The following is a 110,539-nucleotide window of genomic DNA, read 5'->3' as shown; positions in this document are numbered from 1 at the left end:
GGCGCGGTCCCATTCCCTTGCCGGCAGCGCCTTCTGCCAGATCGCCTGGCCCTCTGGGCGGACGATCCGATAAGGACCGTATTGTTCGAGCTTCTGGCCGGCGCCGCTGTCGAGCAGCGCATAATCGGCATTGGGTGCCACTTCGAGGATCAGCGGAAGCTGTTCGGCCGGAAGAGCGCCGTCGCGACGGGCCAGGATGCGGGGCACCGACTTCGGTTCGGGGCGCTCCTCGGTGCCGGCGCCGGGCCGCTCATGCGGCCTGGTATCCGGCCTGGCCGTTCCACGACCTTCATGCGGACGCGCCTGTTGTGCACCGCTTTTCGCGGGCGGACGGCTGTCGCGGCGTTTGTCGCGAAAAGATTTCAAGCAGGAGCATCTCCGAGGCGTGGCCGCTTTTGACATAGGGCAACCGGCTTCGCAACCAAGTCCGCCGCTCAGGCGTCGCCTGGTCATGTCGGCTTGCGATGGACCAATGTCAAAGAAACAGGCAAATCTTCGATATGTCCCGCTCCGAACGCCTGCTCGACCTGATCCAGACATTACGCCGGCATCGTATGCCGGTGAGCGGGCAGTCGCTCGCCGACGAACTCGGGATTTCGATTCGCACGCTTTACCGCGACATCGCGACGTTGCAAGGCCAGGGGGCGCCGATCGAGGGCGAGGCTGGGCTCGGCTATGTGCTGAAGCCCGGCTTCATGTTGCCGCCGTTGATGTTCAGCGACGAGGAGATCGAGGCTGTCGTGCTCGGTTCGCGTTGGGTCGCCAAGCAACCGGATACGCGACTTTCGGCAGCGGCCGTCAACGCGCTTGCCAAGATCGCGTCGGTGCTGCCGGATGATCTGCGCGAGGATCTCAACGCCACCGCACTGCTGGTCGGGCCGCCCGCCGCGACTGTCGAAAGCATCGATCTCGGCTTGGTGCGGCAGGCGATCCGAAACGAGCGCAAGCTGGACTTCTTCTATCGCGATGCCGGTGGCGCGGGCTCGCGGCGCGTGGTGTGGCCGTTCGCGCTTGGGTTCTTCGACAAGGTGCGGGTCGTGGTGGCGTGGTGCGAAATGCGGCAGGATTTCCGGCATTTTCGCACCGATCGCATAGCCGAGCTCAAGATGACGGGCTTGCGTTATCCGCGCCGCCGTCAGGCGCTGCTGAAGGAATGGCGGGCGACGCTCGACACTCCACGGCGTTAGCGGTGTGTAAGCTCTCCAGGGCGCCTCCCACGACGGATACTGCCAGAATCTGACAGTGGCGCGCTTTATGTCTGTCCCGGTCCAAACCCTGGAGAACAGACATGGTCACCCCCAATTTCGTCATCCTCTACGTCGACCAGCCGCAGCGTAGCGGCGCCTTCTACAGCGCGCTGCTCGGCCGCGAACCGGTCGAAAGCGCGCCGACATTCGTGCTGTTCGTGCTCGACAACGGTTTCAAACTCGGTCTGTGGTCGAAGCATACGGTGGAACCGGCGGCGGCAGTGGCCGGTGGCGGCGCCGAGATCGTGTTTGCGCTGGATACGCCCGAGGCAGTCGACGCCGCCCATGCCGACTGGTCGGGGCGCGGGCTGAAGATCCTGCAGACGCCGACCGACATGGATTTCGGCCGCACCTTCGTTGCGCTCGATCCCGACAACCATCGCCTGCGGGTCTACTGGCTTTCGGACGGGCAGCAGGCCGGCGGGGAGCAGGAATGAGCGCGTATTGGATCGCGGTGGCGTCGGCGCAGCACGTCCGGCGCGGCCGTGAGGGCGGCTTCATGCAGGTCAACCACGGCAAGGCGGCGCCGCTGCGGCGGGTCCAGCCCGGGGACGGCATTGTTTATTATTCGCCGACAACGATTTTGGGCGAGAAAGACGGGCTGCGGGCGTTCACGGCGATCGGCACGGTGCGGGAGGGAGAGCCCTATCAAGGCGACATGGGCGGCGGCTTCACGCCCTTTCGCCGCGATGTCGACTGGGCGGCGGCCGGAGAAGCGCCGATCAAGCCATTGCTCGACAGGCTGGACTTCACGGCCGGCAAGCCGAATTGGGGGTATCAACTGCGCTTCGGCCTGTTCTCGGTAAGCGCGGCCGATTTCGCCGTAATCGCCGAAGCAATGGGCGCTAAGCCAGCCGAGACAGTAAACTAGGTCCTGAGCGCCTTGTAGACGGCAATGCCGGCGGCAAGGTCCTCGAGCGCGGCGCCGACCGACTTGAACAGCGTGATCTCGTCGGCGCTCCCGCGCCCTTGCTTCTGGCCGCGCGCCAGCTCGTGCAAGTCGGCTATGATGGCTTCCGGTTTCAGCACGCCCGAAGCGAGCGGTATGATGATGTCGCCCGCCTCTTTGGTGGCGCCGGCGCGGGTGTCGACATAGACGTGGGCGCGCCTTATCGCCTCGTCGTCGCTTTCGCGCATTGTCGGGGTGAAGCCGCCGACCATGTCTACATGGCTTCCCGGCTTCAGGCGGGCGCCCTTGATCAGCGGATCGGTCGCGATCGTCGCCGACGAGACGATGTCGGCCTGGCCGAGCTCGGCATCGAGGTCGGTTGCGGCACTTGCCGGCAAGCCGTCGGCGCGCAAAGCGGCCGCGACCTTCTCGGCATTGGCCAAGGTGCGGTTCCAGATGCGGATGGTCCTGATCGGCCGCACGGAGGAATGCGCCTTGGCGAGGAAGGGCGACAGCGCGCCGGCCCCGATCACCAGCAGCCGGGAAGCGTCTTCGCGCGCCAGATAGGATGCGGCGAGCGCCGAGGCGCAGGCCGTGCGCCATTGCGTCAGCCGCTGGCCGTCGATCAGGGCCTCCGGTTCGCCGGTGGCGCCGTTGAGCAGGAGATAGAGCCCCATCACCGCCGGTTTGCCGATGGCATTGTTGTCGGGCGAGACGGTAACGATCTTGACGCCGATATGCCCCCCGGCCGAGATGCCGGCTGCGTTGAAATCGGTCCAGGCCGGCATCAGCAGCAAGGTCGAGGCCGCACCGTCCGGCCGTTCGACCGTGTGATGGTGCCGGACGGGTTGCACCGCGCCGTCACGGAAAGCCACGCGCAGCGTCTCCACCAGCCCTGGGAACGTCAACGCCTGGTCGACCTCTGCGGCCGAAATGGTCAGCATGGGAAACTCCGTGAAGAAAATCGCGGGCCCGAGAGGACCCACAGCGCCGTGCGGCGGTCAGTTGGTCGGCTTCGGCAGCACCGGTCCCTGCGGTGTCGACGGGGTGCGGCCGATCGCCTGGCGCAGGTTCTCGGCCTCGACGCCGCGCTGGCGCGCCAGCTTGCGGTAGCGTCCCTGCTTGACCCAGGTCGCCAGGCTGCCGACGACCATGCCGACGGCGAGGGCCAGGAACAGGAAGATGAACAGCGGCAAAGTGAGCGTCAGCGCCGGATTGCCGGGATTGAACGGATCCAGCGTGAAGGCGACGAGTTCGCGATTGGCGACGGCCAGCGCGATCAGGATGATCGCCAGGGGCACGAAGACCACGATGAGCATGAAGCGATTGAGCATGATGTTTTCCGTCGGAAACCGGCCTCCCGGGAAGGGCCGGTCTGGCGTCGCGCCTACTTTCCGCCATTCAGCCTTTCGCGCAGTTCCTTGCCGGTCTTGAAGAACGGCACCCATTTCTCCTCGACCTCGACGGATTCGCCGGTGCGCGGGTTGCGGCCGGTGCGGGCGGGGCGGTTCTTGACCGAAAAAGCACCGAAGCCGCGCAGTTCGACCCGGTTGCCTTCGGCGAGCGCGTCGGTGATCTCGTCGAAAATCGCGCCGACGATGTTTTCAACGTCGCGCAGGAAAAGATGCGGATTGCGCGTGGCAATAATCTGCACAAGTTCGGACTTGATCATCGGACGGGTCCCCTGAAATCAGTGCGGTCGAAATTATGAGGATGATTTTGTTTGCTTTTTCATCCACCCCAAACGGCATCTCAAGGGTGCCAGACGGAAACGAGACCGTCAAGAAACAAGCGGTCGGCGCCAAGTTCATGGATGATATCGCCGCTGTAGTCCGGCAGGCCGAGCGCGCCGGCGATCGTTCTCACCATCGCTTTGGACAACAGGAAGCCGCCGCGCCGCTCCGTGTTCTTCCATTCGACCACGTTGAGTTTCGAGTCGACGCCCTTGGTCGCCAGCCAGTCGATCGCCTCGGTCTCGCCGCCAACGGCGTCGATCAGGCCGTTGGCGACCCCTTGGCGACCGGTGAAGATCGATCCGTCGGCGAGCGCCAGCGCTTGCTCGCGGGTCATCTTGCGGCGTTCGGCGACGATGCCGACGAACCAGTCGTAGCTGTCGAGGATGAGCTTGCGGACCATGGCGCGCTCGTCGTCGTTGGTCGGCTTGAAAGGCGAGGGCGAGGCCTTGAGCGGCGAGGATTTCACTTCCTCCAGCTTGACGCCGAGCTTGTCCATCAGACCGCTGACATCAGGATACTGGATCAGCACGCCGATCGAGCCGACGATCGAGGTCTTGCGGGCGACGATGTGATCGGTGGCGCTCGCGATCATGTAGCCGGCCGACGCGGCGAGCGTGCCGACCTCGGCCGCGACAGGCTTGTCGGCGGCGAGCTTGCGCACCTCCTCATAGATCGATTCACCGCCGACCGTCGTGCCGCCGGGGGAATCGATGGCGAGGATCACGCCTTTTACTCTTGACGATTTGCGGATGGTTTCCAGCCGCTTGATCAACTCGTCGTCCTCGGTGATGGTGCCTTCGATCCTGACCTTGGCGATATGATCGACGGCCGAGCCGCTGAAATCATCGCGATAGAACCAGGCCGAGATCGCAATGATGCCGAGCGCAACGATGGCGATGGCCGCAACGCGCCAGAAAGTCAGCTTACGCCGCAAGCGGCGGCGGTCGATCAGGTCGTCGGCTCTCAATGCCATGGTCAGCCTCACGGTCGATGGAAAGAGATGCTTTTAGACCATGACGTCCCGGTCTGGAAGCAATTCCGTCTGCGCATGACGCGGCAATCCGCGCGCGGCGCACGCGAGGCAAGTGCGCGTCAGCGTCCGCCAAGACATCGGTTTCGTGATTGGTCCGCGAAACGAACGGCAGGTAAAGGGGAGAGCCGGCGGTAACGAAAAATGTACGCTAGACGTCTATTTCTGCTATGAAGCAGGGCTGTCGGTGTCGATCCGTTCTGATCTGCACGGCCGTAACTGTCACATTTTCGCGGTTTTCGTCGGCTTGTGCTTGCTTGAAAGCGCCGACGTCCCACCTATAGGCGGTGTTGCCAGGCGGGCAGGGGTTTTTAGAAGAAAGCAGTTATGTTAGCGCGAACGAGTGAAGCGAGCAGCACCGAGACGGAGTTGGCTCCCCCGGCGGACGGCCCGGCGAGGGGGGACGCGTTCGATCGCGCACGGCGGCATTCGCGCCGCGTGCGCGTGCTCAAATTCGCCGTGCCGGTGCTGGCGGCGTTGATCGCCATCGCCTTCCCGGTCTATTCCTACCTCGCCGCACCGGTGTCCGTCGCGGTCCAGGCGGAAGGCACCGCCTTTTCCAACGGCAAGCTGGTAATGGCCAACCCCAAGCTCAACGGCTTCACCAAGCAGAAATTGCCCTATTCCATGACGGCATTGCGCGCCATACAGGACGTCAGCACGCAAGGCATCATCGAACTTGACGGCATCGACGCCAAGGTGCCGATCGCGGCCGACAATGTCGCTGCGATCAAAGCCACGCATGGTACCTACGATCGCGAAGGCAATACGATGCACCTGACCAGCGACGTCACGATCGCCACGACCGACGGCCTTCAGGCCAGGTTCAAATCGGTCTTCCTCGACATGGGCAAAGGCACTATGAAGACGGATGACCCCGTGGACGTCAGCCGTGACGGGTCGCAGATCACCGCGAATTCCTTGTCGGTGCAGGACAATGGCAAGGTTCTGGTGTTCGAGAACAAAGTGCGCGTCAATATCGATCCCGCCAATCTGAAGGCGGCAGAGGCAAAGGGCGAAGAAGCGAATGTGGCTCATTAGTTCGACACGGGTTGCCGCCGCAGCTTCGGCGCTGCTTTTGCTGGGGCTTGCGCCGGCGCTGGCGCAATCCAGCGCCGAGAGCGCGTCCGGGCTCAAACTATCGGGGGACAAGCCCATCCAGATCGAGAGCGACAAGCTGGAGGTCCGGCAGGCGGACAACGTCGCCGTGTTCACCGGCAACGTCACGGTCGTGCAGGGTCCGACCCTGCTCAAGTCCGGCAAGATGATGGTCTACTACGTCAAGGACCCGAATGCGGCCGCAAAGGGGACGGAAGCAGCCGGAGCGGCGATGACCGGCTCGGCCAACATCGACCATCTTGAAGTCAGCGGAAAAGTTTACATCAAGTCGAATGACCAGATCGCGACCGGCGACAATGGCACCTTCGACATGAAGACGCAGGTGCTGGTCCTGTCCGGCAAGGAAGTGGTGCTGTCGCAAGGCCCCAATGTCCTCAAGGGCTGCAAGCTCACCGTGCAGATGAAGACCGGCCTCGCCAATGTCGACGGCTGCGGCGGACGTGTCATCATGTCGATGACGCCACCGCCGAAATCGGGAGCGACGAACCCCTGATGGCCAGCCTGTCGTCGCTGACGGCGCGTCTTCCGGGGCGGGCCGCCGGCAAGGTTTCGGCTCCGGCCACGGTCACCGCCGATAAGGCGAAGTTCAAGGGAACCTTGATCGCCAAGGGCCTGACCAAGAGCTACAAGGGTCGCAAGGTGGTCAGCGGCGTCACGCTCGGGGTGCGTGCCGGCGAGGCCGTCGGGCTGCTCGGTCCCAACGGCGCCGGCAAGACCACCTGTTTCTACATGGTCACCGGCCTTGTGCCGGTGGACGAGGGCACGATCGAGATAGACGGCTTCGATGTCACCTCCATGCCGATGTACCGGCGTGCGCGTCTGGGCATCGGCTATCTGCCGCAGGAGGCCTCGATCTTCCGCGGTCTCAGCGTCGAGCAGAACATTCGCGCCGTGCTGGAAGTGGTCGAAAAGAGCCGCAAGGAGCGCGAGCGCAGCCTCGACGAACTGCTCGAGGAGTTCCACATCAGCCATCTGCGCAAGGCGCCGTCGATGTCGCTTTCCGGCGGCGAACGTCGGCGCCTGGAGATCGCGCGTGCGCTGGCCACGCGCCCGGCCTACATGCTGCTCGACGAGCCTTTCGCCGGTATCGACCCGATCGCCGTCGCCGACATCCAGCAATTGGTGCGTCATCTGACGGCGCGGGGCATCGGCGTGCTCATCACCGATCACAATGTGCGCGAGACGCTCGGCCTGATCGACCGTGCCTACATCATCCATGCCGGCCAGGTGCTCACCCATGGCCGGGCCGACGAAGTGGTCGCAAATCCCGATGTGCGGCGGCTCTATCTGGGCGAGGGATTCACGCTTTGAGCGTGAAATTTGTTTCCTGACGCGATTTTTTGCCTGTCAGGGGCTGTTTTCTCGCGATTTTGCTCCGGGATAACGCTCCGGTAAGCGGGTTTTGCTAGCGTTTGCCTTGACAAGCAAAAGCCGGGCCAGTTTCTATCGGTTCGCGAAAATTCCTTCCGGCAGTCCGGATGCAGACGAGGCGTTTGAAACCGAACCATGGCGTTGGCGGCGAAACTACAGCTACGACAGTCGCAGTCGCTGGTGATGACGCCGCAGCTGATGCAGTCGATCCGGCTGCTGCAGTTCACCCATGCCGAACTCGAGCACTTCATCGACGAGGAGATCGAGCGCAATCCGTTGTTGGAGCGCGCCGAGCCGCACGACGATGCCGCCGGCGACCAGGTGCCGAGGACCGAGGCGGCACCGGAAACGACCACCGACGGCGACTGGTTCGAGACCGAAGCGGGATGGAGCGCCGAGGCGATCTCGGAAAAGCTCGACACTTCGCTGGAGAATCTGTTCCCGGACGACCCCGGCACCAGCGAGCGGCTCGGACCAGACCTCACGGCGCAGTGGAAATCGGCGACCGGCAATGGCAGCACTTCCTCGTCCGATGGCTTCGACGCCGGTGATATGGCGGCGACCGCGATCACGCTGCGCGATCATGTCAGCGAGCAGATCGCGCTCGCCTTCGCCGATCCGGCGGCGCGCCTGATCGCCGGCGAACTCGCAGACGGCCTCGACGAGACCGGCTATATGCGCGCGGATACGGCCGAGATAGCCTCGCGCCTTGGTAGCGGCGCCGACGCCGTGGCCAAGGTGCTGTCGGTGTGCCAGACCTTCGAGCCGGCAGGCCTGTTCGCCCGCGACCTTGCCGAATGTCTGTCACTGCAGCTTGCCGTGCGCGACAGGCTCGATCCGGCGATGAAGGCGCTGGTTGCCAACCTCGAACTCCTGGCGCGCCGGGATTTCCACACGCTGAAGCGGATCTGCGGCGTCGACGAGGAGGACCTGCTCGACATGCTGGCCGAGATCCGGGCGCTCGATCCGCGGCCGGGCATGGCATTTTCGGGCGGCGCCAGCGACGCCGTCATTGCCGATGTCGAGGTGCGCGCGGCCAATGACGGCAGCTGGACTGTCGAACTCAACGCCGAAACGCTGCCGCGCGTGCTGGTCGACCACATCTATTTCGCCCAGGTTTCGCCGCACGCCAAGAACCAGGCCGAAAAGGATTTCCTGGCCGAGTGCCTGCAGAACGCCAATTGGCTGACGCGAAGCCTCGATCAGCGGGCAAAAACCATTCTCAAGGTCGCATCGGAGATCGTGCGCCAGCAGGATGCCTTCCTCGTCCATGGCGTGCGCCAGCTGAAGCCGCTCAACCTGCGCACGGTGGCCGACGCGATAGGCATGCACGAATCGACCGTCAGCCGGGTTACCGCGAACAAGTACATGCTGACGCCGCGCGGCGTGTTCGAACTGCGCTATTTCTTCACCGCCTCGATAGCCGCGTCGGGCGGTGGCGAGGCGCATTCGTCGGAAGCGGTGCGCGACCGCATCAAGCAATTGATCGACGAGGAAAAAACCGTCGACGTCCTGTCCGACGACGCGATCGTCGACATGTTGCGCGAAAGCGGCGTCGACATCGCCAGGCGCACGGTCGCCAAATACAGGGAAGGCATGAATATCCCGTCCTCGGTGCAGCGCCGGCGCGAGAAGCGGGCCCTTGCCAGCGCCGGGCGCTAGGTTCGGCGATTTTCCACAGCCTTCGCGCTTCATTGACAAGCTGCGGTGAAGTGGCTAGAAGCCCGCCCGCATGAGACGGGCTCGACGCCCGCTAGCGGATGGTCCGTCACGACAATGGCCTAGGGATGGTCAAGAAGGCGGCTTGTGATCAACCGGAAAGTTTGGATTTAAATCGGCGCGAGTGACGCCGCAAAGCTTGTGCGCACGGACCACGAGTATAAACTCCGGCCAGTTTGAAGCCTGAGCAAGGAAGGTCAGTTTTCAGATGAATCTGCGCATATCGGGAAAACACATGGATATCGGCGATGCGTTCCGTACGCGCATCAACGATCGTGTCGGCGAGGCGATTGGCAAATATTTCGACCGCGGCTTTGCCGGACATGTCACCGTCATCAAATCGGGCTCGCGCTATTCGGCGGATTGCATGATCCGGCTGGATTCCGGCGCTTCGCTGCAGGCGACCGGCGATGCCCAGGACCCGACGCTGGCTTTCGAGGCCGCGGCGGATCGTCTGGAAACCCGGCTTCGGCGCTACAAGCGCCGGCTGAAATCGCACAATTCGGGCAATGGCGAACTCACCGATATCGCATACACGGTGATGGCGCCGCTTGCCGATGACGACGAGGACATTCCGGAGGATTTTGCGCCGGCCATCGTCGCCGAATCGACCATGACGCTGAAGACCATGTCGGTGGCGTCGGCGGTCATCGAACTCGACACCAAGGACAGTCCGGTCTTCGTCTTCCGCAACGCCGGAAACGATCACGTCAACATCGTCTATCGCCGGCCGGATGGGAACATCGGCTGGATCGACCCGTCCACGACCAAGGTCGCACAGGGATAAAACCGGCCGCACGAGGGGTGGGGACTGGTGACGGCAGGCGAACAAGGGATTTTCAAGCATGGATCTGAGCGATCTCATCAACGTTCCGGCGATATTGCCGGCGTTGAAGGCCAACTCCAAGAAGCAGCTTCTGCAATTGCTGTCGGAGAGGGCGGCCGCGATATCAGGCATTCCGGAGCGGGAGGTGTTCGACACCATCCTGCAGCGCGAGCGGCTCGGCTCGACCGGAGTCGGCAACGGCATCGCCATTCCGCACGGCAAGCTGGCCGGCGTGAAGCGCATCGCCGGCGTGTTCGCCCGCCTGGAGACGCCGGTCGATTTCGAGGCGCTCGACGACCAGCCGGTCGACCTGGTGTTCCTATTGCTGGCCCCTGAAGGGGCCGGCGCCGATCATCTGAAGGCGCTGTCGCGCATCGCGCGGGTGCTGCGCGATGCCGATACGGTGGCCAAGATCAGAGGAACGCGCGACGCCGTGGCGATCCACGCGCTTTTGTCGGACACCCAGGCCTCGCACGCGGCCTGACGTTTTCTGGATGAACGATGGTCGAGGGCCGCCACGGGCGGCCCCGTTCGTTTTCAGCGGGAAATCGCCTTAATGAATGGCGACCGTGGTCAGGTCGTTTTCCATGGCGCCGGCCAGCGCGCGGTCGCGCGCATCCGAAAGCAGGATCGGCTGGCCATTAGCGGCAAACAGCGCCCACAATTCCATGCCGGGCGCGATTTCGCCAATGCCCGGGAAACGGCCGAGCAGTTCCTCGCTCGTGACCTTGCGCAGATAAGCGACAGAGCCCTCGCCGAGATGGGCGAATTCACCGCTGGTCATGGTGGGATTTTGGTCAGTTCTGGTCATTTCAAGCCTCCTTGGCGCGAGACGCCGCCCTGGTCCTGGGCAGTAGGCCATCCCGCATGAGAGCCATCGGCAAAGATCAGTCTTTCACCGATATGTTTATTTTCCGTACCAGCCGCTCGGCTTCGGGCCGATCGAGATCGATCGACAAAAGGCCGTTCTTCAGCTCCGCCGCGATCACCCGCATGCCATCGGCCAGCACGAAACAGCGCTGGAATTGGCGTGCGGCGATGCCGCGATGAAGAAATTCGCGCTCGGTATCGTCGGTCTGACGACCGCGCACGACCAACTGGTTTTCCTCCGTGGTGACATCGAGATCGCTTTCGGCGAAACCGGCGACAGCGAGCGTGATGCGCAGCCTTTCGGCCTTGCCGTCGGCGCCGCTGAGCCGCTCGATGTTGTAAGGAGGATAGCTGTCGCCGGACTTCGCCAAGCGCTCCAGCGTCTTTTCCATGGCGTCGAAACCCAGGAGAAGCGGGCTGGAGAAAGGCGTCATTCGGCTCATGTTACATTGTCCTCTCAAGAGCGACATAAACTGGAAAAACCCAGATGGCATTTTTCCCGATGCTCTTGATATGGTCCGCCCCACGACCAAGTTCAAGCCATCAAAACACCCGCCCAAAAAGACCACGTCGTGGACTCACAAGAATGATCGACATGGCGCTTGAAACGGCAGTGAGATGCAAGGAGAAGCGCTGCGCCGGGATTCGTCCCCCGGACGGAGCGGTTCGGCAGCTCAAGGCCGGTTCGGTGCGTTTCGCATGCTCGCTCGGACGCATGAGCTCATGGCCAAACAAGGAATTGAAATGCCCCAGACACGCAAGATCATCATCGACACGGATCCTGGCCAGGACGATGCCGTCGCCATATTGCTGGCGCTTGGCAGCCCCGAGCTGGAGATCGTCGGCATATCAGCCGTAGCCGGCAACGTGCCGCTGAAGCTTACCGAGAAGAACGCCCGCAAGATCTGCGAACTGGCCGGCCGACCCGACATAAAGGTCTATGCCGGCGCCGTCCGTCCCCTGGCGCGTGAACTGGTTACGGCCGAGGCGGTGCATGGCCAAACCGGCCTCAACGGGCCGCAATTGCCCGAACCGACGATGAAGCTGCAGGATAAGTACGCCGTCGATTTCATCGTCGAGACGCTGATGAAGGAAGAGAGCGGCAGCATCACCCTGTGCGCTCTCGGGCCGCTCACCAATATCGCGCTGGCGCTGATCCGCGAGCCGAGGATCGCGCCGCGCATCAAGGAAATCATCCTGATGGGCGGTGGCTTCTTCGAAGGCGGCAATGTCACGCCGGCGGCCGAATTCAACATTTATGTCGATCCGCACGCGGCCGAGGTGGTGTTGAAATCCGGCATTCCGATCGTGCTGATGCCGCTCGACGTCACCCACAAGGCGCTGACCACCGCCAAGCGCACCCAGGCCTTTCGCAAGCTCGGCACCAAGGTCGGTACCGCAACGGCCGAGATGCTGGAGTTTTTCGAGCGTTTCGACGAGGAGAAATACGGCACCGATGGCGGGCCGCTGCATGACCCCTGCGTCATCGCCTACCTGTTGAAACCGGAGCTGTTCAAAGGCCGCAACTGCAATGTCAGCGTGGAAACCAGCTCGGAACTGACCATGGGCATGACCGTGATCGACTGGTGGGGCGTCACCAAGCGGGAAAAGAACGCCAAGGTGATGGGCGACATCGACCATGACGGCTTCTTCGCGCTGCTGGTGGAAAGGCTGGGGCGGCTTTAGATCCGCCTCCTTACCTTCTCCCCTTGCGGGAGAAGGCGGCCTCGCAAAGCGAGGTCGGATGAAGGTGTTCCAGGGAACGCCAAACTCCGTCAGGCATCCTCAACCGTCTCGGCGCTGCGCACCGATCCACCTTCCCCCACAAGGGGGGAAGGAAAGGCGGCGGTGCTCACTTCGACCGCGAAAATGCCAGCCACAGGCCACCGCCGACCATGAAGCTGCCGCTGATCCTGGACAGGAGCTTGACGCGGCGGGCGGACAGGATGCGACCGGCGCGGCCGGCGGCCAGCGCATAGGTCGAATCCGACATGGCGGCGAAGATCATGGCGGTGAGGCCCATGACGACGATCTGCAGCGAATAATTGCCTTGCGGCGCGATGAATTGCGGAAAGAAGGCACCGAAGAAGATCAGCGTCTTCGGGTTGCTGAGCGCCACCAGCAGGCCCTGCAGGAAAAACCCGCCGCGCGGCTTCCGCGCTGTTCCGTCGGCGTTCAGCTCGCCCTTGGACCGGAACATCTGGACGCCCATCCAGATCAGGTAGGCGGCACCGATCAGCCGCACCCATTCGAACCAGTGCCCCATGCCCGATATCAGCGTGTTGAGGCCGATGCCGACGATGGCGATCATGACCGCCAGGCCGGCCTGCGTGCCGGCGACATTGGCCAGGCCGGCGCGGGAGCCATGGCGGATGCTGTTGGCGATGATCAGCGTGACCGTCGGCCCAGGCACCAGGATGATGACGACGCAAGCGAGGACATAGGCGGCATAGAGTTCCAGCGACATGATTTTCCCTCGGGCAGAATGCCGCCTGCGCGGCGTCCTACAATCAATGCATGACGACGATGCCGGTGCAAGCCGGCACATGAAGCCGCGACACCGCAACGAACCGGTTCAGGCCCCGGGCGGCCACGGCAGCGTCGCTTCATAGGCCGCCGCCGCCTTCAGCACGGCCATGTCGCCGCGCGGCCTGCCGATCAGTTGCATGCCCATCGGCCGGCCTTTGGCGTCGAAGCCGACCGGCACGTTGACGGCCGGGCAGCCGCCCATGGTGGCGAGCGCCGAAACCTGCATCCAGCGGTGATAGCTGTCCATCGGCCGGCCGGCGATCTCGCGCGGCCAATGGGTGCCGGCGTCGAACGGAAAGACCTGCGCGGTCGGCAATGCAATGAGGTCGAAGCGGTCGAACAGCGACAGCAGCGTCCGATGCCAGGAGGTGCGGACGACCGAGGCGGCGCGTATTTGGGGCGCTGTCAGGAGTTGCGCGTTCTCCACCTCCCAAACGGCTTCGGGCTTCAACAGGGCGCGCCTGGCGGGGTCGTCATAATGCACTTTCAGCGCGCAGCCGCTGCTTGCCTGGCGCAACGTCACGAAAGCCTGCCACAAGGCCTCGAAATCGAAGTCCGGCATCAGTGCCTCGGCCTTGAAGGACGCCTCCTCGAAGCGCTCGAGCGCGGCCTGGCAGAGCTCGAGGATGCCGGGCTCCATGGGCAAATGTCCGCCCAGATCGCCGAGCCAGGCGACACGGCCGCCTTTGGCGGGCATCCGCAGGCCTTCGAGGAAGGAGCCTTGTTTCTCATAGGACAAGGGTGCGTGCGGATGATAGCCCGCCTGCACGTCGAGCAGCAGCGCCATGTCGCCGACATTGCGCCCCATCGGCCCATCGACGCCCATCTGGGCATGAAAGGCCTCGACGTCCGGGCCGCCGGGGACGAGCCCCTGCGATGGCCGGAAACCATAGACATTGTTCCAGGCGGCTGGATTGCGCAACGAGCCGCCGAAGTCGCTGCCATCGGCGACGGGCACCATGTCCAGCGCCAGCGCCACCGCGGCGCCGCCGCTCGAGCCGCCGGCGCTCAAATCTGGATCAAACGCGTTCAGCGTCGGGCCGAACACGGGATTGTAGGTGTTGGAGCCGAGGCCGAATTCGGGAACGTTGGTCTTGCCGATGATGATGGCGCCAGCCTTGCGCATGCGCTCGACGAAGAAATCGTCCTCCTGGGGCACGAAATCGGCGAAGATCGGCGAGCCAAAGGAAGTGCGCAGGCCGCGGGTCATCGCGAGATCCTTGACCGCGATCGGCAGGCCGAAGAGCGCACCGGCCCGGTCCGGACGGGCATCGGCTGTGTCGGCCTCGCGCAGGATATCGCTACGATCGCGCAAGGAAACGACGGCGTTGACGAGCGGATTGACGGTTTCGATGCGGTCGAGGAATGCCGTCACCACCTCACGGACCGAAAGTTTCCTCTGCCGGGTCGCATCGGACAGTTCGACGGCGGACAGGCGGCATATGTCGCCGGCCGGTGGCGCGGCATGCTTCGTCTGGGGGCGCATTCTGGTTGTCTCAGCGGGATTTCAGGGGTGCCTGGTCGACATCGGCGGCCAACGGGATGGCCGGCTGGGCGCCCGGCTTCAGGCATGCCAGCGAGCCGGCCGCGCCGGCCCGGGCGAGCGCCTGCTCGAGGGGCAGGCCCGACGACAGGCCGGCGGCGAAATAGCCGCAAAAGGTGTCGCCGGCACCAACGGTGTCGACCGGGGTGATCTTCAATGCGGGAACGGTCAGGGAATCGGTCGGCGTCGCCGCCATCACGCCGTCGCCGCCGAGCGTGACGACGATGGTGCGGCCGGTTTTCCCGGCAAAGTCGCCCATCCGTGCCGCGCGGTCGCGCCCGCTCAGCGACAGCACCTCGCCATAGAGGTCGAACTCGGTCTCATTGGCGACGACATAGTCGGCCTTGCCGAGCAAGCCGGCTGCGTCGCGATGGAAGGGCGCGGTGTTGAGCACGGTGACGGCGCCGGCCGCGCTTGCCTGATCGAGCGCGGCTTCGACGGTCGCGAGCGGGATCTCGTGTTGCAGGAGCACGACATCGCCCTTTTTCAGAAAGGCCTTGGAGAGGTCTCCGGGCACCACGGAAGCATTGGCACCCGGCACCACGGCGATAATGTTCTCGCCATCGTCGCCGACCATGATCAGCGCGGTGCCGGTCGAGGCAAAAGTTTCGCCCACGCCAGACAAATCCACCTTGGCCTGGCGCAGCAGCGCCAAGGCCTCGCCGGCGAAATTATCCTTGCCGACGGCTCCCACCATGCGCACCCTGGCGCCGGCGCGCGCGGCGGCCAACGCCTGGTTGGCGCCCTTGCCGCCGGGCGCGGTGGCGAAACCGGAGCCGCTCACGGTCTCGCCAGGGCTCGGCAAGCGGTCCACATTGGCGATAAGGTCGAGATTGATCGAGCCGACGACGATGATCAAGGAATGCCTCCTCATGAATGAGCGGGAAGCTATCCTGTAAGATCGTTGCTTTCCAGTGCATGTCGATAGGGCAAGCGCCGTGGCGCCGTACTGTGCGAGTCAGCGGGCGTCGTCGTATTCGGCATGACAATGCCGGCGGCAGGTTCGCCGGCGTTCCCGATTTCAAGAGGTGACCTGTCCAGCCTCCCAGCCCAGAATGGCGCGCTTGCGGGTCAGGCCCCAGTGGTAGCCGGTGAGGTCGCCGGACTTGCCGATGGCGCGGTGGCAAGGCACCACGAAGGAGAGCGGGTTGGCGCCGTTGGCGGCGCCGACGGCGCGGCTGGCGCTTGGCGCGCCGATGCTGGCGGCAATTGAGGAATAGGTGCGAGCCTTGCCCATCGGAATCTGGAGCAAGGCCTCCCAGACGCGAACCTGGAAGTCGGTGCCGATCATCACGACATGCAGCGGCTGGTCCGGGCGCCACAGCGTCGGGTCGAAGATACGCGCGGCGTAGGGGCCGGTCGCGGCCATGTCTTCGACATAGACGGCATTCGGCCAGCGGCTGGACATATCGGCGAAAGCGGCGCGTTCCTCGCCCGGATCGCTGAAGGCGAGGCCTGCAAGCCCGCGGTCGGTGGCCATGATCAGGGCGGTGCCGAATGGCGAGGTATGATAGCCGTAGCGGATGGTGAGCCCGGCGCCGCGCGTCTTGTAATCGCCCGGCGACATCGCCTCATGGGTGACGAACAGGTCGTGCAGCCGGCCGGGGCCGGACATGCCGAGCTCGAACGAGGTTTCGAGCAGCGGCATGCCGGAATCGAGCAGCCTGCGGGCATGGTCCAGCGTCACCGCCTGCAGGAATGCCTTGGGCGACAGGCCTGCCCAGCGTGTGAACAGCTTCTGCAGGCCGGTCGGCGTCTCGCCGACCTCCTCTGCAAGCTCCTCGAGAGAAGGCTGGTCGCGATAGTCGAGGCTGATCTTCTCGATGGCGCGGCGCACGATTTCGTAGTCGTTGCCTTCGGGCGTGATGTCCTTCTTGAGGACTGCTGTCTGTGTGCTCATGGGACTTCTCCTTGAGCCGGAATATCAGCCCTTGGGGCGCCGATCGCCACCCGAAACTTGCCTTCTTGCGCCGCATACCCAGATAAACTCTGGTTTTGAGCCCAGGAGTCGCCATGGCGGGCGAAAAGGTAAATCTCGCCGGAGCGAAAGAAACCTTGCTGATGACGCTCTACGGCAAGGCGCTGGAAAGCCGGATGCCCCATTCGCTGCTTGGGGATTGTTTCGCCGACGAGGCGGTGCGCAAGATCGACTATGATTTCTCTAGGCTCAAGGTCGACAGAAATCTCGGCATCGGCCTGGCGATCAGGGCAAAGGCGCTGGACGTCCGCGTCGAAGAGTTTCTGGCCAGAAATCCTGGGGCCATCGTGCTGCATCTGGGGTGCGGGCTCGACACGCGCATCTTCCGGGTCGATTCGCCACCAGGCGTTGACTGGTTCGATGTCGACTATCCGGAAGTCATTGAACTCAGGCGCAAGCTTTATCCGCCGCGCGACCGCTACCGCCTCATCGCTTCGTCGGTAACCGAACCGGACTGGCTGGCTGAAGTGCCCCGCAACCGACCGGCCATCGTGGTGGCGGAGGGGCTGACGCCCTATCTCCCGGCCGAGGAAGGATTCCGCCTGTTCTCGCGCCTGGTCATACATCTTGCCGGCGGCGACCTGATTTTCGACGCTTACAGCGGTTTCGGCCTGAAGCTGCTGCGCCTCAATCCGGCCGTCAAGGCGACAGGCGCCGAGGTCCACTGGGCGATCGAGGATCCGCACGAACTGGAACTGGCTGTCCCGAAGCTGCGATTCATCGAAGACATTCCGGCCTATAGACCTGAACATGCCGCCCGCATGGGCTGGTCCGCGCAGCTGTTCGTTCGGCTTTGGAAACACATTCCCGCACTGCGCAAGATCGGCAGGCTTTTACGCTATCGCTTCTAAGTCGTCGTACCACTTGTTCGAAGCGGTCCGGACGCAAACCGTTTCGGCTAGCGCGCCTTGGCGGTGGCGAGCGCACGTGAAAAGGCGGTGGCGAAGCTTTCGCGGGAATCCGGGTCGAGGAAGCCGCCGATGGGCACGGTTTGTCCCTGCGCCTCGACCGCCATCCGGGTGATGCCGATTTCGGCGTGGCGGGCGACCGAAAAGCGCGCCCAGAACGGGTTGAAGCGGTGCGCTTCCGATTTTCCCGACGGCGCGATCTTGCGGATATCGAGGCTGGTGCGCGAGATCGACACCTCCTCGCGGGCGCGGGCGGCACGATAGTTGATGCGGAAGGCAATATAGACGGCGACAACGTCCAGACCGAAGAAGCCGAAAACCGGCCAGGCGCCGCGCGACAGGAAAAAAGCCCCGGTCACCAGCCAGCCGAACAGCAGCGCGCCCATCAGCACGGCGAAGCCGGTCTTGCCCAGCGACCGGTGCGGGGTCAGCAAGGCGCTGAAGAAGGGTTCGTCCGCCTGGAACGAGGCGTTTGTGTCGTCCATATCTGGATATTATAGGAAGGATATGGCAAGCCCCAAGTCCAAAGTACCAGCACAATCCGAAAAGAAGCTACTGCCTGGACGGCGCGACGGCTCGAACGCCGAGCCGCGTCCGAGGCCCGCCCGATCCAGGCCGCTCTACAGTCCGGCGGAGGTGCACGAGATTTTCCGACGCTTTGCCGTCCAGCGGCCGGAGCCGAAGGGCGAACTCGAACATGTCAACGCCTTTACGCTGCTGGTGGCCGTCGTGCTGTCGGCGCAGGCGACCGACGCCGGCGTCAACAAGGCGACGCGGGCGCTGTTCAAGGTCACCGATACGCCGAGCAAAATGCTCGATCTGGGTGAGGCCAGGGTCGGCGACTATATCAGGACCATCGGTCTGTGGCGCAACAAGGCCAAGAATGTCATCGCGCTGTCGCAGGCGCTGATTCGAGATCATGGCGGCGAGGTGCCGGACAGCCGGGACGAACTGGTCAAGTTGCCGGGGGTCGGGCGCAAGACCGCCAATGTCGTGCTCAACATGGCCTTCGGCCAGCACACGATGGCCGTCGACACGCACATCTTCCGCATCGGCAACCGCATAGGACTGGCGCCCGGCAAGACGCCCGAACAGGTCGAGCAGGGGCTGTTGAAGATCATTCCCGACGAATATATGCGCCACGCGCATCACTGGCTGATCCTGCATGGCCGCTACGTCTGCAAGGCGCGCAAGCCGGATTGCCCGGCCTGCGTCATCGCCGACCTCTGCAAGGCGCAGGAAAAGACGACCAGCGTGCCGGCGCCGCTGGTCGAGATCGCACCGCTCGAGGAAGCCAGCGGAATTCAATAAGTTAACTCTCCTCGACAAACACCTCTTCGCGCTTCTTCTTGACCGCGGGCAGGAAGACGATCACGAGCACGGCGAGCGCGATGAGGAGCAGGCCGGCGCTGATCGGTCTCGTCACGAAGGTGCTGGGATCGCCACGCGACAGAATCATGGCCCGGCGGAGATTTTCCTCAAGCAGGGGGCCAAGCACGAAGCCGAGCAGCAGGGGCGCGGGTTCGCAGCGCAGTTTGGTCAGGAGATAGCCGAGGAAGCCGAAAAAGGCGACGGCGTAGAGGTCGTAGACATTGGTGTTGACGCTGTAAACGCCGATCGAGCAGAACGCCATGATGATCGGGAAAAGCACGTAGTACGGGATGGTGAGCAGCTTCACCCAGAGCCCGATCAGCGGCAGGTTCAGGACGATCAACATCAGGTTGCCGATCCACATGGAGGCGATAATCCCCCAGAAAAGCGCCGGCTGTTCGGTCGCGACATTGGGGCCGGGCACGATGCCCTGGATGATCATCGCGCCGATCATCAGCGCCATGACCGGATTGGCTGGAATGCCGAGCGTCAGCATGGGGATGAAGGAGGTCTGCGCGCCGGCATTGTTGGCCGATTCCGGCCCGGCGACACCTGCGATCGCGCCCTTGCCGAATTCTTGCGGGTTTTTCGATACACGCTTTTCGACCGTGTAGGAGGCAAAGGCCGCGAGGATCGCGCCGCCTCCGGGCAGGATGCCGAGCGCTGAACCGATGATGGTTCCGCGCACGATGGGCGCCGCCATGCGCCTGAAGTCGTCGCGGGTGGGCATGAGCCCTGAAACCTTTCGGATCATCACCGAGCGCTCATGCTCGTTCTCGAGATTGCGCAGGATCTCGGCGATGCCGAAGACGCCGACGGCCACGGCGACGAAATTCAGTCCGTCGGCATATTCGGGGATACCGAGCGTGAAGCGCGGTGTGCCGGTGTAGATATCGGTGCCGACAATGCCGAGCAACAGGCCGAGCACGACCATCGCCAGCGCCTTGACGATCGAACCGTGGGCAAGCGCGACCGACGAGACAAGGCCGACGACCATCAGCGAAAAATATTCGGCCGCGCCGAATTCCAGCGCGATCGAGGTCAGCGGCGGGGCGAAGATGGCGACGAGGAAGGTCGACACCGTGCCGGCGAAGAACGAACCGATCGCCGCAATCGCGAGTGCCGCGCCGGCGCGGCCGTTCCTGGCCATCTGATAGCCGTCGATCGCGGTGACCGCCGAGGACGATTCGCCGGGCATGTTGATGAGAATTGCTGTGGTCGAGCCGCCATATTGCGCACCGTAATAGATGCCGGCGAGCATGATGAGGGAGGAAACCGGGTCGCCGATCTGAAAGGTGATCGGCAAGAGCATGGCGATGGTCGCGGTGGCGCCAATCCCGGGCAGGACGCCGATCAGCGTGCCAAGAAGGACGCCGATCAGGCAGAAGCCAAGGTTCGTCAGCGATGAAGCGGTCGAAAAGCCGAGCGCCAGATTGTCGAGGAGCTCCATGCTCATCTCCTCACAATGGCAGCCACGGAGTGAGCCATGGGCCGAAGCGCCGGAACGGAAGGCCGAGCGCGTAGCTGAAGACGAGGAATGCAAACAGGGTCAGGCCGGCCGACAGCACGAACGCGGTCAGAGGTTTCATGCGGCCGCTGGCAAACGATGCGATCAACGCCGTCAGGAAGATTGACGGAATGAAGCCGAGGCCGCGCACTGTCAGGCCGAAGAAGATCGGAGCGGGAAGGATGAACAGCGAGCCGCGCCAGGCAATGTAGCCGATCGGATCGCCCTTGAATCGCATCGCCTGGATGAGGATGACGAGGCCAAGCAGGATCAGCACGATCGCCAGCACCAGCGGGAAATAGCCCGGCCCCATGCGGAAGGCGGTGCCTATTTCGAGGCCGAGCGACTGCAACGCGAAAAATGTGCCGAAAACGATGAACAGCGCAGCGCATATGCCGTTCGTCCTGTCGATTGCGAAAGCCTTCATGACGTTCCTCCCAGGCTGCGGGCGTGCGACGATGTCGAAGCGAAAGCGGGGCCGAAGCGAAAACGGGGCGCCGGCGGCCCCCCGTTCAAAACTCAGTCGGCGTACTGGCCGGCAGCTTCGATTATCGGCTTCCAGCGCACGATCTCGCTTTCCAGCTTGGCCTTCAGCGCGGCCGGCGTCGCGTCGGCCTCGGGCGACGGCCTGGTGCCGAGCTCGGCGAAGCGGGCGGCGACGTTCTCGTCCTTCAGCGCGACCTGCAGGGATTTCGACAGCCGTTCGGTGATCGCCGCCGGAGTGCCCTTGGGGGCATAAAGGCCGTGCCAGATGCTGACCTGCACGTCGGGAAGGCCGGCTTCCGTCGTCGTCGGGACATCGGGCAGCACATCGAGGCGCTCCGGCGAGGTGACGGCGTAGGCCTTGATCGTGCCGCCCTGGATCTGCTTGGTGGTGTTGGTCGTCTGGTCGCACATGATGTCGACCTGGCCGCCGAGGAGGTCGGTCATGGCCGGGCCGGTGCCCTTGTAGGGGACGGTGACCAGGGGCGTCTTGATAGCGCTCATGAACAGCATGCCGCAGAGATGCGAGGCAGCACCTATGCCGGCATTGGCTACGGTGACGCTATCCTTGTTGGCCTTGGCATACTCGACCAGTCCCTTCAAATCGGTCGGCTCGAGCTCCTTGCGGCCAACGATGGTCATTGGCACCTCGGTGACGAGGCCGACATATTCGAAGGCGTTCAGCGTGTCATAGGCGAGCTTTCGGTAGAGTGTGGCACTGGTGGCCATGCCGATGTGATGGAGAAGCAGAGTGTAGCCATCCGGCTCGGCCTTGGCGACGCGGCCCGCGCCCAGCGTGCCACCGGCGCCGCCGACATTCTCGACGATGACCTGCTGGCCGAGATCCTTCGACATGGCTTCCGCGACGAGACGCGTGACCGTGTCGGTCGGGCCGCCGGCCGCAAACGGCACCACGACGGTGATGGTGCGTTCGGGATAGGTTTGCGCGCCTGCGGCGACCGGATAAAGCGTGACGGCCACGGCGGCAGCCAGAGCGGCGACAAATCTTCTCATCGTGATTTCCTCCCAGAGCTTAAATCTTCAACCGCTGCGCGGAGTTCTCCTCGACACCGGCTGCACGGGTACAACTAGGGCAGGCTAACAGATTGCAATCGTACTCAAATGGCAAAGTGCTGATATCCGCAACCGTTCTGGCTGGCTGCCCATGAGGCGCGGCCGGACCATCGGAGGAACGACTGTTCCGGCTGGATCGGGCCACCCAAACGAGCGCGCATTCTGTCTGGAAGATGATCCGCCCCGGCCTGGCCCTTGTTCGCGGCGGGTGATTTGCTAGGTGCTTTGCAGGTTTAAGCGAGGGCGACCCATGAACCATCACACAAGCGGCGTTCCGGTTATCGAAACGGCGCGCGCCATCCTGCGAGCGCACCGGCTGGAGGATTTCGACGCCTATGTCGCCATGTGGGCCGATCCGGTCGTCACCCGCTTCATCGGCGGCAGGCCGCGCACTCGGGAAGAGAGCTGGATGCGCTTCCTGCGTCACGCCGGGCTCTGGTCGCTGCTCGGCTACGGTTTCTGGGCGATCGAGGACAAGGCGACGGGCCGGTTCGTCGGCGAGGCCGGCTTTCACGACCTCAAGCGCGATATGGACCCGCCAATAGAGGGCATTCCGGAGGCCGGATGGGCGCTCGCCCCGGCCGCCCACGGCGCGGGCCTCGCCACCGAGATCGTCAGCCGCGTGCTTGGCTGGGGCGACGAGACCTTCGGACGTGGCAAAACCGTCTGCATCATCGACCCCGAAAATACCGCTTCCTTGAACGTGGCGACGAAGTGCGGCTACCGGGAGGTGACGCGCACCGTCTATCACGAAACCCCGACCATCCTGCTGGAGCGGTTGGCCTGAGCATTCGGCAAGTGTCTAAATTAGCGGTCGTTCCGCAAGGGCGTCGAAATGATCCGAGAACGCCGTCTGCTCCTGATCACCGCGCCTGGACTGGCCATATCTGTTTGCACCGCGGCTTCGCGAGCCGCTTCATCGAGCATCGAGGCATCCTCGCCGAAGGCGCGGGTGGCGCGGGCCGCCGCCTCGAGCAGCGGCCGTCGCATGCGCCGCAGGAAGGCCGCGTCGACGCGTGTGCTCGGGCCGGCCAGGGTCAAGGCGCCAATCAGCACGCGTCCGGGCCCGAACACCGGCGCCGACACGCCTCCCGTCTGGGGGTCGCGATCGCCGATGGCGAGGCAGTTGCAGGTCTTGCGGATGGTTTCGTAGGGTTCGCCCGGCTGTCCGGAAAACGCCGCCAGCACACGCCCGCCGGAGCCCACCAGCAACGGCAGGACGTCACCCTCGCGGATCGTGTAGCGGATAGGGTGCTTGGACTCGACGCGATAGAGGCAGGTGCGCACGTCCCCCGAGCGGACATAGAACGCAACGCTTTCCCAGCTTAGCTCGCAGAGATCGCGCATGATCGGCAGCAGGATGTCGACCGCCACGACCGACCGCTGATAGAGCGCGCCGAGCCGGAAGCTGGCCGGTCCGATGCGGTAACGGCCGTCGTCCAGGCGCTCGAGCAATTGTCCGCGCAAAAGCGAATTGGCCAGCCGCAGAATGGTGCTCTTGTAGAGGCCGGTTCGGGCCGCGATCTCGGAAAGGCTGAGCGAGCGGTCCGCCGTGGTGAATGCATCGAGGATGGCAATGGCCCGGTCAAGCGCGGCAACACCATCGGCTGACGTGCTCCGGATTTCGATGCCAGCTGGTTTGCCTGCCGAATTCATTGGTCCCCGTCGAACAAAGGTCGAGTCGAACAAAGGTCGAGCGGCGCGATTGTGTCGCGCAGCTCGAGCATTCTGTCCAGCAGAATATCGTTCCTGTTGACGGAACGCGGTAAAGTCTGCTTGAACTCAAGCACGGGTCTGGTTTCAGGCGCGTTTTTGGCGGGCACCGGAGGAGGTGTCGTGATTTGGAGGAATCCCATGCTGAACAGACGCAGATTTTTGATGAGCACCGCTGCCGCGGGGGCCGCCGGGCTGGTGGCGTCGCGTCTTTCTCCCGCCCTTGCCCAAGGCACGCCGCAGATACAGATTTTCGTGCCGGCGGCGCCCGGAGGCGGCTGGGACCAGACCGCGCGCACGATGGACCAGGTGATGCGCAGCGAGAAGCTGATCTCCGGCTCGCAGATCACCAATGTCGGCGGCGCCGGCGGCACGGTGGGGCTGCCGCAATTCATCAGTCAATGGAACGGCAAGGGCAATTCGCTGATGGTTGGCGGCATGGTCATGGTCGGCGCCATCATCGCCAACAAGGCTGCCAACAATTTGACGCAGGTCACGCCGATCGCCCGGCTCACCGGCGAGTTCGAAGCGCTGGTGGTGCCGGCGGCCTCGCCGTTCAAGACGGCCGCCGATTTCGTAGCCGCGCTTAAAGAGGATCCGACGAAGGTTCCCGTTGCCGGCGGTTCGGCCGGCGGCTCCGACCACATCCTGTTCGGCCTGATCGCCAAGACGGCGGGCGTGCCGGCGACAAACCTGTCCTATGTGCCGTTCGCCGGCGGCGGCGAGGCCCTGTCGGCGCTGCTCGGCAACCAGGTGGCGGCGGGCATTTCCGGCTTCGGCGAGTTCTCCGAACAGGTCAAGGCAGGGGCGCTCAGGCTGCTCGCCATTTCCGCCGACAAGCGGCAGGAGGGCATCGATGCTCCGACGCTGAAGGAAGCCGGCATCGACGTCGAACTGTTCAACTGGCGCGGCGTCTTCGCACCCCCCGGCGTCTCCGATACCGACAAGGCGGCGATGATCACGCTGGTCGAGACCATGGCCAAGAGCGATGCCTGGGCCACGGAATGCAAGAACCGCAACTGGACGCCCATCCTGCTCACCGGCGACGACTATGCGAAGTTCCTCGCCGAGGATACGGCCCGCATCGAAGCCATCCTCAAGGATCTCGGGCTCGCCTGATTTGCCTGAAGGGGGCGGTCACGGTCCGCCCTTTTTCCTCCCGCCGTTCGCATGGACATGCGATCCACCGGGGATGAAGATAGGATGAAAGCTGGCCATGGAACGCCGGCTGTCTTGGGAGGACATTCATGAGCACCAGCGACCAGCAGGCTGCGTCCTCGCGCGTTGCCGTGCCCGAACTGCTGATCGGCATCGGGCTTCTGGCCTGTGCCGGGGCGGTTGCCTGGCAGACGCTGGCGATCCCGGTGTCGCCGCTCTACTCCAAGGTCGGCCCGACCGTCTTTCCCTACCTCACCATGTTCGGCCTGGTGGTTCTTTCGCTCCTGCTCATCGTCGCCGCACTGCGCGGCGGCTGGCAGCCGGAAGAAGAAAGGGAGACGCCGACCGACTGGAAGGCGATGGGCTTCGTCGTCATCGGTCTTATCGCCAACCTGCTCCTGATCCAGCCGCTCGGCTTCACCGCGGCATCCGTCATCATGTTCGTTCTGGTCTGCTACGGCTTCGGCAGCCGGCATACGCTGCGCGATGCGCTCACTGGCCTCGTGCTGGCGCTGGCCGCCTATTTCGGCTTCGCCAAGGCGCTCGGTGTCAATATCGGCGCCGGTTTCATCGAGAACCAGCTGAATACGGTGATTGATGCGTTCACCAGCACGCTGGGAGGCTGACGCCATGGAAACGCTAGGCCATCTGGCACACGGTTTCGCCGTCGCCTTCACCCCGGTCAATCTTCTGTGGTGCCTGCTCGGCACCACGCTTGGCACCGCAATCGGCGTGCTGCCCGGCCTCGGACCGGCACTGACCATCGCGCTGCTTCTGCCGATCACCTACCAGGTTGCGCCGGAGGCTTCGTTCATCCTGTTTGCCGGCATCTATTACGGCGCCATGTATGGCGGCTCGACGACGTCGATCCTGCTCAACACGCCAGGCGAAAGCGCCACCATCGTCACTGCGCTGGAAGGCAACAAGATGGCCCGGTCCGGGCGCGGCGGCGCTGCACTTGCCACCTCGGCGATCGGCTCCTTCGTCGCCGGCACGCTCGGCACGCTGGGCGTCGCCTTCCTCGCGCCTATCGTGGTCAGGTTCGCGCTGGCCTTCGGCCCGGCCGAGTATTTCTCGCTGATGGTGCTTGCTTTCATCACGGTTTCGGCGGTGCTCGGCTCGTCCTCGGTGCGCGGCCTGACCAGCCTGTTCGCCGGCTTTGTTATAGGCATGATCGGGGTCGACCTGCAGACCGGCCAGCCGCGCTTCACCTTCGGCATGACCGAACTGCTCGACGGCGTCGACGTCATCATCGCCGCCGTCGGCCTGTTCGCCGTCGGCGAGACGCTCTACATGGCCTCGCGCCGTTATGCCGGCAAGGACGAGATCGTGCCGCTGAAGGGCTCGCTCTACATGACAGCGGCCGAATGGGGGCGCTCGTGGAAGCCCTGGTTGCGCGGCGCCGCGATAGGCTTCCCGATCGGCGCGATGCCGGCCGGCGGCGCCGAGATCCCGACCTTCCTGTCCTATGCCATCGAAAAGAAGCTGTCGAAGCACAAGCAGGAATTCGGCACGGTTGGCGCCATCGAGGGCGTAGCCGGTCCGGAGGCCGCCAACAATGCCTCGGCCGCCGGTGTGCTGGTGCCGATGCTGACGCTCGGCCTGCCGACCTCGGCGACGGCGGCAATCATGCTATCGGCCTTCCAGAGCTACGGCATCAATCCAGGCCCGCTGCTTCTGACGACACAAGGCAATCTGGTCTGGGGACTGATCGCCAGCCTGTTCATCGCCAACGTCATTCTCGTCATCCTCAACCTGCCGCTGATCGGGCTTTGGGTGCGGCTGCTGAAGATCCCGGCGCCGCAGCTCTATGCCGGCATCCTGGTTTTCGCCACCGTCGGCACCTACGGCATCTCGCAGTCGCCGATCGACCTCGCCATCCTCTATCTCCTCGGTGCGGCCGGCTTCCTGATGCGGCGCTTCGATTTCCCGACCGCGCCCGTCATCATCGGCATGATCCTGGGACCGCTCGCCGAAACCCAGTTCCGCCGTGCCATGACGATCTCGAACGGCGACTGGTCGGTGTTCTACAAGCACCCGCTGTCGCTGACCCTGCTGACGCTGGCCTTCATCGGCCTGGTCGGGCCGCATATCTGGGCCTACATCGAACGCCGCCGGTTGCGCGGGCCGGAGCATGTGCCGGGCGATGCCTGATCGATTTGAAGTGACATGACAGACCTGCTTTCCGGTATTCGCGTGCTCGACCTGACCAACGTCTTGGCCGGGCCCTATTGCGCCTACCAGTTGGCGCTGCTCGGCGCCGACGTGATCAAGGTCGAGGCGCCGCAAGGCGGCGACCTGGCGCGCCAGCTCGGCGGTTCCCCGGAACTCAACCAGGCCGGCATGGGCGCTTCGTTCCTGGCGCAGAATGCCGGCAAACGCTCCGTAGTGCTCGATCTCAAGAAGGAAGCCGAGCGCGAACGCTTCCTGGACCTGGTTGCCAGCGCCGATGCGCTGGTGGAAAACTTCCGCCCCGGCGTCATGGACCGGCTTGGCCTCGGTTACGAGGCGCTGAAGGCGGTCCGCCCCAGCCTTGTCTACTGCGCGATATCAGGCTTCGGTCAGACCGGGCCGATGCGCGACAATCCGGCCTATGACCAGATCATCCAGGGCCTTTCCGGCATTATGAGCATCACCGGCACGCCGGAGACAGCACCCTTGCGGGTCGGCTATCCCGTCGCCGACACGCTGGGCGGATTGGTCGGGGCCTTCGCCATCGTCTCGGCGCTGGTGAGGCAGAAGACGAGCGGCGAGGGTGCCTTCCTCGACGTGTCGATGCTTGAATGTACGCTGTCGGCGCTTGGCTGGCCGGTTTCCAATTATCTGACGGCCGGGGTTGATCCCAAGCCGATGGGCAATGAGAACATGACGGCGGCACCGTCGGGCGCCTTCCGCACCGGCGACGGCCTGCTCAACATCGCCGCCAACAAGCAGGAGCAGTTCGTGACCCTTTGCCGGCTTATCGAACGGTCGGAGCTGGCGTCGGATCCGCGCTTTGCCGAGCGCGAGACGCGCAAGAGGAACCGTGCGGCGCTGAAGATCGAGATCGAGGAAGCGCTGGCGAATGGCCCGGCGGCTGCGTGGGAAGAAAAACTGAACCGCGCCGGGGTGCCGGCGGGCAGGGTGCTGACGATCCCGCAGGTGCTGGCCGAACCGCAGGTGCTCGAGCGCCAGATGACCAGGGATTTCGACGGCGTGGCTGACATGGAGAGGCCGCTGACGGTTCTGCGCGGCGGCTTCACGGTCGATGGTGCCGCGCCCTTGCCGACGCTACCGCCGCCGGCTCTGGGCGAGCATATGGACGAGGTGTTCGCCGGCCTGTCGCCGCGAGCCAAGGCAAAGGCACTGACATGAGCGGGACGGACGAGAAAACCGGCCGCGAGCGCGGCGAGGAGTGGTGGCAGACTGGCATTATCGAAATGCGGCCGGGCGTCATCCGGCTGCGCGGCTATGAAATCCAGGACCTGATCGGCCGCGTCAGCTTTCCGGCTGTCATCTGGCTGATGCTGCGCGGCGAATTGCCCAGCGAGGAAGAGGCCGCGCTGCTCGGCATCGCGCTGGGCGCCGCAGTCGACCACGGGCCGCAGGCGCCGTCGATCGCCATCGCCCGCATGGCGGCGACCTGCGGTATCGGCATCAACAGCGCCATGGCTTCGGCCATCAACGTGCTTGGCGACGTGCATGGCGGCGCCGGCGAGCAGGCGCTTGCCTTCTATGGCGACATTGCCGCGGCGCTCGATGGCGGCACGACGCTGAAAGAGGCTGTCTCGGGGCGGCTTGACCGGTTCTTTGCCGGGGAAAAGGGCTACGTGCCGGGGCTGGGCCATCGCTTCCATCCGGTCGACCCGCGCGCGCCGCGCCTTATGGAACTGACTCGGGAGTTTGCCGCGCGTGGCGTGATCAATGGCCGCTTCGCCGACATCGCCGAGGCGATCGAGGCGGAGGTCGCGCGACGCAAGGGCAAAAAGATACCGCTCAACATCGATGGCGCGACCGCCGTCATTTACGGCGAGCTCGGCTTTCCGCCACCGCTGACGCGAGGGCTTTTCGTGCTGTCGCGCTCGGTCGGCATTCTGGCGCATGCCTGGGAACAATCGCAGCAAGCCGAGCGGAACAAGGGTCCGCTGCCACGCGAATGGCTATGGGCCTATACCGGTACGCCGGTGCGATCGCTCCCCGAAGAGGACGGCGCCGGGGCGTGAGGCCCTTACGCGGGGCCGATTTATGCGGGCTGGGGAAGCTTCAAGGTCCTTACCAGCGTCGAAAGTTCGGGTTCGTCGATGAGCATGGCCGCATCCGCCGGCGCCAGCCAGGCCCGTTGCCGCCGTTTGGCTTCTTGCCAGTCGGCAAGCTCTTGCGTTACTTCCAACAGATAGACGATGACATCGACGCGGACGAAACGGTTGGCCAACCGCTTCCAATAGGAATAGGTGCCCGCCGGCTGCTTCAGGGTCTTGCCGAGTACGCCGGCTTCTTCCTGCGCCTCGATGGTGGCCGCCTTGCGTCCGCTCTTGCCTTTCATCGGCCAGCCCTTGGGTACGATGAAGCGCCTGGTGGTGCGCGAGGTGACCAGCATCACCTCGATGTCGCCGCGCTGGTCCAGCCGAAAAGGGATAGCCGCGACCTGGCGGATCGTCTCGCCCTTCTTGGCCTTGCGCACGGCCTTTTTCTTGGTGGCTGCCATTCGTAAAATCCAGTCGGTGCAGTGCCCATACCGTGACGCGGTGTCGTTGCAAAACCCAAACTGCCGCAGGGGCACCGGAACGCCCCTACCATGTAAGTCGGCTAAATAAAAGGGAAGCCCGCCTCAGCGGCAGGTGCTTACGGCGGTGTTGCCGATTATCTGCGTCTGGCAGTTTGGCCTGACCCGCGGCACAATGGGTGGCGGCTGTTGCACGATCACCCGGTCCTGAGCCCGATTCTGTTGCTGCTGTTGCTGAAACTGCTGCCGCTGGACACGGTTTTGCAAGGCCTGCAGATCGTTCTGCTGGATCAGGGCGTTGTTGTCGACGGAGGGAATGAGCACCTGCGCGGAAGCAGGCAGGCAAATGCCCGCCAGCGTCGCGGCTGACAATGCCGCCGTTATGAAAACCGTCGATGGCCGAAGCGCCAACATCTGCTCATTCCCGCACAACAAAATTTCACCCTACATATAGTGCGTTTGTCCCCTCGTGCCACGCCAGAGTGCCGATTAACAGGAAATCGCGTGATCGCGCCCCCTTCGCGGCGGAGGAGAATCTGCCCCGCCGCCCGCATCGCACTTGACGGAGGCGATCGATTCGCCGCTCTATCGGGTTGACGCCGGCCTCGAATCCATGGCGTCAACGGCGTCGGCATGTCCGTCGGGATGTAACGGCGCCTTCGGGGAAACGGTCAAACAGAACGCCGACAGTGCGTCCCTCAAGGTCAGCTTCCAGCTGGCTCAGGATGGAGCCAGGCAAAAGGGGTCCTTATGAGGAAGCATGCGTATCTGATGGCGTTGCTGGGGGCTGCCTGCATCGCCGGTCTGCCGGCCGCGGCGGCACAGACAAAAGGCGCGGCAGCGGCGCCCGCCGCCAATGCCGTCAACCCGCCGCAGCTGCCCGGCGGTGCATCGGCCCTGTCCGAAACCCATGGCGACTGGACGGTCAACTGCCAGGTATCGGGCGCGGCCAAGGTATGCAGCCTGTCGCACCAGCAGTTCAATAAGCAAAGCAACCAGCGTCTGCTGGCGATAGAGCTGTCGAGCAAGACGGGCGAAGACGCGACCGGCACGCTCGCCTTGCCGTTCGGTCTGGCGCTCGCCAAGGGCGTCAGCCTGACGATCGACGACCAGAAGCTGGACGGCAGCTTGCAGTTCAACACCTGCCAGCCCGTCGGCTGTCTGGTGCCGGTGGCGTTCGATGCCAACGCAATCCCAATGCTCAAGGGGGGCACCACCTTGAAGATCGATGCCTTCGCAGCGGATACGGGGCAAGCGGTCAGCTTCTCCATTCCGCTCAACGGCTTCGGCAGTGCGCTCGCACGGACTGCGGAGCTTCTTGCCGACTAGCGGTTCAGCGTTCCACAGAATCCCGCTAAGCCTTTGTCTTAGGAATTCCGACGGTCCAGCTCGTCACGCTACGGTCGTTTTTAGCCGTTCTGCGATCAGGGTGGCGAGCCGGGCCGCCACTTCGTCCTTGCTCATCTCGGGCCATTCCTCGGCGCCGGTCTTCGAGACGATGCGAACCCGGTTGCGGTCGCCGCCCATCACACCGGATGGACCGATGCCGCTTTCGCGCGAGACGTCGTTGGCGACAATGAAATCGGCGCCCTTCTTCCTCAGCTTGGCTTCGGCGTTGCGCAAGAGGTCCTGCGTCTCGGCGGCGAAGCCGACCACCAGCGCCGGCCGCTGCCTGTGATGCCCGACGCCCGCAAGGATGTCGGGGTTTTCGACCATGCGTAGCACCGGCGGGCCTTCGCCCGGCGCCTTCTTGATCTTCTCGCCGGCTGAGTTCTCGGTGCGCCAATCGGCGACGGCGGCAACGAACACCGCCGCATCGGCGGGCAGAAGCTGTTCCACGGCATCCCGCATCTCCTGCGCCTGCTCGACATGGATGGTTTTCACGCCGACCGGATCGGCGATGCTGACGGGCCCGGAGACCAGCCTCACGTCGGCGCCAAGCCTCGCAAGTGCCGCCGCTATGGCATGGCCCTGCTTGCCGGACGAGCGGTTGGCGATGTAGCGCACCGGGTCGATCGGCTCGTGCGTCGGGCCCGATGTGACGATGATCTTCTTGCCGGCCAGCGGCTTCGGGCCGGTATCGAGCAGCGCTTCGATGGCGGCGACGATCTCCAGCGGCTCGGCCATGCGGCCTTCGCCGGCTTCGTTGCTCTCGGCCATCTCGCCTTTGGCGGGGCCAACGAAGGTGATGCCATCCTTGTGCAGCGCCGCACGGTTGCGCCGCGTCGCCGGATGCGCCCACATTCTGGGGTTCATGGCCGGCGCCATGAGCACCGGCTTGTCGGTGGCCAGGAGCACCGTGGAGGCAAGATCATCGGCATGGCCGTTGGCAAGCTTTGCCATCAGGTCGGCGGTGGCGGGCGCCACCACCAGCAGATCGGCCTCGCGCGACAACCTGATGTGGCCGACATCGTGCTCGTCGTTGCGATCGAACAGATCGGTGAAGACATGGTCTGCCGAGAGCGCGCCGGCCGACAGCGTGGTGACGAATTCCCGCGCAGCCGACGTCATGACCACGCGCACCGCCGCACCCCTTTCACGCAGACGGCGGATCAGGTCGAGTGCCTTGTAGGCGGCGATGCCGCCGCCGATGATGAGCAGGACGCGTCTGTTGGAGAGGCTCATGTGGCTTCCCAAGGATTGACTATGTTGACGCCGCAATCGGCAAAGTCGGCAACGTTTCGCGTTACGACCGCAAAGCCCCGCGACCTGGCGACCGAAGCGATCTGAGCGTCAAATTCGCGGATAGGACGTCCCAGAAACCGTCTCCTTGAAACAATCTCCGCATATGCTTCTGCCTCGCGGTCACCGAACGCGAGCACCGGGGTCTTGAGCCATGTGGTGAAAAAGGCCCCGATGACACTGCCCAGTGCAGCTTTGCGTTTTCCATCTGGCATGTACGCAAGCCCCAGGAGCAGCTCTGCTTTGGTCATCGCAGTGATATAGGAGCGGATCGCGGACGGGCTATCCATCCAGGCAGCCACTCCTGCATCAGGCAATGGCTTGAAAGTTTCCGAAACAACATTCGTATCCAGCACGAACATGTCAGTCGAATTTCGGTGGCTCGCGCGCTGGGCCGCGCTCCGGCAAGTCGATATCGAAACCACCATGCGGCTCAACCAGCCTACGAATAGCAGCATAAAGGGACTCTCCCCGAGCGCCTTGATCCGAGTCGTCCGAAAGGACACTCCTGGCGAGAGCGCTACGCGCTTCCTCTTCCATTGAGACCCCCTTCACGGCAGCCCGCTCACGCAATTTCTGCTTCACGCCGGCGTCGAGATTGCGAATGGTAATGGTGCTCATATTTTGCTCCTTACCCTCCATATAGTTCCGAAGCGATCTGCATGCAATGACAGCAGTGCTGTCATTGCATGCAGATCGCTCAGAGCAGCTTCCAGGCGATGTAGACCAACGTCAGCGCGATCACCCACAGCGCCAGGCGGCCGGAGCGGGTATAGCGTGCTTCGGCCTTGCCGATGGCGCGGGCCGTCGCCTCGTCGAAGCGCAGGCCATGCTCGGCCATGAGGTCGATCTCGCGCGACAGCCGCTCGGTTCGCGCTGCCAACTCGGGGGCTTGGCGGATCAGCGTCAGCATTGCCTTGCCGCCGTCGCGGGCGTCGGCCAGCAGGCCGCTCGGCCCGAGATTTCCTGATATCCAGCCGCTGACCACAGGTTCGGCGGTCTTCCACATGTTGAAGGCCGGATCGAGCGTGCGCGCCACGCCCTCGACCACCACCATGGTTTTCTGCAGGAGGATCAGTTCGGGCCGCGTCGCCATATCGAAGAGTTCGGTCACCTCGAACAGCAGCGTCAGAAGCTTGGCCATGGAAATGGTCTCGGCCGGCTGGCCATGGATCGGCTCGCCGATGGCACGGATCGCCTGGGCGAAGGCCGCGACATTGTGCTGGCGCGGCACGTAGCCGGCCTCGAAATGAACCTCGGCGACGCGCAGATAGTCGCGCGTGATGAAGCCGTAGAGGATTTCGGCGAGGAACCGGCGCTCCTTCTTGCCGAGCCTGCCGGCAATGCCGAGATCGACGGCGACGATCGTGCCATCAGCCTCGACGAACAGGTTGCCCGGATGCATGTCTGCGTGGAAGAAGCCGTCGCGCAGCGTATGACGCAAGAACGACTGGATCAGGTTGGCCGCGATCGCCCTCAGATCGTGTCCCGCGGCGGCGAGTCCGGCGATGTCGTTCATCTTGATGCCGTCGACCCACTCCATGGTCAGCACGTCGCGGCCGGTGCGCTCCCAGTCGACGGAAGGGACGCGAAAGCCCGGATCCTCCCTGGTGCCTTGACCAAGTTCCGAAAGCGCGGCCGCCTCGAGGCGCAGGTCCATCTCGATCTTGGTGGTCTGCGCCAGCGTCTCGGTCACCTCCACGGGCCGCAGCCGGCGTGAGGAGGGGATGTATTTCTCCTGCAGGCGGGCGGCGAGGAAATAGCTTTCGAGATCCTGGAAGAAGCGGCGGCGCACGCCCGGCCGGATCACCTTGACCGCTACCTTCCTGGCGACGCCGCCATCGACCGTTTCAGCGGCATGAACCTGGGCGATGGAGGCCGCGGCGACCGGGTCGCCGAACTGCGTGTAGAGGTCGCCGAGCTTGCGCCCGAGCGAGCCCTCGATGGCCGCCACCGCCTCGGCCGTCGGGAAGGTGTGCATCTTGTCCTGCAGCATGGCGAGATCGAGCGCCATGTCGTTGCCGACGACATCGGGTCGTGTCGCCAGAAACTGGCCAAGCTTGACATAGGAGGGCCCAAGCCGGACCACCGCCTTGGCCAGCCGGTCGCTGCGCTCATAGGCGAGTGCGCGGCGGCGGGTAAACAGCCGCGCCAGCCGCCAGCCCAATTTCGGCAGGCCGGACAGTTCCTCGCCAGGCAAAGCGGCGACGACGCCCTCGCGCACAAGCACCCAGCCGGCCCGCATGAGCCGAAATCCAGCGCTGACGGTGCTCATGCCCGGGCCTGCCTCAAAGCTTCCAGCCCGAATGAAGCGCGGCGATGCCGCCGGAATAGTTGCGGAACGAGACCCGATCGAAGCCCGCGCGGGTTATCATGGAAGCAAAATTCGCCTGGTTGGGGAATTTCGCGATCGACTCGACGAGATAGGAATAAGGCTCGCCGTCGCCGGTGACGGCCTTGCCGATCTTCGGAATGGCCTTGAACGACCAGGCCTCGTAGACCTTGTCGAGCAACGGCATCTCGACCTCGGAAAATTCCAGGCACAGGAACCGCCCGCCGGGCTTCAGCACGCGGAATGCTTCGCTGAGCGCGACGTCGATCCTGGGCACGTTGCGGATGCCGAAAGCGATGGTGTAGGCGTCGAAGGTGGCGTCCGCGAAGGGGAGTTCCTCGGCATTGGCTTCGACGAAGTCGGTGTTGCCGGACATACCTTTCTTTTGCGCCCTGTCGCGACCGACGGCGAGCATCGAGCCGTTGATGTCGAGCACGGTGGCATGAGCATGCCCATGGCTGGCATCGACGATGCGAAAGGCGATGTCGCCGGTGCCGCCGGCGACATCGAGCACGCGCCAGCCCGGCCGCTTCGGCGGATTGAGCCAGGTTACCATGGCATCCTTCCACAGCCGGTGCAGGCCGCCCGACATCAGGTCGTTCATCAGATCGTAGCGGTTGGCGACCTTGTGGAAAACATCGTTGACCAGGGGCTGCTTGTCGCCTGCCCCTACACGCTTGAAACCATAGGAGGTTTCCATGCCGCCGGCGGCCGTGGTTCTCTCAACTGACATTTTTTTGATCCGTCATAAAACCGGCGGGACCATAGCCGATCGATGGTGCGGGCGCTATTGTTTAAGGCGCGGTGTTCAGCCGCGCTTCCAGGTGGCGGGTTTCGAGACCTGGACTGACCGACGGGATGTTTGAATGCCTTTGAAAGCGGAACTGCACTGCCACATCGAAGGGGCAGCGGCACCGGAACTCGTCATCCGCCAGGCGCAGAAATACGGCAAGGACACCTCGCCCTATATCCAGAACGGCTCTTTCGTCTGGCACGATTTCACCTCCTTTCTCGCCGCCTATGATTTCTCCTCCGACCTGTTTCGGACCGAGGAAGACTATGCGCGGCTGGCTGACCATTATCTGACCAGCCTGGCTCGTGACGGCGCCATCTACTCAGAGGTCTTCACCTCGCCGGAACATGCCACGAAGGCGGGCCTGTCGCCCAAGGCCTATACTGACGCGCTCGGCGAAGGCATGGCCCGCGCCAAGGCCAAGACCGGCATCGAGGGCCGCATGATCGTCACCGGCGTGCGCCATGCCGGCGTCGAGTCCATCGAGCAGGCAGCGCGCTTCGCCGCGCGCTGCGGACATCCGCTGGTAACCGGCTTCGGTGTCGCCGGCGACGAGAGGGTCGGCGACTTGGAGGACTATGTCAGGGCTTTCGAAATCGCCCGCGAAGCCGGGCTCGGCATTACCGTCCATGCCGGCGAACTGACGGGATGGGAGACGGTCCAGGCGGCGCTCGACCACATCCGCCCGTCGCGCATCGGCCATGGCGTGCGCGCAATCGAGAACCCCGATCTTGTCCGGCGCATCGCCGAGGAGGGGGTGGTGCTGGAATGCTGTCCCGGCTCCAACATTGCGCTGAAACTGTTCGACAGTTTCGCCGCTCATCCATTCCCCGCGCTGCTCGCGGCCGGCTGCAAGGTCACGCTCAACTCGGATGACCCGCCCTATTTCTGGACCTCGCTGAAACGCGAATACGACATCGCGGCGGAATATTTCTCGATGAACGAGAAGGCGCTGGCCGCCGTCACCCGAACGGCCATCGAGGCCGCTTTCGTCGACAGGAAGACCAAGGCGACGCTGCTCAGCCGGCTGGATGCGAAGGCCAGGTGACTGGTCAGCAGTGAGCAAGTTGGCCGAGCGCGCATCGGGACTCGCAAATCGGCTCACTATTCACTACTCACTATTGGCTACTCACCACGAACCACGTCGGAGCACATCATGAAGGGCGTCACCGTCGTCGACCACCCGCTTGTCCAGCACAAGCTGAGCATCATGCGCAAGAAGGAGACCTCGACGGCCGGTTTCCGGCGGCTGCTGCGCGAAATCTCGTTGCTGCTCGGCTATGAGGTGACGCGCAATCTCGAACTCACGACGACGACCATCGAAACGCCGATCGAAAGGATGGAGGCGCCGACGCTGGAAGGCAAGAAGCTGGTATTCGCCTCCGTGCTGCGCGCCGGCAACGGCTTGCTCGAAGGCCTGCTGGACCTGGTGCCGGCGGCCCGCGTCGCCCATATCGGCCTCTATCGCGACCATGAGACGCTGGAAGCGGTCGAATATTTCTTCAAGGCGCCGAGCGACCTCGCCGACCGGCTGGTCATCGTCGTCGATCCGATGCTGGCCACCGCCAATTCCGCGATCGCGGCGATCGACAAGTTGAAGGGGCGCGGCGCCACCAACATCCGCTTTCTGTGCCTGCTAGCGGCGCCCGAAGGCATCGAGCGCTTCACCAAGGCACATCCCGACGTTCCCGTCTTCACGGCTTCCATCGATCGCCAGCTCAACGAGAAGGGCTACATCATGCCCGGCCTCGGCGACGCCGGCGACCGCATGTACGGGACAAAGTGATTTACCGAAAGTTTACGCAACGAAGCGGTTTCGAGCGGCGTTAAAACGGCAAACACCATCCCGGTGTTAAGGGTTGGCCTTCACGACAGCGCCGCGCGTCCTGTCGGACGCCGCAGCACTTTGATTTGCGCGTGATCCCCCCGAAAATCGAACCCGATTTTCGGGGTCATGCGCCGGGGCCGATCCATGCTGCGCAAGCTACTTATCCTCAGCGTCTTTGCCGGTACATCGGCTTCCATCCCGATTGTCTATCAGTCGAATCCGCAGATGTTCGAAAGCCTGCTGAAAAAAGCGATGACAGCCAAGCCGGCGGGCGACGCCCGTCCGGAGGTCGCCCTGGCAGCGGCTCCCGACAAGCCGGTGGCGCCGTTGCCGATGGGCCGCAAGGTTGTCGTCACGGCCGACGCGCGAGGGCATTTCTCGTCGGCCTTCAAGCTCAACGGACGCCAGATCGACGGCATGATCGATACCGGAGCGACACTGGTCGCCGTCAACACCTCGACGGCGCGCAGGATCGGATTGTCGCTGAACCCGTCGGATTTCAGTCATGAGGTCAATACGGCCAACGGCACGATCAACGCGGCGGTGGTGATGATCGACCGCTTGCAGATCGGCAGCATCACCGTCAACGACGTGCAGGCCATCGTGCTCGACGACAAGGCGCTGCGCACCAATTTGATCGGCATGAGCTTTCTCAATCGGCTGGGCAAATATCAGGCCGAAAACGGCACGCTGCTTCTTGTCCAATGAGCGGACACGGCCGGTCGGAGCTGTACGCACTTTCCTGGAATTGCTTTAGCCACGCGGCAGGATGCGCCGGATGACCGATTTGTCGGCAGGCGGCTTGGAAGCGCCGATCGCATAGGCCGAAAGCACCGTTGCCGCCGCGGCTTCGGCGTCGGACACCGAGCGGGCATGGACCAGCGCCAGCGGCTCGCCAGCTCGAACCTCGGCGCCGACCGGCAACAGCCTGGTGATGCCGACCGCAGGGTCGACCTTGTCGTCGGGCCGGGTGCGGCCGCCGCCCAGCCCGACCACGGCAAGGCCGATATCGCGCGTGGCAATGCCGGTGACGAAGCCGTCCGCGGTCGCTCTCACCGCGTGTTCCGTTGGCGCAACGGGCAAATATCGTTCCGGCTTGTCGATGAAATCGGCAGGTCCGCCGAGCACCGTCACCATGCGCGCGAAGGTGGCGGCGGCGCGGCCGCTGGCAAGCGTTTCGGTGGCGCGCCGCATGCCGTCCTGGTTGGACGGCACCAGACCAGCCGCCTGCAGCATTTCGGCGGCGAGCGCCAGTGTCACATCCTCCAGGCGCCGGTCGCGAAGGCGGCCGGTCAGGAAATCGACGGCGTTGCGCACCTCGACCGCATTGCCGGCAGCCGAGGCCAGCGGTTCGTTCATGCCGGTGATCAGCGCCGAAACTTTCAGTCCGGCGCCGCTGGCGACTTCGACCAGGCTGTTGGCGAGCGCCGTCGCGTCGCGCGACTTCTCCATGAAGGCGCCATTGCCGACCTTGACGTCGAGCACCAGCGAGCCCAGGCCCGCCGCCAGTTTCTTCGACAGGATGGAGGCGGTGATCAGCGGCACCGACTCCACGGTTCCGGTCACGTCACGGATGGCATAGAGCCTGCGGTCGGCCGGCGCGAGGTCCGCGGTCTGGCCGATGATGGCGCAGCCGGTTTCCAGCACCGCCCTGCGAAACAGCGCGATGTCGGGCTGGCTGGCATAGCCGGGGATGGAATCCATCTTGTCCAGCGTGCCGCCGGTGTGGCCGAGGCCACGGCCCGATATCATCGGCACATAAGCGCCACAGGCAGCGACGATCGGCGCCAGCATCAGCGAGACGTTGTCGCCGACGCCGCCCGTCGAATGTTTGTCCGTGACCGGGCCGGGCAGGTCCGACCAGTCGAGCACGTCGCCGGAATCGCGCATGGCCAGTGTCAGCGCCACGGCCTCGTCGCGGCTCATGCCGTTGAAGAACACCGCCATGGCGAAAGCCGCGACCTGGCCGTCGGTGACGGCGCCGTCGGTTACGCCGGCGATGAAGTCGGCGATTTCGCGCGCCGGCAGCCTGTGGCCGTCACGCTTGTGGCGGATGATTTCCTGCGGAAGCATCAGTCCAACAGCCCGTCGCGGAACACACGCTTCAGGATCGTCGCCAGCCGCGCGCCGCCGACCGGAGCCATATCCTTGGTCTCCTGGTGCGAAAGCTCGGCTCCGGTCATGCCGGCGGCAAGGTTGGTGATGATCGAGCAGGCGGCGACGCGCAGGCCAAGGAAACGGGCAAGGATGACTTCCGGTACGGTCGACATGCCGACGGCGTTGGCGCCCATGATGCGCGCCATGCGGATCTCGGCCGGCGTTTCGAAGCACGGACCGGAGAACCACATGTAGACGCCCTTGTGCAGCGCCGTGCCGGTCGCCTTCGCCGCCTGTTCGATCGCCTTGCGGATGCCCGCATCGTAGGCTTCGGTCAGTCCGACGAAACGGCGGTCGCTCGGCTCGCCGATCAGCGGGTTGGTGCCGGAGAAATTGATGTGGTCCGATATCAGCATGACCGAACCCGGCCCCATCTCCGGATCGACCGAGCCGGCGGCATTGGTGAGGATCAGCTTGGTGATGCCAGTGCCGGCAAGCACCTCCAGCACAGGCCGCATCGCCGCCGCGTTGCCGTGCTCGTAATAGTGGGCGCGGCCCGACAGCATCAGCACCGGCGTGCCGGCAAACAGTCCGGCCATCACCTCTCCGGCATGGCCGGAAACGCCGCTTCTGGGAAAGCCGGGCAGATCGGCATAGGAAACACGGATCGGGTTCTCGACCTGGCTGACCAGCCCACCCAGGCCAGAACCCAGCACCAGCGCCGTGGTCGGCGCCAGGCCATCCAGCCGTTCGATCAGATGGTCGAGCGCTTCCTTCATTTCAGCATGTCGCCACGAAAGCCGTAAGGCAGCATGTCGCCCATGGTCACGGTCTCGGCGACGCCCGCATTGTCGCAGAGATAGAGTTTCGTTTCCGGACGGCAGAATTCGGCCAGCCGCTGCCGGCAGCCGCCGCAAGGCGAGCATTTGGCCATGCGCTCGGCAATGACGGCGATCTCCACGATCTTGCCGCCGCCGCCCATGATGTAATGGCCGAGCGCCGTCGTCTCGGCGCACCAGCCTTCCGGATAGGAGGCGACCTCGATGTTGGCGCCTGTGAAGACGCGCCCGTCCTCGGTGCGTAGTGCCGCACCGACCGGAAATTTCGAATAGGGGGCATAGGCCTTGGCCATGGCTGCCTTCGCCGCTTCGAACAATTCATGCGACATTTCAGTGTTCTCTCCGATGATCTTGTTCAAAAGCCGGCGCTTCTTTTGCGCCAGGCCGCGCCCTCGATGCTCAGCGTTCCTTGACATAAGGCACGCCGCCGGCGCGCGGCGGGATCGCCTTGCCGATGAAACCGGCGAGCAGGATGACGGTGAGAATATAGGGCAGGGCCTGCATGAACTGCACCGGCACCTTGCCGATGAGCGGCAGCGGCGAGCCTTGCAGGCGGATCGACAGGGCGTCGAGGAAGCCGAACAGCAGGCAGGCGAACATGGCGTTGACCGGCTTCCACTTGGCAAAGATCAATGCGGCCAGCGCGATGTAGCCCTTGCCGGCCGTCATGTCCTTCACGAAGCCGCCATTCTGCACCATCGACAGATAGGCGCCGGCGACGCCGGTCAGGATGCCGGTGCAAATCAGCGCCCTGTAGCGCAGCCAGGCGACCGAGATGCCGGCGGTGTCCACCGCGGCCGGGTTTTCGCCGACCGCGCGCAGCCTGAGGCCGAAGCGCGTGCGAAACAGCACCCACCAGGTGAACGGCACCATCGCGAAGGCGAGATAGACCAATATCGAGTGGCCCGACAGCAGTTCCGAATAGATCGGCCCGAGAAACGGCACGTCGCGGAGCGTCTCGGCGCCGGGCCATGTGATCGCCTCGAACCGCTCGGCTGGTTCCAGAGCCGGCGTGCGCCCGCCTTGCTGGAACCAGGCCTGGCCGAGGATGATGGTCGAGCCGGCGGCGATGAAGTTGATCGCCACGCCGGAAACGATCTGGTTGCCGCGGTGGGTGATCGAGGCAAAGCCGTGGATCATGGCGAACGCGACCGAGATCAGGATCGCCATGCCCAGTCCGAGAAAGGCCGAATGGAAAACCGACGCGGCCGCCGCACCGGCGAAGGCGCCGACCAGCATCTTGCCTTCGAGGCCGATGTCGAAGATGCCGGCGCGTTCCGAATAGAGGCCGGCCAGGCAGGCTAGCAGCAGCGGCACCGAGAGGCGGATGGTGGAGTCCAGCGTCTGGACGATGGCGTTGAAGGTGTCCATTCAGGCGCCTTTTCCCTTGACCGCTTCCATGCCGACCGACCTCGGGCTGAGCGAGGCGAACAGCGCCTGGATGTAAGGCCTGAACATGTGTTCGAGAGCACCGGCGAACAGGATGACCAACCCTTGAATGATCACGATCATGTCACGGCTGATCGCAGGCATCTCGAAGGCGAGTTCGGCGCCGCCCTGGTAGAGCATGCCGAACAGGATGGCCGCCAGCACGATGCCGACAGGGTGCAGGCGACCCATCAGCGCCACGGCGATGCCGACGAAACCGGCGCCGCTGACGAAGTCGATCGCGACATTATGCTGGTCGCCCATCACCGGATTGAGCGCCATCATGCCGGCGAGCGCGCCCGAGATCATCATGGCGGTGATGATGATGCGGGTTTCCGAAATGCCGGCATAGCGCGCCGCCTTCGGGCTGTGGCCGTACGTGCGCATCTCATAGCCGAGCCTGGTGCGCCAGATCAGCAGCCAGACCAGGAAGGCCATGAGCAGCGCGAGCAGGAAGGTGACGTTGAGCGGCGCCGAGCGGATCTTGGCGCCGAACAGCTCGATGACCCAGTTGAGCTTCGGCAATTCCGCGCCCGCCAGGAAGTTGCGCGTCTGCGGCGCCTGCGAGGCTGCCGGTTTCAACGGGCCGACCAGCAGGTAGACCATGATCGAAGCAGCGATGAAGTTGAACATGATGGTGGTGATGACGATGTGCGAGCCGCGCCTGGCCTGCAGATATGCCGGGATCAGCGCCCACAAGGCGCCCACGGCCGCCGAAGCCACGATGGCCAGCGGAAATGTCAGCCACCATGGCAGCACGCTGTCGAAGGAAAGACAGACGATGGCGATGCCGAGGCCGGCGATGTAGGCCTGCCCCTCGGTGCCGATGTTGAACAGGCCGCAATGCGCTGCCACCGCCACCGAAAGCCCGGTGAAGATGAAGGTGGTGGCATAGAAGAGGGTGAAGGCGATGCCTGTTCCCTTGCCGAAGGCGCCCTCGACCAGGATGACGGCGGCACGGAACGGGTTCTCGCCGACCAGAAGCACGACGAAGCCGGCGACGATGAAGGCCACCGACAGATTGATCAGCGGGATCAGCCCATAGTCGGCCCAGGTCGGCAATTTGGCATAGGGCGTGCTCATTGCGCCGCCTCCTGGCGCTCAACACCCGCCATCAGCAGGCCGAGCTCGCCCTCGCTCGCCTCCGGCCCGCGCTCGCCGACGATGCGGCCGGCAAACATCACCAGGATGCGGTCGGAGAGCGAGCGGATCTCATCGAGCTCGACCGACACGACCAGCACGGCCTTGCCTTGATCGCGCATGGCGATCAGGCGCTTGTGGATGAATTCGATGGCGCCGACATCGACGCCGCGCGTCGGCTGGCCGACGATGAGAACGCCGGGGTCCTGTTCGATTTCCCGCGCGAGCACGATCTTCTGCTGGTTGCCGCCGGAGAAGTTGGCGGTCTTCAGCCGAGGATTGCCGGGGCGGATGTCGTATTTCTCGATCTTGTCCTTGGCATCGGCCATGATGGCATCGATGTTGAGGAATGGCCCTTTCAGATACCGGGGATCGTCATGATAGCCGAGGATGGAATTCTCGTTCTCCTCGAAGGCCAGCACCAGCCCGACATGATGGCGATCTTCAGGCACATGGGCCAGGCCGCGGTCGCGCAGTTCGCCGGGATCGGCTTTACCGGTGAGATCGATGGGCTTGCCCTCGAGCATCACCGAACCGGAAACGGCGTGCCTGATGCCGGAGATCGCCTCGAGCAGTTCGGACTGGCCGTTGCCGGCGACACCGGCGATGCCGACGATCTCGCCGGCGCGCAGGTCGAAGGAGATGTCGTCGACCATGGTGACGCCGCGGGAATCCTTGACCGTCAGGTTCTTGACCGCGAGTTTTACCGCGCCGGCTTCCGCTTCGCCCTTCTCCACCCGCAAGAGCACGCGGCGCCCGACCATCAGTTCGGCCAGTTCCGCGACGGTGGTCTTCTTCGTTTCCCTGGTTGCCACCATCGTGCCCTGGCGCATCACCGAAACCGTGTCGGTGATGGCCATGATCTCGCGCAATTTGTGGGTGATCAGCACCACCGTCTTTCCCTGCTCCTTCAATTGCTTGAGGATGCGGAAGAGGTGGTCGGCCTCGGCCGGCGTCAGCACACCCGTCGGCTCGTCGAGGATCAGGATCTCGGCGCCGCGATAGAGCGCCTTCAGGATCTCGACGCGCTGCTGCAGGCCGACCGGCAATTCCTCGATGATAGCGTCGGGATCGACCTCAAGGCCGTATTCGCGCTCCAGCCGCTCCAGTTCGGAACGCGCCTTGGCGATGCTTTTCTTCAGCAAGGCGTCGCTTTCGGCGCCGAGGATGACGTTCTCCAGGACCGAGAAATTGTCGACCAGCATGAAATGCTGGTGCACCATACCGATGCCGAGCGCGATTGCGTCGTTGGGCGTGCTTATCGATGCCGGCTTGCCGCCGACGCGGATCTCGCCGCTGTCGGCCTGGTAGAAGCCATACAGAATCGACATCAGCGTCGACTTACCGGCGCCGTTCTCGCCGACGATGCCGTGGATGGTGCCGCGCGCGATTTCCAGGTTGATGTCGCGGTTGGCGCGCACGGCGCCAAAACTCTTGTTGATGCCGATCAGTTCGATTGCAGCCAGTTCGATCGCGGCATGCGCCATGCAGCCTGTCCCACTCTTATTTTTTTATCGCTTGGTCAAAATGCCTAGCATGACGCTCCGCCCGTGCCAATTGGCCGGAGCAGCGTCCACTCTCGACAAATCCCGGCGCGCTTGTCAATTTCGAACGTGGCCGAAGCTCTCATATTCGCTAATATGGGCAAGCCGATTTGACGCTGCGGCGCAACGCCTGAGGACTTCGCATGACCATGCCCGCCGACCGGCTGACGACGCTGGAGATCCGCTCCGCCGAGCAGGACAAGACCATCGAGGAACTGTCAGGCCAGATCGCCGAGCAGTGGAAGGTGATCGAACGCATGCAGCGCAAGCTCGATGCGCTGACCGACCGCTTCCTGGCGCTGGAGGAACAGGCGGCACCGGACGTGCCGGTGACCAAACCGCCGCACTGGTAGGGAAGGGAGCGCGAGCGATGGCCAGCGACCGCATCGCAAGGGCCGGCGACTACGTGCTTGGCCTGATGAACGATGCAGAGCGCGAACGGGCAGAGCGCGATCTGGAGATCGATCCCGCCTTTCGCGATGCCGTGGTCCAGCTTGCCGAGCGCATGCATATTTTCGACCGGGCTGAACCTTCCGGCGACGATCGCTGGCGGCTAATCTCGCAACGCATCGCCGAACTGCCGCAGATGCGCCCGCCCGGCGGTGACGAGGCGAAAACTTCGGTGGCAATCCGCAAGCTGGAACGCCAACCCTACGGCGTCGGCGTACACGCGCTCGGCGGCCGCCGCGGCGCGGTTGTCGCCATCTTGCTGATCGCGGTCTTTACCCTTGGCTACCTCGTGGGGGCTTGGTCGACGGGCGGTGCGCTCCTGCCCTGACGTCCACGACAATCTCACAGGCGCTCCCCCACTGGCGCTGTCCTATGCGACCGGGCCGACCTCCGGCCCCAAAAACAAACCGCCGGACTTTCACCCGGCGGTTCGAAACTTAGTGCTTACCGATCAATACGGGCAGGCGTTATCGGTGGTGTAGTCGTGCACCTCGACCTTGCCGGCGATGATGTCGGCCTTCGCCTTCTCGACCGCCGCCTTCATCTCGTCGGTTACCAGCGCCTTGTTGTTGTCGTCCATGGCGTAGTCGACGCCGCCTTCCTTGAGGCCGAGATTTTCGACGCCACCCTTGAAGGTGCCGTTCTTGCCGTCCATGAAGGCGGTGTAGACGGCAACGTCGACGCGCTTCAGCATGGAGGTCAGAACCTTGCCGGGCTGAAGGCCGTTCTGGTTGGAATCGACACCGATGCCGAGCTTGCCGGCATCAGCCGCCGCCTGCAGCACACCGACGCCGGTGCCGCCCGCGGCCGCATAGACCACGTCGGAACCCTGGTCGATCTGCGTCTTGGCGATCTCGCCACCCTTGGCCGGGTCGTTCCAGGCGGCCGGCGTGTCGCCGGTCATGTTCTGGATGACGTCGGTCGCGCCTGCCGATTTAGCGCCGCCTACATAGCCGCATTCGAACTTGCGGATCAGCGGAATGTCCATGCCGCCGACGAAGCTCACCTTCTTCGTTTTGGAGGCCATCGCCGCCATGATGCCGACGAGATAGGAGCCTTCATTCTCCTTGAACACGAGCGAGCGGACATTGGGCAGGTCGACGGCATCGTCGATGATGGCGAAGTTGAGGTCAGGATATTCGGTCGCGACCTTCTTCAGCGCATCCTCCCAGGCGAAGCCGGCCATGACGATCGGGTTGTGGCCGTCCTCGGCGAAGCGGCGCAACGCCTGCTCGCGTTGCGAAGCGTTGGAGACCTCGAACTCGACATAGGGAACGCCGGTCTCTGTCTTGAACTTTTCGGCGCCATGGTAGGCTGCCTCGTTGAAGGATTTGTCGAACTTGCCGCCGAGATCATAAAGGATGGCCGGCTGCACATCCGCGGCGAAAGCCGGAAGAACCATTGCAGTTGCGGCCAGAAGGCCGAGAACGATACGTTTCATGTGATCCACACCCTGTCGGTTATTTTTTTCCGTTACGCCCGCCCGCCTGCCCGGTTCTCCGGCATGCGCGCGACGTCAGCCAGGAGTGTATATTCCCCTCCCGCTCAGCGGCAATCTGGCACGGCCCGAAACAAAATTCACGTGGAATTTTGACCTTTTGGAAAAGCATGGCGGGTGTGACGCCCGTGCCCTTCAGGCGAATTGCCCCGTGCGCCGCTGCCGCCTGTAGCCGATGGCGTAGAGCAGCAAGGCCAACACCGCGAACACGGCAAAGCCCGGCTGGTCGAGCACCCAGGCGATGGCGCCGTCCCATAGCAGCGGGCCGGCCTTGGCGCGAACGAAGCTTTCAAAGGCGGCGCGCGTGTCGGGCGACACGGCCAGCCAGCTTGCATTGAGCGGGGTCAGCACCAGTGCCGAGGCGGCGACCGTGCGTGTCGTGTCAAGCACCGCCATGATGACCGAAATCGACAGCGCGACCATGGCCGCGAGACGAAAGACAAAGCGAAACATCAAAGACCTTTCCCCTGGCCGATCCTCGACATCCTCCCGAGGATCTCCGGCGGTATTCCGAACGAGAAATAGAGCGCGCAGGCCCTATTCGCAATCACGGCACGCGAATTGAATCGCGGCCGACGCAGCCTAGCCGGCCGGCCTGCGCTTGCGCCGGTTAACGAGCCAGACGGCGAGAATGCCGCCGGCAATGGCGCCGACCACCAGCCCGGCCAGGCCGATGAAGGCGGCGAAGTAGCCGCACCCACCCTCGAAGCAACTCACATCGGTGACATCGGCGATGAGCGAACCGGCGAGGAATCCGCCCACCGCGCCGACGACCGCGCCGAGGATGATGCCGAGCAGCGCGGCGACAATGGAAACGAAGACCGACGGCGCTTCGGCTCGCGGCTTGGCATAAACGGTCTCGGCGCCGGAGCCGCGGCGCAAAAGGTAGATGCAAAGCAGGCCGATGGCGATCTCGGCGGCGGTGATGGCCAGGCTTCTAGCGGAGAAGACGAAGCCCGGCACGGCAAGTGCGTAAGCGTGACTTGCCAGCAGCCATATGATCGTGGCGGCCTGCCAGACGATGAAGTGGCTGGGGAAGCGCGCCGAACGGCCGAAGGCGAGGCCGAGCAGGTAAAGTCCCCATAGGATGGTGATGACGTCGGCGACGAGCCCGCTGAAGAGGAAATAGAAAACGGTGTCCGGCAGGCCTGAACTCCCCACCAGCCACAAGGCCGACGCCAGCCAATAGACCGACAGGGCCATGACGATGACGAGCCAGCCCACCGGGACGTAGGAAAGTCCGCTGTCCGGCCGTCCGGCCGGGACATTTCCCTCGGCCGGCGGCTGTCCATTGTGCGGCGTACCGCCTGGAATTCCGCTGTTTGACGCCATATCGCGACGATGCCCCCGCAAAGCCTTTCGGACACTCGACAGGCCGCTCGGGACGGAGTCAAGCGCGGCTGGCCTCGCAGCCCATGCCTGCGCACATCATTCAAGCAGCGATTCAAATAGCGGGAGCCCAAACGGATGTTAACGGGAGCCCCAAATGGATGTGCCGGCGGCCCCCATGAACGCCGTGTGGCCGGCAAAGCGAATTGGCCGCCGTTATGGCTTGGCATTCGGCGCCGGATCGACTAGATGAGCCCCGCGCCTGTTGCTTTGACGGCTCAGGTGCGGGCAGGGCGTCCGCTGGTTGGCGGCGCCCGGTGCGGAAGTTCCGCATCCCCAAAGGGAGAGCATCTCCCCAACCCGCGCGGCGAAACCGGCCGGCGCGAAAGGCAAGGACGGAGAGGTGGCCGAGTGGTTGAAGGCGCACGCCTGGAAAGTGTGTTTACGGGAAACCGTAACGCGGGTTCGAATCCCGCTCTCTCCGCCAGACTCTTTTGCTCCAAAAAAGCCGACGATTTCAGTGTCTTATAGCCTCCCCTAAGGCTACTCTCCCGAGACTAGCTCCTGAAGGGCACTTGGATTTGGAGGATACGACGAAGATGTTCCGGGTGTGTGGGGTGCCTACGTCCCTCTGTCAGGAGCCCGCGCCCCAAAGCGTGTAGATGCGCTTAACCTTGTGGTGGTGATGGTATCATTCCCGCAACGAGGATGAGTCGAATGCTGAGAGATGATTTGCCTGACCTAAGACGGACAGTGAAGGGGGCATTAATCCTCCCTGCCCCCGGTGTCGTGTCTAGTGCTGATCTGGTCGCCATGCCGGAAGATAACTGGCGAACACTACGGAATCGGATTTCGGATGGGCATAATGGAGATTCCAACGGCCTCAAAGCCGTCTGTATGTTTCCTGGATGCGGAGGGTCGGTATATGTCTCTGAGAAGCCGAAGGGGAGCCGCCGCTATCCCTACTTCGCGCACCGCCAGGGAGAGGGCCTGGGGGGTGTCCCTGGCACCCCGGCTCTAAGCTGACCCCCGATGAAGCCCGAGCGGCGCAATACAAAGGCAACCAGGTGTCTGCCGCCCATGAGTTCCTGTGCGCGGAGCTAGCTCGCCTAGTGAGGCTGGACACCCGGTTCCAGGCGGTGGAAATCGATAGGACCTACATTGGCGGGGACGATGGGAAGGGGGGGCGCTATCCCGATGTCCGCTTCCGCTGGGAGGGCTTCCCGGAGAGCGTCTTAGAGGTCCAGCTCTCCAATACCTTCCAGCCCGAGATATCCGAGCGGGGAATATTCTATGAGAGTAAGGGCATGCCGCTGCTATGGATACTGCATGGCGTCGAGCCGCGCCTCGACGCCAACATACTGCTGCCAATAGCCGTACTGGGGATTGCGTATGTTGGTGGTGCCGTAGTCCGCTTTCCCCTTCATCCGCTCTACGGGAGTAGGCATGCCCCACAGTAGTTTGCGAGCTCCCGCTCCCCATCCGGTGCATTGCGGACCACCGGGCCGGGGCGGTTGGGATAGGTATCAATGGACGGCTCAAGGTTGCCTAGGATGTCCCGCAAGGTCCGGGTCCACTGGCGGACGGCTTCTTGCGACGTGGTGATGTTGTAGAGGTTGCACATCCTATGGAACGGCAAGCTGATCTCTTGCTGCCAGCATCGAAAGCGCCTTGTCTTTGATAGCTTTCGCCACTTCCGTCAGAGCGTCATCACGATCCGTAAAGCTCGTAATCGACTTACCGTCGGTCGGCGTGGCCTTAACAGAACCGAACACTTCGTCCTGCCAAAGACAATTTCTTGCGATAACCGGGATAACGACTGCTGAACCGCTAACGTCCCTTTCCATGGCGCGTTTTAGCTCGATCTCATTGCAATAGTCCGAGTTTATGAAATCGACACTCACCAACAGGACAATGATATCTGCTGTATCTAAATTGCTTTTTATCGCGTCTGCCCATTTTTCCCCACTCTTAATTCGCCCATCGTGCCATGTCTCCACAATGCCAAGACGATTTAGAGGCGTTAGGTGCTTCAGCAAATCCGCTTTTATGCTGTCATCAATGTGCGAGTAAGAAATGAATGCTTGCAGCGCTTTTGGCTTAGCCCGCGCATCGTGCACAAGACTGATAGTCCCACCCGGCCCCCCTCGCTCAGCCTTTATTAGCCCCTGCTTCCTCAACAGCTCTTTGGTTTGCGTATAGCGTTGTTCCAGCCAACCCAGTTCATCCCGAAGTGCAGCGTTTCGGACAGCAATCTTACCGCCACCCGACATCCTCGTAAGGCACTCAAGAAATCGCTCTTGAAAGGTCCGCCCGGGCCGCCTGACTGTCGTTTGCTTTGCTTTCGCCTGCTTCGCCATCTAACGAATCCCCCCAAATACGAGTCGAACCTCCTGCGAAGACTTTAGGCCGTCAAGGAGAATCGTACTGGATTTAAGCGAGAATGGTGAGGAACGTGGCTTGTGGTCGAAACCTTAAGTTCCAGATTGGCCCGCCAGAATACGGAAGACACTTGCCCGGCTGATTCCAAGCGCTGCCACGATGTCCCCCGCAGACTTTCCCTCAGCCCTGAGGCGCAGCACCTCGCTAGCTTGGGACCGAGCCGTGGGCTGCCTGCCAGCATACTTGCCTTCTGCTTTAGCTCTCGCGATCCCTTCGCGTTGCCTCTCAAGCATTAGCTCCCGTTCGAACTCTGCGATTGAGCCGAGCAAGTTCAACATCAGCTTTCCGGTGGGAGTGGCGGTGTCGAGGTTCATCGCCAGGATGCGAAGGCCTGCCCCCTTCGCCTTCAGGGCCGCTGTGATCGACAAGAGGTCGGCCACAGCGCGTGCCAGCCGGTCCAGCTTGGTCACAACCAACATGTCGCCTTCACGCACCCATTCAAGCACGGCAGCAAGCTGGGGCCGATTGGCCGCCACAGAGGAAATCTCTTCGCGAAACACCTTGGTGCATCCCGCTTGCTCAAGGTCGCGAAGCTGGGCCTCAAGGCCTGCCTTTTGGTCGGTTGTGGAGGTGCGGGCGTAGCCGACTAGTGCGCTTGTGGTCATAACAGTGGTCTCCCATTGGCGATCATGTGAGATCATTATGTGAGACTATCGGACGAGCCGTCCGGTGGAGCTTGTCGCCGGCCTCCCTCATCGTGGGCGAAGGGGATGTGGGCTAGTCAACGTCAATGAGCTTGGGTGAAGACCTTTGATCCTATAGCTGCTAGGAGCGGGCAGGCTCTAAGTCAGCGCTAGGCTCGCACAGGTCAGCAAGCGCTGCGGCGGGAGGGGGCACGGGGGGGAAAGGTCGCCGACGCACTCACGATATGGGGTCTCAAATGTGTGCCCCATTTTTCCTTGGGCAAAGACGATGACGTTTTCCAAGCGGATGGTCTACAGTGGATGGAGGCGACTCGAAGGCGACATGGATGCCCCCAAAGATTAAACCAAAGGTCTTCATCGGATCATCAACCGAAAGCCTGCGATTAGCTGCTGCTCTGCAAGACGCGCTTGACTACGAGACCGAAGCCTTTGTCTGGCACCAAGATGGCTTCCCTCCGTCTAAATATCCCTTGGAGGCGCTTGAAAAGCATCTTGAACAAGTCGATTTCGCTGTTTTCTTTTTTACTCCCGAAGACGTAACATCAACCCGTGGAGCAGTTCGGAGTACCGTTCGCGATAATGTCCTATTTGAGCTTGGGCTATTTATTGGCCGTCTTACGCGCCCCCGAACCTTTATTGTGAAGCCTCGTGGCCTACAACTTGATTTTCCATCTGACCTGTACGGTATTACGCCGGTTGAATATGAGCCAGCTCGCAGCGACGACAATCTTCTTGCCAGCCTCGGACCGGCAGCCCGGAAGATCTTGGAACAGATGCGTATTGAAGGCTCTCGGCTAATAACCTCTGAGGTCGGCCCTGTTGAATCCGATACAAAAGAGGTGACAGCAGCACCGAACGCAGATGGTCCTGGTCCAGACCCTCTAGATGAGCACTCCACGCTTCAAGATTACAATTTTGCCTATTGGGTAGCCACAGCCCAGAAGGACCACGCAAGGCGGCGCAAGGTGGAAGACGCTTTCCTCAAGAGTCCACTCAATGATGCCGGCGAATCTCTGGCCAAATGGGAGGCTTGGGGGGCGTATGTCCGGATGCTTGAAGGAGAGTCTGTGAGTCTGCAAGCCATTCGGGATCAGGTCGCCAAGTTCCCGAATGTTTTGGACCTGCACCGTATTTTGGGTGATGCGCTGAAGCATTATGGGGACGCCGAAGAGGCAATCGGGATTTATCTTGCGGCCTTCGATCGTGCAGGGGATATGGGGCAAGCGACATCCTTTGCTGTCCGGTTGATTGAGACCGCCTCCAAGGCCATGGCCGGCCTTGACTACCTTGGGCTTACTTCTCGACTGCTAACACTCCCGAGAAATGGCCCGAACGCTGAGGCCTCCTTTAGCTACGCGATGAGAGGGGTGGCAGAGGCAATCGGCCTATCACAGATCACACAGGCAATTGACGAGGTGCGTATCAAACTGAATCCCAGCGACAGTAACCTCAAGTTCAGTCTGGCGCATAGCTTCGGCCAAGTGGACGCCGACTTGACCATGCTCTACTATGAGAACATACCGAACCAAGAGCGCAATGCAACGGCGTGGAATAACCTCGGAGTTGCTTATTCCAACCTTCATATGCCTGGGCTGGCCGTTTCGGCTTACGAGACTGCCTCAGACAACGGCGAAACTATTGCGGACGGAAATCTAGCTAACAAGTTGCTAACGGCCGGCTTCTTCGAATTGGCTCGCAGCCAAGCGCAGAAAGCAATCGCCAAGCCAAACCCTCATAACAATGCCGTTGTCGTGCTCAGTTCGATCGCGGAGGCTCAAGCCGAGGAAGAAAAGAAGCGATCAGCCGCCAGAACCAGCGCAGAAAAGAAACAACGCTTTATTCGACAGCTTGGCTTTGCCGCTCTTCAACCAGCCGATGCAACCATCGTTGGTATTTGGCAAACTCCCGATGGCATTCTAGAAGTTGTCGCTGAGACCGATGGCACTTTTGTTGCGCAGGGGGAGTTCGTTAGGGACCTAGGCACGAATGCCATGGGGCTGGGTTCTCTATTCCAACCAGTCGTAGCGCCAAATCTTGAGAAAACCAGCGTTATTGTCCGGCTAACGCGATTTGGCGATGCGTTCGAAGGGACGATCGTCCGGAAGCCAGTGGGGCGAACGACGGCCATTGGGATATTGGGGGCATATAATCAAGAAGATACCATCGCGCTCTTTCCAAAGGGAAATGAAGCACTTCAGGTGTGCATCAAAGGATACAAGCGAGAAGAAGCGGAATGGAGGCGTGTTCCTGCGATCGCTGGCTAGCGAGGCAGCTTGACGGCCTCCACAAGCGCTCTCTTGGCTTTCTCCGGGTCCTGCCCCGCATGCCCTCCGAAGCTTCAGCGTAGGAGGGCGAAATCGCGGCATAGCATCGAGTGATCCTTGGGCGTTCCATGAAAATGCCGCCTCCGAGCCGGTTTTGGAATTCCTGGTGATCTGGTAGTGGTGATCCCGATCACAGGAGATGGCATGCCGGACGATGTAATGGTGCGCGACAGCAACGGCGCTCAGTTGAAGGACGGCGATTCCGTCACCCTGGTCAAGGACCTCAAGGTCAAAGGCACTTCGGAGACGATCAAGCGGGGCACGTTGGTGAAGAACATTCGCCTTAACGGCAATCCCGGTGAGATCGAATGCAGTACCAGGCAAGTGAAGGGCCTGGTGCTCAAAACCGAGTTCGTAAAGAAGGCGTGACCCTCAAGGCCGTTGAGCCGCAGGGATAAAATTGCGTTTGCCGGCGACGAGGCGCGTCGTCGGCCAACCTAGCCACCCCTTACGACTGGAGCGCTTGGGCGCATTCACAACTTCAAATTCATTCCGCCGAAAATCTTTATAAAATTCCTATTTCTTTCCGCTTTGCCCCGTCTCGAACCTTTATGGCGATCGGGTCCATATTCCGCTTTGAGAAAAAACGTCGGACGCCGTCACCAATCCAAGTGGGCGGGCCGTTTTTCATGTAATCGCCAAGCTGCTTCGAGCGGGCGCAAAGTGGAAAAATGGAAGCAAGGACAAGCACAATGGACATCATTGTTCTCGGGATAGGGGTTTTGTTTTTCGCCGTGTCTTTCGCTTACGTCAAAGCCTGCAACAGAATTTGAGCGAAGGGATCGAACCATGCTTGTCGATTACATCCTCGGTGGCGGCGTGACGTTGTTCCTGCTCGCCTACCTGACATACGCCCTCATCCGCCCGGAACGCTTCTGACCGGCGCATGGAAAGCCACATCATGACTATAAACGGATGGATACAGATCCTTCTCTATTGCGGGATCCTGGTTTTGCTCGTGAAGCCGCTGGGCGGCTACATGCATCGCGTCTTCAGCGGCGACCGCACCTTGCTGTCGCCGGTGCTCGGCCCCGTCGAGCGCGGTCTTTATCGCTTGGCTGGAACCGGCGACCACGAGCAGCACTGGACGGGCTATGCCGCCGCCATGCTGTTCTTCAACCTTGCCGGCTTCCTGGCGCTCTATTTCCTGCAGCGCCTGCAAGGCGGCCTGCCCTACAATCCGGCCGGCATGAGCGCGGTCGAACCGGGGCTCGCCTTCAACACCGCCGCCAGCTTCATGACCAACACCAACTGGCAGAACTACGGCGGCGAGAGCACGATGTCCTATCTCGTGCAGATGGCCGGCCTCACCGTGCAGAACTTCCTGTCGGCGGCCACCGGCATCGCCATCGCCATGGCTCTGATCCGCGGCTTTGCCCGCGCCTCCGGCAAGTCGATCGGCAATTTCTGGGTCGATATGACCCGTGCCACGCTCTACGTGCTCTTGCCGCTCTGCGTCGTGCTCACCCTGGTCTATGTCTGGCTCGGAATGCCGCAGACGCTGGGAGCCTATGTCGGCGCCACCACGCTCGAAGGCGCGCAGCAGACCATCGCCGTCGGGCCGGTCGCCTCGCAGGTCGCCATCAAGATGCTCGGCACCAATGGCGGCGGCTTCTTCAACGCCAATGCCGCGCATCCCTTCGAGAATCCGGACGCCATCTCCAACCTGATCCAGATGCTGTCGATCTTCGCCATCGGCGCGGCACTCACCAACGTCTTCGGCCGCATGGTCGGCAACCAGCGCCAGGGCTGGGCAATCCTGGCCGCCATGGGCGTGCTGTTCATCGCCGGCGTCACCGTCTGTTACTGGGCGGAAGGCGCGGGCAATCCGCTGGTCCATGCGCTTGGCATCGACGGCGGCAACATGGAAGGCAAGGAAACCCGCTTCGGCATCGCGCTTTCGGCGCTGTTCGCGGTCATCACCACGGCGGCTTCCTGCGGCGCGGTCAACGCCATGCATGACTCGTTCACCGCGCTCGGCGGCATGATCCCGCTCATCAACATGCAGCTCGGCGAAGTCATCGTCGGCGGCGTCGGCGCCGGCTTCTACGGAATGCTGATGTTCATCCTCATCGCCGTCTTCGTCGCCGGCCTGATGGTCGGGCGCACGCCCGAATATCTCGGCAAGAAGATCGAGGCCAAAGAGGTCAAGATGGCGATGCTGGCGATCCTGTGCCTGCCGCTGGCGATGCTGGTCTTCACGGCCATCGCGGTGCTCCTGCCGAGCGCCGTGGCATCGATCGCCAATGGCGGTCCGCACGGCTTCTCCGAGATCCTCTACGCCTATACGTCTGCGGCGGCGAACAACGGCTCGGCCTTCGGCGGCCTCACCGGCAACACGCCCTGGTACAACATCACGCTGGGCGTCGGCATGCTCATGGGCCGCTTCCTGGTCATCATCCCGGCGCTGGCCATCGCCGGATCGCTGGCGGCGAAGAAGACCGTGCCCGCCTCGGCCGGCACGTTCCCGACCGACGGCCCGCTGTTCGTCGGGCTGCTGGTCGGCGTCATCGTCATCGTCGGCGGCCTGACGTTCTTCCCGGCGCTCGCCGTCGGGCCGATCGTCGAGCATCTGGCCGCCATCCACGGGCAGACATTCTGAGACGGAAGACTCTTGGCTGAAACGGAAATGTCCTGGTTCAACAACAGGCATCGCAACGATCACCATCCCGCCGACAACGGAAAGGAGGAACGGCCTCCTCCTTTCCCCACGATGTCGACATTCCTCGGCATCGCCGGCGTCATGATCGTTCTGTGGTTGCTAGCCTACGGGCTTCCGCATCTTCTTTCGGCATCCGACCGCTCGGTGCCGCCCACCAACACCGAAGCTGGAGCTTCAAAATGAGCCAGTCGAAATCAGCCAGCATCATGGATGCCGGCATCCTGTGGCCCGCCATCGGCGGCGCCTTCAAAAAGCTGAACCCACGCACATTGGCCAGGAACCCGGTAATGTTCGTCGTTGCCGTCGTCTCAGCGCTGACATCAGTGCTTTTCATCAAGGACCTCGCCAGCGGCGGCGGCAATCTCGGCTTCACCATCCAGATCATCATCTGGCTGTGGTTCACCGTGCTGTTCGCCAACTTCGCCGAAGCCGTCGCCGAAGGCCGCGGCAAGGCGCAGGCCGATTCGCTGCGCAAGGCGCGCACCGAGACCCAGGCCAAGCTGCTCGCCGGCGAGGACCGGACGAAATTCAAGCTGGTGCCCGGCACCAGCCTGAAGGTGGGCGACGCCGTGCTGGTCGAGGCCGGCGACATCATCCCCTCCGACGGCGAGGTGATCGAAGGCGTGGCTTCGGTCAACGAGGCGGCGATTACGGGTGAATCTGCCCCCGTCATTCGCGAATCCGGCGGCGACCGCTCCGCGGTCACCGGCGGCACGCAGGTGCTCTCCGACTGGATCCGCGTGCGCATCACCGCCGCCGCCGGCCACACCTTTCTCGACCGCATGATCTCGCTGGTCGAGGGCGCCGAGCGCCAGAAGACGCCGAACGAGATCGCGCTCAACATCCTGCTGGTCGGCATGACGCTGATCTTCGTTCTGGCCACCGCTACCATCCCGAGCTTCGCTTCCTATTCGGGCGGCTATATCCCGGTCACGGTGCTCGTCGCTTTGTTCGTGACCTTGATCCCGACTACTATCGGCGCGCTTTTGTCGGCCATCGGCATCGCCGGCATGGACCGTCTGGTGCGCTTCAATGTGCTCGCCATGTCCGGCCGCGCCGTCGAAGCGGCCGGCGACGTCGACACGCTTTTGCTCGACAAGACCGGCACGATCACGCTCGGCAACCGCCAAGCGACCGAATTCCGGCCGGTGAAGGGCGTCACCGAGCAGGAACTGGCCGACGCGGCGCAGCTTGCCTCGCTCGCCGACGAAACACCGGAAGGCCGCTCGATCGTCGTGCTGGCCAAGGAGAAATACGCCATCCGCGCTCGCGACATGGCGACACTGCACGCCACCTTCGTGCCCTTCACCGCGCAAACCCGCATGAGCGGCGTCGACATAGACGGCTCCTCCGTGCGCAAGGGCGCGGTCGATTCCGTGCTCGGCCATGTCAACCAGACGACATCAGCCAGCCACGCGACGCGCCCGAACAGCGATACGATCAGGGATTTGCAGGCGATCGCCGACGAGGTCGCCAAATCGGGCGGCACGCCGCTTGCGGTGGAGCGCGACGGGCGCCTGCTCGGCATCGTGCACCTCAAGGACATCGTCAAGGGCGGCATCCGCGAGCGCTTCGCCGAGCTGCGCAGCATGGGCATCCGCACGGTGATGATCACCGGCGACAACCCGATGACGGCGGCGGCGATCGCAGCCGAAGCCGGCGTCGACGACTTTCTTGCCCAGGCGACGCCGGAGGACAAGCTGAAGCTGATCCGCGACGAGCAGGCCAAGGGCAAGCTCGTCGCCATGTGCGGCGACGGCACCAACGATGCGCCGGCCCTTGCCCAGGCCGATGTGGGCGTCGCCATGAACACCGGCACGGTGGCCGCGCGGGAAGCAGGCAACATGGTGGACTTGGACTCCGATCCGACCAAGCTGATCGAGATCGTCGAGATCGGCAAGGCGCTGCTGATGACGCGCGGCTCGCTAACCACCTTCTCCATCGCCAACGACGTGGCCAAGTACTTCGCCATCATCCCGGCCATGTTCGCCGTGTTCTACGTCGCGCCCGGCCAGACCACAGGTCCGCTGCAGGCGCTCAACATCATGCATCTGGGGACGCCGCAGAGCGCCATCCTGTCGGCTATCATCTTCAATGCGCTGATCATCATCGCACTAATCCCGCTGTCGCTGCGCGGCGTCAAATACCGGGCGATCGGCGCCGGGGCGCTGCTCAGCCGCAACCTGCTCGTCTACGGCCTCGGCGGCATCGTCGTGCCGTTCGCCGGCATCAAGATAATCGACATGGCCGTCACGGCCCTCGGTCTTGCATAAGGGATCATTCCGATGCTCAAGCAAATCAGACCCGCGATCGTCATGATCGTCTTCTTCACCGTGCTGACAGGGCTTATCTATCCCATCGGCATGACCGGCATCGCCCAGGCGCTGTTCCCGAAACAGGCCAATGGCAGCCTGATCGAGAAGGACGGCAAGGTGGTCGGTTCCGAACTGATCGGCCAGGCCTTTGCGAGCGACCGCTATTTCCACGGCCGGCCCTCTGCCGCCGGCAATGGCTATGACGCCGGCGCCTCCAGCGGTTCCAATCTTGGTCCGACCAATCCCAAGCTGATCGAGCGCATCAAGGGCGACGCCGGGAAGCTGAAGGCCGAAAACCCCAATGCGCCGGTTCCGATGGGCCTCGTCACGACATCGGGCAGCGGGCTCGATGCTGATATCAGCCCCGACGACGCTTATTTCCAGATTCCACGTGTCGCCAAGGCAAGGCGCATCGATGAAGCCAAGGTCAAGGCGCTTGTCGACAGCCATGTCGAGGACCGGGAACTCAGTGTCCTGGGCGAGCCGGTGGTCAATGTGCTGGCCCTTAACCTCGCATTGGACGACACCGCCAAGCAATGAAGAACAGCGCCGGGGATCGACACCGTCCCCGGCGCCGTTCAAACTGGATCCCGATGCCGGACGACAGAAGCAACGTCGAAAACAGACCTTCCCCCGACGCGCTGCTCGAGCATGCCGAGCGCGAGGGCCGCGGGCGTCTGCGCATCTTCCTGGGCGCGGCACCGGGCGTCGGCAAAACCTACGAAATGCTGATGTCGGGACGCGCCAGGCTGGCCGACGGCATCGACGTGGTGATCGGCATCGTCGAGACGCACGGCCGCAAGGAAACGCTGGCCCTGGTCGAGGGCTACGAGGTCATTCCCCGGCGGCCGGTCGAATACAAGGGGCGCACCCTCGACGAGATGGACATAGACGCCATCCTGGCACGCCGCCCGGCACTGGTCCTGGTCGACGAACTCGCCCACACAAACGCGCCCGGCAGCCGCCACCCCAAGCGCTATCTCGACGTGCAGGAAATCCTGGCGCGCGGCATCGACGTCTACACGACGCTCAACATCCAGCATGTCGAAAGCCTGAACGACGTCGTCGCCCAGATCACGCGGGTCAGGGTGCGCGAAACGGTTCCCGATTCCATCATCGACCAGGCCGACGATGTCGAAATCATCGATTTGACGCCCGACGACCTGATTAAGCGGCTGGAGGAAGGCAAGGTCTATTTTCCCAATACCGCCCAGCGCGCCATCGAGAACTATTTCTCGCCAGGCAATCTGACGGCGCTGCGCGAGCTGGCGCTACGCCGCACCGCCCAGCGTGTCGACGAACAACTGCTCAACCACATGCAGTCCCATGCCATCCAGGGCCCATGGGCGGCGGGGGAAAGGGTGCTCGTTTGCCTGGACGCGCGTCCGGGCGGGGCGGCGCGCGTGCGCTATGCGCGCAGGCTGGCCGACCGGCTCCGCGCCCCATGGACGGCGCTTCATGTCGACACGCCTCGTTCGGCCGCCATGTCGGAGGAAGAGAAGGACAGGCTGGCGACCCATCTGCGCCTTGCCGAGCAGCTCGGCGCCGAGGTGACGACCATTCCGGGCCAGAACGTCGCGCAGGACATCGTTCGCCATGCGACGGCGAACAATTTCACCCATATCGTGGTCGGCAGGCCGACCCGGTCGCGCTGGCGGGAATTGATCGAGGGCTCGCTCACCTATGATTTGATCCGCAATGCCGGCGACATCAGCGTCCATGTCATTTCGGGAACCGAGCGCGATACCGACGCAGCATCGAGAAAAGTCAGGACGGCCGCCGAGCAGCGGCCGTTCCAGATATGGCCATATCTGTTCGCCACGGCCTATGTCGCGGGGTCGCTGGCCGTCGGCACGGTTCTCGATCAGTTCCTCGACGTGCGCAATCTGGCGATCGTGCTCTTGCTGGCGGTGCTGACATCGGCGGTGACATTCGGACTGTGGCCGGCCCTGTACGCCTGTTTCCTGAGCGCCCTTGCCTTCAACTACTTCTTCCTCGAGCCGCGCTACACGCTGACGATCAGGGATCCTGAGAGCATCGTTGCGTTTGCCGTCTTCCTTGTCGTTGCCGTCATCGCCAGCAACCTGACGGCGCGCGTGCAGCGCCAGGCTGCCGCCGCCCGCTCACGGGCGCGGGCAACTGAGGATATCTACCTGTTCTCCAAGAAGCTTGCCGGCGCCAACTCGCTCGACGACGTCCTGTGGGTCACGGCCTTCCAGATCGCCTCCATGCTGAAATTGCGGGTCGTGCTGCTTTTGCCCGAAAACGGCGCCATCACCGTCAAGGCGGGCTATCCGCCCGACGACACGCTGGCCGAGGCCGATATCGCCGCGGCCCGCTGGGCCTGGGAGCACGACCGCGCCGCCGGCCGCGGCGCCGATACGCTGCCCGGTGCGAAGCGGCTCTATCTGCCGCTGCGCACCGGACGCACGGCGGTCGGCGTGGTCGGCCTCGACAACGATAAGCAGGGTCCGCTGCTGACGCCCGAGCAGCAGCGGCTGCTCGACGCGCTGGCCGACCAGGCGGCGGTCGCCATCGAGCGCATCCAGCTCGTCGCCGATGTTGACCGTGCCAAGCTCGCGGCCGAGGCCGACAGGCTGCGCTCGGCGCTGCTTACCTCCATCTCTCATGATCTAAAGACGCCGCTCGCCGCCATCATGGGCGCGGCCGGCACTCTCAGGGAGTTCGCACCTGATCTGCCCGAACAGGACCGGACGGAGCTATTGTCGACGGTGGTCGACGAAGCGGAACGGCTGAACCGCTTCATCGCCAATCTGCTCGACATGACCAAGATCGAATCCGGTGCGATGGAGCCGAACTATGCGCTGCACTATGTCGGCGACGTCGTCGGCACCGCACTCGACCGCGCCCGCAAGATCACCAGCGAGCACAAGATCGAGGTCGACATTCCGCCCGACCTGCCGATGCTGAAGCTCGACCCGGTGCTGTTCGAGCAGGTCCTGTTCAACCTGCTCGACAATGCATCGAAATATTCGCCGCCCGGTTCGACGATCCGCCTGCAGGGCTGGACCGACATCGGCTCTGTCGTGCTTCAGATCATGGATGAGGGATTGGGCATCCCTCCGCAGGATCTTGAGCGCGTGTTCGACACTTTCTACCGGGTGCGCAAGGGCGACCAGGTGCGCGCCGGCACCGGGCTCGGCCTGTCGATCTGCCGCGGCTTCATCGAGGCGATGGGCGGCACGATCTCGGCCGCCAACCGGACCGACCGTTCGGGTGCTGCCTTCACCATCAGGATGCCGGTGCCGGCGGAACTGTCCGTCAATCGTATCGGCTCCAGCGCGGATCAGCCTCGATGACCAATTCGAACAGGATACTGGTCGTCGATGACGAGCCGCCGATCCGCAAGTTGCTCCGGGTCGGCCTCGCCAGCCAGGGCTACGCGGTCAGCGAGGCACCGAACGCCAAGGCGGCTATCGAGCTGATGGTGCAGGAAAAACCGGATCTCGTGCTGCTCGACCTTGGCCTGCCCGGCATGAGCGGCCACGAACTGCTGCGCAAATGGCGCGACGACGGCTTCGACATGCCGGTGGTCATTCTCTCCAGCCGCACCGACGAAGCCGGCATCGTCGACGCGCTCGAACTCGGCGCCGACGATTACATCACCAAGCCGTTCGGAATGAACGAGCTGGTGGCGCGAATCCGCGTGGCACTGCGGCACAGATTCCAGCAGCAGGGCGAGAGGCCGGTGTTCCAAACCGGCGATCTTTCCGTCGACCTGGTCAAGCGCATCGTCAAGGTCGAGGGCAAGGAGGTGAAGCTGTCACCCAAGGAATACGACATTCTGCGCATTCTCGTGCAGTATGCGGGCAAGGTTCTCACGCACCAGTTCCTGCTGAAGCAGGTGTGGAACGATTCGACCGACGTGCAGTATCTGCGGGTCTATGTCCGGCAGTTGCGGCAGAAGATCGAGAAGACGCCGGACCAGCCGCGCTACATCACCACCGAGACCGGCGTCGGCTACCGCCTGCGCGAGGTCGAATGAGCGTTGCCTGGACTGATCAGCTGACAGCCTCCGGTAGCCGACTCGTGGCCGTCGACGTCCGCAACGCCGCCAGGCAGCCGACCATGCCGAGCGGCACGAAGGCGAGGAACAGCCAGGTTGCCACATCAGCCGCCGCGTCCTGGTTCAGGCCTTGCGAAAAGCCGCTGGCATTGGCGACGATGCCGGCAAGGGCGGCTCCCACCGCATAGCCGATACGCTGCATGGTCGGCACCGCGGCCGAGGCGATGGTCTGCTCATCTCCCGGCGCGGAGGCCACGATGACGCGCGTCAGGAACGGCCAGGCAACGCCGAAGCCGCCACCCTGCAAAAGGGCGCATACCAGGATCAGCGGAATCGAGCCGGAGGGGATCGTGTAGGCGAAACCAGCGAGGCCGGTTGCGATCATCAGGGCACCGACGATGATGATCGACCTTTCGCGCTCCTGTGGCGCGTTGGCGACGAGGATCGACAGGATGGACCAGGCGATCGATTCGGCGGCGATGATGTAGCCGGTGGTCAGGAGCGGGACGTGGTGCAGCGTGGTCAGGAGCAGCGGGCCGTAGATGGCAAAGGAACAGGTCGCCACCGAGAAGGCGGCGACCATGGTCATGCCGCTGCCGACCGGCGTGCGCCACGAGAACAGCCGCGAGGGGAAAAGCCGAGATCTCGGCTTCAGCGCATCGATACGGAAGAACAGCACAAGGCCGACCAGGCCGAGCACCATCAGCACCGACGAGCGCAGCAGAGCGATGTCGACGCCCGCCGAGGCGATCAGCACGACGGCGACGGCAAGGCAGCCAAGCGCTATGAACGGGAAGGGTGGTGCCTTGCCCGCGCCGGCACTAGGCCTCGTCGCTTCCGGCGTGTCGAGCACGACGAAGCTCGCCAGCGCCATCGCCGCACCGCCGAACACGAAGATGCCGAAGGCCCAGCGCCATGACAGAAGCTCTGTCATGATCGCGCCAAGCATCGGCCCGCTGAAGGCGGCGACGCCCCAGATCGCCGACATGATACCGAAAAGCTGCGGCCAGATGGCCCGCGGAAACAGCCGCTCCACCGAGACGAAAGCCAGCGACACCAGCGCGCCGCCGCCCAGGCCCTCGATCAGGCGCCCGGCCAGGAACAATTGCATCGAGGGCGCGGTGGCGCAGATCAGCGCGCCGGCCGCGTAGAGCAGGGCCGCGACCACCATGTTGGTGCGCAGCGCCACATAGCTGACCAGCCGCCCGGCCGCGGCACCGGCGACGATGGCGCCCAGTTCGTAGATCGCCAGCGACCAGCCGACGAGTTGCACGCCCGCCAGTTCGCCGATCATGGCAGGCATGACGGTCGCCACCATCGTCTCGTTGGTGGCGTGCAGCAGGATGCCGAGGCTGATGAAGCAGAAGCGCGCGAGATCGCCGCTCGCCCACAATGCGCGCCAGTCAACCCTGTTTGTGCTGATGTCGGTCACTTCGGTCCCTCGAATTTTCATATCCCGATGCAAACGCGTGGCGCCAGGAGCCAGCTCGGGGGTCCGGCAGGACCACGGTCGGATGGGTTTGTAGAACCTCAACCAAGCTTGAGCTCAAGCGATTTTTTTGGACATGTTCGTGATGCCCGCATCCCTGGCCCGCCGGCATCGCCGGCCGATCAGTTCTCCGTGCTGCGCAGCTGGAACTGGCTGACACCGATGGCGAAATTGATGCCGGTCTGGGTCTGCAGGCTGAGCGGCTGCAAGGTGAAGGCCTGCGAGGAGCCGCCAACCAGCAGATTGGCACCGGCGCCGACGGTTGCCGTCACCTCGGCGCTGGCGCCGACATAGTCGCGGGCCAATGCGCCCGGCGCGTAGATGTTCTTCAGCGGCGTCAGCACCAGCCATCGCATCACCGCCTGCTTGGTCGTGCCGATGTCGAGGCCGTATTTGTTGACGGCGCCGAAATAGGCTTCCGGCGCGAAAGTCTTGTCGGCAGGGGTGAAGGTGCAGCTCAGATCCTTGCTCGAGCCGAAGATGAAGCCGGTGCCGCCCGATATGGCGCATTCAAGCGTGCCGAGCTCGATGCCCTGGTCGTGTGCCTGGGCCAAGGCGGGGCTAGCGATGGCAACGATGGCAGCAAGGGTCATTTTGCGTGTCATGGCCCCTCGTGCATTCGCTGCAGCCATTTTCGAGGAGCAGATGACGCTGCTTCGCGAGCGAAGGGAAGATGAGGTCGTCACCGGATGCCAGGTCAGTGCACGGGATCCGGTCGGTGATCGTCGGGCTTTGGCCGGCAACCGTCTATGGCGGGATGTATCGTCCACTGGTTCTGAGGCTCCTGCTGGGATGCGACGGTCAATGGCGATCCTGCCGTCTCAACGGCTTCACACCAGCGGGCGGGGCTGCCGTCGGGAACCGGAGATTCGTTCCAGCTGCCGTTCCAGGTGCCGATCTTCTGACAGTGCTTGATGGGATGGATTTCGTTCCAGCCGTCATGTGCCGAATCGTAGACCCACGTTCCCTTGACGAACAGGATGTCCGCGCCGCGGCGCGTCGGATCGTTGACGTGAAGATCGCCGAGATTCTCGTCGAGATCCGTCGGATTGGCTGTGTCGAGCAGGCCGACTATGCCGCCGACGATGACGATGACCGCCGCGATGAGCGACAGGACCGCGCAGGCGATCCAGCCGAAGAAGGGAATGGCGCAAGCAACCGCGGCGGCCGTGGCGACTGGAATTGCGGCAAGGCAGGCTATCATGAGGTCGTAGACGCCGGCCCCTTCGAACTCGCAATGCAGCACCGCGGTCGGGTCGTCATTGGCCCATTGGCGCGCTTCCTGACCTTTCCAGTCGAGGCCCGCGCCCTGGATCGCAGGCGTGTTGGCGATCAGGCGTCCAAACGGCGCTATCTTTTCGGCCGTTGCCTGGTTGGTGAATTCGACGACATTGCCCGGCACCAGATTGAGACTGTAGTCGGTGTCGAACCGGTCCAGGCCCGACTTCTCCTCCGGCGGATCGACCTTGAGCAGCCAGCCCACCGCGCATTCGTCGCCACCGAGACAGATCAGCCGGTCGTAGAGCCACCAGCGGCAATAGGCCAATATGGCCGCAAGCGCCACCAGCATGGCGGCCGGTCCGGGAAGGGCGCCCACAAGGATGAGCGGCAAAGCGACCACGGCCGCCGCTATGATCATCTGCCCGTATTGTTTGCCGTGGTGATTTCCGACCGATACGCATTTGGTGTAGTGCCGATAAGCCATGGCGACCCCCTATCGCTCGACATAGAGCGTCACGCCGCCGGCGAGGCCGCGGGCCGAGAAAGCATGAACGTTGATTGCCTTGCGGCCGGTGAAACCGGCTGGCGGTTCAATATTGACAGTGACAGGGATTTCCTCACCCGGGGCAAGGTCCGCTTGTGCGGGCTCGAACGTAACAAGCCAGCCGGCGGGCAAAGGATGCGATTGACGGGTGTGGCCGGCAGGCACTGCCGCGATGGTGCCGGGGAAGGTGCGCAAGGGCCGGCGACGCGGCCTCGGGCGAGGGCGCGGCTCACAGACCGGCAATTCAGGAATGGAATAGGCATCCGCCTCAAGACGAAATCCCATCCTCTCCCGCTCGCCATTGCGCAGGCGAAATTCAAATCTTGCGGGCGAATGGGCGACACCGACGGTGGTGTTGTCCTGGCCTAGGTTGTTGTTCGGGTTCGCATCGTCGAGCCAGTCGAGCAGGACCTGGATGCAATAGTGACCAGGCGCTGCCGGAGTTCGCCATTTGACCGACGCGAAAGCCGGATGGTTGGCCCCGCCCTTGACGCCGAGATCGGTCCTGGTCTCATCGATCCAATGCGACACCGTGCCGATACCGAAACTCAGATAGGAGAATTTCACCGGCAGATCGACGACCGGGGCCTCGGTCGAGTTGTTCCAGATACGGGCGACGATTTCATATTCGGTGTCGGGCGCCAGCATATGTGGTGCGACAGGATTGCCGCCGCTTCGGATCTCGATGTCGGGGTTGTCCCAGGTGACGGCGAGGCCCTGGCCCATCAAATAATACTGCGCGTAGATCAGGGGATCCGGCCGTTTGTAGGCGGGGTCGCTGATCTTGACGCAACGTTGCGGCCCGCTTCGGTCCAACCGATCGGGGAGCTTCATTCTTTCGCAGAGCAATCTGGCGAGGGCGCAGATCCGGGCAGCGATCTGGCGCAGGTTCGATGGCCACTCGGTGAACGCGTCGGCGAGCGCGTTCAGGAAATCCAGTATTTTGGGGAGCGGGTTCATGGCCAGTCCGCGGCCATTTCGTCAACGTCGCTGTCGACGCATGAAAAACCAGATAGCGGCAATCAAGAATGGTGCGAGTATCAGAAGAAGTTCGAAGGATCCCGACCCGCCATCGGGCGAAAATCCGAATAACTGCTCGATGAAATCCATCACGGCCTCCGGCAGCTGCAACAAAATTGCATTCGACGATGTCTTTACATCTGCCGGAGCTCGCACGCATTTTCGCGCAGAGCCAGCAACATTTCCGGTTGGTAGCACAGAACGAGCAAGTCTTCCATCGACAATAATTTCGTTCTGCTAGCTTGCCCTGGTCACAGCAGCTCGCAAATGCAAAGCGCGCGGCGGAACCAAGTCCACCGCGCGCTATTTTGATCATCGCGCGGTTGCCGTCCGCGCCGAGAAGATCAACGTGCCGTTACTTGAGAGAGTGGATCAGCTCAAGCGAGGTCACGGCAACGGCCAGGTTGACGCCGGTCTGTGCCTGGACGCTGAGCGGCTCCAACATGAAGGCGCTGTCGAAGCCGCCGACCAGCAGATTGGCGCCGCCGCCGGTCACGACGCTCGCCTCGGCATTGACGCCGTAATAGCTGCCGGCAAGGTCGCCCGCGTCGCGGTCACGGGTCGCGGCAAACACGGCCCAGGCGAGCTGGCCCTGGTGCGTCTTGCCAACATCGACGCCGAGCTTGGAGATGACGCCGGTGTAAATCTCGGCCGGACCGTGATGATAGGGGCGGAAGACGCAGGACACGCCCTTGTTGGACGTCACGATATAGCCGGTGCCGCCATCGATGGTGCAGTCAAGCGTGCCGAGTTGCAGCCTGCCGGCGCTTGCCGGTGCAACAGCGAACATGGTCGTGGCGAGCGCAGCGGCGCAGACGAGTTTCTTGATCATGGGAGGTCCTTTCGCAAATTGCATCAAAGTAACGGCTGGCTGGCCAGACCGTTCCGCTGAAACCTTGGCGCGAACAAGGCAGGCGATCACGGCCTGCAGCGGGGGTTAACGCGCGGTTGCCGGATTGATGGCAATCTGCAGCGATGCGTGTCCTTTTGGACACGCATCCGACGCGTGGGCTTGGCCGGGATTGCCTGATCGCGTCAGCTGACGCGGGCGAGGCCGTCCTTGGCAGGCTGGTAGGTCGGATCGAGCCGAACGGCTTCGCGGTAGGACTTGGCCGCCTTGGCCTTGTCGCCACGCCGCTCATAGATCAGCGCCTGGTTGGACCAGGCCTCGGCGTTCTTGCCGTCGAGCTTGATGGCCATGTTGAAATCGGAGAAGGCATTGTCCTCGTCATTGGTGGCGAGGTAGGAAAGGCCGCGACCGTTGTATGGCTCGGCGGCGTCCGGGGCCAGCGAGATGGCGGTCGAGAAATCCTCGATGGCGAATTTGTGCTGGCCCTGGCTCTGATAGATCAGGCCGCGATTGTGATAGGCGCGGGCATCGGTCGTGTCGAGCTGGATCGCCTTCTGGAAGTCGTTGAAGGCTTCCTGGGTGCGGCCGGCCTTGCGGTAGAGATTGCCGCGGCCGATATAGGCGGCATCGTAGTTGCCGTTGATCTGAATCGAGCGGTTGTAGTCCGCCAGCGCTGCTTCCTGATTGCCGAGGAAGCGCTGGATGAGCGCACGGTTCGAATAGGCCTGGTAAAAATTCGGGTTAAGCTGGATGGCCTGGTTGAAATCCTTGAGCGCCGCCTGGTACTGGCCGCCCCGGCCATAGGCCGAGCCGCGCACATTGTAGCCTTCAGGATCCTGCGGATTGCGCTGAATCACCGCCGACAGCGAGGAGATGTTCTCGCTCGACCCTTGCGCCTTGTCGATGTTGTTGAACTCGCCGGTCGGGCCTGACGTCTGGCAGCCGGCAAGCATCAATCCGGAAAGCAGGGCTGTCGCCAGGGCAAAGCCACGAAATGTGGTTTTGCTCTCCACGCTGATTGCGTTCATGTCTGCCCTGTCCTCACTTGCCGCGTCATTCAGGTCCGGATCCCCCCTCCGGGCCGGGTCATATCAAAATAAAAAGGTGGCGGCGATTCCGCATCGCGCCACCTCTGGTATCCTTCGAAAAGGACGAAATATTGGCGCTGGTCAGCGCGGCGGACGCGCTGCACCGGCTGCACCGCCGGCAGCCACTGGACGCGGCGTCATCGGCAGCAGGCCTTCGCGCTGGGCGCGCTTGCGGGCCAGCTTGCGGGCGCGGCGTACGGCTTCGGCCTTTTCACGGGCGCGCTTCTCGGAAGGCTTCTCGTAGTGACCGCGCATCTTCATTTCGCGGAAGATGCCTTCGCGCTGCATCTTCTTCTTGAGAGCGCGAAGCGCCTGATCAACATTGTTGTCGCGGACGAGTACCTGCACGGGCAATCCTGTCTTTCGGGTTTGATATCAACAGGCAAGCGGCCATAGCCACTAGCCTCCGCGGCGATTTACACCACGAATTGTGGCGGCTGATAGCAGAATCACGCCGCGCTGTCCACAGCCGAAATGAAGGGAGGCGGCCAAATCGCCCGGCGGTCGCTCACAAGATAGGCAGCCAACTACGCGGTGGCCAGATGCAACCGCTCAAAATCCTCGAAGAATTCGCCATAATCGCAGGTTATCTCTTCGCCCGCCGCTATGTCGCGGGTCGCGGTTGCCCCGCCATACTGCGAAAAGTCGGTGTTCGGTGTCGCCGAATGGTTCATGAAGCGGCCATTGTCGACCTCATAGACCATGAAGCCTGGCCGGTCGGGGCTGGGATAGGCATAGCGGTCGAGCAGTTCCCTCAGATGCGAGGGTGCCGCCTGGTATTTTTCCAGCGGGATGAGGCGGTCGAAATCCGGGTCGAGCCGCCAGATCGAGGCGCCTTTCCTGATCGGCTCGGCGGCGAACACGCCGACGCCCTCGATTGCGCTTTGGGCGACATAGGTTCTGATCAGCAGCATGGTTCCGGCCCGTTTCCAAGGAGAGAACGGAATCGTCAATTCGAGCCCAAATGCAAGCCCGGATTGCCACATCGCGGCCGCGTCGATCCGCATGCCGGCGCCGAAACCGTTCACGTCCGGTTGATTGACACGCCGCCGTCGGCGAACAGCGCGGTTCCGGTGGTGAAGCTCGATGCGTCGGAGGCAAGATAAAGCGCCGAGCGGGCGATCTCTTCCGGTTCCGCGACACGCTTCAAGGCATGCAGGCTTTCCACGAAAGCGCGCGACTCGGGTGTCTTGAAGGTGGCGGCCGGCGTGTCGGTGCCGCCCGGCAGCAGTGCGTTGACGCGCAACCCCTTCGGCCCGTATTCGGCGGCCAGCACTTGCGTCAGGCCGATGAGGCCGGCCTTGGCCGCGGCATAGGCGGCCATGCCTGGCATGCCGGCGGTATAGCCGACGAAGCTGGAGGTGAAGACCAGCGATCCGCCGCCGCGCTCCAGCATCGCCGGAATCTGATGCCTGGCGGCCAGATAGGCGCTGGTCAGATTGGTATCCATCGTGTCGTGCCACGACGCCGGCGGCAGGTCCGGCAGCGGCGCCATCATGCCGACAGCGCCGGCATTGTTGAATGCAATGTCGAGACCACCGAAGCTGCCGGTCGCAAGATCGACCAGCGCCTTCGCATAGGCTTCGTCCCTGACGTCCCCGGCAAGAGCGATCGCAGTGCCGCCGGTCTCCACGATCTCCTCGACAAGCCTATCGAGCTCGGCCTGACGGCGCGCGGCGGCGACGATCTTGGCTCCTTCCTCGGCAAAGAGCTTTGCAGTGGCGTGGCCGATGCCGGAACTGGCGCCGGTGACGATGGCGATCTTGTTGGCGAGTGCGAGCATGTTTCTGTCATCCTTCCGCTAAGCCGGCCTTGCCGGTGGTTGGATGCGTCGTCGCAAATGAGCATGGCCGCGGCCACCCGAAAGCTGCGAACCCCACCGATTCCTGGTTTCGCACACGGTGACAGGTTGCGGCGCAAAACGGCAAGCGCCGTCGCAAACAGCGCAAGGGTGGCAGCGCTGTTTCGCTAGTGATACACCTCGCGCGCCGGGGAAATTGCTAGCCCGGCCGCAAATCCGCGAGACTTTGGCGCGAGGCTGGAACGTGAAGAAATACTCTGTATTCGCCATCGCGCGTGAGGCCATGCGCGGCCACAAGGGCTGGGAGGAGCAATGGTCCTCGCCGGAGCCGAAGAAGGAATACGACGTCGTCATCGTGGGCGCCGGCGGCCATGGCCTGGCCACCGCCTACTATCTCGCCACCGTGCACGGCATCACCAATGTCGCGGTGCTGGAGAAGGGCTGGCTGGGCGGTGGCAATACCGGCCGCAACACCACCATCATCCGGTCCAACTACCTCTATGACGAGAGCGCCGGCATCTACGACCATGCGCTGAAATTGTGGGACGGGCTCAGCCAGGAGCTCAATTACAACGTCATGTATTCGGCGCGCGGCGTCATGATGCTGGCGCACAATGTGCACGACATCCAGGTGCTGAAGCGCCATGTCCACGCCAACCGGCTGAACGGCATCGACAATGAATGGCTAACGCCGGAGCAGGCGAAGGAATTCTGCCCGCCGCTCAATATTTCCGGGGATGCGCGCTACCCGGTCGTCGGCGCCGCCCTGCAGCGGCGCGGCGGCACGGCGCGCCATGACGCGGTCGCCTGGGGCTATGCGCGCGGCGCCTCGGCGCGGGGCGTGCACATCATTCAGAATTGCGAGGTCACCGGCGTCAAGCGTGCGGCCAACGGCGCGGTGACCGGCGTCGAGACGACGCGCGGCTTCATCGGCGCCAAGAAGGTCGGCGTCGTCGCCGCCGGGCACTCCTCGGTCATCATGAACATGGCCGGCGTGCGCATGCCGCTGGAAAGCTACCCGCTGCAGGCGCTGGTATCGGAGCCGGTCAAGCCGGTGGTCCCCTGCGTGGTGATGTCGAACACGGTGCATGCCTATATCTCGCAGTCCGACAAGGGCGAACTGGTGATCGGTGCCGGCACCGACCAGTACGTGTCCTATTCGCAAACCGGCGGCCTGCACATATTGCAGCATACGCTCGACGCCATTTGCGAGATGTTCCCGATCTTCACGCGCATGAAGATGCTGCGTTCCTGGGGCGGTATCGTCGACGTGACGCCCGACCGCTCGCCGATCCTGGCCAAGACGCCGGTGCCCGGCCTCTACGTCAATTGCGGCTGGGGCACGGGCGGCTTCAAGGCGACGCCCGGCTCCGGCCATGTCTTTGCCCACACCATCGCCAGGGACGATCCGCATCCGATCAACGCGCCCTTCACCATCGAGCGCTTCCGCACCGGCCGCCTCATCGACGAGGCAGCGGCGGCGGCGGTGGCGCACTAAGGGGCGTGTGTTGACGAAGAAAACGAACAGACGATTTCTCATGATGGGCGCCGGCGCAGTGCTCCTCACATTATTGGCTGCGCAAGTGCATCAGCAGACGGGCTCTGAAGTTGCCTACTCTCTGGTGGGCGCCTTCATGTTCGCCGCTTTTATCTTCGTCGCCGTCCTTGGAATCGCACCGTGGGCGGGAATGTTCGGCCTGAAATATCCCATCCAAAACACCAAAGGATTTCGCGCCGACTACGCGGCGGAGCCTGAGAAGGAAGTTGGTCCATATGCATCACAAGGTTGGCGACAACGGATGGAACGTGTCGGTCTCCGCAATACGAAGGCATTTGGGCTCTATATCGAACCTGACGAGAAAAGCTGACCCATGCTGTTGATCCGCTGCCCCTATTGCGAGGAAGAACGTCCGGAACTCGAGTTCCGGAACGCCGGCGAGGCGCACATCGCGCGCTCGTCCAACATATCAGGCGAGAGCGACGACGATTTCGAAAAATTCTTCTTCATCCGCTCGAATCCCAAGGGCATCATCTATGAGCGCTGGCGGCACATGCATGGCTGTGCGCGCTTCTTCAACGCCGTGCGCGACACCGTCACCGACAAGTTCGTCATGACCTACAAGGCCGGCGAGCCGAAGCCTTCCAAACTGCCCAAAAACTCCAGCGAAGTGGTTGCCAAATGAGCGGCGCGTTCCGCATACCGAGCGCCGGCCGCCTGAGCCAGGCCAAGACCGCCCGCTTCAGCTTCGACGGTCAGTCCTTCATCGGCATCGAAGGCGATACGCTGGCTTCGGCGCTGCTGGCCAACGGCGTGCACCTGGTCGGCCGCTCGTTCAAATATCACCGGCCGCGGGGCGTGCTGTCGGCAGGCGCGGAGGAGCCCAACGCGCTGGTGCAGATCGTGCGCGACGACGCGCGCAAGACGCCGAATGTGCGCGCGACCGTGCAGGAGCTCTATGACGGGCTCGCGGCCAACTCGCAGAACCGCTGGCCGTCGCTGTCCTTCGACGTCAGCGCGGTCAACGATCTGGCGTCGCCGCTGTTTTCGGCCGGCTTCTATTACAAGACCTTCATGTGGCCGAAGGCGGCGTGGAAGAGCCTCTACGAACCCAAGATCCGCGAAGCCGCCGGGCTTGGCGTGTCTCCCGACAGGCCGGATCCCGACCATTATTCGTCGCGTTACGCGCATTGCGACGTGCTGGTGCTGGGCGGCGGCGCGGCCGGCATCGCGGCGGCATTGGCAGCGGCTGAAACCGGCGTGCGCGTCATTCTGGCCGATGAGCAGGCCGAATTCGGCGGCAGCCTGCGCTTCGAGAGCGGCGCGAAGATCGACGGCCAGGGCGGCTTTGCCTGGGCGCAGGCGGCGATCGCCAGGCTGAAAGGCATGGACAATGTCCGCGTGCTGTCGCGCACGACTGCCTTCGGCTACTACGCACAGAACTTCGTCGGCCTGGTCGAACGGGTCAGCGACCATTTGCAAAATCCCGGCCACGCCCTGCCGCGCGAGCGGCTGTGGCAAGTGCGCGCCAGGCGCGTGGTGCTGGCTTCGGGGGCCATCGAGCGCCACATGGTGTTCGCCAACAACGACCGGCCGGGCATCATGCTGGCCTCGGCCGCGCGCACCTACCTCAATCACTATGGCGTCGCGGTGGGCAAAAATGTCGGCGTCTACACCGCCAATGATTCCGCTTACGCTGCGGCGATCGACCTGAAGAAGGCCGGCGTCAACATCGCGGCTATCGTCGATCTGCGCGACAATCCGACCGGGCCGGTGATCGACGAAGCAAGGACGCTCGGCATCGAGATCAATTTCGGCCGCGCGGTGATCCGGGCCGGCGGCAAGCTGCGCGTCTCGTCGATGACCGTGCAGCCGAAGAATGGCGGCGGCGAGCGCACCATTGCGGTCGATGCGATCCTGATGTCGGCCGGCTGGACGCCGTCGGTGCACCTGTTCTCGCAGTCGCGCGGCAAGGTCGCCTTCAATGACGAAACCAAGCGCTTCGTGCCCGGCACCTATGCACAGGACTGCATCTCTGTCGGCGCCTGTAACGGCACGGACGGCCTGTCGGCGACCCTCGACGAGGCCTATGCGGCAGGAGCCAAGGCGGCAAAGGACGCCGGCGCGAAGGCCGCCAAGGGTACAAAGCCCAAAGTCGACGCCTCGGAAAGCTGGTCGCGCGGCATGCTGGGCGCCGCCCCGGGCGCCGGTCCGGATACGACGGTGAAGGCCTTCGTCGATTTCCAGAACGACGTCACTGCCAAGGACATCCGCCAGGCGGTGCATGAGGGCATGCGCTCGATCGAGCATGTCAAGCGCTTCACCACCAACGGCATGGCGACCGACCAGGGCAAGACCTCGAACATGCACGGCCTGGCGATTGCCGCCGAGACGCTTGGCAAGCCGATCCCCGAGGTGGGCCTCACCACGTTCCGCGCCCCCTATACGCCGGTGACCTTCGGCGCCATCGTCAGCCATGCGCGCGGCCCGCTGTTCGACCCGACACGCAAGACGGCGATCCATCCCTGGGCTGAAGCCCAAGGCGCCGTGTTCGAGGATGTCGGGCAGTGGAAGCGCGCCTGGTACTTCCCCAAGGCAGGCGAGGACATGCATGCGGCGGTCGACCGCGAGTGCGTCGCCGTTCGAAACACGGCCGGCCTGTTCGACGCCTCGACGCTGGGCAAGATCGAGGTGATCGGCCCCGATGCGGCCAAGTTCATGGAGCTGCTCTACACCAATCCCTGGGAAAAGCTGGAGCCCGGCCGCTGCCGCTACGGCATCATGCTGCGCGAGGACGGCTTCATCTATGATGATGGCGTCGTCGGCAGGCTGGCGCCAGACCGTTTCCATGTGACGACGACGACGGGCGGCGCGCCGCGCGTCATGAACCATATGGAGGACTATCTCCAGACCGAGTTCCCGCATCTCAATGTCTGGCTGACGTCGATCACCGAGCAATGGGCTGTTATCGCCGTGCAGGGGCCGAAATCGCGCGACATCATCGCGCCGCTGGTCGAAGGCATCGACATGTCGGACGAGGCGCTGCCGCATATGTCGGTGCGCGAGGGCAAGATATGCGGCGTGCCGACAAGGTTGTTTCGCATGTCGTTCACCGGCGAGCGCGGCTTCGAGGTCAATGTGCCGGCGGACTACGGCCAGGCCGTCTGGGAAGCGCTGTGGGCCGAGGGCCAGAAGCATGGCGCCACAGCCTACGGCACCGAGGCGATGCACGTGCTGCGCGCCGAGAAGGGCTACATCATCGTCGGCCAGGATACCGACGGCACAGTGACGCCCAACGATGCCGGGCTCGACTGGGCGGTCGGCAAGAAGAAGACCGATTTCGTCGGCATCCGCGGCATGATGCGACCGGACCTGGTCGCCAAGGGCCGCAAGCAGCTGGTCGGCCTCAAGACCAAGGATCCCAAGGTGGTGCTGGAAGAAGGCGCGCAGATCGTCGAGGATCCCAGGCAGGCGATCCCGATGAAGATGATCGGCCATGTCACATCGAGCTATTGGTCGCAGAATTGCGGCCGCTCGATCGCCCTGGCGCTGGTCGCCGGCGGCCGCGCACGCATGGGCGACACGCTCTACGTGCCGATGCCGAGCGGGACGATCGAAGTGGAGGTTTCCGGCATGGTGTTCTTCGACGAGACGGGAGGCCGCCTCAATGGCTAAGGCTGCGGCAAAGAAAGCGGCTCCGGCCGCATCACCGGCGGCCGAGCGCCGTCCGGCGCTCGCTGGGCGGACCATCTCCGCGACAGGCGCCAAGGTCGAGGTGCTGCCACCTGCCGAGCGTATCTCGCTGCGCGCGCCGGAGGCTTCGCTTGCCGCCCTCTCGAAGGCGCTCGGCGTGACCTTGCCGAAAAAGCCGAAGACGTCCGTGTCGAAGGGCGGGCGCACCGCGCTGTGGCTTGGACCGGATGAGTGGATGATCATCGACGAGGCCGGCAACTACCCGCTCGCCGATTGTGCAAAGATTTCCGCCCTGCATTCCGCTGTCGGCATCTCGCATCGCAACGTCGCGATATCGGTCGCCGGTCCGGCCGCGGCCGCGGCAATCAATTCGGGCTGCCCGCAGGATCTTTCGCCCGAAGCCTTCCCGGTGGGTGCCGCCTCGCGCACCATTCTCGGCAAGGCCGAGATCGTTCTGCTGCGCACGGCGCAAGACGCCTTCCGGGTCGAGTGCTGGCGTTCCTTCTCGGATTATGTCTTTACTTTCCTCTCCGAGGGAGCACGCGACGCGGCGGCCTGACCCGGCAACGTGTGCCGCCCGCGTCCGTTCGCGGCAACAGGTCGAGGGAGAATGCCGATGCCATCGAAGTCCACGCCGAAGTCGCCCGGCAAAAGCTCGGCCGTGCGCTCCCTGGAGCATGAGCGGCATCACGGTGCCGACGCCGAAGAGGAACTCGAGGAAGGCCTCGAGGACACGTTCCCGGCCAGCGATCCGGTGTCTATCACCGGGACGGCTATCCCTGGCGCCCCCGCAAGACCCGGCAAAGCCAAGACCGTTCCCGGACGCAAGCGCCGCTGATTTCCCCAGTTTCGGTTGAGAGCCATCTTCCCAAGACAACGCCAGGTGAGATATTCAAAGCGCTTTGAGAGATCGTAAAATGCCGGTAAAAGCCGTCGTCTGGGGCGAGAACGTCCACGAGCAGACCAATGCCGCCGTGCGCGGCCTCTATCCCCTGGGCATGCATGGAACCATTGCAGCCGCGCTCAACCAGGACAAGGGCATCGAAGCGACCACCGCCACCTTGCAGGAACCGGAGCACGGCTTGAGCGAAGGCCGGCTGGCTGCCACAGATGTCCTGCTCTGGTGGGGCCATGCCGCCCATGGCGAGGTCAAGGACGAGATCGTCGAGCGCGTGCAGAAACGGGTCTGGGAAGGCATGGGTCTGATCGTGCTCCATTCCGGACACTACTCGAAGATCTTCAAGCGGTTGATGGGCACGCCTTGTTCGCTGAAATGGCGCGAGGCGGGCGAGCGCGAGCGCGTCTGGGCCATCAACCGCGGCCATCCGATCGCGCAGGGCATCGGCGAGTGCCTGGAGATCGGCGAGACGGAGATGTATGGCGAGCCCTTCGCGGTGCCGGAGCCGCTGGAGACGGTGTTCGTCTCCTGGTACGAAGGCGGCGAAGTCTTCCGGTCGGGGCTGACCTATCAGCGCGGCGCCGGACGGATCTTCTATTTCTCGCCCGGCCACGAGACCTACCCGATCTACCACAATGAAGGCGTGCAGCAGGTGCTGCGCAACGCCGTGCATTGGGCGCACAATCCCGCACCCGCATGGTCCGGTATCACCAACGCGCCGAACGTGCCGACAGACCAGGCCAAGGAGAAGATCGTCCAGAAAGGCTTGCGCCTGCATGCCGACGGCGACAAGGGCTTGAGCTAAGGGCTGAGTTGATGGCGCACCGCCTCCTTCTGCTCGGTACCGGTGGCATTGCCGGACATCACGTCGAGGAGTTCGCCGGGATTCCTGGCTGCACGATCGTCGCCTGCGTCGACCAGGTGCCGGGTCGCGCGGCGATGTTCGCCGCCGCCAACCAGATCAGCCACTCTTTCGAGAGCCTGGAGGCAGCGATCGGCTGGGGCGCGTTCGACGCCGCCATCAACGCGACGCCGGACGGCGTGCACAAGGCCACGACGCTGGCGCTGCTTGCCCGGGGAAAACATGTCTTTTGCGAAAAGCCGCTGGCGCCGAACCATGCCGATGCGCTCGCAATGACGGAAGCGGCCGAGGCGGCCGGGGTCGTCAACATGGTCAACCTAACCTACCGCAACTCACCGGCGATTCACGAAGCGCGACGCATGGTGCAGGCCGGCGAGATCGGCGCATTGCGGCATGCCGAGGCGAGTTACAAACAGAGCTGGTTGGTCAGCAAGTCATGGGGCGACTGGCGGGTCGAGGACAAATGGCTTTGGCGCCTGTCCAACCGGCACGGCTCGACGGGCGTGCTCGGCGATGTCGGTATCCACATTCTGGATTTCGCAAGCTATGGCGCCGACCAGGACATCGCCACCCTGCACGCCGATCTGGTGACGTTTCCCAAGGCCGAAGGCGATCGGATCGGCGATTATGTGCTTGATGCCAACGACAGTGTCGCGATGACGGCGCGGTTCAAATCCGGAGCGCTGGCCACGATCGTCGCCAGCCGCTACATGACTGGCCACACCAACGACCTGTCGCTGGCCATGCATGGCACCAGGGGCGCCATCAAGGTCGAGACCGACGGCAAGGTTTCGCACCTGTCGGCCTGCCTGGGCGTGGACATCGATCAGCCGCGTTGGCGGACTCTGGCGCCGCCGGACGTCAAGCGCAACGCGCTGCGTTTTGCCGAAGCGCTCGATACGGGAAGGAACGGCGATCCATCCTTCCGTCGCGCCGCCGACATGCAGAGGCTGATCGACGCGGCCTTCGAGAGTTCGTCGGCCAGGCTGCCGGTCACGATCGCCTGAGAACGTTCTGGCCGGCTTTTTGCCGGCCGGACGCGATTCCCGCAATCTCAGAACGCGCTCGGCACGATCCAGGGATTGATGCTGATGCCGAGCCGCGGGCCCTTGCCTTCAGCCGTGTTTTCCGTGGAAGCCTTCTTCTCGACCGAGCCGGTCGAGGCGCAATCGAGCTTCACATTGGTCCTGGTGTCGACGCAGGTCGCGGCGTGCACGTGCTTGACCGGGTGGGTCGTGTTGGCCGCAAAGGCCGAGCCCGAAAGTGCCAGCACGGCGGCGAGGGTGAGGAGGGTCTTTTTCATTGTCGGTCTCCGGGTTCGATGGGCGATTTATTTTCGTACATGTACGGTATTCCGTACAAATACGCCCACCGATCGCGAAGTTCAAGCCAGAATCGTACGCGTACGGAAATTTTTTGTTAACCAAGAAAATCCGCCCCGCTTGGCACGTTAAACGCGGAGCGGCGATGAAGCGTGGAAACGCAAGGAGATATCGATCAGCAGTTGACCGGTGTCTCGGTCAGCGGGGGCACGTTCTGCGTGCTGAGCGTGGCAAGAGTGAAATCGCACATCCGTTTCACGAAAGCCTGCGGATCACCGAAGGGGTAAAAGGGGAAGGTGATCAGCAGCGAAATGGTGCCGTGGCCGACCGCCCACAGCATGGTGGCGATGGCGCGCGGATCGCCCTGCAACTTCCCCGCGGCGACGCAGGCCTCGACCCTGCTGATCAGCACCTTCATCGCCGGGTTGCTTTCTTCCATGTCCTCGTAGCTCCGGCCTGCCGGCAGCTTGGTCTTTTCGGTCATGAAGACGGTGCGGTATTCATTGGGATTGCCAAGCCCGAACGCGGCGTATTCCGTCATCACCGCTTGCAGCGCCTCGATCGGATCGTCGGAAGGATGCTCCTCGATGCGCCGGGCAAGCGTCTCGAACGCATCCTCGGCCAGCGCGAACAATATGTCCTGCTTGTCGGCGAAATAGGAATAGACCGACATCGGCGCGTAGCCGACGCGCTTGGCCAGTTTGCGGATGGTCAGCCCCTCATAGCCTTCCTCCTGCACGAGCTTGTGCGCGGCCTCGACAAGTTCGGAACGCTGTTCGGCCTTTTGTTTCTCTCGGCGTGTCTGGGCACTCACCGGCAATGTCGCCTGCCTCTGCTGGTTGGGGGCCAACTGAATTATATACGCTGTACGGAAACGGACAAGAGCGCGGCAGGTTCCCAAGCGGCAAGGCGTCAGATCGCACCGACGCCGCCGTCGACTGCCAGCGCGTGGCCGGTCATGAAGGAGTTGGCGGGATCGGCCGCGAACAGGATGACGGTGGTGATCTCATCCACTTCGGCCACCCTCCTCATCGGCACGCCGCGCGTCAGTTCGGCCAGGGCGTCGGCCTCCGGCGCGCCGGAGACGCGCACGAAACTGTCGACCATCGCCGTTCTCGTGTGCGCCGGACAGACCGCGTTTATGCGCAGGCCCTTGCTGGCGTATTCAATTGCCGCCGACCGGGTCAGCCCGACCACGCCGTGCTTGGCGGCAGCATAGATCGAAAGCTTAGGCGCGCCACCCAGTCCGGCGGCGGAGGCGGTGTTGACGATGGCGCCGCCCTTGCCGTCCGCCTTGAACTGCCGCTCCATCTGCGGGATCTGGTGCTTCATGGCATAGAAGACGCCGAGCAGGTCGATTTCGATCACGCGGCGCGCCTCCTCCGAGGCGACCTGCGGCAAGCGCACGAAACTCTGCACGATGCCGGCATTGTTGACCGCGACATCCAGCCGGCCGAATCTTTCAACCGCCAGCGCCACCAGCGCCTGAGACAGCGCCTCGTCGGCGATGTTGCCGGCCAGGATCGCCGTCTCGGCATCGAGCGTTTCGGCAAAGCTCCTCAAGGTTACTTCATCCAGGTCGGAGAGAACCAGCCGCGCGCCTTCGGCGGCAAAACCTTTGGCGGCGCCGCGGCCAAGCCCGCCCGCGGCACCCGTGATCAACACCGTTTTTCCGTCGAAGCGGCCCATCGATCACTCCTTGTCGATCAGTTTCGGTCGATCAGTTTCACTGCGAGATGCGACAGCAGCTTCACCGCCTCGCCATAGGTCCTGGCCTTTTCCGGATTGGAGGCGTTGCCGTCCAGCGCGCGCCTGTAGACGCCCTGGCAGATCGCGGCCAGCCGGAAGAAGGAGAAAGCGAGGAAGAACGTCCAGTCGCCGATGCCGGTGAGCCCGCGCCGCCGGCAATAGGTGGCGACATAGTCTTCTTCCAAGGGCAGGCCGAGCGCGGCGCGGTCGATACCCCCCAAGCCGCGAAAGCCCGAGCTATGCGGCAGGCGCCATTGCATGCACTGGTAGGCGATATCGGCAAATGGGTGACCTGATGTCGATAGTTCCCAGTCGAGCACCGCCAGCACCTTTGGCCGGTCCGGCGCGAATATCAGATTGTCCAGCCGGTAGTCGCCATGCACCAGCGAGACACGGCCATCGTCGGCGGGCATGTGCGTCTCCAGCCAGTCGATCAGCCGGTCCATATCGGCAATGGCACCGGTTTCCGAGGCGCGGTACTGGCTGGTCCAGCGCGCCAGCTGGCGCGCGAAATAATTGCCGGGCCGGCCGAAATCGCCGAGACCCACGGCCTCGATATCGACGTCGTGCAAGGCGGAGAGTGTGGCGTTCATGGCATCGTAGATCGCGGCGCGCTCGTCATTGTCGCGCGCTTCCGGCAGGGCCGGATCCCAAAAGATGCGGCCGTCGATGAAATCCATGACGTAGAACATGCGGCCGATCGGCGAGTTCTCGGCCGAGAGATGCAGCATCCGTGGCACCGGCACGGCGGTGCCTGAAAGCGCGCTCATCACCCTGAATTCACGGTCGACCTGGTGTGCCGATTTCAGCAACTGCCCCGGCGGCTTGGCGCGCAGCACGTAGCGGCCGCCGGCCGCCGTCAACAGATAGGTCGGGTTGGATTGGCCGGATTTGAATTTTTCGATCGAGGAAAGCCCGGCAAAACCGGGGATCCGCGCCTCGAGATAGGGCGAAAGCGCTGCCTGGTCGAGCGCGTTCGGGTCCCTCATGCGGTCTCGGGCTGGCGTTCGATCAGGGTCAGCGTCAGCCAGCGCGCGGTCAACGCCGGTTTCTTCGAGCCCTCGATCTCGATGGTCACGTCATGCGCGGTCTGCACCCAACCCGAGGGTCTGACCTTGACGTCGGCCAGCACGAAACGGGTGCGGATGCGCGCGCCGGTCTTTACCGGCGCCAGGAATCGCAGCGAATCGAAGCCGTGGTTGACGCCCATCTTGCCGTTTTCCAGCGGCGGCATGGTCTCGAAGGTCATTGCCGACAGCAGCGACAGCGACAGGAAGCCATGCGCGATGGTGCCGCCGAACGGCGTCTCGCGCTTGGCCCGCTCGGGATCGCAATGAATGAACTGGTGATCGTCGGTCGCGTCGGCGAACTGGTCGATCATGCGCTGCGTGACCACCCGCCATGGCGACACGCCCACCTCCTTGCCGACGCTGGCCAGAAGCACATCGAGACTGATCGGTTCCACGCGGATGTCCTCCAGTTTCATTCCCGGCTTCCCCGGCCGGAAATGTCATTCCTTGAACAGAGTCAGCCCATGCTGCACCGACTGTCCGCCGTCAATGGGCAGGATGGCGCCGGTGACATAGCTGCCTGCACGGCTGCACAAATAGAGCGTTGCGCCGGCAATGTCATCCGGGGCGCCGATCCGGCCGATCGGAACGTGGCTGCCGACATGCCTGGCCTGTTCCTCCGTGGCGGTGGCAAATGCCGTCATCCGGCTCTGGAAGGGGCCAGGGGCAAAGGCGTTCACGGTGATGCGGCGGCCGGCGAATTCCAGCGCCAGGGTGCGCGTCAGATGATGAACGGCCGCCTTGGAGGCGGTGTAGGAATAGGCGTCGTCGGCCAGCGGCTGCGTGCCCATCACCGAGCCCAGATTGATGACCCGGGCCGGATCCTCGTCGCTGGCCGCGGCTTCGAGCAGCGGCAGCAATTCGCGGGTCAGGTGGAAGACGGCGGTGACGTTGACGCCGAACACCTTGGCCCAGGCATGATAGGGGAAGCTCTCCAACGGCGCTCCCCAGGACACGCCGGCATTGTTGACAAGGATATGCAGCCGGTCGGCTCGCGCCTTGACCTCGCCGACCAAGGCGGCAATGCCGGCCTCGCTGGAAACGTCTCCGGCAAAGCCTTCCGCCCGGCCCGGCGCGCCAAGCCCGTTCAAGTCCTCGGCGACTTTGATGCAGTCCTCGCCCTTGCGCGAGGCGATCATCACCGTTGCGCCGGCCTTGACGAGGCCCGTCGCCGCCATGCGGCCGATGCCGGTCGCCGCGCCCGTGACCAGCGCGGTCTTGCCGGCCACCGAAAAAAGATCGTCGAGATAGCTCATCGAACTCCTGCGCCTTTCATCGGCGGATCGGGGAAAGCGTTCGCGTTGACAAGGCTATCCGAAGTACGGTCATCCTTGCCACTGACAAAATGCCCGGCCTGAATGAAGGGTTAGCGACCGATGACGGAGATGAATCTCGGCATGACGGAGCGGCTGAAGCCGATCCACGCGCGCGTCGCGGCCATGGTGCGCGACGAGATCATGCCGCTCGACAAGGAATTCCTCGGTGAAGTCGGCAAGGCGGGCGACCGCTGGACATACACGCGGCGCCAGACCGAGATCCTCGAAGGGCTGAAGAAGACCGCACGGGAGCGCGGCCTGTGGAATTTCTGGCTGACCGGCTCGGAACGCGGCTATGGCCTTTCCACCGTCGAATACGCCTATCTGGCCGAGGAGATGGGCAAGGCGCATCTCGGCGCCGAGACCTTCAACTGCTCGGCGCCCGACACCGGCAACATGGAGGTGCTGGAGCGCTACGGCTCGGCGGAGCACAAGAAGGCTTGGCTGGAGCCGCTTCTCGATGGAAAGATCCGCTCGGCCTATCTGATGACCGAGCCGGACGTCGCCTCGTCGGACGCTACTAACATTTCGATGCGCTGCGAACGGCGCGGCGACAGCTATGTGCTGAACGGCGAGAAATGGTGGGCCTCGGGTGCCGGCGATCCACGCTGCGCCATCTATATCGTCATGGTGAAGACCTCCGATGGAGAGCCGAAGCACAGTCGGCATTCGATGATCCTTGTGCCGGCGGACACCAGGGGTGTCAGCAAGCTCCGTCCGATGCAGGTCTATGGCGACGACGACGCGCCGCATGGCCATATGCATCTTCGCTTCGACAATGTGCTGGTGCCGGCGTCGAACCTGATCCTCGGCGAGGGCAGGGGTTTCGAGATCGCGCAAGGCCGCCTCGGCCCCGGCCGCATCCATCACTGCATGCGGGCCATCGGCCAGGCCGAGATGGCGCTGGAGTTGCTGTGCCAGCGTTCGGTCTGCCGCGAGGCGTTCGGCCAGCCACTGGCGAAGCTGGGCGCCAATTTCGACATCATCGCCGAATGCCGGATGGAGATCGAGATGGCCCGCCTGCTCTGCCTCAAGGCGGCGTGGATGATCGACCAGGGCGACGCGCGCGCCGCCGCACCCTGGATCAGCCAGATCAAGGTGGTCGCGCCACGCGTGGCGCTGAAGGTCACCGATGAGGCGGTACAGATGTTCGGCGCGCAAGGAATCAGCCAGGACACGCCGCTGGCGCGCTCGTGGACGCATCTGAGAACCCTGCGCCTCGCCGACGGGCCGGATGCCGTGCATCGCCGCCAGGTGGCGCGGGCGGAGCTGAAGAAATACACGCAGGAGAAGGTCTGAGGCCGCCCGGTCAAGGAGACAGCCGATGAGCATCCCGTCCGAGATGAAGGCGCTGCTGCTGGTCGGCGACGGCTATAGCAGGACGCCGAGCGGCAGCGCGCTGGAGGCGATGGAGCCTTATCTCCAGCCAGGCAGTATCGCAGTGCCGGCGCCTGGGCCGACGCAAGTGCTGATCAAGGTCAGCCTTGCGTCGATCAATCCGTCCGATGTCGCCTTCATCAAGGGCCAGTACGGCCAGCCGCGGGTCAAGGGCCGGCCGGCCGGCTTCGAAGGCGTCGGCGCGGTCGTTGCTGGCGGCAACGAGCCCTACCCCAAGAGCCTCGTCGGCAAGCGCGTTGCCTTTGCCACCGGGCTCTCCAATTGGGGCTCATGGGCCGATTATGCCGTTGCCGAAGCCGCCGCCTGCATTCCGCTCCTCGACACCCTGCGCGACGAGGATGGGGCTGCCATGATCGTCAATCCGCTCACCGCGATCGCGATGTTCGACATCGTCAGCCGAGAGGGCGAAAGGGCCTTCGTCATGACCGCGGGCGCCAGCCAGCTCTGCAAGCTGATCATCGGGCTGGCCAGGGAGGAAGGATTCCGGCCTGTCGTCACCGTGCGCCGCGACGAGCAGATCGCGCTGCTGAAGGAAATCGGCGCCGCCCATGTACTCAACGAGAAGTCGCCCGATTTCGAAGCCTCGCTGCGCGAGGTGATAAAGGCCGAACAGCCGCGCATCTTCCTCGATGCGGTAACCGGGCCACTGGCCTCGGCCATCTTCAACGCCATGCCGAAACGCTCGCGTTGGATCATCTATGGACGGCTCGACCCCGAGGCCACGGTCATCCGCGAACCCGGCCAGCTGATTTTCCAGCACAAGCACATAGAGGGCTTCTGGCTGAGCGAATGGATGCGGCAGCATAAGGATCGCCGCGGTCCTGCGATCCTCGAGGCGCAGAAGCGCTTTTCCGACGGGCGCTGGACGACCGACGTGGCGGCTGTGGTGCCGCTGGCCGAGGCGATGGCGCGCGTGCCGGCGGAACTGGCCAGGCCCAATGGCAAGGTGTTCATTCGGCCGTAACGCGGGGGGCGCGGTTGAGCTGCATTCCGGTCCATCCAGCAGCTGCTATAACCTTCGAGGGCCGGAAGGTAGGTGGTTTGTTGGCTGCGATCGTTCAATGTCATCGGCGGCCACGCCGTTCGATCCCCCTATGCCACCCCGCTTTGTCCGTGATATGCCGCCGCCAATGAACGCTGGGACAGTGCTGGACCGGGCCTGTTCCGGATTGGTGTGGGGTGCTTGATGAGGATTTCCAAGCCGGTTTTCGACCGTCTGGGGCTTAGCCTGTGGATCGGGGCGTTCGCGGTCGTGCTTGGCCTGGTCCTGTGGTCGCCCGACGCGCGCACCGTGTTGCACGCCTACAGATATGGCAGTGTGGAGTTTCTGGCCGGCCGGCCGCTCTACGACCTCGAGTCCGAGATGGGATACCTTTACACGCCCGCCTTCGCCGCGCTCTATATTCCGTTCTTGAACCTGGGGCCGCATCTTGGCGGGCTGGCCTGGCATGCCCTCGGTTTCGCCGTTCTCACCCTTGCCGCGGCGCGGCAGGTGCGCAAGCTGGGCGGACAGGAGCAGACCTGGCTGCTTTCCTTCGGCCTCTTCCTCGCTTTGCCGATGACGCTGGGCGCCATCCGCAACGGGCAGGCGACAATCCTGCTGACCGGCGCCTGCTGGCTCTTGACCCTGTCGGCACTGGAAGGACGGCGTGCGGAGACCTTTCTCTGGGCCTCGCTTGCCATCACGGCCAAGCCGACCGCGATCATCATGCTGCTGTTGGTGGGGGCGTTGCGCCCGCGGCTGATACCGGCCCTTGTGCTGGCGGTGCTGTTCGTGCTCGCCATACCCTACGCTTTCGCTCCCGCCGGCTACCTGAACGAGCAGTATGGCGATTTCGCCCGCATGCTGACGTCGATGGCCGTCGACAAGACCAGCCATTTTGTTCCGACCGATTTCACCGCTCCCTTTATCGAGATGGGGCTGCCCGTTCCGGACTCGGTTGCCACGGCGGTGCGCGTCGTGATCGGCCTGCTGACGCTCTCGATCGTGCTCTGGTTCGACCGCAAGCTCGAACAAGGAGCGGCCGGACTCGCCATCTTCCTGACGGCGGCCTTCTACATGTGCGTCTTCAACCCGCGCGTCGAGCCCAACACCTATGCAATGATCGCGGTGCCCGCCGGCCTTGCCATTGCCCTGTTGTGGCGCGAAGAAAAAGGTGGCGTCCTGGCCTGCGTGCTGTCCATGACTTTATTCCTGACAGGTTTGACCGGTGTCGAGCGCCACATGCATGACTTTCTCTATCCCTGGTTTCGGCCGATCACGGTCACTTTCATCGCCTGCTTCCTGATATGGTGGTTCTGGGCCAAGGCGCGACAAAAATTGGTGAATGCGGAGCCTGTCGCCCATGGCTGAGATGCGCCCGACACTCGATATCGTCGCACCGTTCTTCAACGAGGCGCAATCGGCAACGGCTTTCGCGGCATTGCTCGACGCGCTCGAGGCGGCGGTGTCGAGCCGCTTCGGCATGCAGGTCCACAAGATCCTGGTCGACGACGGCAGCCGGGACGATAGCGCCCGGCGGTTTTCGCAGGCGCTTTCGGGATCCTGGGAAATCGTGCGCCTCAGCCGCAATTTCGGCAAGGAGGTCGCCGTGCTCGCCGGCCTCGACCACTCGCGGGGCGACATGGTGCTTGTCATGGACGCGGATCTGCAGCACTCCCTGGAGACCAGCCTGAAGATGATCGTCGAGCTGGCCGAGAATCCGGACGTCGATGTCGTCTACGCGCAGAACGACCGGCGCGGGGCAAGCTGGCGGCGCAGCCAGTTGGCGAAACTGTTCTACAGCCTGATCAACAGCAGCCAGCGGTTCGATATTCCCGAGAATGCAGGCGACTTTCGCGTCATGCGCGGCACCGTGGCGCGCGCATTGACCAGCCTGCGCGACAAAAGGCGCTTCAACAAGGGCCTGTTCGCCTGGGCCGGCTTCCGCCAGAAGGCCATATCCTATTCGCCGGAAAACCGCGCCAGCGGCAAGTCGAAATGGAGCCGGCTCAACCTGATCGCCTTTTCGCTAGAGGGGTTTACGTCCTTTTCGGTTATTCCGCTGCGCCTGATCAGCCTCAGCGGACTGCTTGCGGCGTTTGCCGGCGCGGTCTACGGCGCGAAAGTGCTCTTCGAGGTACTGTTCTACGGCATTGCCGTTCCAGGCTATCCGAGCCTGCTGGTCGCCGTGGTGCTGCTCGGCGGCCTCAACCTGACACTTCTCGGGCTGATCGGTGAATATGTCTGGGTCACGCTCAGCGAAAGCAAGGACCGCCCGGTTTACATCGTGCGCGATATCGTGCGCAGCGATATTCCCGCCAGGTCGGCGCCGGGCGTTCCCGGGGCATGATGCGTGGCATCCGCCTGATCGCCGACGATTACGGCCTGGCGCCCGGCGTCTCGGCGGCGATCCTCGACCTGCTCGATCGCGGGCGGCTTACGGGCACCGGTTGCATGACCGGTTTCGCGGAATGGCCGGGGGAGGCGGAACGCATCAAGCCGCTGTGCGGCCGGGTCGCCGTCGGCCTGCATCTGACCTTGACGGACCAGCCGGCCGTGACCGGGCCGTCGAGCCTGGCGCCGGAAGGCCGGCTGCCGCCGCTCCGCTCGCTGGCATTGCCGATCCTGCGCGGCAGCATCGAGACCTGCGACGTCCATGCTGAGCTCGACGCCCAATTTGGCCGCTTCGTCGAGGGGCTCGGGCGCCGGCCCGATTTCATCGACGGCCACCAGCATGTGCATTTCCTGCCTGTCGTGCGCAAATGGCTGCGGGGGTGTTTCGCCGGAGATGCCGGCAGACCGTGGCTGCGCGGCGCGCCGGCGCTGGCCGGCAGCGGAGCGGCGGCATCGAAAATTGCGGCGATCGCCGCCCTGGCAACTGGGTTCAACCGATCCATGCGGCGCGCCGGCTTCACCGTGAGGGCGCCGCTCGCCGGCATCTATGACTGGCGGCAGCCGGAAAAGTTCGCGCCCGGTCTGCAAACCGCCGTTGAAAGCCTGCCGGAAGAGGGACTGTTCATGTGCCATCCCGGGCATGTCGACGAGACGTTGCGTTCACGCGACCCGATGCAAGATGTGCGCGAAGTCGAATTCGCGGTTCTCGCCTCCGATCATTTCGGCGCAAGCCTGGCTCACGCGCGTGTCGGCATCATGGACGGCATGGCATGAGTGCCGATCAGTCCCGGCGTTCGACCGGCAACAAGATTATCCGCTTCGCCATCGTCGGCCTGGTGAACACGGCCATCGACCTTGCCGGTTTCTTTCTGCTGCTCAAGCTGCACGTGCCGCCGCTGCCCGCCAACGTTGCGTCCTGGTTCATTGCCGTCACCTTCTCCTTCGCGGCCAACGGCTTCTGGTCGTTCGAGCGCGATCCGGCCATCCGGCTGCATCATGCCTTTCTTCGCTTCGCCTCGCTCGGCGCGCTGATTTCGCTCGGTGTCTCCAGCCTCGCGATCGCGCTGTTCGCCGGTGTCGTCGGCGTTTGGCCGGCAAAAATCGGCGGGGTGGTTGTGGCGGCGGTGCTGAATTTCCTCGCCGCGCGCTGGTCGATCGAGGGCCGTCTGCTGAAATAGCAGCCTATTTCCCCACGAAAATTCCGGACCCGCTACACGGACTCCTGGAATTTCCCTATTCAGCCGGCTCCACATCCGTGTAGGCGGCTTCCTCGAGTTCGCGCTTCAGCCGCGCCTCCTCGTGGGTCTTCGGCGTGACGAAGCGGCCGAGCAAGAGATAGGCGACGGGGGTCAGGAACAGCGTCGAGACGGTGGCCAGCCCCAGTCCGCCGACGATCACCCAGCCGAGCGCGATACGGGCCTCGGCACCGGCGCCCGCCGCCAGCACCAGCGGCACGCCGCCGAGCACGGTGCAGATCATTGTCATCATCACCGGGCGCAAGCGAATGGTCGAGGCCTGTTCGATCGCCTCGCGCACGCCCAGTCCGCGATCGCGCAGCTGGTTTGCGAATTCGACGATCAGGATGCCGTTCTTGGCCATGACGCCGACCAGCAGCACCAGGCCTATCTGGCTGTAGGCGTTGAGGCTGGTGCCCGAGAGCAGAAGCGCGAAGATGGCGCAGGCGAGGCCGAGCGGCACTGTCGCCATGATGATGACGGCGCTGACGAAGCTCTCGAATTGCGCGGCAAGCACCAGCAGGATGATGACCAGGGCAAAACCGAAGATGGTGACCATGGCGCTGTTGGTCTCACCCAGCGTCGCCGCCTCGGCCAATGGCACGATGCGGCTGCCCGGCGGCAGAAGCGGCGTTGCGATCTCCTCGGCGCGCGTAAGGGCCGAGCCGAGCGCGAAACCGCCGCCGAGGTTGGAGGTGATCGCCACCGATGGCTGCTGCTGTTCGCGCGACAGCGAGGGCGGCACGGCACGCTCGGTCAGCGTGGCGATGGTCGACATCGGCACGAAACGGCCGTCAGCCGTCTTCAGGAAGACGTTCTCCAGGTCGGTCGGATCGTTGATCGGGTTGGTGGTCGAAACCAGCTTCACCCCGTAGCTGCGGTCGGCGATGTAGACATCGACGACGTCGTTGCCGTCGAGCATGGCCTGCATGGTGTTGGCCAGCCCGGTGATGTCGATGCCGAGATCGGAGGCGCGCTCGCGGTCGATCGCGACGGAGAGCTGCGGCTGGGTCGGGTCGATGGAAAGACGAGGCGTCTGGAAACGCGGATCCTTCTGCATCTCGGCGATGATCTTGACGGCCGCGTCGCCGAGCGCCTTGCGGTCGTTGCCGACCAGCGCGAACTGCAGGCCGTTGCCGGCGCCACGGATGCCGAGGCTGTTGGGCTGCACAGGGAAGATGCGCACGCTGGGCACCTGGCGGGTGAGCTGGCTGATCTCGGCCATGATCTCCTGCTGGCTGCGGCTGCGCTCGTCCCAGGGCGCCAGCGTCATCACCATGAAGCCTGAATTATAGGCGCCGTTCTGGCCGGCGCTCTCGAAAGTGCTGACGATTTCGCCGGAATCACGCAGCGGCTGGATCAGTTTTTCGATCTTCTGCATCTGCTGCGTCGTGTAATCGAGGCTGACGCCTTGCGGGGCGCTGATGCGAAGCAGCACGACCGCGCGATCCTCGGTCGGCGTCAATTCCTGGCGGATGGTGCCGAACAGCGTGAATGCGGTGCCGGCGAACAGCAGCGCCACCAGCACCACAATCCACGGCGCGTCGAGGCAGACATGCAGGCTGCGCCGGTAGGCCGCGTTCAGCGCGCCGCCGATGCGTGCGCCGACGCCGTTGCCGCCCTCGTGGTGGAGGGCAGCTGTGGACAGCATGCGCGAGGCAAGCATGGGGCAAAGCGTCAGCGCGACCACGCAGGACAACAGCACCGACATGGCGAGCACGAAGCCGAATTCGCGGAACAGGCCGCCGGTCTGGCCCGGCAGGAAGGAGATCGGCACGAAGACGGCGACCAGGGTCAGCGTGGTGGCGATGACGGCGAAGAACACCTCTTGTGCGCCGAGCACAGCGGCGGCACGCGGCCCCATGCCTTGATTGCGCCGCCGCACGATGTTTTCCAAGACGACGATCGCGTCATCGACGACAAGCCCCGTCGCCAGCACCAGGGCCAGCAGCGTCAGGATGTTGATCGAGAAACCGGCGAGATAGATCGCCGCAATGGTGCCGATCATGGCGACGGGCATCGACAGGCCCGGAATGAGCGTGGCGCGCCAGTCGAGAAGAAAGGCATAAATGACGACCAGAACGATGGAGACGGAAAGCGCGAGCGCGATCTCCACCTCGTGCACGGCGCCGTTGACGAACACCGCGTCGTCGCTGGTGACCTTGATCGACATGCCTTGCGGCAGGTTTGCCTGCAATTTCTCGACGGCGGCCTTGACGCCGGTGGAGATGTCCAGCGTGTTCGATTCCGCCTGGCGGATGATGCCGATGCCGATGCCGGTCTTGCCGTCCGAACGCAACGTGGTTTGGCCGATGTCGGGGCCGAGCGTGACAGTGGCGACATCGCGGATGCGCGTCGTGCCGCCAATGATGATGTTCTCGAATTCTTCCGGCGTCGTCACATCGGCCGTGGTGCGAACGATCAGGTCCTGATCGGTCGTGGTGATCGAGCCGGCGGGTGAATCGAAGGCGACCGAGGCAAGGGCGGTCCTGAGGTCGGCGACGGTGAAACCCAGGCTGGCGAGCTTGTTCTGGTCGACGTCGATGCGGAAGATCTTGTCGCGGTCGCCATAGACCTGGACGTCGGCAACGCCTGGAACGGCGGCCAGTTCGTCCTCGATCTGGTCCTGGACCACGACGGTCATGTCCTGCACCGACATGGTGTCGGAGGTGACGGCCAGGCGCATCACGGGGTCGGAGTTGGCGTCGGCCTTGACGATGCGCGGCGGATCGGCCGTCTCCGGCATCTGGTTGGCGACGCGGCCGACGGCATCGCGCACATCCGAGGCCCCGACATTGAGGTCGACGCCGTCGTTGAATTCGATGGTGACGCGGCTCGAGCCGAAGGAGGAGGTCGACGAGATCGACTTGACGCCGGAAACGCGGGCGACAGCTCCCTCGATCGTGTCGGTCAGTTCGCGATCGACCGTTTCGGCCGCCGCGCCTTCGAAAGTCGTGGAAACGGTGACGACGGCGCGGTCGACATCAGGCAGTTCCCGGATCTCGACGCCGTAGAAGGCGGCGAGGCCGGCGACCGCGATGAGGACATTCAGCACCAAGGCCATGACCGGCCTGCGGATGAACAGGGCGGTAAAGCCGGTCTCGCTGGCGGTGTTGACGGCTCCGGTCATGAGCCTTCGGCCGCGTTCGCGGCGCGCTGCTCTCCGCGGGCGATGCGGACTTCGCCGCCCTCGCTGACGCTCTGGGTGCCTTCGGTCACCACCATATCGCCACTGTCCAGCTCCGCGTCGATCAACACGGTTTCGGTGTTGCGCTGGATGATGCGCACCGGCACCCGCTTGGCCTTGCCGTTCTCGACCGCCCACACGTAAGCGCCGTCCGAGCCCCACAGGATCGCCAGCGGGCTGACGGCGGGGTAGGTCTCGCCGGGGAATTTCATGGTGATGGCGAACGACATGCCGGCGCGCAGCGAATCGGCCGGATTGGCGATCGTCGCCTTGACCAGAAGCGTACGGCTGTTCTCATCGATGTGGTTGTCGATGGCCGAAACCGTGCCGGTATAGCTGTTGCCGGGATTGGCGATCGGCGTCGCCGACAATTGCGCGCCGATCTTGACGGCGGCGGCGAAGCGCTCCGGCACCAGGAAATCGACAAGGATCGAGGACCGGTCGTCGAGCGTGGCGATCGCCGACTGGTTGGTCACATAATTGCCGGCGGAGATCGGCAGGATGCCGACCGTGCCGGAGATCGGCGCGAGAACAGACCGGCGGTGCAGCGCGAGTTCCGCATCCTGTAGCGCCAGCTTGGCGCCGGCCAGCACCACTTCGGCATCGGCGACGGCGACCGGTGTCGCCGCATTGGAGGCGCGTAGCGACCTGACCCGGTCGAGCTTGGCCTGTGCGTCCTGAAGCGCGAGCCGGGCACGGTCCTGGGCGATCACTTCGGTCTCGGAATCAAGGGTCGCGATGACCTGTCCCTTGTCGACATGGGTGCCGGACGAAACCAGCAATTCGGCGAGACGGCCGGAGGAGTAGGGATTGACCGTCACCGACGCATTGGCGCGGCCGGTGCCTATGGCCTGGAGCCGATCGTTTATGGTCGCGGAAATAGCGGGCACGACGACGACGTTGACCTGACGGGCTCGCTCGCCGCCAGCGGATTTCGTGCCGGCGCCAGTTTTTTCAGCCGGAGGCGTTGCCGCGTAGGCCCAGTCTATTCCCCAGCGCGCCAGCACGTCCGGCGCGCCCGGAAAAAAGCGCAGCCAGGCGGCAGCAGCCACCACCAACACCACAAGGGCGAAAAGTATCTGTTTCCAGGCGGCCATCGGCACTCCGGTTGGCAAAACAATCCTTCCGTCCACCGGTTTCCCGAAATAAGCAGACGCAGCGGGGCTATTCTAAGGCAAGAAGCAAGCCCCCGATATCGTGCCTTTATGACAATTCTTCAGTGTCCACGCACATTAAATATGCGTAACGTTGGCGGTATTCGTGTCGTTTTGATTTTTTAGTTCGCTTCGAGCCGGACTTTCGAGATTACAACGCTGGCTATGCGGCCCCGACGCCAGTTTCGGGCCGAAATCGTTTCAGACTTATCCCGGGGCTGCATCAACGCAGGCCTTCCATCTCGCGGATGCGCCGGGCGCCGTCGGCCTCGAGTTGCCTTGTGACGGCACCGATCAGCGTTTCGGCGACGACGAAGAGCGCCGCCGAGGAGTCCCACGCCGAAGGCACGGCGGTTCGCCCGGCGATGACGTGGCGGGCGAAGCGGGCGATCGGCGACAGCCACTGGTCGGTGAACAGCACGATCTGCACGCCACGCTGATGCGCCTTCTCGGCGAAACGGATGAGGCTGTCCTGGTAGCGCCTGATGTCGAAAATGACCAGCACGTCGCGCTTGCCCATGTCGATCAGCCTGTCGCGCCACATGCTTTCCTGGCCGGCGAGGTGAATGACGTCAGGCTGGATGATGGCGAGGTGGGCGGCCATGTAGCGCGCCAGCGGGTCGGTGAAGCGGCCGCCGATCAGGAATGTCTTGCCGCGACGCTCGGCGAGGCGGGACGCGATGTCGGCAAGCTGCTTGTCGGACAGATGCCGGAACGTCTCGCGCATATTGTCGAGCGTTGCCTCCAGCATCGGCGACGCCGTGCCGCCGGGCAAGGGCGGATTGAGCGTGCGGATCGCAGGGGACTGCAATTGCGCCGCCAGTTCGTCCTGCAGGCTCGACTGGAATTCCGGATAGTTCTGGAAGCCGAGCCTGGCGACGAAACGCAGGATCGTGGGCGAGGACACGCCGGCCGCGGACGAGAATTCGGCGACAGTCTTCAGGCCGATCATCGGATAGCTCGCTATCAGCGTCTGGGCCGCGCGCCGCTCGCCGGCCGGCATCATGCCGATGCGGTCGGCGATCAATTCGGCAATACTGGAAATCATCTTTTCCCACCCCTGGCCCGGCCGACGGTGTTTTCCCCAAATCGCATTTGACAAAGCCGGACAAACTGTATGAAATCATCCATAGGGACGCAATGAGGCAAAATTCGTAACATACGATACAGCGCTCCCCGGGGACCGCAGACTATGGAGAAAGCACGGCCCGCCAGCCTTGCATCGTCTGGTGCCGTAAGGGTGACCAACCCGGGCGGATCGAGCCCCTTCGTGCTCACCTGCGACCACGCCTCCAATTTCCTGCCTGCCGAATTCGGAACGCTCGGTCTCACCGCCGAGGACCTGTCGCGTCACATCGCCTGGGATCCTGGCGCGCTGCCGGTTGCGCTGCGCATGGCGCAGGCGCTCGATGCGACGCTGGTCGAAACCTGCATCTCGCGTCTCGTCATCGACTGCAACCGGCCGCTTGACGCGCCGGACCTGGTGCCGCCGGTCAGCGAAACCACAGCCATACCGGGCAACACCGGCCTGTCTGAAAAGCAGCGCGCGGCGCGGGTCGCCCTGTCATGGCAGCCGTTCCATAGCGCCATCGAGCATATTGTCGAAGACAGGCTGGCGCGCGGCCAGGAGACGCGGCTGGTATCGGTGCATTCCTTCACGCCCGTCTACAAAGGCCGCGACCGGCCCTGGCATATCGGCATCATTCACGATGACGACCGCCGGCTGGCGGCGCCGCTGATATCGGCGCTGCGGCGGCTTGCCGGCATCACCGTCGGCGTCAACGAACCCTATTCGCCGGCCGACCGCGTCTATTTTACGCTGGAACGCCATGCGCGCCCGCGCGGGCTGCCCTGCGCGATGATCGAAATCCGCAACGATGAAATCTCCGGCGAAACCGGGCAGCGGAAATGGGCGGATCTGCTCACAGGCATCTTTTCGGATCTGGAGCCCGAGGAGACCAGGGGCGCCAGGGAACACGCAGTGGGAAAGTCAGTTCAATCGGCCAGCTGAGAACGCAAGGGGACTAAAAATGGCAGCACCTGGATATACCGAAGTTGACAAGGCGGAGGACGTCAAGGTCCTCCACAGCATGGGCTACGCCCAGGAACTGGAGCGGCGCCTCAGCCGCTTTTCGAACTTCGCCGTTTCCTTCTCCATCATCTGCATCCTGTCGGGCGGCATCAATTCGCTGGCGCAGGCAACGTCGGGCGCCGGCGGCATCGGCATCGGCATAGGCTGGCTGGTCGGCTGCTTCGTCTCGTTGACTTTCGCCGTCGCCATGTCGCAGATCAGCTCGGCCTATCCGACGGCCGGCGGGCTCTATCATTGGGGCTCGATCCTGGGCAACCGCGGCACCGGCTGGGTCACGGCCTGGCTCAACCTGCTCGGCCTGATCACCGTGCTCGGCGCCATCAATGTCGGCACCTGGACCTTCTTCATCGGCGCCTTCGGACCGGCGCTCGGTATCGAAGGCACGCTGACCAACCAGATGATCTTTCTGGTCATCATCACCGGCGCCCAGGCGCTGATCAACCATCTCGGCATCAAGCTGACGGCCAAGCTCACCGACTTCTCGGGCTACCTCATCTTCTTCGGCTCGATCCTGATCGCGGTGGTCTGCCTGCTCTCCGCCGAAACCTGGGATTTCAGCCGGCTGTTCACCTTCCATAACTACTCCGGCGATGCCGGAGGCGGCGTCTGGCCGTCGGTTTCGAACGCCTGGGTGTTCGCGCTCGGCCTCCTGCTGCCGATCTACACCATCACCGGTTACGACGCCTCGGCGCATACGTCCGAGGAGACCATCAAGGCGGCCAGTTCGGTGCCGCGCGCCATGGTCATGTCGGTGATCTGGTCGGCGGTCTTCGGCTATCTGTTCCTGGCCGCCTTCGTGCTGATGATCCCGAACATGGACGATGCCGCCAAGCAAGGCTGGAACGTGTTCTTCTGGGCCTTCGACCAACGCGTCAGCCCTGGCCTCAAGGAGTTCGTCTACCTCGTCGTGTTCGTCGCTCAGCTGCTGTGCGGCCTCGCTACCGTCACATCGGCGTCGCGCATGATCTTCGCCTTCTCGCGTGATGGCGGCCTGCCGGGTTCCTCGGCACTGGCCAAGGTCAGCCCGACCTACCGCACGCCGGTGGCGGCGATCTGGACGGCATCGATCCTGTCGGTGCTGTTCGTCTGGGGTTCGACGCTGGTTTCGGTCGCCGGCACCTCGGCCTACACCATCGTGGTCTCCTGCACCGTCATCTTCCTGTTCCTGTCCTTCACCGTACCGATCGTGCTCGGCATGCTGGCCTGGGGCACGCCGAAGTGGGACAAGATGGGACCGTGGAACATGGGGCGCGGCGTGTTCATGCTGTTTGCGGTCCTGTCGATCGTGTCGATGATCCTGATCTTCGTCATCGGCATCCAGCCGCCGAACGACTGGGCGCTCTACATCACCGTCGGCTTCTTCATCCTGACCGCGATCGTCTGGTTTGCCTTCGAGAGAAACCGCTTCCAGGGCCCGCCGCTCGGCGACATCATCGCGGCGCGCCAGGCGGCGATCAAGGCGGCTGAGCAGGCCGTCGGCGAAACCGGCCACTGAGGCCAGCCTCTCACAGCCGTGGCCGGCACCTTGCCGGCCACGGTTTCGACCTTCGAAATCGACAGCCTCAAATGACAAGCACTGGAGCGCCAAAGGAATGGCCGGAAATTTCTCGTTCGATCAGTTGAAGAAAGCGGTTTCCGGTGGGGAGATCGACACCGTGCTGGCCTGCATCGTCGATATGCAGGGACGGCTGGCGGGAAAACGGTTCCTGGCCCAGTACTTCGTCGATTCGGCGCATGACGAGACGCATGGCTGCAACTATCTCCTGGCCGCCGACATCGATATGGAGCCGGTGCCCGGCTACAAGGCGGCAAGCTGGTCGAAGGGCTATGGCGATTTCGTCATGAAACCCGACCTCGCGACGCTGCGGTGCATTCCGTGGCTGGAAAAGACGGCGCTCGTGATCTGCGACGTGCTCGACCACCACACCCATGACGACCTGCCGCATTCCCCGCGCGCCATCCTGAAGAAGCAGGTCAAGCGGCTGACGGAGCGCGGCTATATCGGCTATTTCGCCTCCGAGCTCGAATTCTACCTCTTCAGCGAGACCTACGATTCCGCCCGCAAGAAGCACTGGCAGGGCCTCGACACCGCCTCGCCATACATCGGCGACTATCAGATCGGCATCACCACCAAGGAAGAAGGCGTCATGCGACGGCTTCGCAACGAAATGGAAGCGGCAGGCATCCCCATCGAGAATTCGAAGGGCGAGTGGGGTCCGGGTCAGGAAGAGATCAATGTGCGCTATGCCGAGGCCCTCGACATGGCCGATCGCCACGTCATCCTGAAGAACGGCGCCAAGGAGATCGCCGAATCCGAAGGCAAGGCGATTTCCTTCATGGCCAAGTACAATTACGGGCTCGCGGGCAATTCCAGCCACATCCACAATTCGTTGTGGAGCGCCGACGGCAAGACGCCGCTGTTCTTCGACAGACAGGCCGACTGGACGCTATCGAGCCTCGGCCAGCAATGGGCGGCGGGCCAACTCAAATACGCCAAGGAGTTCACCTGGTTCCTGGCGCCCTACATCAATTCGTACAAGCGCTTCCAGGCCGGTACGTTCGCGCCGACCAAGATCATGTGGAGCGAAGACAACCGCACCGCCGGCTTCCGCTTGTGCGGCGAAGGCACCAAGGGCATCCGAATGGAATGCCGCATCGGCGGCGCCGACTTGAACCCCTATCTCGCCTTCGCGGCGCTGATCGCCGCCGGCCTTGCCGGCATCGACGAGAAGCTGGAGCTGCAGAAGCCCTTCGTCGGGGACGCCTATCAGGCGTCGCGCCTGCCGGAGATCCCGAAGACGCTGCGAGACGCCACCGACACGCTGGCCAAATCGAAGATGCTGAAGCAGGCCTTCGGCGAGGACGTGATCGAGCACTATGTGCATACGGCAAAATGGGAGCAGTTCGAATACGACCGCCGCATCACGGATTGGGAACTGCACAGAGGGTTCGAGCGATATTAAAGTTGCAATGCAACCTTTTAAAGTTGATATTTCTTCAATGAGGCTTAATATCAGCCTCCATGGCAGCGTGCCGTGTCAACGAAAGGGTGCATTGCAATGAGCAAATATTATCGTTTGAAGGATTTTCTCTCGGAGCAGGATCAAGATCGCATCCCGATGACATTTGCCGAAATCGAGAAGGTGCTTGAATTTGAGCTTCCCGCTTCGAAGCAGTATCCGGCGTGGTGGAGCAACAACCCTAGTAACAATCCCATGACACGTGAATGGCTTGATGCTGGCTATGAGACCGAGTCGGTCAACACTGCGAGCGGCAAGCTTGTCTTCCGACGCGTCAAGAGAGGGCGGGATGGGGGCGGCAGCCGCGGTGCTTCGGCATCCGCCGCGTCCCGGCAATCCTCGCCTCGGCCGCGTCATCCGGGCTTCGGCTTCATGAAGGGTATGATCACGATCGAGAAGGGATTCGATGTGACCAAACCTTTCGACGACCAGCCATGGGATCAAGGCTATCTCGGCGAGGTTGATCGCAAATGACCGATCAGCCCTCGATCCTGCTGGATACGTGCGCCCTTATCTTCGTTGCAAACGAAGAGCGGATCAGTGAACAGGCCGAGGCCGAGATTTCGGAGGCGGCCTACGACGGCCGCCTCTATGTGTCGCCGATGTCGGCTTGGGAGATTGGAATCGGCGTTGCAAAGAACCGATTGAAATTGCCTTTGGGACCGCTCGAATTCTTCCAACGCTTTCTAAGGCTGATGGAGGCGCAACTCAGTGCCGTGTCGCCCGAAATCCTGATTGGATCGTCAAACCTTCCCGGACGCCTACACGGTGACCCTATGGATCGCATCCTTATCTCCACCGCCCGCAATCTGGATATGGTTCTGGTCACCCGCGACGAGCCCATTCTCGATTATGGGCTTGAGGGGAACCTGCGAACACTGGCCTGTTGAACATTCTGGAGTGCCTCTATTGGAAACCGTAAAACTCAAATCCCCCATAGACGGCTCGATCTATGCCGAGCGGCCTGTCGCCTCTGACCAGGCGGTGAATGCCGCAGTCGAGCGCGCCAGGGCGGCACAGGAAAGGTGGGCGCAGACGCCGATCGTCGAGCGCGGCAAATACATGCTGTCCATGCTCGACGCGCTGGTCGCCATGACCGAACAGATCGTGCCCGAGATCGCCTGGCAGATGGGGCGTCCGGTGCGCTATGGCGGCGAGTTCGGCGGCGTCAAGGAACGCACCAGCTATATGGTCGAGATCGCCGAAGCGGCGCTGAAATCGGTCCCGGCTTCCAATCCGAAGGAGGGGTTCCGCCGCTATGTGAAGAGGGATCCGCTCGGCGTGGTCATGGTGATAGCGCCCTGGAACTACCCTTACCTCACCGCGGTCAACACGATCGTGCCGGCGCTTATGGCCGGCAACACCGTCATCCTCAAGCATGCCGCGCAGACGCTGCTGGTCGGCGAGCGTTTCCAGCAGGCCTTCGACAGAGCAGGCTTGCCCAAGGGCGTGTTCCAGAACATCGTGCTGAACCATGCCCAGACAGAAAGATTGCTCGGCTCGGGCAAGATCGACCACGTCAATTTCACCGGCTCGGTCGCCGGCGGCCGCGCCATCGAGAAAGCGGCGGCGGGCACCTTCATGACGCTCGGGTTGGAACTTGGCGGCAAGGATCCGGCCTATGTGCTGCCCGACGCCAAGATGGACCATGCCGTCGCCAATCTCGTCGACGGCGCGTTCTATAATTCCGGCCAATGCTGCTGCGGCATCGAGCGCGTCTATGTGCACGAAAAGGTCTATGACGAGTTCGTCGAAGGCTTCATCGCCGAGACGAAGAACTATGTCGTCGGCAACCCGCTGGAACAGGCGACGACGATGGGGCCGATGGCGCAGGCGCGTTTCGCCGACCTGATCCGCGAGCAGAAGGCCGAGGCGCTGCGCAAGGGCGCCAAAGCCCACATCGCCATGAAGGTGGCCGACGACAGGGAAGGCTCGCCCTATCTGGCGCCGGAGGTGCTGACCAACGTCGACCACCAGATGAGCGTCATGCGCGAGGAAAGTTTTGGCCCGATCGTCGGCATCATGAAGGTGCGCAACGACGAGGAGGCGATCGCGCTGATGAACGACAGCCCCTACGGCCTGACCGCCTCGATCTGGACGCGCGACACCGAACATGCGGTGGCGATCGGCGACCGCGTCGAGACCGGGACGGTGTTCATGAACCGCTGCGACTACCTCGATCCGGCGCTGGTCTGGACCGGCGTCAAGGACACCGGCAAGGGGGCCGGCTTGTCAGCCATCGGCTACGACAACCTGACCCGGCCGAAATCCTTCCACCTGCGCGAAGCCATCTGATTTTTTGAAAGACGAACATGTCCAAGCTGATCTCCAAATGGAACTACCCCACCACCGTCCGCTTCGGCGCCGGGCGCATCAAGGAATTGCCCGAGGTGCTCGCCGCCACCGGCATCAAGCGGCCGCTCTTCGTCACCGATCCGGGGCTGGCGAAACTGCCGGTCGTGGCTTCGACGCTGAAAATCCTCGATGACGTAAAAGTGCCCTATGGGGTCTTCTCCGAAGTGAAGCCGAACCCGGTCGATTCCAATCTCACCGCCGGCATCGCGGTGTTCAAGAAGGGCAAGCATGACGGCGTCATTGCCTTCGGCGGCGGCTCGGCGCTCGACCTTGGCAAGCTGATCGCCTTCCAGGCGGGACAGACGCGGCCGGTTTGGGATTTCGAGGACATCGGCGACTGGTGGACGCGCGCCAACTCGGACGCGATCGCGCCGATCATCGCGGTGCCGACCACGGCCGGCACCGGCTCCGAAGTCGGCCGCGCCGGCGTCATCACCAATGAGGCGACCCACACCAAGAAGGTCATCTTCCATCCGAAGCTGCTGCCGGCGATCGTCATTGCCGATCCGGAGCTGTCGGTTGGCATGCCGGGCTTCATCACCGCCGGCACCGGCATGGACGCGCTGGCCCATTGCCTCGAGGCTTATTGCGCGCCGGGCTATCATCCGATGGCCGACGGCATCGCCGTGGAAGGCATCAGGCTCGTCTTCGAGAACCTGCCGAAGGCCTATGCCAACGGCAGGGATCTGGTCGCCCGCGCCAACATGATGAGCGCCGCGGCGATGGGCGCAGCAGCCTTCCAGAAGGGGCTGGGGGCGATCCATTCGCTGTCGCATCCCATCGGGGCGCTCTACGACACCCATCACGGCATGACCAATGCGGTGTTCATGCCCTATGTGCTCGCCTTCAACCGCGAGGCGATCGAGGACCGCATCGCGCGGCTCGCCGCCTATTGCGGCATAAGGGGCGGCTTCGACGGCTTCGCCAGGGCTGTCATCAGGCTTCGCAAGGAATTGAAGGTGCCGCATGCGCTGCCGGGCCTGATCAAGGGGCTCGACATGGACAAGAAGCGCAAGGCCTTGATCGCCGATATGGCGGTTGTCGATCCGACAGCCGGCGGCAACCCGGTCAAGCTGACCAAGAAAGCAGCGCTGACGCTGCTCGAAAATGCAATCGCCGGGACGGTGTGATACCGCTTTAAGGGTAAAATTGATCTGGAAAATCAGGGGCAACCAAGGGGAAAGGGTGAGATGCAAGGCAAAAACTAATTAGCCGGAAAATTAAGTGATGGCTAATTGCTACAGTCGGTTAAAAGGAGTTAACTTTCGTGCTGCCAGCGGTGGGGTTTCATAAAGCTTTCATCTGACTGTCACACGAAAACGATACCGCATCGCAGGCGCCCAACGGCGTCAGTTCAACGGAGAGAACACATGCTCAAATTCACGGGGAAAGTGCTTTCCCTTTCGGCCGCGGCGCTGTTTGCGTCGACGGTGATTTCGTCCGCGGCTCCGCTGGACGATCTCGTCAAGGCCGCGAAGGCGGAAGGCCAGCTCACCACCATCGCTTTGCCGCATGACTGGTGCGGTTACGGCGACGTCATCGCCGGGTTCAAGGCGAAATATCCGGAAATCACCATCAACGAGCTCAACCCCGACGCCGGTTCGGGCGACGAGGTCGAAGCGATCAAGGCCAACAAGGACAATAAGGGCCCGCAGGCGCCCGACGTCATCGACGTCGGCCTGTCCTTCGGCCCGACCGCCAAGGCCGACGGCCTGCTGATGCCCTACAAGGTGTCGACCTGGGACTCGATCCCCGACAGCGCCAAGGATGCCGACGGCGCCTGGTACGGCGACTATTACGGCGTTCTGGCGATGATGGTGAACAAGGATCTGGTCAAGGAATCGCCGAAGGACTGGGCCGATCTGCTGAAGCCGGAATTCGCCAATTCGGTGGCTCTCGCGGGTGATCCGCGCGCTTCGAACCAGGCCATCCAGGCGGTCTATGCCGCTGGCCTTTCGAGTGGGGCCGCGGCTGGCGAAGCCGCGGGCACCGCCGGCCTCGACTTCTTCAAGAAGCTCAATGCCGCCGGCAATTTCGTACCGGTCATCGGCAAGCCGGCGACACTCGCCCAGGGCCAGACCCCGATCCTGATCAACTGGGATTACAATGCGCTCGCCGGCCGTGACACGCTGAAAGGCAACCCGCCGGTCGACGTCGTCGTGCCGAAGACCGGCGTCGTCGCCGGCGTCTACGTGCAGGCGATCAGCGCCTATGCGCCGCATCCGAACGCAGCCAAGCTCTGGATGGAATATCTCTATTCCGACGAAGGCCAGATCGGCTGGCTCAAGGGCTATTGCCACCCGATCCGCTTCAACGATCTCGCCAAGAACGGCAAGATCCCGGCGGACGTGCTGGCCAAGCTGCCGCCGGCGGAAGCCTATGCTTCGGCGGTGTTCCCGACGCTGGACGAGCAGGGCAAGGCCAAGGAAGCCGTCACCAAGAACTGGGACTCCGTTGTCGGTGCCAACGTCAAGTAACAGTTGAAATCCACCGGGCGGCCTCGCGCCGCCCGGTTTTCCCCTCGAAGAGGGTAGCCGGCGCATGACCGATCTCTCGCTTTCCAATCACGATGCCGCGGGCAAGACCGCGCCGCCCGCGGAGGCACGCGCGTTGCGATTGCCGACGCAATGGCTCGGCGTCGCACCGTTCTTCATCTTCGCCATCATGTTCCTGATTTTGCCCACGCTCTATCTGATGCTGGGCGCGTTCCAGAATGATGCCGGCGAATTCACGCTGGAAAACATCGTGGCTCTGGCGCAGCCGTCGATCGTTGCCGCTTACTGGATATCGATCAAGGTAAGCCTGGCCTCGGCGCTGATCGGCGCTTTCGCGGGCCTGGCGATCGCCATCGCCATCGTGCGCGGCGGGCTGCCGGACTGGATACGCTCGGCGACCCTGACCTTTTCCGGCGTGGCCTCCAATTTCGCCGGCGTGCCGCTGGCCTTCGCCTTCCTGGCCACGCTCGGCCGGCTCGGTCTTGCCACGGTGATCCTGAACACCGTGTTCGGCCTCAACATCTACGCCCACGGCTTCAACATCCTGTCCTTCTGGGGCCTGACGCTGACCTATGTCTATTTCCAGATTCCGCTGATGGTGGTTATCATCACGCCGGCGATCGACGGTTTGAAGAAGGAATGGGGTGAAGCAGCCGCCACGCTTGGCGCGACCACCGCGCAATATTGGCGCATCGTGGTCATCCCGGTGATCTGGCCGAGCTTTCTCGGCACCGTGATCCTGCTTTTCGCCAACGCCTTCGGGGCGATCGCCACCGCCTATGCGCTGACCGGCTCGTCGCTCAACATCGTGCCGATCCTGCTCTACGCGCAAATCCGCGGCGACGTGCTGCACAATGCCCATCTCGGCTACGCGATCGCCTTCGGCATGATCGTCATCACCGGCCTGGCCAATGTCTTCTACATCTGGTTCCGGACCCGTTCCGAGAGGTGGCTGAAATGAAGTCGGGCAAATTCTGGGCCTGGGTGGTCTTCATCCTCGGCGCGGCCTATTTCTTCATCCCGTTGATCGCGACGGTGGAATTTTCGATGCGCATGCGGCGCGGCGCCTATTCCTTCGACGCCTACCGGATCGTGCTCGGCGACGCGCGTTTCCAGGCGACCTTCCTGTATTCGGTGGTCGCCGCCATCTTCACCATCATTCTGGGTGTGCTGATCGTGGTGCCGGCAGCCTATTGGATCCGATTGCGGCTGCCGCAGCTCAGGCCGGTCGTCGAGTTCATCACGCTTTTGCCGTTGGTCATCCCGGCCATCGTCATCGTCTTTGGCTATATCAGGATGTATGGCTCGAATTCACCCTTGCCGTTCCTCGGATCCGATATGGGAACCAACGCCTTGCTGGTCATCGGCTATGCGACCCTGGCGCTGCCCTATATGTATCGTGCCGTCGATACGGGGCTCAGAACCATCGATGTGCGGACGTTGACGGAAGCGGCCCAGATACTCGGGGCCGGCTGGGGCACGATCATCACCCGCGTCATCCTTCCAAATGTACTGATTGCGGTGTTGTCCGGCGCCTTCCTGACATTCGCCATCGTCATCGGCGAGTTCACGATGGCGAGCCTGCTGAACCGGCCGGCTTTCGGCCCGTACCTGCAGAATGTCGGGGCCAACCGCGCCTATGAGCCCGCGGCCCTTGCCATCATCGCCTTCGTCATCACCTGGGGCTGCATGTCGCTGATCCAGATCCTGTCGCGCTTCGCGCCGAAATCGGCTAATCGTCCGAACTGACCCGAAAGAAAAAGCCATGGCCGAGCCATTCCTCTCCATCCAGCATGTGCGAAAATCCTTCGGCGCCACCACCGTTGTCGAGGATTTCAATCTCGACGTGGAACCGGGCGAATTCGTCTCTTTCCTCGGCCCGTCAGGCTGCGGCAAGACGACGGTGCTGCGCATGGTCGCCGGCTTCGAGGAACCGTCGGCCGGCAAGATCGTCGTCGGCAGCAAGGACATCACCAGGCTGAAGCCGAACCAGCGCAATGTCGGCATGGTGTTCCAGGCCTATGCGCTGTTCCCGAACCTGACCGTGGCGCAGAACATCGGCTTCGGACTGAAAGTCGCCGGCCTGTCCAGGGCGGATATCGACGCCCGTGTCGCCGAAATGCTCGGCATCATCAAGCTGCCGCAGATGGCCGACCGCTATCCTTATCAGCTCTCGGGCGGCCAGCAGCAGCGCATCGCGCTGGCCCGCGCCATCGCGCCGAAGCCGAAGCTCCTGCTGCTCGACGAGCCGCTGTCGGCGCTTGATGCCAAGGTGCGCGTCTCGCTGCGCGAGGAGATCCGCTCGATCCAGAAGAAGCTCGGCATCACCACCATCTTCGTCACCCATGACCAGGAAGAGGCGCTGTCGATCTCCGACCGCATCGCGGTGATGTATGGCGGCAAGGCCGAGCAGGTCGGCACGCCCTTCGAGATCTACAACCGGCCGGCAACCAAGTTCGTCGCCAATTTCGTCGGCACGCTGAACGTGCTGGAAGGCACCGTCACCGACGCCGCGTTGGGCAAGGTCCGTGTCAACACCGAGGAAGTCTCGCTCAAGGGCAAGCTCAACGGCTCGAAGTCCGGCGATACGCTGTCATTGGCGCTGCGACCGGAAGCCATTTCGCTCGGCCGTCAGCCCGGTCGCGATTCAAGCCTGTCCGGTGAGATCTCCGAAGTGCACTTTCTCGGCTCGGTGATCCGGGTCCGGGTCGGCATCGGCGGCAACACCGTTTCACTCGACACGTTCAACAGTTCGACGACGCCACCGCCGGCCGTTGGCGAGAAGGCGGAGATTTCCTTCTCGTCGGGCGACCTGCTGGTGCTGCACTGACGCGGCCGCAGCGCCCTGCCGATCCGGTCATCGGTCCAGTTGCCGGACGATGCACTCCTATTGGACAATCAACAGCATCCTGCCGCTTTGCCACTGCCAAGAGCTCCGCTTCGCCGCTACGATGAGCCATGGCGCTATTTGAGCTCACCCTTGTCCTCCTGCTGATCGCCGTCGCGCTGACGGCGCTGTCGCGGCGCCTGCAGGTTCCTTACCCCGCCTTGCTGGCGCTTGCGGGCGCCGGCCTTGGCTTCCTGCCCGGCGCGCCGACGATCGAGATCGATCCGGAACTGGCGCTTGCGCTGTTCATTGCGCCGGTGCTGCTCGACGCGGCCTACGACACATCGCTGCGCGATCTTAACCGCTACAGACTGCCGCTTGTGCTGCTGGCGCTTGGCGCGGTCGTTTTCACGACCGCCGTCGTAGCACTGGTCGGCTGGAAAATGGCCGGCCTGCCGATCGCTGCCGCCATAGCCCTCGGCGCCATCGTGGCGCCGCCGGACGCGGTTGCCGCGAGCGCCGTGCTCGGGCAGTTCAAGGTGCCGCACCACATCACGGCCATCCTTCAGGGCGAAAGCCTGCTCAATGACGCCACCGCGCTTTTGATCTACCGCATCGCGATCACTGCCGCCGCCGGTCCCGTTCTTTTGGGCAGTGCCGTTCCGATGGTCCTGCTGTCGACCATCGGCAGCCTGGCGGCGGGCTATCTGCTCGGCCGGCTGTCCCAGGCGATGCTTAGCCGTATCGAGGATGCGGCGAGCGGCACCGTCGTCCAGTTCGCCGGGACGTTCGGCGTCTGGATCCTGGCTGACAGGCTGGGGCTTTCGGCCATCATCACCATCGTGGTCTATGCCATGACCATCGCGCGCACCGCACCGCGGCGCATGTCGGCCAGAAAGCGCGTCAGCTCCTATTCCGTCTGGGAAACGGCGGTGTTCGTGCTCAACGTGCTGGCTTTCGTGCTGATGGGCCTGCAGGCGCGGCTCATCGTCGGTCGCCTGGCCGAGCAGGGACAGTCCGAGGCATTCCTGTTTGCAGGGACGATCCTGGCCGTCGTCATCGTCTCCCGCCTGGCCTGGGTGCTGGGCTGCGGCGCCGTGATCCGATGGCTTGCCCGCTTCGGCAACGCGGAGCAGCGGCAAGAGGTGCCGTCGTTTCGCGGCGGGGTGCTGATCGGCTGGTGCGGCATGCGCGGCCTGGTGACGCTCGCGGCTGCCTTCGCATTGCCGGCGGACTTTCCCGGCCGTGATCCCATCGTGCTCACCGCCTTTTGCGTGGTGCTGGGCACGCTTGTCCTGCAAGGCATGAGCCTGAAGCCGTTGCTGCGCCTGCTTCGTCTCGAACCGGACGAGACCATAGACCGGGAGGTCGCGCAGGCGCGTGTCGCCATCATGCAAGCGGCCCTCGACATATTGAGCGGCAAGACCTCGACAGCGGCGGCGGCGGTGCGCGAGCAGTATGCCGCCCAGCGCAAGATCGCCAAGAACCCCGACGATGCCCAGGCAGCAACCGAGTACGACCGGCTGCGGCTCTATGCCATCAAGCGCCAGCGCGACGCGCTGGAAGAACTTCGCCGCAACGGGACGATCGGTGACGAGGCCTATCACCGCCTGGAGGAAGAGATCGACTGGTCGGAACTGGCGGCATCCCCGGCGGGACGGTTCCAGCCGCTGACGACATAGGCGAGGCGAGGAGATTTTGCGTCGTGGCCCAGCCGGGCCGCCGTGGCGGTCCATTGCAAGGTCTCCGCCGAAACGCTACTGCCGTCACCAAACTGAGCCGGATAAGCAATGAAGCTGGTCAGCTACAATATCCAATACGGGTTCGGCAGCGACGGCCTCTACGATCCGGCGCGCGCCGCGCGCATTGTTGCCGGCGCCGATATCATCGCCTTGCAGGAGGTCGAGCGGCACTGGCGGCGCAGCAATTTCGACGACCAGCCGGAGCTGCTTTCGCGCCTGCTGCCGGGCTATCATTGGATCTACGGCCCGGCCTTCGACATGGATGCCAGCGAACAGCGTGACGGCCGCATCATCAACCGGCGCCGGCAGTTCGGCACCATGTTGCTGTCGAAGCTGCCGATCGTCTGGTCGCGGCTGCATGCGCTGCCGATGCGCCGCACACTGCGACCGCTCAACACCCGCAACGCGGCGCTCGAATGCATGATCCGCACGCCCGCGGGTCCGGTGCGGGTGCTTTCATTGCATCTCGCCCATATCGCGGCTGAAGAACGGCTGGAGCAGATCGACTATCTGCTTGCCGAGCATCGCCGGGCGCCCTCCGATGGCGGGCCGTGGAGCGGCGCCGACGACGAGCCGGCGCGCAACTGGAGCAATGGCGAGCCCGAGCCGGAGAATCCGCTGGCGGCGATCTGGATGGGCGATTTCAACATGGAGCCGGGCAGCGCCGAATACCGCCGCATCGTCGGCAGCACGCCCTATCATCGCGGTGCCGCCTATCTGGATGGGTTCGTCGATGCTGCTGCCGTGGCGATTGAACCGGCGGATGACTTCCACACGCACGAGAAGATCATCGACGGCAGGCTGGCAAAGCGCCGGCTCGATCATTGCTTCGTCGGCGGCCTGTTTGCCGGGCGGGTGCGCTCGGTCAGCTCGGACATTGGCGAAGTGGCTTCCGATCATTTTCCGGTCAGGGTCGACATCGATCTCGAAACGCCCGCCGGCCCCGGAGGCGGATGAGCCCCAAATGACGCTTTTCGTCTTCTTCGCAGTGCTTGCCGCAGCCGCCATGCACGCGATCTGGAATGCGCTGGTCAAGGTGCATCTCGACCGCTTCCTGTCGATCACCCTGATGACGCTTGGCATGGGATTTGCCGCGCTTTTCGCACTTCCCTTCGTCGAGGTGCCGAGGGCGGAGGTCTGGCTCTATATCATTGCCTCCGTCGTCTTCCACATGGGCTACCGGACCTTCCTGATCGGCGCTTACCAGGCTGGCGACTTCGCCCAGACCTATCCTCTGGCGCGCGGCACCGCGCCCTTGCTGGCGGCGCTTGGCGGTATGTTCGTGGTCGCCGAAGTGCCGGCGCCGCTCGCCATCCTGGGTATCCTTTTGCTGTCGGCCGGCACGCTGGTGATGTCGTTTCGCGGCGGCGCGCATCTGGAACGACTGAACCTGCGCGCGGTCGGCTTTGCGCTGGGGACCTCGATCTTCATCGCCAGCTACACACTGTCCGACGGCAGCGGGGCGCGGCTGGCGGCCACGGCGCAGAGCTATGCCGCCTGGCTGTTCGTGTGCGATGCGCTTGGAGCGCTGGTGCTGTGCCTGATCTTCCGTGGACCGCGGGCCTTGCCGGTGCTGGCGCGGGACTGGAAAGCGGGGCTGTTCACCGGCGTGCTGAGCGGCGCTGCCTACTGGATCGTCATGTGGGCGATGACCAAGGCGCCGATCGCCTCGGTGGCGTCGCTGCGCGAGACCTCCATCCTGTTTGCCATGGTGATCTCGGTGTTCGCGCTCGGCGAGAGGATGACGGGCTGGCGCGGCGCCGCCGCGCTCAGCATCGTCGCCGGCGTCGTGGCGCTCAGACTCGGCTGACGTCGTGGTCCAGCACGGTCATCACCTGGCCGCGCCGTTCCGGACTGAAGCGGATGACGATGATGATGCAGACGGCGACCACGCCTGCGAACAGCGCCAGCGCGTAGCCGTAGCTGCCTCCGGGAGCCTCAGCTATGCCTGCCTGATAGGGACCGCCATAGGAGGCCGCGAGATTGCCGGCCTGGTAGATGAAGCCGGGCAGGGTCGCGCGCACCGCGCCGGGCGAGAGCTCGTTGAGGTGCACCGGAATGACGCCCCAGGCGCCCTGGACCGCGACCTGCATGACGAAGGCGCCGATGGCCAGCATGAAGGGCGTCGAACTGTAGGCCCATAGCGGGATGGACGGCAAGGCGATCAGGCAGGCGAGCGTGATCGCGTTGACGCGGCCGATCTTCTCGGACAGCGCGCCGAACGCCAGGCCGCCGACGATGGCTCCGATGTTGGCGACGATGGTGATCCAGCTCACCGTGTGCGGGTCGAAGCCATGCTGCTTCTTCAGGAATGTCGGGTAGAGATCCTGCGTGCCGTGGCTGAAGAAGTTGAAGAACATCATCAGCACCACCGCATAGAGGGCGACGCCCCAGTGCTTTTGCAGCGTCTCCAGCATGCCGGGCCTCGCGGTCTTCCGCGCCTCGACGAAGGCCGGCGATTCCGGAACATGCGAGCGGATGAAAAGGACGATCAGCGCCGGGATGAAACTGAGCAGGAACATGGCGCGCCAGCCGATCGTGTAGCCGCCGATCGTCTGGTGATAGAGCAGGCCATAGACGACCGCCGCCAGGAGGTAGCCGGCCGGATAGCCGCATTGCAGGATGCCCGAGACCATGCCGCGGGCGCTGGGCGGGATGGATTCCATGGCAAGCGAGGAGCCAAGTCCCCATTCGCCGCCCATGGCGATGCCGAACAGGGCGCGCAGCGCCAGGAATATGCCGAGATTGGGCGAGAAGGCGGCCAAAGCGCCGATCACGGAATAGCTGACGATGTTGAGCATCAGGATGGGCTTGCGCCCGAATTTGTCTGCCAACCTGCCGAAGAAGAACGCGCCAATGAAGCGCGTCGCAAGCGTCAGGAAGAGCGCCTTTGACACCGCCGGGACGTCGCTCTGGAATTCAGACGCAATATCGGTGAGCAGGAATGTCAGAAGGAAGAAATCGAAAGCGTCGAGCGTCCAGCCCAGGAATGAGGCAAGGACGGTTTTCTTCTGCTGCGAAGTGAGCTTCACGGCGTTCCTCCTGATGTCGAGGAACGTTATCGCGTCCAGGCGAACAACCGTCAGTCAC

General features: G+C 63.6%; 114 protein-coding genes, 1 tRNA gene and 1 pseudogene (1 of these 116 cut by a window edge). 62 read left to right on the top strand and 54 right to left on the bottom strand.

The window, feature by feature from the left end; all coding sequences use genetic code 11:
• Positions 1-366, bottom strand: partial view of a class I SAM-dependent rRNA methyltransferase gene (locus tag LB566_RS08585; RefSeq protein WP_224624056.1) — the 5' portion only. The gene continues 720 nt to the left of window position 1, outside the view; 366 of the gene's 1,086 nt are visible here — the first part of the coding sequence; it begins with the start codon at positions 364-366; the stop codon falls past the left edge of the window.
• Positions 367-500: 134 nt separating this feature from the next.
• Between LB566_RS08585 and LB566_RS08580 the strand changes: the two genes are divergently transcribed.
• From LB566_RS08580 to LB566_RS08570, 3 genes are all read left to right on the top strand, one after another.
• On the top strand, positions 501-1,187 hold the full coding sequence (locus LB566_RS08580; protein WP_224624055.1) for a helix-turn-helix transcriptional regulator: 687 nt from the start codon (positions 501-503) through the stop codon (positions 1,185-1,187).
• A gap of 101 nt (positions 1,188-1,288) precedes the next feature.
• Entirely contained in the window at positions 1,289-1,684 is a 396-nt protein-coding gene (locus LB566_RS08575; RefSeq protein ID WP_224624054.1) for a VOC family protein, read from the top strand.
• Complete coding sequence (locus tag LB566_RS08570) at positions 1,681-2,118, top strand: EVE domain-containing protein (protein WP_140549501.1); 438 nt, start codon at positions 1,681-1,683, stop codon at positions 2,116-2,118. The genes LB566_RS08575 and LB566_RS08570 overlap by 4 nt, the downstream gene beginning before the upstream one ends.
• On the opposite strand, the gene LB566_RS08565 is transcribed toward LB566_RS08570, so the two are convergent.
• The 4 genes from LB566_RS08565 to sppA form a co-directional block, all read right to left on the bottom strand.
• Entirely contained in the window at positions 2,115-3,080 is a 966-nt protein-coding gene (locus LB566_RS08565) for an ornithine cyclodeaminase family protein (protein ID WP_224624053.1), read from the bottom strand. The two genes, LB566_RS08570 and LB566_RS08565, sit on opposite strands and share 4 nt — an antisense overlap.
• Positions 3,081-3,137: 57 nt before the next feature.
• Positions 3,138-3,470, bottom strand: coding sequence for a DUF1049 domain-containing protein (locus LB566_RS08560; protein WP_140500210.1), 333 nt, complete (start codon positions 3,468-3,470; stop codon positions 3,138-3,140).
• Positions 3,471-3,523: 53 nt separating this feature from the next.
• The gene (locus LB566_RS08555) at positions 3,524-3,808 is read right to left on the bottom strand and encodes an integration host factor subunit beta (RefSeq protein ID WP_006200394.1); all 285 of its coding nucleotides are present in this window, start codon (positions 3,806-3,808) and stop codon (positions 3,524-3,526) included.
• An 80-nt stretch (positions 3,809-3,888) separates the two neighbouring features.
• Entirely contained in the window at positions 3,889-4,845 is a 957-nt protein-coding gene (gene sppA / locus LB566_RS08550) for a signal peptide peptidase SppA (protein WP_224624052.1), read from the bottom strand.
• A gap of 384 nt (positions 4,846-5,229) precedes the next feature.
• Between sppA and lptC the strand changes: the two genes are divergently transcribed.
• The 6 genes from lptC (at position 5,230) to ptsN (ending at position 10,421) form a co-directional block, all read left to right on the top strand.
• The gene (gene lptC, locus LB566_RS08545) at positions 5,230-5,943 is read left to right on the top strand and encodes an LPS export ABC transporter periplasmic protein LptC (protein ID WP_140500206.1); all 714 of its coding nucleotides are present in this window, start codon (positions 5,230-5,232) and stop codon (positions 5,941-5,943) included.
• The gene (locus tag LB566_RS08540) at positions 5,930-6,514 is read left to right on the top strand and encodes an LptA/OstA family protein (RefSeq protein WP_140549505.1); all 585 of its coding nucleotides are present in this window, start codon (positions 5,930-5,932) and stop codon (positions 6,512-6,514) included. Before lptC ends, LB566_RS08540 begins: the two co-directional genes overlap by 14 nt.
• On the top strand, positions 6,514-7,332 hold the full coding sequence (gene lptB / locus LB566_RS08535; protein ID WP_140500202.1) for an LPS export ABC transporter ATP-binding protein: 819 nt from the start codon (positions 6,514-6,516) through the stop codon (positions 7,330-7,332). Before LB566_RS08540 ends, lptB begins: the two co-directional genes overlap by 1 nt.
• Before the next feature lie 195 nt (positions 7,333-7,527).
• A complete protein-coding gene (gene rpoN / locus LB566_RS08530; protein ID WP_224624051.1) occupies positions 7,528-9,054 on the top strand; it encodes an RNA polymerase factor sigma-54 in 1,527 nt (508 codons plus the stop codon).
• A gap of 265 nt (positions 9,055-9,319) precedes the next feature.
• Positions 9,320-9,898 (top strand): ribosome hibernation-promoting factor, HPF/YfiA family, encoded by a 579-nt coding sequence (hpf, locus tag LB566_RS08525; protein WP_224624050.1) that lies wholly within the window; start codon positions 9,320-9,322, stop codon positions 9,896-9,898.
• A 58-nt stretch (positions 9,899-9,956) separates the two neighbouring features.
• Entirely contained in the window at positions 9,957-10,421 is a 465-nt protein-coding gene (gene ptsN / locus LB566_RS08520; protein ID WP_135898701.1) for a PTS IIA-like nitrogen regulatory protein PtsN, read from the top strand.
• Positions 10,422-10,490: 69 nt separating this feature from the next.
• Here ptsN and LB566_RS08515 read toward each other — a convergent pair whose 3' ends face one another.
• Together LB566_RS08515 and LB566_RS08510 are read right to left on the bottom strand one after the other, a co-directional pair.
• The gene (locus tag LB566_RS08515; RefSeq protein WP_140685808.1) at positions 10,491-10,748 is read right to left on the bottom strand and encodes a DUF1150 family protein; all 258 of its coding nucleotides are present in this window, start codon (positions 10,746-10,748) and stop codon (positions 10,491-10,493) included.
• 76 nt (positions 10,749-10,824) lie between these two features.
• Positions 10,825-11,250, bottom strand: a complete 426-nt coding sequence (locus LB566_RS08510) for an Hsp20 family protein (protein ID WP_137932813.1) — start codon at positions 11,248-11,250, stop codon at positions 10,825-10,827.
• Between the two features lie 301 nt (positions 11,251-11,551).
• Here LB566_RS08510 and LB566_RS08505 point away from each other — a divergent pair, with 301 nt between their 5' ends.
• Positions 11,552-12,493 carry a nucleoside hydrolase gene (locus LB566_RS08505; RefSeq protein WP_140549509.1) on the top strand — a complete coding sequence of 314 codons (942 nt, stop codon included), beginning with the start codon at positions 11,552-11,554 and terminating at the stop codon, positions 12,491-12,493.
• Positions 12,494-12,659: 166 nt separating this feature from the next.
• Here the strand turns inward: LB566_RS08505 and LB566_RS08500 are convergent, their stop codons facing one another.
• From LB566_RS08500 to LB566_RS08485, 4 genes are all read right to left on the bottom strand, one after another.
• On the bottom strand, positions 12,660-13,274 hold the full coding sequence (locus LB566_RS08500) for a LysE family translocator (protein WP_140549510.1): 615 nt from the start codon (positions 13,272-13,274) through the stop codon (positions 12,660-12,662).
• Between the two features lie 108 nt (positions 13,275-13,382).
• On the bottom strand, positions 13,383-14,822 hold the full coding sequence (locus LB566_RS08495) for an amidase (RefSeq protein ID WP_224624049.1): 1,440 nt from the start codon (positions 14,820-14,822) through the stop codon (positions 13,383-13,385).
• A 10-nt stretch (positions 14,823-14,832) separates the two neighbouring features.
• Entirely contained in the window at positions 14,833-15,738 is a 906-nt protein-coding gene (locus LB566_RS08490) for a ribokinase (protein ID WP_224624048.1), read from the bottom strand.
• A gap of 162 nt (positions 15,739-15,900) precedes the next feature.
• Positions 15,901-16,779, bottom strand: a complete 879-nt coding sequence (locus LB566_RS08485; protein WP_140549513.1) for a methylated-DNA--[protein]-cysteine S-methyltransferase — start codon at positions 16,777-16,779, stop codon at positions 15,901-15,903.
• A 113-nt stretch (positions 16,780-16,892) separates the two neighbouring features.
• Here LB566_RS08485 and LB566_RS08480 point away from each other — a divergent pair, with 113 nt between their 5' ends.
• Positions 16,893-17,708 carry a class I SAM-dependent methyltransferase gene (locus LB566_RS08480; protein ID WP_224624047.1) on the top strand — a complete coding sequence of 272 codons (816 nt, stop codon included), beginning with the start codon at positions 16,893-16,895 and terminating at the stop codon, positions 17,706-17,708.
• A gap of 47 nt (positions 17,709-17,755) precedes the next feature.
• Here LB566_RS08480 and LB566_RS08475 read toward each other — a convergent pair whose 3' ends face one another.
• Positions 17,756-18,250: a DUF2244 domain-containing protein gene (locus LB566_RS08475; protein ID WP_224624046.1), complete on the bottom strand. Its 495-nt coding sequence runs from the start codon at positions 18,248-18,250 to the stop codon at positions 17,756-17,758.
• A 22-nt stretch (positions 18,251-18,272) separates the two neighbouring features.
• Between LB566_RS08475 and nth the strand changes: the two genes are divergently transcribed.
• Positions 18,273-19,076, top strand: coding sequence for an endonuclease III (gene nth / locus LB566_RS08470; RefSeq protein ID WP_224624045.1), 804 nt, complete (start codon positions 18,273-18,275; stop codon positions 19,074-19,076).
• Between the two features lies 1 nt (position 19,077).
• On the opposite strand, the gene LB566_RS08465 is transcribed toward nth, so the two are convergent.
• From LB566_RS08465 to LB566_RS08455, 3 genes are all read right to left on the bottom strand, one after another.
• Entirely contained in the window at positions 19,078-20,586 is a 1,509-nt protein-coding gene (locus tag LB566_RS08465) for a tripartite tricarboxylate transporter permease (protein WP_224624044.1), read from the bottom strand.
• A 10-nt stretch (positions 20,587-20,596) separates the two neighbouring features.
• The gene (locus LB566_RS08460) at positions 20,597-21,070 is read right to left on the bottom strand and encodes a tripartite tricarboxylate transporter TctB family protein (protein ID WP_224624043.1); all 474 of its coding nucleotides are present in this window, start codon (positions 21,068-21,070) and stop codon (positions 20,597-20,599) included.
• Positions 21,071-21,162: 92 nt separating this feature from the next.
• Positions 21,163-22,140, bottom strand: coding sequence for a tripartite tricarboxylate transporter substrate-binding protein (locus tag LB566_RS08455; protein WP_224624042.1), 978 nt, complete (start codon positions 22,138-22,140; stop codon positions 21,163-21,165).
• 310 nt (positions 22,141-22,450) lie between these two features.
• Between LB566_RS08455 and LB566_RS08450 the strand changes: the two genes are divergently transcribed.
• A complete protein-coding gene (locus tag LB566_RS08450; RefSeq protein ID WP_224624041.1) occupies positions 22,451-22,987 on the top strand; it encodes a GNAT family N-acetyltransferase in 537 nt (178 codons plus the stop codon).
• A gap of 20 nt (positions 22,988-23,007) precedes the next feature.
• Here LB566_RS08450 and LB566_RS08445 read toward each other — a convergent pair whose 3' ends face one another.
• Positions 23,008-23,856: an IclR family transcriptional regulator gene (locus LB566_RS08445; protein ID WP_224624040.1), complete on the bottom strand. Its 849-nt coding sequence runs from the start codon at positions 23,854-23,856 to the stop codon at positions 23,008-23,010.
• Positions 23,857-24,054: 198 nt separating this feature from the next.
• On the opposite strand from LB566_RS08445, the gene LB566_RS08440 reads away from it, so the two are divergent.
• The 5 genes from LB566_RS08440 (at position 24,055) to LB566_RS08420 (ending at position 29,273) form a co-directional block, all read left to right on the top strand.
• Positions 24,055-25,032, top strand: coding sequence for a Bug family tripartite tricarboxylate transporter substrate binding protein (locus LB566_RS08440; protein ID WP_224624039.1), 978 nt, complete (start codon positions 24,055-24,057; stop codon positions 25,030-25,032).
• A 128-nt stretch (positions 25,033-25,160) separates the two neighbouring features.
• Positions 25,161-25,697 carry a tripartite tricarboxylate transporter TctB family protein gene (locus tag LB566_RS08435; RefSeq protein ID WP_224624038.1) on the top strand — a complete coding sequence of 179 codons (537 nt, stop codon included), beginning with the start codon at positions 25,161-25,163 and terminating at the stop codon, positions 25,695-25,697.
• Positions 25,698-25,701: 4 nt separating this feature from the next.
• On the top strand, positions 25,702-27,225 hold the full coding sequence (locus LB566_RS08430; protein WP_140549523.1) for a tripartite tricarboxylate transporter permease: 1,524 nt from the start codon (positions 25,702-25,704) through the stop codon (positions 27,223-27,225).
• Between the two features lie 15 nt (positions 27,226-27,240).
• A complete protein-coding gene (locus LB566_RS08425; RefSeq protein ID WP_224624037.1) occupies positions 27,241-28,425 on the top strand; it encodes a CaiB/BaiF CoA transferase family protein in 1,185 nt (394 codons plus the stop codon).
• Positions 28,422-29,273, top strand: a complete 852-nt coding sequence (locus LB566_RS08420; protein ID WP_224624036.1) for a citryl-CoA lyase — start codon at positions 28,422-28,424, stop codon at positions 29,271-29,273. The genes LB566_RS08425 and LB566_RS08420 overlap by 4 nt, the downstream gene beginning before the upstream one ends.
• 20 nt (positions 29,274-29,293) lie before the next feature.
• Here the strand turns inward: LB566_RS08420 and LB566_RS08415 are convergent, their stop codons facing one another.
• Complete coding sequence (locus LB566_RS08415; protein ID WP_224624035.1) at positions 29,294-29,755, bottom strand: NUDIX hydrolase; 462 nt, start codon at positions 29,753-29,755, stop codon at positions 29,294-29,296.
• 123 nt (positions 29,756-29,878) lie between these two features.
• Positions 29,879-30,187 carry a hypothetical protein gene (locus LB566_RS08410; protein ID WP_224624034.1) on the bottom strand — a complete coding sequence of 103 codons (309 nt, stop codon included), beginning with the start codon at positions 30,185-30,187 and terminating at the stop codon, positions 29,879-29,881.
• Positions 30,188-30,523: 336 nt separating this feature from the next.
• Here LB566_RS08410 and LB566_RS08405 point away from each other — a divergent pair, with 336 nt between their 5' ends.
• Complete coding sequence (locus LB566_RS08405) at positions 30,524-31,102, top strand: invasion associated locus B family protein (protein ID WP_224624033.1); 579 nt, start codon at positions 30,524-30,526, stop codon at positions 31,100-31,102.
• A gap of 63 nt (positions 31,103-31,165) precedes the next feature.
• On the opposite strand, the gene coaBC is transcribed toward LB566_RS08405, so the two are convergent.
• The 5 genes from coaBC to ubiE form a co-directional block, all read right to left on the bottom strand.
• Positions 31,166-32,398, bottom strand: a complete 1,233-nt coding sequence (gene coaBC, locus LB566_RS08400) for a bifunctional phosphopantothenoylcysteine decarboxylase/phosphopantothenate--cysteine ligase CoaBC (RefSeq protein WP_224624032.1) — start codon at positions 32,396-32,398, stop codon at positions 31,166-31,168.
• On the bottom strand, positions 32,395-32,817 hold the full coding sequence (locus tag LB566_RS08395; protein WP_224624031.1) for a type II toxin-antitoxin system VapC family toxin: 423 nt from the start codon (positions 32,815-32,817) through the stop codon (positions 32,395-32,397). Before LB566_RS08395 ends, coaBC begins: the two co-directional genes overlap by 4 nt.
• 1 nt (position 32,818) lies before the next feature.
• On the bottom strand, positions 32,819-33,076 hold the full coding sequence (locus LB566_RS08390; protein ID WP_140549532.1) for a FitA-like ribbon-helix-helix domain-containing protein: 258 nt from the start codon (positions 33,074-33,076) through the stop codon (positions 32,819-32,821).
• A 79-nt stretch (positions 33,077-33,155) separates the two neighbouring features.
• The gene (gene ubiB / locus LB566_RS08385; protein ID WP_224624030.1) at positions 33,156-34,730 is read right to left on the bottom strand and encodes a 2-polyprenylphenol 6-hydroxylase; all 1,575 of its coding nucleotides are present in this window, start codon (positions 34,728-34,730) and stop codon (positions 33,156-33,158) included.
• A gap of 13 nt (positions 34,731-34,743) precedes the next feature.
• The gene (gene ubiE, locus LB566_RS08380) at positions 34,744-35,520 is read right to left on the bottom strand and encodes a bifunctional demethylmenaquinone methyltransferase/2-methoxy-6-polyprenyl-1,4-benzoquinol methylase UbiE (protein WP_224624029.1); all 777 of its coding nucleotides are present in this window, start codon (positions 35,518-35,520) and stop codon (positions 34,744-34,746) included.
• A 133-nt stretch (positions 35,521-35,653) separates the two neighbouring features.
• Between ubiE and LB566_RS08375 the strand changes: the two genes are divergently transcribed.
• The 3 genes from LB566_RS08375 to LB566_RS08365 all read left to right on the top strand — a co-directional run bounded on the left by LB566_RS08375 (position 35,654) and on the right by LB566_RS08365 (position 38,116).
• The gene (locus LB566_RS08375) at positions 35,654-36,628 is read left to right on the top strand and encodes an adenosine deaminase (RefSeq protein WP_224624028.1); all 975 of its coding nucleotides are present in this window, start codon (positions 35,654-35,656) and stop codon (positions 36,626-36,628) included.
• Positions 36,629-36,736: 108 nt separating this feature from the next.
• Positions 36,737-37,366: a uracil phosphoribosyltransferase gene (gene upp / locus LB566_RS08370; protein ID WP_224624027.1), complete on the top strand. Its 630-nt coding sequence runs from the start codon at positions 36,737-36,739 to the stop codon at positions 37,364-37,366.
• 186 nt (positions 37,367-37,552) lie between these two features.
• Positions 37,553-38,116, top strand: coding sequence for a TIGR02281 family clan AA aspartic protease (locus tag LB566_RS08365; protein WP_224624026.1), 564 nt, complete (start codon positions 37,553-37,555; stop codon positions 38,114-38,116).
• A 45-nt stretch (positions 38,117-38,161) separates the two neighbouring features.
• On the opposite strand, the gene deoA is transcribed toward LB566_RS08365, so the two are convergent.
• The 6 genes from deoA to LB566_RS08335 all read right to left on the bottom strand — a co-directional run bounded on the left by deoA (position 38,162) and on the right by LB566_RS08335 (position 44,384).
• The gene (deoA, locus tag LB566_RS08360) at positions 38,162-39,481 is read right to left on the bottom strand and encodes a thymidine phosphorylase (RefSeq protein ID WP_224624025.1); all 1,320 of its coding nucleotides are present in this window, start codon (positions 39,479-39,481) and stop codon (positions 38,162-38,164) included.
• Entirely contained in the window at positions 39,481-40,284 is an 804-nt protein-coding gene (locus tag LB566_RS08355) for a purine-nucleoside phosphorylase (RefSeq protein ID WP_224624024.1), read from the bottom strand. The genes deoA and LB566_RS08355 overlap by 1 nt, the downstream gene beginning before the upstream one ends.
• Positions 40,281-40,673, bottom strand: a complete 393-nt coding sequence (cdd, locus tag LB566_RS08350; RefSeq protein WP_140549988.1) for a cytidine deaminase — start codon at positions 40,671-40,673, stop codon at positions 40,281-40,283. Before cdd ends, LB566_RS08355 begins: the two co-directional genes overlap by 4 nt.
• A gap of 70 nt (positions 40,674-40,743) precedes the next feature.
• The gene (locus LB566_RS08345; protein ID WP_140549539.1) at positions 40,744-41,715 is read right to left on the bottom strand and encodes an ABC transporter permease; all 972 of its coding nucleotides are present in this window, start codon (positions 41,713-41,715) and stop codon (positions 40,744-40,746) included.
• Positions 41,716-42,855, bottom strand: a complete 1,140-nt coding sequence (locus tag LB566_RS08340) for an ABC transporter permease (protein WP_224624023.1) — start codon at positions 42,853-42,855, stop codon at positions 41,716-41,718. It lies immediately after the preceding gene.
• Positions 42,852-44,384: an ABC transporter ATP-binding protein gene (locus LB566_RS08335; protein ID WP_224624128.1), complete on the bottom strand. Its 1,533-nt coding sequence runs from the start codon at positions 44,382-44,384 to the stop codon at positions 42,852-42,854. Before LB566_RS08335 ends, LB566_RS08340 begins: the two co-directional genes overlap by 4 nt.
• Positions 44,385-44,599: 215 nt before the next feature.
• Here LB566_RS08335 and LB566_RS08330 point away from each other — a divergent pair, with 215 nt between their 5' ends.
• Both LB566_RS08330 and LB566_RS08325 read left to right on the top strand, forming a co-directional pair.
• The gene (locus LB566_RS08330) at positions 44,600-44,809 is read left to right on the top strand and encodes a SlyX family protein (protein ID WP_140549541.1); all 210 of its coding nucleotides are present in this window, start codon (positions 44,600-44,602) and stop codon (positions 44,807-44,809) included.
• Between the two features lie 17 nt (positions 44,810-44,826).
• Complete coding sequence (locus LB566_RS08325) at positions 44,827-45,234, top strand: hypothetical protein (RefSeq protein ID WP_224624022.1); 408 nt, start codon at positions 44,827-44,829, stop codon at positions 45,232-45,234.
• A gap of 123 nt (positions 45,235-45,357) precedes the next feature.
• On the opposite strand, the gene LB566_RS08320 is transcribed toward LB566_RS08325, so the two are convergent.
• From LB566_RS08320 to LB566_RS08310, 3 genes are all read right to left on the bottom strand, one after another.
• Complete coding sequence (locus LB566_RS08320) at positions 45,358-46,347, bottom strand: BMP family protein (RefSeq protein WP_224624021.1); 990 nt, start codon at positions 46,345-46,347, stop codon at positions 45,358-45,360.
• Between the two features lie 192 nt (positions 46,348-46,539).
• The gene (locus LB566_RS08315; protein WP_224624020.1) at positions 46,540-46,857 is read right to left on the bottom strand and encodes a hypothetical protein; all 318 of its coding nucleotides are present in this window, start codon (positions 46,855-46,857) and stop codon (positions 46,540-46,542) included.
• Between the two features lie 129 nt (positions 46,858-46,986).
• Entirely contained in the window at positions 46,987-47,736 is a 750-nt protein-coding gene (locus LB566_RS08310) for a hypothetical protein (protein WP_224624019.1), read from the bottom strand.
• A 394-nt stretch (positions 47,737-48,130) separates the two neighbouring features.
• Here LB566_RS08310 and LB566_RS08305 point away from each other — a divergent pair.
• Positions 48,131-48,220 (top strand) — tRNA-Ser (locus LB566_RS08305).
• 853 nt (positions 48,221-49,073) lie between these two features.
• On the opposite strand, the pseudogene LB566_RS30480 reads toward LB566_RS08305, so the two are convergent.
• The 3 genes and pseudogenes from LB566_RS30480 to LB566_RS08295 form a co-directional block, all read right to left on the bottom strand.
• Positions 49,074-49,357 (bottom strand): annotated as a pseudogene (locus LB566_RS30480) (SOS response-associated peptidase); the annotation flags it as partial.
• A 1-nt stretch (position 49,358) separates the two neighbouring features.
• Positions 49,359-50,093, bottom strand: a complete 735-nt coding sequence (locus tag LB566_RS08300) for a TIR domain-containing protein (RefSeq protein WP_224624018.1) — start codon at positions 50,091-50,093, stop codon at positions 49,359-49,361.
• Positions 50,094-50,207: 114 nt separating this feature from the next.
• Entirely contained in the window at positions 50,208-50,780 is a 573-nt protein-coding gene (locus LB566_RS08295; protein WP_224624017.1) for a recombinase family protein, read from the bottom strand.
• A 365-nt stretch (positions 50,781-51,145) separates the two neighbouring features.
• Between LB566_RS08295 and LB566_RS08290 the strand changes: the two genes are divergently transcribed.
• From LB566_RS08290 to LB566_RS08250, 9 genes are all read left to right on the top strand, one after another.
• On the top strand, positions 51,146-53,083 hold the full coding sequence (locus LB566_RS08290) for a nucleotide-binding protein (RefSeq protein ID WP_224624016.1): 1,938 nt from the start codon (positions 51,146-51,148) through the stop codon (positions 53,081-53,083).
• A gap of 204 nt (positions 53,084-53,287) precedes the next feature.
• Positions 53,288-53,512 carry an alkylphosphonate utilization protein gene (locus tag LB566_RS08285; protein ID WP_224624015.1) on the top strand — a complete coding sequence of 75 codons (225 nt, stop codon included), beginning with the start codon at positions 53,288-53,290 and terminating at the stop codon, positions 53,510-53,512.
• A gap of 420 nt (positions 53,513-53,932) precedes the next feature.
• Positions 53,933-54,022 carry a K(+)-transporting ATPase subunit F gene (gene kdpF / locus LB566_RS08280; RefSeq protein ID WP_015315765.1) on the top strand — a complete coding sequence of 30 codons (90 nt, stop codon included), beginning with the start codon at positions 53,933-53,935 and terminating at the stop codon, positions 54,020-54,022.
• Positions 54,023-54,044: 22 nt separating this feature from the next.
• Complete coding sequence (gene kdpA / locus LB566_RS08275; protein WP_224624014.1) at positions 54,045-55,745, top strand: potassium-transporting ATPase subunit KdpA; 1,701 nt, start codon at positions 54,045-54,047, stop codon at positions 55,743-55,745.
• A gap of 12 nt (positions 55,746-55,757) precedes the next feature.
• The gene (locus LB566_RS08270) at positions 55,758-55,988 is read left to right on the top strand and encodes a hypothetical protein (RefSeq protein WP_224624013.1); all 231 of its coding nucleotides are present in this window, start codon (positions 55,758-55,760) and stop codon (positions 55,986-55,988) included.
• On the top strand, positions 55,985-58,078 hold the full coding sequence (gene kdpB, locus LB566_RS08265; RefSeq protein ID WP_224624012.1) for a potassium-transporting ATPase subunit KdpB: 2,094 nt from the start codon (positions 55,985-55,987) through the stop codon (positions 58,076-58,078). Before LB566_RS08270 ends, kdpB begins: the two co-directional genes overlap by 4 nt.
• 12 nt (positions 58,079-58,090) lie before the next feature.
• Positions 58,091-58,660, top strand: a complete 570-nt coding sequence (gene kdpC, locus LB566_RS08260) for a potassium-transporting ATPase subunit KdpC (protein ID WP_224624011.1) — start codon at positions 58,091-58,093, stop codon at positions 58,658-58,660.
• Positions 58,661-58,713: 53 nt separating this feature from the next.
• Positions 58,714-61,440: a sensor histidine kinase gene (locus LB566_RS08255; RefSeq protein ID WP_224624010.1), complete on the top strand. Its 2,727-nt coding sequence runs from the start codon at positions 58,714-58,716 to the stop codon at positions 61,438-61,440.
• Positions 61,437-62,126: a response regulator transcription factor gene (locus tag LB566_RS08250; protein ID WP_224624009.1), complete on the top strand. Its 690-nt coding sequence runs from the start codon at positions 61,437-61,439 to the stop codon at positions 62,124-62,126. The genes LB566_RS08255 and LB566_RS08250 overlap by 4 nt, the downstream gene beginning before the upstream one ends.
• Before the next feature lie 16 nt (positions 62,127-62,142).
• On the opposite strand, the gene LB566_RS08245 is transcribed toward LB566_RS08250, so the two are convergent.
• The 9 genes from LB566_RS08245 to LB566_RS08205 all read right to left on the bottom strand — a co-directional run bounded on the left by LB566_RS08245 (position 62,143) and on the right by LB566_RS08205 (position 70,142).
• A complete protein-coding gene (locus LB566_RS08245; protein ID WP_224624008.1) occupies positions 62,143-63,579 on the bottom strand; it encodes an MFS transporter in 1,437 nt (478 codons plus the stop codon).
• Positions 63,580-63,758: 179 nt separating this feature from the next.
• On the bottom strand, positions 63,759-64,241 hold the full coding sequence (locus LB566_RS08240) for a DUF992 domain-containing protein (protein ID WP_224624007.1): 483 nt from the start codon (positions 64,239-64,241) through the stop codon (positions 63,759-63,761).
• Positions 64,242-64,333: 92 nt separating this feature from the next.
• Positions 64,334-65,341, bottom strand: a complete 1,008-nt coding sequence (locus LB566_RS08235; RefSeq protein ID WP_224624006.1) for a hypothetical protein — start codon at positions 65,339-65,341, stop codon at positions 64,334-64,336.
• A gap of 9 nt (positions 65,342-65,350) precedes the next feature.
• Positions 65,351-66,361 (bottom strand): hypothetical protein, encoded by a 1,011-nt coding sequence (locus LB566_RS08230; RefSeq protein WP_224624005.1) that lies wholly within the window; start codon positions 66,359-66,361, stop codon positions 65,351-65,353.
• A 415-nt stretch (positions 66,362-66,776) separates the two neighbouring features.
• Positions 66,777-67,253 (bottom strand): DUF992 domain-containing protein, encoded by a 477-nt coding sequence (locus tag LB566_RS08225; RefSeq protein ID WP_140549556.1) that lies wholly within the window; start codon positions 67,251-67,253, stop codon positions 66,777-66,779.
• Positions 67,254-67,456: 203 nt separating this feature from the next.
• Complete coding sequence (locus tag LB566_RS08220; protein WP_140496334.1) at positions 67,457-68,299, bottom strand: tetratricopeptide repeat protein; 843 nt, start codon at positions 68,297-68,299, stop codon at positions 67,457-67,459.
• 141 nt (positions 68,300-68,440) lie between these two features.
• Positions 68,441-68,707: a 30S ribosomal protein S21 gene (gene rpsU / locus LB566_RS08215; protein ID WP_010911429.1), complete on the bottom strand. Its 267-nt coding sequence runs from the start codon at positions 68,705-68,707 to the stop codon at positions 68,441-68,443.
• Between the two features lie 179 nt (positions 68,708-68,886).
• The gene (locus LB566_RS08210; RefSeq protein ID WP_140549557.1) at positions 68,887-69,273 is read right to left on the bottom strand and encodes an SET domain-containing protein; all 387 of its coding nucleotides are present in this window, start codon (positions 69,271-69,273) and stop codon (positions 68,887-68,889) included.
• A gap of 110 nt (positions 69,274-69,383) precedes the next feature.
• Positions 69,384-70,142: an SDR family oxidoreductase gene (locus tag LB566_RS08205; RefSeq protein ID WP_224624004.1), complete on the bottom strand. Its 759-nt coding sequence runs from the start codon at positions 70,140-70,142 to the stop codon at positions 69,384-69,386.
• Positions 70,143-70,404: 262 nt separating this feature from the next.
• On the opposite strand from LB566_RS08205, the gene LB566_RS08200 reads away from it, so the two are divergent.
• From LB566_RS08200 to LB566_RS08165, 8 genes are all read left to right on the top strand, one after another.
• Positions 70,405-71,658, top strand: coding sequence for a sarcosine oxidase subunit beta (locus LB566_RS08200; protein ID WP_224624003.1), 1,254 nt, complete (start codon positions 70,405-70,407; stop codon positions 71,656-71,658).
• 10 nt (positions 71,659-71,668) lie between these two features.
• Positions 71,669-72,028: a hypothetical protein gene (locus LB566_RS08195; protein ID WP_224624002.1), complete on the top strand. Its 360-nt coding sequence runs from the start codon at positions 71,669-71,671 to the stop codon at positions 72,026-72,028.
• Between the two features lie 3 nt (positions 72,029-72,031).
• Entirely contained in the window at positions 72,032-72,343 is a 312-nt protein-coding gene (locus LB566_RS08190) for a sarcosine oxidase subunit delta (protein ID WP_140549560.1), read from the top strand.
• A complete protein-coding gene (locus LB566_RS08185; RefSeq protein ID WP_224624001.1) occupies positions 72,340-75,333 on the top strand; it encodes a sarcosine oxidase subunit alpha in 2,994 nt (997 codons plus the stop codon). The genes LB566_RS08190 and LB566_RS08185 overlap by 4 nt, the downstream gene beginning before the upstream one ends.
• Positions 75,326-75,910: a sarcosine oxidase subunit gamma gene (locus LB566_RS08180; RefSeq protein ID WP_224624000.1), complete on the top strand. Its 585-nt coding sequence runs from the start codon at positions 75,326-75,328 to the stop codon at positions 75,908-75,910. Before LB566_RS08185 ends, LB566_RS08180 begins: the two co-directional genes overlap by 8 nt.
• Positions 75,911-75,967: 57 nt before the next feature.
• Positions 75,968-76,189 carry a hypothetical protein gene (locus LB566_RS08175; protein ID WP_140549563.1) on the top strand — a complete coding sequence of 74 codons (222 nt, stop codon included), beginning with the start codon at positions 75,968-75,970 and terminating at the stop codon, positions 76,187-76,189.
• Between the two features lie 79 nt (positions 76,190-76,268).
• The gene (locus LB566_RS08170) at positions 76,269-77,054 is read left to right on the top strand and encodes a ThuA domain-containing protein (protein WP_224623999.1); all 786 of its coding nucleotides are present in this window, start codon (positions 76,269-76,271) and stop codon (positions 77,052-77,054) included.
• A gap of 11 nt (positions 77,055-77,065) precedes the next feature.
• Complete coding sequence (locus tag LB566_RS08165) at positions 77,066-78,118, top strand: Gfo/Idh/MocA family protein (protein ID WP_224623998.1); 1,053 nt, start codon at positions 77,066-77,068, stop codon at positions 78,116-78,118.
• Between the two features lie 47 nt (positions 78,119-78,165).
• Here the strand turns inward: LB566_RS08165 and LB566_RS08160 are convergent, their stop codons facing one another.
• The 6 genes from LB566_RS08160 to LB566_RS08135 all read right to left on the bottom strand — a co-directional run bounded on the left by LB566_RS08160 (position 78,166) and on the right by LB566_RS08135 (position 82,508).
• Positions 78,166-78,414: a DUF680 domain-containing protein gene (locus tag LB566_RS08160; RefSeq protein ID WP_224623997.1), complete on the bottom strand. Its 249-nt coding sequence runs from the start codon at positions 78,412-78,414 to the stop codon at positions 78,166-78,168.
• 194 nt (positions 78,415-78,608) lie between these two features.
• Positions 78,609-79,253, bottom strand: coding sequence for a TetR/AcrR family transcriptional regulator (locus LB566_RS08155; RefSeq protein ID WP_140496323.1), 645 nt, complete (start codon positions 79,251-79,253; stop codon positions 78,609-78,611).
• 92 nt (positions 79,254-79,345) lie between these two features.
• Positions 79,346-80,122: an SDR family oxidoreductase gene (locus tag LB566_RS08150; RefSeq protein ID WP_224623996.1), complete on the bottom strand. Its 777-nt coding sequence runs from the start codon at positions 80,120-80,122 to the stop codon at positions 79,346-79,348.
• 17 nt (positions 80,123-80,139) lie between these two features.
• Complete coding sequence (locus LB566_RS08145) at positions 80,140-81,171, bottom strand: phosphotransferase family protein (protein ID WP_224623995.1); 1,032 nt, start codon at positions 81,169-81,171, stop codon at positions 80,140-80,142.
• Positions 81,168-81,668 carry a MaoC family dehydratase gene (locus LB566_RS08140; RefSeq protein WP_263483366.1) on the bottom strand — a complete coding sequence of 167 codons (501 nt, stop codon included), beginning with the start codon at positions 81,666-81,668 and terminating at the stop codon, positions 81,168-81,170. The genes LB566_RS08145 and LB566_RS08140 overlap by 4 nt, the downstream gene beginning before the upstream one ends.
• 24 nt (positions 81,669-81,692) lie before the next feature.
• The gene (locus LB566_RS08135; protein ID WP_224623994.1) at positions 81,693-82,508 is read right to left on the bottom strand and encodes an SDR family oxidoreductase; all 816 of its coding nucleotides are present in this window, start codon (positions 82,506-82,508) and stop codon (positions 81,693-81,695) included.
• Positions 82,509-82,628: 120 nt separating this feature from the next.
• Between LB566_RS08135 and LB566_RS08130 the strand changes: the two genes are divergently transcribed.
• The 6 genes from LB566_RS08130 to LB566_RS08105 all read left to right on the top strand — a co-directional run bounded on the left by LB566_RS08130 (position 82,629) and on the right by LB566_RS08105 (position 88,520).
• Positions 82,629-83,867 carry an acyl-CoA dehydrogenase family protein gene (locus LB566_RS08130; RefSeq protein ID WP_224623993.1) on the top strand — a complete coding sequence of 413 codons (1,239 nt, stop codon included), beginning with the start codon at positions 82,629-82,631 and terminating at the stop codon, positions 83,865-83,867.
• A 25-nt stretch (positions 83,868-83,892) separates the two neighbouring features.
• Positions 83,893-84,930: a zinc-binding dehydrogenase gene (locus LB566_RS08125; protein WP_224623992.1), complete on the top strand. Its 1,038-nt coding sequence runs from the start codon at positions 83,893-83,895 to the stop codon at positions 84,928-84,930.
• Between the two features lie 222 nt (positions 84,931-85,152).
• Positions 85,153-86,319, top strand: a complete 1,167-nt coding sequence (locus LB566_RS08120; RefSeq protein ID WP_224623991.1) for a glycosyltransferase family 87 protein — start codon at positions 85,153-85,155, stop codon at positions 86,317-86,319.
• On the top strand, positions 86,312-87,298 hold the full coding sequence (locus LB566_RS08115) for a glycosyltransferase family 2 protein (RefSeq protein ID WP_140549574.1): 987 nt from the start codon (positions 86,312-86,314) through the stop codon (positions 87,296-87,298). Before LB566_RS08120 ends, LB566_RS08115 begins: the two co-directional genes overlap by 8 nt.
• Positions 87,295-88,116 carry a ChbG/HpnK family deacetylase gene (locus LB566_RS08110; protein ID WP_224623990.1) on the top strand — a complete coding sequence of 274 codons (822 nt, stop codon included), beginning with the start codon at positions 87,295-87,297 and terminating at the stop codon, positions 88,114-88,116. Before LB566_RS08115 ends, LB566_RS08110 begins: the two co-directional genes overlap by 4 nt.
• Positions 88,113-88,520: a GtrA family protein gene (locus LB566_RS08105; protein WP_140496314.1), complete on the top strand. Its 408-nt coding sequence runs from the start codon at positions 88,113-88,115 to the stop codon at positions 88,518-88,520. Before LB566_RS08110 ends, LB566_RS08105 begins: the two co-directional genes overlap by 4 nt.
• Positions 88,521-88,575: 55 nt before the next feature.
• On the opposite strand, the gene LB566_RS08100 is transcribed toward LB566_RS08105, so the two are convergent.
• From LB566_RS08100 to LB566_RS08090, 3 genes are all read right to left on the bottom strand, one after another.
• Complete coding sequence (locus tag LB566_RS08100) at positions 88,576-91,707, bottom strand: efflux RND transporter permease subunit (protein WP_224623989.1); 3,132 nt, start codon at positions 91,705-91,707, stop codon at positions 88,576-88,578.
• On the bottom strand, positions 91,704-92,861 hold the full coding sequence (locus LB566_RS08095; protein ID WP_224623988.1) for an efflux RND transporter periplasmic adaptor subunit: 1,158 nt from the start codon (positions 92,859-92,861) through the stop codon (positions 91,704-91,706). The genes LB566_RS08100 and LB566_RS08095 overlap by 4 nt, the downstream gene beginning before the upstream one ends.
• A 280-nt stretch (positions 92,862-93,141) precedes the next feature.
• A complete protein-coding gene (locus LB566_RS08090) occupies positions 93,142-93,966 on the bottom strand; it encodes a MurR/RpiR family transcriptional regulator (protein WP_224623987.1) in 825 nt (274 codons plus the stop codon).
• A 144-nt stretch (positions 93,967-94,110) separates the two neighbouring features.
• Here LB566_RS08090 and LB566_RS08085 point away from each other — a divergent pair, with 144 nt between their 5' ends.
• From LB566_RS08085 to LB566_RS08020, 14 genes are all read left to right on the top strand, one after another.
• Complete coding sequence (locus LB566_RS08085) at positions 94,111-94,929, top strand: N-formylglutamate amidohydrolase (protein WP_224623986.1); 819 nt, start codon at positions 94,111-94,113, stop codon at positions 94,927-94,929.
• Positions 94,930-94,948: 19 nt separating this feature from the next.
• On the top strand, positions 94,949-96,505 hold the full coding sequence (locus LB566_RS08080) for an amino acid permease (protein ID WP_224623985.1): 1,557 nt from the start codon (positions 94,949-94,951) through the stop codon (positions 96,503-96,505).
• Positions 96,506-96,602: 97 nt separating this feature from the next.
• On the top strand, positions 96,603-97,973 hold the full coding sequence (locus LB566_RS08075) for a glutamine synthetase family protein (RefSeq protein ID WP_224623984.1): 1,371 nt from the start codon (positions 96,603-96,605) through the stop codon (positions 97,971-97,973).
• 96 nt (positions 97,974-98,069) lie between these two features.
• Positions 98,070-98,504, top strand: coding sequence for a hypothetical protein (locus LB566_RS08070; protein ID WP_224623983.1), 435 nt, complete (start codon positions 98,070-98,072; stop codon positions 98,502-98,504).
• Positions 98,501-98,920, top strand: a complete 420-nt coding sequence (locus tag LB566_RS08065; protein ID WP_224623982.1) for a type II toxin-antitoxin system VapC family toxin — start codon at positions 98,501-98,503, stop codon at positions 98,918-98,920. Before LB566_RS08070 ends, LB566_RS08065 begins: the two co-directional genes overlap by 4 nt.
• A complete protein-coding gene (locus LB566_RS08060; protein WP_224623981.1) occupies positions 98,883-100,325 on the top strand; it encodes an aldehyde dehydrogenase family protein in 1,443 nt (480 codons plus the stop codon). The genes LB566_RS08065 and LB566_RS08060 overlap by 38 nt, the downstream gene beginning before the upstream one ends.
• 17 nt (positions 100,326-100,342) lie before the next feature.
• Positions 100,343-101,515 (top strand): iron-containing alcohol dehydrogenase, encoded by a 1,173-nt coding sequence (locus tag LB566_RS08055; RefSeq protein ID WP_224623980.1) that lies wholly within the window; start codon positions 100,343-100,345, stop codon positions 101,513-101,515.
• Positions 101,516-101,755: 240 nt separating this feature from the next.
• A complete protein-coding gene (locus tag LB566_RS08050; RefSeq protein ID WP_224623979.1) occupies positions 101,756-102,862 on the top strand; it encodes an ABC transporter substrate-binding protein in 1,107 nt (368 codons plus the stop codon).
• Between the two features lie 64 nt (positions 102,863-102,926).
• On the top strand, positions 102,927-103,841 hold the full coding sequence (locus LB566_RS08045) for an ABC transporter permease (protein ID WP_140496302.1): 915 nt from the start codon (positions 102,927-102,929) through the stop codon (positions 103,839-103,841).
• Positions 103,838-104,629 (top strand): ABC transporter permease, encoded by a 792-nt coding sequence (locus tag LB566_RS08040; protein ID WP_140549584.1) that lies wholly within the window; start codon positions 103,838-103,840, stop codon positions 104,627-104,629. Before LB566_RS08045 ends, LB566_RS08040 begins: the two co-directional genes overlap by 4 nt.
• A 16-nt stretch (positions 104,630-104,645) precedes the next feature.
• Positions 104,646-105,710 (top strand): ABC transporter ATP-binding protein, encoded by a 1,065-nt coding sequence (locus LB566_RS08035; protein WP_224623978.1) that lies wholly within the window; start codon positions 104,646-104,648, stop codon positions 105,708-105,710.
• A 128-nt stretch (positions 105,711-105,838) separates the two neighbouring features.
• Positions 105,839-107,389, top strand: coding sequence for a cation:proton antiporter (locus LB566_RS08030; protein ID WP_224623977.1), 1,551 nt, complete (start codon positions 105,839-105,841; stop codon positions 107,387-107,389).
• Between the two features lie 108 nt (positions 107,390-107,497).
• The gene (locus tag LB566_RS08025; RefSeq protein ID WP_224623976.1) at positions 107,498-108,406 is read left to right on the top strand and encodes an endonuclease/exonuclease/phosphatase family protein; all 909 of its coding nucleotides are present in this window, start codon (positions 107,498-107,500) and stop codon (positions 108,404-108,406) included.
• 7 nt (positions 108,407-108,413) lie between these two features.
• Positions 108,414-109,259, top strand: a complete 846-nt coding sequence (locus LB566_RS08020; RefSeq protein ID WP_224623975.1) for an EamA family transporter — start codon at positions 108,414-108,416, stop codon at positions 109,257-109,259.
• Here the strand turns inward: LB566_RS08020 and LB566_RS08015 are convergent.
• On the bottom strand, positions 109,246-110,481 hold the full coding sequence (locus LB566_RS08015; RefSeq protein ID WP_224623974.1) for an MFS transporter: 1,236 nt from the start codon (positions 110,479-110,481) through the stop codon (positions 109,246-109,248). The genes LB566_RS08020 and LB566_RS08015 overlap by 14 nt on opposite strands.
• Positions 110,482-110,539: the final 58 nt, after the last annotated feature.

Source organism: Mesorhizobium sp. CA13 (assembly GCF_020165235.1).
GTDB lineage: Bacteria > Pseudomonadota > Alphaproteobacteria > Rhizobiales > Rhizobiaceae > Mesorhizobium.
Note: the sequence above shows the minus strand (reverse complement) of the source record. Positions and strands in the feature narration are given on the sequence as shown.

Excerpts from the sequence above, each read along its gene's own strand:
- LB566_RS08395 (WP_224624031.1), bottom strand. The coding sequence starts at position 32,817 with ATGTTCGTGCTGGATACGAATGTTGTTTCGGAAACTTTCAAGCCATTG.
- deoA (WP_224624025.1), bottom strand. The coding sequence starts at position 39,481 with ATGCTTCCGCAGGAAATCATCCGCCACAAGCGTGACGGCCACAGGCTG.
- LB566_RS08415 (WP_224624035.1), bottom strand. The coding sequence starts at position 29,755 with ATGGCAGCCACCAAGAAAAAGGCCGTGCGCAAGGCCAAGAAGGGCGAG.
- LB566_RS08310 (WP_224624019.1), bottom strand. The coding sequence starts at position 47,736 with ATGGCGTCAAACAGCGGAATTCCAGGCGGTACGCCGCACAATGGACAG.
- LB566_RS08575 (WP_224624054.1), top strand. The coding sequence starts at position 1,289 with ATGGTCACCCCCAATTTCGTCATCCTCTACGTCGACCAGCCGCAGCGT.
- LB566_RS08375 (WP_224624028.1), top strand. The coding sequence starts at position 35,654 with ATGCCTTTGAAAGCGGAACTGCACTGCCACATCGAAGGGGCAGCGGCA.
- LB566_RS08180 (WP_224624000.1), top strand. The coding sequence starts at position 75,326 with ATGGCTAAGGCTGCGGCAAAGAAAGCGGCTCCGGCCGCATCACCGGCG.
- LB566_RS08230 (WP_224624005.1), bottom strand. The coding sequence starts at position 66,361 with ATGAACCCGCTCCCCAAAATACTGGATTTCCTGAACGCGCTCGCCGAC.
- LB566_RS08145 (WP_224623995.1), bottom strand. The coding sequence starts at position 81,171 with ATGAGGGACCCGAACGCGCTCGACCAGGCAGCGCTTTCGCCCTATCTC.
- LB566_RS08025 (WP_224623976.1), top strand. The coding sequence starts at position 107,498 with ATGAAGCTGGTCAGCTACAATATCCAATACGGGTTCGGCAGCGACGGC.
- LB566_RS08355 (WP_224624024.1), bottom strand. The coding sequence starts at position 40,284 with ATGAAGGAAGCGCTCGACCATCTGATCGAACGGCTGGATGGCCTGGCG.
- LB566_RS08020 (WP_224623975.1), top strand. The coding sequence starts at position 108,414 with ATGACGCTTTTCGTCTTCTTCGCAGTGCTTGCCGCAGCCGCCATGCAC.
- kdpC (WP_224624011.1), top strand. The coding sequence starts at position 58,091 with ATGCTCAAGCAAATCAGACCCGCGATCGTCATGATCGTCTTCTTCACC.
- LB566_RS08345 (WP_140549539.1), bottom strand. The coding sequence starts at position 41,715 with ATGGACACCTTCAACGCCATCGTCCAGACGCTGGACTCCACCATCCGC.
- LB566_RS08075 (WP_224623984.1), top strand. The coding sequence starts at position 96,603 with ATGGCCGGAAATTTCTCGTTCGATCAGTTGAAGAAAGCGGTTTCCGGT.
- LB566_RS08095 (WP_224623988.1), bottom strand. The coding sequence starts at position 92,861 with ATGGCCGCCTGGAAACAGATACTTTTCGCCCTTGTGGTGTTGGTGGTG.
- lptC (WP_140500206.1), top strand. The coding sequence starts at position 5,230 with ATGTTAGCGCGAACGAGTGAAGCGAGCAGCACCGAGACGGAGTTGGCT.
- LB566_RS08325 (WP_224624022.1), top strand. The coding sequence starts at position 44,827 with ATGGCCAGCGACCGCATCGCAAGGGCCGGCGACTACGTGCTTGGCCTG.
- LB566_RS08250 (WP_224624009.1), top strand. The coding sequence starts at position 61,437 with ATGACCAATTCGAACAGGATACTGGTCGTCGATGACGAGCCGCCGATC.
- LB566_RS08555 (WP_006200394.1), bottom strand. The coding sequence starts at position 3,808 with ATGATCAAGTCCGAACTTGTGCAGATTATTGCCACGCGCAATCCGCAT.
- LB566_RS08465 (WP_224624044.1), bottom strand. The coding sequence starts at position 20,586 with ATGGAGCTCCTCGACAATCTGGCGCTCGGCTTTTCGACCGCTTCATCG.
- LB566_RS08040 (WP_140549584.1), top strand. The coding sequence starts at position 103,838 with ATGAAGTCGGGCAAATTCTGGGCCTGGGTGGTCTTCATCCTCGGCGCG.
- LB566_RS08480 (WP_224624047.1), top strand. The coding sequence starts at position 16,893 with ATGGCGGGCGAAAAGGTAAATCTCGCCGGAGCGAAAGAAACCTTGCTG.
- LB566_RS08365 (WP_224624026.1), top strand. The coding sequence starts at position 37,553 with ATGCTGCGCAAGCTACTTATCCTCAGCGTCTTTGCCGGTACATCGGCT.
- LB566_RS08165 (WP_224623998.1), top strand. The coding sequence starts at position 77,066 with ATGGCGCACCGCCTCCTTCTGCTCGGTACCGGTGGCATTGCCGGACAT.
- LB566_RS08255 (WP_224624010.1), top strand. The coding sequence starts at position 58,714 with ATGCCGGACGACAGAAGCAACGTCGAAAACAGACCTTCCCCCGACGCG.
- LB566_RS08045 (WP_140496302.1), top strand. The coding sequence starts at position 102,927 with ATGACCGATCTCTCGCTTTCCAATCACGATGCCGCGGGCAAGACCGCG.
- LB566_RS08125 (WP_224623992.1), top strand. The coding sequence starts at position 83,893 with ATGAGCATCCCGTCCGAGATGAAGGCGCTGCTGCTGGTCGGCGACGGC.
- LB566_RS08300 (WP_224624018.1), bottom strand. The coding sequence starts at position 50,093 with ATGGCGAAGCAGGCGAAAGCAAAGCAAACGACAGTCAGGCGGCCCGGG.
- LB566_RS08035 (WP_224623978.1), top strand. The coding sequence starts at position 104,646 with ATGGCCGAGCCATTCCTCTCCATCCAGCATGTGCGAAAATCCTTCGGC.
- LB566_RS08435 (WP_224624038.1), top strand. The coding sequence starts at position 25,161 with ATGAGCACCAGCGACCAGCAGGCTGCGTCCTCGCGCGTTGCCGTGCCC.
- LB566_RS08295 (WP_224624017.1), bottom strand. The coding sequence starts at position 50,780 with ATGACCACAAGCGCACTAGTCGGCTACGCCCGCACCTCCACAACCGAC.
- LB566_RS08110 (WP_224623990.1), top strand. The coding sequence starts at position 87,295 with ATGATGCGTGGCATCCGCCTGATCGCCGACGATTACGGCCTGGCGCCC.
- LB566_RS08390 (WP_140549532.1), bottom strand. The coding sequence starts at position 33,076 with ATGAGCACCATTACCATTCGCAATCTCGACGCCGGCGTGAAGCAGAAA.
- LB566_RS08570 (WP_140549501.1), top strand. The coding sequence starts at position 1,681 with ATGAGCGCGTATTGGATCGCGGTGGCGTCGGCGCAGCACGTCCGGCGC.
- LB566_RS08210 (WP_140549557.1), bottom strand. The coding sequence starts at position 69,273 with ATGCTGCTGATCAGAACCTATGTCGCCCAAAGCGCAATCGAGGGCGTC.
- LB566_RS08105 (WP_140496314.1), top strand. The coding sequence starts at position 88,113 with ATGAGTGCCGATCAGTCCCGGCGTTCGACCGGCAACAAGATTATCCGC.
- LB566_RS08170 (WP_224623999.1), top strand. The coding sequence starts at position 76,269 with ATGCCGGTAAAAGCCGTCGTCTGGGGCGAGAACGTCCACGAGCAGACC.
- LB566_RS08060 (WP_224623981.1), top strand. The coding sequence starts at position 98,883 with ATGGGCTTGAGGGGAACCTGCGAACACTGGCCTGTTGAACATTCTGGA.
- LB566_RS08540 (WP_140549505.1), top strand. The coding sequence starts at position 5,930 with ATGTGGCTCATTAGTTCGACACGGGTTGCCGCCGCAGCTTCGGCGCTG.
- LB566_RS08330 (WP_140549541.1), top strand. The coding sequence starts at position 44,600 with ATGACCATGCCCGCCGACCGGCTGACGACGCTGGAGATCCGCTCCGCC.
- LB566_RS08140 (WP_263483366.1), bottom strand. The coding sequence starts at position 81,668 with ATGAAACTGGAGGACATCCGCGTGGAACCGATCAGTCTCGATGTGCTT.
- LB566_RS08220 (WP_140496334.1), bottom strand. The coding sequence starts at position 68,299 with ATGAACGCAATCAGCGTGGAGAGCAAAACCACATTTCGTGGCTTTGCC.
- sppA (WP_224624052.1), bottom strand. The coding sequence starts at position 4,845 with ATGGCATTGAGAGCCGACGACCTGATCGACCGCCGCCGCTTGCGGCGT.
- kdpA (WP_224624014.1), top strand. The coding sequence starts at position 54,045 with ATGACTATAAACGGATGGATACAGATCCTTCTCTATTGCGGGATCCTG.
- LB566_RS08240 (WP_224624007.1), bottom strand. The coding sequence starts at position 64,241 with ATGACACGCAAAATGACCCTTGCTGCCATCGTTGCCATCGCTAGCCCC.
- LB566_RS08565 (WP_224624053.1), bottom strand. The coding sequence starts at position 3,080 with ATGCTGACCATTTCGGCCGCAGAGGTCGACCAGGCGTTGACGTTCCCA.
- LB566_RS08445 (WP_224624040.1), bottom strand. The coding sequence starts at position 23,856 with ATGAATTCGGCAGGCAAACCAGCTGGCATCGAAATCCGGAGCACGTCA.
- kdpB (WP_224624012.1), top strand. The coding sequence starts at position 55,985 with ATGAGCCAGTCGAAATCAGCCAGCATCATGGATGCCGGCATCCTGTGG.
- LB566_RS08405 (WP_224624033.1), top strand. The coding sequence starts at position 30,524 with ATGAGGAAGCATGCGTATCTGATGGCGTTGCTGGGGGCTGCCTGCATC.
- LB566_RS08070 (WP_224623983.1), top strand. The coding sequence starts at position 98,070 with ATGAGCAAATATTATCGTTTGAAGGATTTTCTCTCGGAGCAGGATCAA.
- LB566_RS08120 (WP_224623991.1), top strand. The coding sequence starts at position 85,153 with ATGAGGATTTCCAAGCCGGTTTTCGACCGTCTGGGGCTTAGCCTGTGG.
- LB566_RS08205 (WP_224624004.1), bottom strand. The coding sequence starts at position 70,142 with ATGCTCGCACTCGCCAACAAGATCGCCATCGTCACCGGCGCCAGTTCC.
- LB566_RS08150 (WP_224623996.1), bottom strand. The coding sequence starts at position 80,122 with ATGGGCCGCTTCGACGGAAAAACGGTGTTGATCACGGGTGCCGCGGGC.
- cdd (WP_140549988.1), bottom strand. The coding sequence starts at position 40,673 with ATGTCGCATGAATTGTTCGAAGCGGCGAAGGCAGCCATGGCCAAGGCC.
- LB566_RS08455 (WP_224624042.1), bottom strand. The coding sequence starts at position 22,140 with ATGAGAAGATTTGTCGCCGCTCTGGCTGCCGCCGTGGCCGTCACGCTT.
- kdpF (WP_015315765.1), top strand. The coding sequence starts at position 53,933 with ATGCTTGTCGATTACATCCTCGGTGGCGGCGTGACGTTGTTCCTGCTC.
- LB566_RS08440 (WP_224624039.1), top strand. The coding sequence starts at position 24,055 with ATGCTGAACAGACGCAGATTTTTGATGAGCACCGCTGCCGCGGGGGCC.
- ubiB (WP_224624030.1), bottom strand. The coding sequence starts at position 34,730 with ATGAGCACCGTCAGCGCTGGATTTCGGCTCATGCGGGCCGGCTGGGTG.
- LB566_RS08050 (WP_224623979.1), top strand. The coding sequence starts at position 101,756 with ATGCTCAAATTCACGGGGAAAGTGCTTTCCCTTTCGGCCGCGGCGCTG.
- LB566_RS08315 (WP_224624020.1), bottom strand. The coding sequence starts at position 46,857 with ATGTTTCGCTTTGTCTTTCGTCTCGCGGCCATGGTCGCGCTGTCGATT.
- LB566_RS08175 (WP_140549563.1), top strand. The coding sequence starts at position 75,968 with ATGCCATCGAAGTCCACGCCGAAGTCGCCCGGCAAAAGCTCGGCCGTG.
- LB566_RS08430 (WP_140549523.1), top strand. The coding sequence starts at position 25,702 with ATGGAAACGCTAGGCCATCTGGCACACGGTTTCGCCGTCGCCTTCACC.
- LB566_RS08580 (WP_224624055.1), top strand. The coding sequence starts at position 501 with ATGTCCCGCTCCGAACGCCTGCTCGACCTGATCCAGACATTACGCCGG.
- LB566_RS08340 (WP_224624023.1), bottom strand. The coding sequence starts at position 42,855 with ATGAGCACGCCCTATGCCAAATTGCCGACCTGGGCCGACTATGGGCTG.
- LB566_RS08225 (WP_140549556.1), bottom strand. The coding sequence starts at position 67,253 with ATGATCAAGAAACTCGTCTGCGCCGCTGCGCTCGCCACGACCATGTTC.
- LB566_RS08085 (WP_224623986.1), top strand. The coding sequence starts at position 94,111 with ATGGAGAAAGCACGGCCCGCCAGCCTTGCATCGTCTGGTGCCGTAAGG.
- LB566_RS08130 (WP_224623993.1), top strand. The coding sequence starts at position 82,629 with ATGACGGAGATGAATCTCGGCATGACGGAGCGGCTGAAGCCGATCCAC.
- LB566_RS08290 (WP_224624016.1), top strand. The coding sequence starts at position 51,146 with ATGCCCCCAAAGATTAAACCAAAGGTCTTCATCGGATCATCAACCGAA.
- LB566_RS08235 (WP_224624006.1), bottom strand. The coding sequence starts at position 65,341 with ATGGCTTATCGGCACTACACCAAATGCGTATCGGTCGGAAATCACCAC.
- LB566_RS08090 (WP_224623987.1), bottom strand. The coding sequence starts at position 93,966 with ATGATTTCCAGTATTGCCGAATTGATCGCCGACCGCATCGGCATGATG.
- LB566_RS08160 (WP_224623997.1), bottom strand. The coding sequence starts at position 78,414 with ATGAAAAAGACCCTCCTCACCCTCGCCGCCGTGCTGGCACTTTCGGGC.
- lptB (WP_140500202.1), top strand. The coding sequence starts at position 6,514 with ATGGCCAGCCTGTCGTCGCTGACGGCGCGTCTTCCGGGGCGGGCCGCC.
- LB566_RS08190 (WP_140549560.1), top strand. The coding sequence starts at position 72,032 with ATGCTGTTGATCCGCTGCCCCTATTGCGAGGAAGAACGTCCGGAACTC.
- ptsN (WP_135898701.1), top strand. The coding sequence starts at position 9,957 with ATGGATCTGAGCGATCTCATCAACGTTCCGGCGATATTGCCGGCGTTG.
- LB566_RS08450 (WP_224624041.1), top strand. The coding sequence starts at position 22,451 with ATGAACCATCACACAAGCGGCGTTCCGGTTATCGAAACGGCGCGCGCC.
- LB566_RS08065 (WP_224623982.1), top strand. The coding sequence starts at position 98,501 with ATGACCGATCAGCCCTCGATCCTGCTGGATACGTGCGCCCTTATCTTC.
- LB566_RS08500 (WP_140549510.1), bottom strand. The coding sequence starts at position 13,274 with ATGTCGCTGGAACTCTATGCCGCCTATGTCCTCGCTTGCGTCGTCATC.
- LB566_RS08055 (WP_224623980.1), top strand. The coding sequence starts at position 100,343 with ATGTCCAAGCTGATCTCCAAATGGAACTACCCCACCACCGTCCGCTTC.
- LB566_RS08135 (WP_224623994.1), bottom strand. The coding sequence starts at position 82,508 with ATGAGCTATCTCGACGATCTTTTTTCGGTGGCCGGCAAGACCGCGCTG.
- LB566_RS08410 (WP_224624034.1), bottom strand. The coding sequence starts at position 30,187 with ATGTTGGCGCTTCGGCCATCGACGGTTTTCATAACGGCGGCATTGTCA.
- LB566_RS08425 (WP_224624037.1), top strand. The coding sequence starts at position 27,241 with ATGACAGACCTGCTTTCCGGTATTCGCGTGCTCGACCTGACCAACGTC.
- LB566_RS08080 (WP_224623985.1), top strand. The coding sequence starts at position 94,949 with ATGGCAGCACCTGGATATACCGAAGTTGACAAGGCGGAGGACGTCAAG.
- upp (WP_224624027.1), top strand. The coding sequence starts at position 36,737 with ATGAAGGGCGTCACCGTCGTCGACCACCCGCTTGTCCAGCACAAGCTG.
- LB566_RS08485 (WP_140549513.1), bottom strand. The coding sequence starts at position 16,779 with ATGAGCACACAGACAGCAGTCCTCAAGAAGGACATCACGCCCGAAGGC.
- LB566_RS08030 (WP_224623977.1), top strand. The coding sequence starts at position 105,839 with ATGGCGCTATTTGAGCTCACCCTTGTCCTCCTGCTGATCGCCGTCGCG.
- LB566_RS08560 (WP_140500210.1), bottom strand. The coding sequence starts at position 3,470 with ATGCTCAATCGCTTCATGCTCATCGTGGTCTTCGTGCCCCTGGCGATC.
- rpoN (WP_224624051.1), top strand. The coding sequence starts at position 7,528 with ATGGCGTTGGCGGCGAAACTACAGCTACGACAGTCGCAGTCGCTGGTG.
- LB566_RS08115 (WP_140549574.1), top strand. The coding sequence starts at position 86,312 with ATGGCTGAGATGCGCCCGACACTCGATATCGTCGCACCGTTCTTCAAC.
- LB566_RS08495 (WP_224624049.1), bottom strand. The coding sequence starts at position 14,822 with ATGCGCCCCCAGACGAAGCATGCCGCGCCACCGGCCGGCGACATATGC.
- ubiE (WP_224624029.1), bottom strand. The coding sequence starts at position 35,520 with ATGTCAGTTGAGAGAACCACGGCCGCCGGCGGCATGGAAACCTCCTAT.
- LB566_RS08510 (WP_137932813.1), bottom strand. The coding sequence starts at position 11,250 with ATGAGCCGAATGACGCCTTTCTCCAGCCCGCTTCTCCTGGGTTTCGAC.
- LB566_RS08505 (WP_140549509.1), top strand. The coding sequence starts at position 11,552 with ATGCCCCAGACACGCAAGATCATCATCGACACGGATCCTGGCCAGGAC.
- LB566_RS08100 (WP_224623989.1), bottom strand. The coding sequence starts at position 91,707 with ATGACCGGAGCCGTCAACACCGCCAGCGAGACCGGCTTTACCGCCCTG.
- LB566_RS08475 (WP_224624046.1), bottom strand. The coding sequence starts at position 18,250 with ATGGACGACACAAACGCCTCGTTCCAGGCGGACGAACCCTTCTTCAGC.
- LB566_RS08185 (WP_224624001.1), top strand. The coding sequence starts at position 72,340 with ATGAGCGGCGCGTTCCGCATACCGAGCGCCGGCCGCCTGAGCCAGGCC.
- LB566_RS08515 (WP_140685808.1), bottom strand. The coding sequence starts at position 10,748 with ATGACCAGAACTGACCAAAATCCCACCATGACCAGCGGTGAATTCGCC.
- LB566_RS08285 (WP_224624015.1), top strand. The coding sequence starts at position 53,288 with ATGCCGGACGATGTAATGGTGCGCGACAGCAACGGCGCTCAGTTGAAG.
- nth (WP_224624045.1), top strand. The coding sequence starts at position 18,273 with ATGGCAAGCCCCAAGTCCAAAGTACCAGCACAATCCGAAAAGAAGCTA.
- LB566_RS08420 (WP_224624036.1), top strand. The coding sequence starts at position 28,422 with ATGAGCGGGACGGACGAGAAAACCGGCCGCGAGCGCGGCGAGGAGTGG.
- LB566_RS08320 (WP_224624021.1), bottom strand. The coding sequence starts at position 46,347 with ATGAAACGTATCGTTCTCGGCCTTCTGGCCGCAACTGCAATGGTTCTT.
- LB566_RS08460 (WP_224624043.1), bottom strand. The coding sequence starts at position 21,070 with ATGAAGGCTTTCGCAATCGACAGGACGAACGGCATATGCGCTGCGCTG.
- coaBC (WP_224624032.1), bottom strand. The coding sequence starts at position 32,398 with ATGAGCCTCTCCAACAGACGCGTCCTGCTCATCATCGGCGGCGGCATC.
- hpf (WP_224624050.1), top strand. The coding sequence starts at position 9,320 with ATGAATCTGCGCATATCGGGAAAACACATGGATATCGGCGATGCGTTC.